The organism is Actinacidiphila sp. bgisy145, from assembly GCF_057708125.1.
Genome location: NZ_JBYIRL010000031.1, coordinates 1 through 115,343, shown reverse-complemented (window position 1 = coordinate 115,343; position 115,343 = coordinate 1). Strand labels below are relative to the sequence as shown.

The following is a 115,343-nucleotide window of genomic DNA, read 5'->3' as shown; positions in this document are numbered from 1 at the left end:
AACGGCGGCGCGATGGACAAGTGGCTGCCCGCCCACCGCGCGGCCGACGGCGCCAACGGCCCGTACGTGATGGGCTACTACACGCGGGAGGACATCCCGTTCCAGTTCGCGTTGGCGGAGACCTTCACCATCTGCGACAACTACTACTGCTCGATGATGGGCCCGACCTGGCCCAACCGGCTGTACTGGATGACCGGCACCGTGGACCCCGGCGGCACGAAGGGCGGCCCGGTGATCAGCAACTCGGCGCCGACGCCGTACCGCTGGACGACGTACGCGGAGCGGCTCCAGGCGGCCGGGGTGGACTGGAAGGTCTACCAGGAGACCGACAACTACGGCACCAACATGCTCTCGCAGTTCCAGCGGTTCCAGGACGCCCAGCCCGGCGACCCGCTGTACGAGCGGGCCATGGTGTACCAGCCCGAGGGCACCTTCGAGGACGACGCCCGCAACGACCGGCTGCCCGCGGTCTCCTGGATTCTGCCGACCAGCTACCAGTCCGAGCACCCGGACTACCTGCCCGCGGCAGGCGCGGACTTCGTCGCGTCCAAGATCGAGGCGATCGCGTCCAACCCGAAGGTGTGGGCGAAGACCGCGTTCATCCTCAACTACGACGAGAACGACGGCCTGTTCGACCACGTGGTGCCGCCGACCGCGAAAGCCGGCACGGCCGACGAGTACATCGACGGGCAGCCGATCGGCGCGGGCTTCCGGGTCCCGGCGATCATCGTCTCGCCGTGGACGGTCGGCGGATGGGTGGCGAGCGAGGCGTTCGACCACACCTCGTCGCTGCGCTTCCTGGAGCAGTTCACCGGCGTCCAGGAGCCGAACATCTCGCAGTGGCGCCGCCGCACCTTCGGCGACCTCACCTCGGCCTTCCGCTTCGACGACGCGACCGCGCAGGCGCCGAAGCTGCCGGACGACACCGCCGAGCAGCTCGCCGAGGCCGAGCAGGAGGTGGCGACGCTGCCCAAGCCGACGCTGCCGGGGGCCGACCAGAGCTTCCCGCAGCAGGAGAAGGGCAGCCGCCCGCACACGTGAGCCGCCGGCACACGTGAGCCACCGCCCGCACGAAGCGCCCGCAGAAAGCGCCCGCGTGCAACGCCCGCGCGCCGCCTCCCGTACCGTCGGGGGCGGCGCGTCGGGGTGCCCGGGGGCGCCGTCAGGCGCCGGGGCTACTGCTGCTTGCGGGACTTGTCCGTCACGATGACCAGCCCGGCGATGACACCGAACAGCACCAGCGGGAGCGCCACGAACAGGCCGAGGGTCTGGAGCACGCTCAGGCCGGAACCCGGGTCGTCGCCGTCGCTGCGCGACAGGGCGAAGGCGGGGGACGACATGAGCAGCATCAGCGCAGTACCGGTGGTGACGACCCCGGCGCGCACGACCTTCTTGGTGAGCTTCTTGTCCACGTACTCAATGTAGTGACCGCGTCCGCGCCTCGTGCGCGCGGGGTGCCTTACAGGCGCGTCGGGCGCGTCGCGAGCGCGGCGCGCAGCTCCTCGGTGAGGGTGTGCAGCCGGGGTGAGGCGGCCAACTCCTCCAGGGTCAGCGGCCGCCCGTCCGGCCCGGCGACCGGCAGCCGCCAGTTCGGGTACTCCGTGGAGGTGCCCGGCAGGTTCTGCGGGCGCCGGTCGCCGACGGTGTCCGGCAGCCACACCCCGACCATCCGCGCCGGGGTCAGCGCCAGGAACCGGTGCACCGCCCGGACCACCCCCTCCTCCTCCACCGGGCCGTCGGGCAGCAGCCCCAGCCGGCCCAGCAGCGCGATCCACTCCGCGACCTCCGCCGCGTCCGCCGCCTGCGCCGCCGCCAGCGGCTGCCCCAGCAGCCCCAGCCGGTGCCGCAGCCCGACGTGCTCCCCGGTCAGCCGGGCCGCGGTGCTCGGCAGGTCGTGCGTGGTCGCCGTCGCCACGCACGCCGACCGCCACGCCGACGGCGGCAGCGGGCGGTGCCCGGGGTCGGCGCCGGAGTAGTCCCGCTCGAACCACAGCACCGAAGTGCCCAGCACCCCCCGGTCCGCCAGCTCCTCGCGCACCCCCGGCTCCACCGTGCCCAGGTCCTCGCCGATCACCACCGCCCCCGCCTCATGGGCCTCCAGCGCCAGCAGCCCCAGCATCGCCCGCGCGTCGTAGCGGACGTACGTGCCCTCCGTCGGCGGGCGGCCCTGCGGCACCCACCACAGCCGGAACAGGCCCATCACGTGGTCCATCCGCAGGCCCCCGGCGTGCCGCAGCATCCGCGCCACCAGGTCCCGGTAGGGCGCGTAGCCGGTCGCCGCCAGCGCGTCCGGGCGCCACGGCGGCAGGCCCCAGTCCTGGCCGCGGGAGTTGAAGGCGTCCGGCGGCGCCCCCACCGAGATGCCCGCGGCCAGCACGTCCTGCATCGACCAGGCGTCCGAGCCGGCCGGATGCACCCCCACCGCCAGGTCGTGCACCACCCCGACCGGCATCCCCGCCGCCCGGGCGGCCTCCTGCGCCGCGCCGAGCTGCCCGTCGGTGAGCCAGGTCAGCCAGGCGTGGAAGTCCACCCGCTCCAGCAGCTCGCTGCGCGCCCGCGCCACCTGCGGCGAGCGCGGGTCCCGCAGCCCCGCCGGCCAGGCGTGCCAGTCCGGGCCGTGCAGCTCGGCCAGTGCCGACCAGGTGGCGTGGTCGTCCAGCGCCTGGCCCTGCTCGGCGAGGAAGTCCGCGTAGGCCGCCCGGCGGCCGGGGCTGAGCGGCACCGCCCGCAGCAGCTCCAGCGCCTGCGACTTCAGCGCCCACACCGCGTCCCGGTCGATCAGCGCGTCCCGCGTCAGCACCCCGTCCCGCAGCCCGCCGGCCGCCGCCAGCAGCTCCGCCATCTGCTTGCGGGCGGCCGCCGGCAGGTAGGCGTACTCGGGGATCTCCTCCACCCGCAGGTAGACCGGGTCGGGGAAGCGCCGCGAGGAGGGGCGGTACGGCGACGGGTCGGTGGGGCGGCCCGGCACCGCCGCGTGCAGCGGGTTGATCTGCACGAAGCCCGCGCCCAGGGTGCGGCCGGACCACGCCGCCAGGTCCGCGAGGTCGGCGAGGTCGCCCATGCCCCAGGAGCGCGCGGACAGCGTGGAGTACAGCTGCGCCATGAACCCGAAGGTGCGCCCCGGCGGCCCGGGCAGCCGCTCGGGCGCCACCACCAGCTCCCCGGTCGAGGTGCGGCCGTCGGGCGTCCGGGCGCGCAGCGCGTAGCGGCCCGGCGCGGTGGGCGCCGCCGGCAGCGGCTCGCCGGTGCGCGAGGTGGCCGTCAACTGGGTGCCGTGCGGCAGCCTGGCCAGCACCGCGTCGAGGGTGTCGTGCCCGGCCCGCAGCACCGTGCACGGGTCGAGCAGGCGGTTGCCCGCGCGCTGCTCGTAGGCCGCCAGGGCGTCCTTCACCGCGCAGTGCGTGCTCGCGTCCACCCCGAGCGCGGCCAGTACGGCCACGATCGTCTCCGTCGGGACGGCCACCTCCCTGTCCGCGGTCGGGCGGTACGCCACGTCCACGCCGTACAACCCGGCCAGCCGTACCCGGTCCATCGTGCCTCCGTCCTCACAGTGCGTGCACAGACCCCTACCCCGGGGTGCCCTCCTCCTACCCCCGCGCCGTACGGTCGCGCGCGCACGGGGCCGCCGCGGAGGGCGGACGGGGGGTCGTGGAGGGGAACGGCGGCGCTCGGCCGGATGACGAACGCGGGAACGGACATTCGTGCCCGGAGATGGGCATTCCGCGTTCGCTCCGCGTTACGGAGCACGCCACTTCCGCTGCCAACCATCCCGGTGGGTGCCCCACGCCCGGGGCCGCTCGTACGCCACAGCCTCCCCACGGGGGAACGACATGCCCGCACCCGAGCCCACCCGCACCCCTCCCCACCGCCCCCACCTCGACCGCCGCGCCCTGCTGATCGCGTCCGGCACCGGCCTCGCAGCCGCCGGCGGCGCCGCCGCATGGCTCTTCGGCCCCGGCTCCGACCGGGCCAGCGCCCACCCGACGGCGGCGCCGAGCAGCGCGGCCCGCCGCAGCGCCGCCCCGCCCGCGGCGCCCGCCGCCACGGCGTCCACCGCGGTGGAGCCGACCACCGTCGGCACCACCCTGCACTCGGTGGCGACCCCCACCGGCAAGGGCGCCTACCGGCGCCTGACGGACGGCCCCGGCTGGAAGCGGGTGGTCCGCGCCGACCTCGCCCCGGCGGACCCGCGCCGCCTGGAGCGCCGCACCGCGATCGCCGCGTTCGTCCAACTCACCGACCTGCACGTGATGGACGTCCAGTCGCCGCTGCGCATGGAGTGGATGCGCGAGCACGGCCCGCACGACTGGCGCCCCCACGAGGCGCTGTCCGTCCTGAGCACCCTGTCGATCATCGACCGGGTCAACAGCCTGCGCGGCGGCCCGGTCACCGGCCATCCGCTGTCCTTCGCCATCACCACCGGCGACAACACCGACAACAACTCCACGATCGAGCTGGACTGGTTCCTCACCGCGATGAGCGGCGGCCGGATCAACCCCAACACCGGTGACCCGCAGGCGTTCGAGGGCATCCAGAACTCGGGGCTGCCGCTGTTCTGGCAGCCGGAGAGCGCCCGCACCGACGCCGACAAGAAGCTCGGCTTCCCGCACCTGCCCGGCTATCTGACCGCCGCCATGCGCCCGCTGACCGCCCCCGGCCTGAAGATCCCCTGGTACTCCACCGTCGGCAACCACGACGCCCTGTTCAGCGGCGCCTACCGGTCCGGACCGCACGGCTCCTTCGCCGCGCAGACCGCCGTCGGCGACCGCAAGCTGGAACAGGTGCCGCACGCCGACATGATGCGCGTGTACCGGGCGGTGTCCTCGCAGCAGGACCCGGACGGCGCGCTCGTCCGCGAGGTCCTCCAGCGCAACGCCCGCACTGCCCGCACCGTCACCGCCGACGCCCGGCGCGTCCCGTTCACCCCGCAGGAGTACCTGGACGCGCACCTCGACCCCGGCCGCACCGGCGCGGGTCCCGTCGGCCACGGCTACGCCGCCGAGGGCGTGGACGCCGACCACCTCTACTACACCTTCCAGGTCGCCGACGGCGTGCTCGGCGTCAGCCTGGACACCACCGACCGCGGCGGCGCGTTCCTCGGCTCCATCGGCTCCGAGCAACTCGCCTGGCTGGACCGCACCCTGACCGAGCACGCCGACGAGCACGTGCTGGTCTTCAGCCACCACGCCGGCCACAGCATGACGAACCTGCGGACCGACCCCGCCCGGCCGCAGGAGAAGCGGCACGGCGGCGACGAGCTCACCGCGCTGCTGAACCGGCACCGCAACGTGCTGGCCTGGATCAACGGCCACAGCCACCACAACCGGATCGCCCCGCGCGACACCTTCTGGGAGGTCAACACCGCCTCCCACGTGGACTACCCGCAGCTCGCCCGGGTGATCGAACTCGTCGACAACCACGACGGGACGCTGTCGCTGATCACCACGCTGATCGAGTCAGCGGCCCCGCACCGCACCGACTTCCACGACCTGTCCACCACCGGACTGGCCTCGCTCTACCGCGAGTTGGCGTTCAACGCGCCCGGCGCGGACATCACCTCCGCGAGCGGCGCCGCCCACGACCGCAACGCCGAACTCCTGCTGAGGAAGAGGTGAGGAAGAGGTGAGGCCGGCCGCGGCCGCGCTCAGCGCGGTGTGACCACCACATAGGCGGCCGGGTCCGCCTCGCCCGAGGCCATCAGCGCGGTGCGGACCACGGCCGCCTGCTGCGCCGCGGCGTCCCGCAGCTTCACCGGGGACAGGAACACCATCGTGATGCCCAGCGCCTCCACGTGTTCGCGCTGCCGGGCGTAGTACGACCACAGCGCGTCGTCGGCCGGGTCCAGGCAGACCGCCACACCGTGGTCGGGCCAGTACGCGTCCACCCCGCCGAGCGGCGGGCCGCCCGGCAGCCGCAGGTCCACGTTCCACACCGGGTCGGGCAACTGGTAGGCGCGCACCATCGCGTACAGCCGCTGCTCGGCCATCGCGCGGTCCTCCGTACGCAGCACGTCCACCGCGCGCCGTACCGTCGGGCGGTGCAGCAGCCCCGCCCGGGACAGCTCCCGCAGCACCGCCGCGCCGTCGCAGTGCCCCGACCGCACCGCCTCCGTCAGCAGCGCGCGTACGGCGTCGGTGTCCCCCAGCTCCGCGATCGCGTCCGCCAGCGCCCGCGGCACCGGAGCGCACGGCAGACCCACCACGTCCGTCGGGTACGGCAGTTCACGGGTGCGGTGCACCGTCACGTCGCCCGCGTCGCGCAGCCGGCGCTGCCACGGCACCAGCACGTCGATCATCGGGAGCCCGATCAGCGGCGGCACCGACGTGAAGCGGTACAGCGCCAGCGCCGCCAGCCCCGTCACCATCGCCCCCCGGCCCCCGCCCACCGGCGCCGCGTACAGCAGTGCCGCCCGCACGCGCTCCTCGCTGCTCGGCGGGCCCGAGTGCAGCAGGCACACCCCGGGCAGGATCTGCTGCCAACGGCCGCCCGGGCGGCAGTACTCGCCGATCTCCGCGGCCGTCATGCCGAGTTCTCGCAGCCGGTGGAACGTCACCACCGTCTCGTCGCAGCCGTCGCGGCGGTCCAGTGCGTGGGAGGTCAGATCGTTCGCGGTCATGCCCGAGTGTTTCCCTCCCAAGGGCCCCCAACTAACCCTTGTTACACACCCGTCGACAAACTCGGACAACCCGAGCCTAAAGTTCCCCGCGTTCGGTGCCGATCAGCCCGTCCGGGCTTTGCGGCAGGTTCGCGCACACCAGGCCGCCCGGCCCGCCGCCGGGGTCGCTTTGCGGCCACGGCGGCGAACGGCCGGACGCGTGAGGCTACTTGGGCGCGTCGCAGGCCTGTGCCCGAAGGGCGCGGGCGAGGTCGTCGCGTGCCTCGAGGACGAGCCGCCGAAGCGCCGGCGCGGCTCCCGCCCGCTCGGAGAGCCACTCGTCGGTGGCCGCGAGCACCACGTCCCCGTCCTGGAGCGAGGGGTAGAGCCCGCGGACGACGTCCATCCCGATCTCGATGGACCGCTCGGCCCAGACCCGTTCGATCGCCTCGAAGTACGGCGCGACGTAGGGCGCGCCCAACTCCCGCTGCCCGGGCTGGGCGAACCCCGCGATGGTGGCCTCGACCAGGGCGTTGGACAGGGTGTCGGAGTCGACCACCGCGGCCCAGGCGGCGGCCTTGACCTCGGCGTCGGGCCGGGCCGCCAGGCACCGCACCTCGTGGCGGTGCCCGGAGGCGGTGTCGTCGCGGCGCCGCTCGGCCGCGACGGCGTCCGCCCCGGCGACGCCCTCGCCGACGAGCGTTTCGAGGAAGGTCCACCGCAGTTCCTGGTCGACGTCGAGCCCGTCGATCTTCGCGGAACCGTCCAGCAGCCCCTGGACCAGCTGGAGATCGGCGGCGGAGGCGGCGGACGCCGCGAAGAAGCGGGCCCACGCCAACTGGTGCCCGCTGCCCGGCTCGGCCTGCCGCAGCTCCCGCAGCGCGCCCGCCGCGAGCGCGGTGCCGGCCTCCTCCCGCGCGTCGGGCGCGACGTAGTGGACGAGGGCGGTCCGCGCCTGCTGGTGGAGCGACTGGAGCACGCCGATGTCGGTCTCCTGCCCGGCGAAGCGCAGCACCAGCCCCAGGTAGTCCCGCGCGGGCATCAGCGCGTCCCGGGTGAGGTTCCACACCGCCGACCAGGCCAGCGCCCGCGCCAGCGGGTCGGAGAGGTCGCCGAGCCGCTCCCGCAGCGTTGCGAGCGACACCTCGTCGAAGCGGGTCTTGGCGTACGTCAGGTCGTCGTCATTGACTAGCACCAGGTCCGGCCGCGGCTGCCCCGCGAGCTCGGGCACCGCCGTGGACGGCCCGGCGACGTCCGCCTCCGCGCGGGCGTAGCGCTCCAACGTGCCGTCGGGCGTGTGCCGGTAGAGGCCGACCGCGATCCGGTGCGGCCGCAGCCGCGGCTGCGTGCCGTCCGCGGTCTGCGCCACCGACAGCTCGGTGATCCGGCCCTCCGCGTCGCAGATCACCTGCGGGGTCAGGGAGTTGACGCCGGCGGTCTCCAGCCACGCCGCGGACCAGGCGGCCATGTCCCGCCCGGAGGTCTCCGCCAGCACCGACAGCAGGTCCGCGAGCGTGGTGTTGCCGTACGCGTTCCGCTTGAAGTACCGCCGGGCCGCCTCCAGGAACGCGTCCCGCCCCACGTACGCGACGAGCTGCTTGAGCACCGAGGCGCCCTTGGAGTACGTGATGCCGTCGAAGTTGAGCTTCGCCGCCTCCAGGTCCGGGATGTCCGCCACCACCGGGTGGGTGGAGGGCAGTTGGTCGGCCCGGTAGGCCCACGCTTTGCGGCGGTTGGCGAAGGTGATCCACCCCTCGGTGAACTCCGTCGCCTCCACCAGCGCGAACGCGCCCATGAAGTCGGCGAACGACTCCTTCAGCCACAGGTCGTCCCACCACCGCATGGTCACCAGGTCGCCGAACCACATGTGCGCCATCTCGTGCAGGATGACGTTGGCCCGGCCCTCGTACGACGCGCGCGTCACCTTGCCGCGGAAGACGTACTCCTCGCGGAAGGTCACACAGCCCGGGTTCTCCATCGCGCCGAGGTTGTACTCCGGCACGAACGCCTGGTCGTACTTCCCGAACGGGTACGGGTAGTCGAAGCTCTCGTGGAAGAAGTCCAGGCCGCGCTTGGTGACGTCGAAGATCGCGTCGGCGTCGAAGTGCCGGGCCAGCGAGCGGCGGCACAGCGCGGACAGCGGGATGTCCAGCACCGCGCCGTCCGGGTGGGTGCGCGCGTAGTGGTCGCGCTCCACGTGATAGGGCCCGGCGACGACCGCGGTGATGTACGTCGAGATCGGTTGGGTGGGCACGAACGCGGTGGTCGCGCCGCCGCCCTCGGCCGGCACCGGGTCGCCGTCCGCCGCGCCGTTGCCCAGCACCGTCCAGCCCTCGGGCGCGGTGACCCGGAAGGAGAACGGCGCCTTCAGGTCCGGCTGCTCGAAGTTCGCGAACACCCGCCGGGCGTCGGCCGGTTCGTACTGCGTGTAGAGGTAGACCTCGCCGTCCTCGGGGTCCTCGAAGCGGTGCAGGCCCTCACCGGTCCGGCTGTAGGCGCAGTGCGCGTCCACCACCAGGGTGTTGCGCTCGGCGAGGTCCGCCAGCGCGATCCGGGTGCCGTCGAAGACCGCCGCCGGGTCCAGCTCGCGGCCGTTGAGCCGGACCGACGCCACCGACGGCGCGATCAGGTCGGCGAAGGTCGACGCGCCCGGCCGCGCGCAGCGGAAGTCGATCACCGTGGTGGACCGGAAGGTGCGCGGTCCGCTCCCGGCCGCCGGACCGACCGCGGAGCGCACGTCCAGCGCCACGTCGTACCGCTCCACGGACAGGATCGCGGCCCGCTCGCGGGCCTCCTCACGGCTCAGGTTCTCGCCGGGCACGTGGCGGCTCCTCTCGGTCTTGGCACTCCTGCCGTCGGGCGCGCCGGATCGCGGCGCCCTGGCATCCTCCCACGGGCCCCGCGGGGCGGCAGCGGGGAATGAGCCGGGGTGCGCGGCACGTTGTAGCGGTGGGGTGGCGGGTGCGAGCCGCCGGCTGCCCCGTCCCTGACACGATGCCGTGAACGAGGAGCTCGCAGTGACCGCGACTGCCGCCGAGCAGACCGAGAAGACCCCAGCCGACTTCTGGTTCGACCCGCTGTGCCCCTGGGCCTGGATGACCTCCCGCTGGATGCTGGAGGTGGAGAAGGTCCGCCCGGTCGAGGTGCGCTGGCACGTGATGAGCCTCGCGGTGCTCAACGAGGACAAGCTCGACACCCTCCCCGAGCAGTACGCCACCTTCCTGCGCGACGCCTGGGGCCCGGTCCGGGTCGTCACCGCCGCCCGCGAACTGCACGGGGACGACGTCGTCGGCCCCCTCTACACCGCGCTGGGCACCCGCTTCCACAACCGGGCCGAGCCCAAGACCCGCGAGACCATCGTGGCCGCGCTGGAGGAGGTCGGACTGCCCGCCTCCCTCGCCGACTTCGCGGACGCCGACACCTACGACTCGCAGCTGCGCGCCTCCCACAAGGAGGGCATCGACAAGGTCGGCCAGGAAGTCGGTACCCCCGTGATCGCCGTCCCCGGCGCCGACGGCGAGCAGATCGCCTTCTTCGGCCCCGTCGTCACCCCCGCTCCCAAGGGCGAGCAGGCCGCCCAGCTCTGGGACGGCACCCTGCTGGTCGCCGCGATCCCGGGCTTCTACGAGATCAAGCGCACCCGCACCCAGGGCCCGATCTTCGACGAGTGATCCGGCGCCGCCGCTTGGTGGGGTTCCCACAGCGGCAGCGGGTACGGGGCGGCCTGCCACGGGCTGCCCCGTACCCGTTTCCGCAGCGCTTCATGGCGTGACGAGTCTCACGTGAGCAGGCGAAAGGACGGGCGGGGCGGGGGAGATGGGGCGCGGGTGAAGCCTCCAAGGGCGGGCGCCGCGGTTTGTCGGGGTTCGACGATGATCACCGTGCGGGTGCTGCGCTAGCGTCGCGGTGTCCCGACCGTCCTCACACCCTCGCGGAGTCATCCATGAGCACCGCCGCCACCACGGCCCCCGGCGCCGTACTCGCCGATCTGCTGCCCGCCTCCTCCGTCAGCCGCGCCCGGCTGCGGGACGCCGCGCTCGTGGTCGGCGGCGCGGTGCTCACGGGACTGGCCGCGCAGATCTCGGTGCCCGTGCCGGGCTCTCCCGTGCCGGTCACCGGGCAGACCTTCGCCGCGCTGCTGGTCGGCACCGCGCTCGGCGCCCGCCGCGGCTTCTCCGCCCTCGCGCTGTACGCCGCCGCGGGCGTGGCCGGGCTGCCGTGGTTCGCTGAGGGCAGCTCCGGCTGGTCCATGCCGACCTTCGGCTACATCCTCGGGATGATGCTCGCCTCCGCGGTGGTCGGCGCCCTCGCCCGGCGCGGCGGCGACCGTACGGTGCTGCGGACCGCCGCCGTCATGGTGCTCGGCTCCGCCGTGGTCTACGCCGTCGGCGTGCCCTACCTCGCGTACTCCGCCCACCTCTCGGCCGGCGACGCGGTCCGCCTCGGCCTGCGCCCCTACCTCCTCGGCGACGCCCTCAAGGCCGCGCTGGCCATGGGCTTCCTCCCCACCGCCTGGCGCCTCCTCCACCGCTGACGGCGCCCCCCGCGGGAAGAGCCGAGCAAATCAGGTGGCGCTGGGGGCACCACCCAGGCGAAGCGCTCTGGGGGCGGAACTGCGCGACCAGCCCACCCCCCGGGGAAGGTCCCGTCGCACAGCGAACCCACCCCCCCCGGAGGGGAACCCCCCACCGGCAGGCGGTCCCGGGCCCGCCACGGCAGGGCACCCGGGAGGGTGGAACAATCACCCCATGCGCGTCTACCTCGGCTCGGATCACGCCGGCTTCGAACTCAAGAACCACCTCGTCGAGTGGCTGAAGGCCAACGGCCACGACCCCGTGGACTGCGGCCCGCAGATCTACGACGCGGTGGACGACTACCCCCCGTTCTGCCTGCGCGCAGCGACCCGCACCGCCGCCGACCCCACCGCCCTGGGCATCGTGATCGGCGGCTCGGGCAACGGCGAGCAGATCGCCGCGAACAAGGTGAAGGGCGTACGCGCCGCGCTGGCCTGGAGCGAGGAGACCGCCTCCCTCGCCCGCCAGCACAACAACGCCAACGTGCTGAGCATCGGCGCCCGTATGCACACCCAGGACGAGGCCACGAAGTTCGCCGAGGTCTTCCTCGCCACCCCCTACTCCCAGGAAGAGCGCCACCAGCGCCGGATCGACATGCTGGACGCGTACGAGGCCACGGGCGAACTGCCGCCGCTGCCCGCGAACCACCCGCAGCAGGACTGACCCCGCGCGATGCCCGAGGGCCACACCATCCACCGGCTGGCACAGGACTGCCTGGAGCGCTTCGCCGGCTGGCCGACCCGGGTCGGCAGCCCGCAGGGCAAGTTCGCCGACGGCGCGGCGCTGCTCGACGGCGCCGTGCTGGACGGCGCCGACGCCCACGGCAAGCACCTGTTCCTGGGGTTCGCCGGGTCCGGCTGGGTGCACATCCACCTCGGCCTGATAGGCAAAGTCGCCTTCGACCCGGACCCGGTCACCGACACCGTACGGCTGCGGCTGGTCGGCGGCCTGCACGGCGAGCACGCGATGAACCTGCGCGGCCCGGCCGCCTGCGAGCTGATCACCGACGGCGAGAAGCAGGCGGTGCACGACCGGCTGGGCCCGGACCCGCTGCGGGCCCACGACGACCCGGACCGCGCGTACGCCCGCGTCTCCCGGTCCCGGATCTCGGTCGCCGCGCTGCTGATGGACCAGAAGGTGCTGGCCGGGGTCGGCAACGTCTACCGCGCCGAGGTGCTCTTCCGGCACGGCGTGGACCCGTTCCTGCCCGGCCGGTCGCTGCCCCGCCCGGTGTGGGACGCGATGTGGGCCGACCTGGTGGCGCTGATGCGCCAGGGCGTGCGCGACAACCGGATCGACACGGTGCGCCCGGAGCACGAGCCTGAGGCGATGGGCCGCCCGCCGCGCCGCGACGACCACGGCGGCGAGGTGTACGTCTACCGGCGCACCGGTGAGCCGTGCCTGGTCTGCGGCACCGAGGTGCGCACCCGGCCGCTCGCCAACCGCAACCTCTTCTGGTGCCCGACCTGCCAGCCGCCGGCCGCCCCGGGCGTGTGATCAGTCCACCGGGATGCCCTGCGGCGACTTGATCCGCTTCATGATCATCTGGGAGTTCACGTCGGAGACCCCGGGCAGCGCGATCAGCTTGTCCGTCCAGAACTTCTCGTACGCGTCGGAGTCCGCGACCGCGATCCGCAGCAGGCACCCGGGCGCCCCGTAGAGCCGGTACGCCTCCACCACGTCGGGCGTCGACTGGACCTCCGCCTCGAAGGCGGCGACCGCCTCGCGGCCGCGGTGCACCTCCACCGACGCGAACACCTCGAACCCCCGCCCGACCGCGGCCGGATCGACCACCGCGCGGTAGGTCTGGATCACCCCGTCGTCCTCCAACTGCCGTACCCGGCGCAGGCAGGGGGAGGGGGTGAGGCCGACCCGCTGGGCCAGTTCCTGGTTGGTCAGCCGGCCGTCGGCCTGCAACTCGCGCAAGATGCTTCTGTCGATGGCGTCCATAAGAGGGATTCCTACCACGATCGAGCGCAATACCGATCGGTATTGGCAATCATATGGCAGGTCTACGCGCATATCATTGTGCTGGGGAATCGTTGTGCGCCCGGGGAGGCGCGACACCAGTCAGGGAGGCTGCGCGCCATGCGTCATGTCGTGGTCATCAGCACCGGGGGAACCATCGCGAGCCGCTGGCAGGGCGACGGCTACGCGGCCGAGGCCGCCGGACAGGAAGTGCTCGCCGCGGGCGCCGTGCCCGAAGGGGTGGAGGTGAGCGTCGTGGACCTGTTCACCGTCAACAGCTCACGGCTGACCACCGCCCACCAACTGCGCCTGCTGCACGCCGTGCACGAGGCACTGGCCGACCCGGACGTGGCCGGCGTCGTGGTCACCCACGGCACCGACACCCTGGAGGAGTCGGCCTTCTTCCTCGACCTGTTCCACCACGACCACCGCCCGGTCGTGCTGACCGGCGCGCAGAAGCCGCTGGACGCCGAGGACGGCGACGCGGCGGGCAACCTCTACGACGCGCTGCTGACCGCCGCCTCCGGCCGCGACATCGGCGCCGTGATCGTCTTCGGCGGCCAGGTCCACGCCGCCCGGGGCACCGTCAAGAAGCACACCGTGGACGCCCAGGCGTTCGGCGACCCGGACGGACTGCCGCTGGGCCGACTGGAGTTCGGCCGGGTGAGCTGGGGCCGCAGGCGCCCCCGCCCGGCCCCGCTGCCGATGCCCGCGCCCGACGCGACCGGCCCCCGGGTGGACATCCTCACCCACCACGCCGACGCGGACGCGGTCCTGCTCGACGCGGCGCTGGCCGCCGGCGCCCGCGGGCTGGTCCTGGCCGGCACCGGCGCGGGCAACGCCAACCCCGAGGTCGCCGAGGCGGTCCGCGCCGCCGTCGCCGACGGGGTGCTCGTACTGGTCAGCACCCGGGTCCCGGCCGGCGCGGTGGCCCCGCTGTACACCGGCGGCGGCGCGGTGGACCTGCTGGCGGCCGGTGCCCGGCTGGCCGGCTCGCTGCGCCCCGCGCAGGCCCGGATCGCGCTGCTCGCCGCGCTGCTGGCCACTCCCGGCGGCGAGGACCCCGGAGCGACCCTGGACCAGGTCCTGCGGGCGACCCCGCAGGCGCTGCGGACCTCAGAGCTTTATCTGGTTGATGGTGTCGGCCACTGAGTTGAGGAAGCGGTTGATGTCCGGCGCCATGTTCGTGGAGGCCAGGAAGAAGCCGAACAGCGCTGCCACGATGGCCGGTCCGGGCTTGATGGACTTGGCCCGGATCATCACGACCAGCACGATCGCCAGCAGCAGCGCGGCAGACAGGGAGATAACCATGACGGATCACTTCCTCTTTCGGTAATGCCGGTCCCGGGGACCGCACCGCCGCCCCCGCCTCGCCCGTTCCATGGTGCCATCGGCCACGGACACAGGAGACGTGTTCTGGACCCATAGTCCCATTCCCACGGGCTAGTCGCGGCACACCACGAGCAACGCCCTGTCGTCGTTGACGTCTTTGGCCACCGCCTCGATCAACCGCCAAGCGGAGCCGCGGAATCCGCCCGGCACGAGGCGGTCGGCCTCGCCGATCAGCCGGTCCATGCCCTCGGAGATCTCCCGGTCCGGCGTCTCCACCAGGCCGTCGGTGAACAGCATCAGCACGTCGCCGGAGCCCAACGTGCCCTTCACACCGTGGAACTCGGCCCCGTCGTACACCCCCAGCAGCGGCCCCTCGGCCTCCTTCTCCTCCCAACGGCCGGTCCCCGCATGCAGTTGCACCCCCGGCAGATGGCCCGCCGACAGCAACTCGTAGTCACCGCTCTCCAGATCGAGCACCAGGTGCACCGACGTGGCGAAGCCCTCCTCCCAGTTCTGCCGCAGCAGGTAGCCGTTGGCGGCCCCGAGGAAGGCGTGCGGCGGCAACGAGCCCAGCAGCCCGCCGAACGCGCCAGACAGCAGCAGCGAACGCGACGCGGCGTCCATGCCCTTGCCGGACACGTCGGTGAGCACCGCCTCCAGCACCCGGCCGTCCGAACTGCGGGTGGCGACCACGAAGTCACCGGAGAACGACTGGCCCCCGGCCGGCCGCAGCGCCATCTCCGCGTGCCACCCGCCGGGCAGCCGCGGCAGCCGGCTCTGCACCCTGATCCGCTCACGCAGGTCGAAGAGCATGCTGTGGCCGCGCCGCCAGGGCACCCCGACCCGCGCCCGGAACTGCGCTATGACCAGCCCGACCAGCGCCACCGCGGTCACCAGCAGCACCGTGCCGGGCGTCACCCGCCCCGGGCCCTCCCGGTACGGGCCGAGCACCGCCGACTCCACCACCATCGCCAGCGCGGAACCCGCGTAGAGCAGCAGCAGGCTCGCCGGCCGCAGCAGCAGCCCGCCGGCCAGGATCGGCAGCACCAGCGCCTCCGGCGGGCACCACACCGGCATGCTGACCGACGCGTACGCCAGCGCCGGGATCGCCACCGCGACGGCCGCCAGCCCCGCCCACTCCGAGGCGTCGCCCCTGAAGTAGTCCACCGCGGAACGGCGTACGGCCAGGCGGGCCCGGTGCAGCCTTCTGCGCCACCGGAGCCCGCGCTCACCCTTTGCCGTCGCTTTATTCATGTCCCCGGCGACATTACCCACCGATCGCCGTGCTGTGCAGGGCGGATGGCGTGTGAGGTAGCACGCGGCGACGTCCCCCGCGCGCCCACCGCCGCCTGACGAGCGGCGGACCGGCCCGGGCGGAAATGCGTTCGCCGCGCACCGCCTCCGGTGATAGGCAGTCCGGCATGACCATCGAGCTGCGCGGCGCAGAGCCGGACCAGTGGGACCTCGTCTTCGACCGCGTGGTGCGGGCCTTCCACGCCACCGACGCCCCCGAGGAACGCGACGCGTGGCGAGCGGTGTTCGAGATGGACCGGCTCACCACCGCGTGGGACGGCGACGACCTGGTCGGCACCGCGGGCCTGCACTCCTTTCGGATGACGCTGCCCGGCGGCGCGCTGCTCGACACCGCGGGCGTGACAATGGTCACCGTCCAGCCGACCCACACCCGCCGCGGCATCCTCACCTCGATGATGCGCCGCCAACTCGACGGCCTGCGCGACGGCGGCGAGCCGGTCGCGATCCTCACCGCCTCCGAACCCGGCATCTACGGCCGCTTCGGATACGGCGTGGCCACCCACGAGTTGCGCGGCAGCATCGACACCACCCGGGTCACCGTCACCGCCCCCGAGGGCGCCGACGCGGTCCGGCTGCGGCTGGTCGCACCCGCCGACCCCGAGGTGGTCGCCGCCTGCGAGGCGGTCTACGCCGAACTCGTCCCCGGCCGCGCCGGCATGCTCGCCCGCCGACCCCACTGGGAGCAGCGCACCGTCGTCGACGCCCCCGCCGTCCGCCGCGGCGCCGGCCCCCTCGTCTGCGTCCTCGCCGAGGTCGACGGCCAGGTGCGCGGCTACGCCCGCTACGCCGTCGCCCGGCCCGCCGTCGTCCTCCGCGACATCGCCGCCCTCGACCCGGCCGTCCACGCGGCCCTGTGGCGCTACCTCTGCCGGATCGACCTCACCGACGCCGTGTCCTTCGACAACCTCCCCCTCGACGACGCCCTCCTCCACCTCGTCTCCGACGAGCGCCGCTGCGCCCTCACCCGGTACGACTCCCTCCACCTGCGCCTCGTCGACGTCGGCGCCGCCCTCGCCGCCCGCACCTACTCCGCCCCGGTCGACGTCGTCCTCGACGTCACCGACGCCTTCTGCCCCTGGAACGCCGGCCGCTGGCACCTCACCGGCGACTCCACCGGCGCCACCTGCGAGCGCACCACCGCCCCCGCCGACCTCGCCCTCGACACCAAACACCTCGCCGCCGCCTACCTCGGCGGCCCCACCCTCCACTCCCTCGCCACCGCCGGCCTTCTCCACCCCCTCCACCCCACCGCCCTCCCCCCGACCAGCCTCGCCTTCCACACCACCCCCACCCCCTGGCTCCCCCACGGCTTCTGAAGCCCACCGGCGTGCCGCCGCCCACGAACCGCGAACCGTAGAGCCGCGTGGCCGAAGGGGCGCGAGGAACTGCGCGCCAAGCCACACCCCACCGCAAGGTGAACGAACCACCGAAAGGGGCACCCACGTGAAAGGGGCGCGGGGAACTGCGCGACAAGCCCCCACCGACAGGTGGTCCCGGAACCGCCAGAACACCCACCCCGGGGGGTCGCCCCCCGCGCCGCCGCAACTGGAGCGGGCGACGGGAATCGAACCTCGTAGCTAGTTGGAAGACCAGTGCGGGTACTCCCGCCGTGACCTCGCACGGGCCCGTACAGCGCCTTCAGGGCCTCCGGCCCGCTGTTGCCTGTGGCACCCCCTCCTTCACCCCTCAGCCGGGCACGCAGCGGGCACGCCGGGCACGGGAACTCTGGCGGACTGGTGCCGCATCAGGCAACGTTCGCCCCGTCGCGCGAGGTGGGGGCGGCGGCAGGCGCCTCTTGAATGCATCCCGCGTAGTCTCGCGGGGTGCATTCTCATCTCAGCTTCGGGAACCCTCCTGCGCTGCCTCACACGGTGGTGGTTGAGACGTTGGAACGGGCTCTTCGTGACCGCTCCGCAGAGGGCGAGGCGGCGGGAGTTCTGGTCGGGACTGCGTTGAACGACGACGACGCGGACTTCGTCGATTTCTGGTGCGTGCAGGTCGGGACGCGGGCTGTGCCGGGGAGTCCGCTGCTGGGGCTGGCCGGCCTGTGCTTGGGACACACCGCTCGACGCTTTGGCCGTCTCAGTGATGAAGCCCTGGCGCTGGCGGAGTCGCTGGCGGCGCGGGCTGAGGCGGAGCCGACGGACGTGGACGGCCGCGCCATCGACGGTTATGACGACGTGCGAAGTTTCCTGCACCTGTGGTGATGCCGCCTGCCGTAGGTGTCAGGCGGCGTTCGTCCTGCTCACGAGGGCTTTGAGGCGCTTGTCGGAGGCGTTCTTGTTCCGCCAGATGATGTAGCGGCGGATCATGCTGCCCTGGGTCATCCGGCTGGGGTGGTCGGTGCCGTCAAAGGCGAAATAGCGAAGGGCGGCGAACTGGGCCTCGATCCGGTGGAGCCAGGAACTGTTGGTCGGGGTGTAAGCGATCTCCACGTTGTTCGCCGCGGCCCAGGTCCCGACCCGATGGCAGCGTTTGGTGGTCAGATGCGGGGAGTAGTTGTCGCAGATGATCGAGATGCGCGTGCCGGCGGGGTGGAAGGAGCGCAGGTAGCGGCAGAACTCCAGGAACTTGAACGGTTCTTGGTCTTCTTGATGTGGCCGCAGAGCTGCTCCTTGCCCAGGTCGTAGGCGGCGAACAGGTGCCGGACCCCGTGTGGGCGGGTGGAGGTCGCGCGGCGGCGCTGTCGGGGCTCGCGGTCGGGGTCCTTGTGCTTCCCGCCGCGTTCAGCCCACTGGCGGCCGGGGCGGGGTTGAAGGTTGAGCCGCCCGAACTCGTCCATGCAGAACACGACCTCGGGTCCCATGCCCTGGGCCGATAACAGCACCATCTGGGCCCGCCTCCAGGTCACCACTGACCCGGTGCCCCCGACGGATGATCCGCAGCAACCGCTGCCCTTCGTCTTCGTCGTCATCGATCTCGCGGCCCCGGACACGCTCAGCCACCCGAGCAGCATGACGCACAACGAGCCGCCCGGATCACCATCCGGACGGCTCGTCACAACGGGGTGAACGTTGCCAGATGCGGCACTAGAACTGCCTGAACACGTCCTCGGGCCAGTCCTCCGGGAGCTTGTTCGCGAAGACCGCGTAGAGCGGGCCGTACTCGCTCTGGGTCACGAGGAGTTCCCACTGGTCCAAGTCGTGGTGCAGGTAGCGCCGGAGCATGTTGAGGAATTGCTGGAACTCCTCCTCCGACAGTGGGCCGGCGGGTTCCTGGCTGGGCTCCATGGCCCCAGCGTATCCGCGCTTTGGCCGGCGCGTCAGGGTTCGTCGTCTCGATGCGAACTTATGGGCAGGACGGTCGCTGAGGTCTACGAGGGTGGTGACGGAGGCACCCAACAGCAGTGACGGTCGGCTGAGGTCGGAACGGTTGCTGCACTTCGCTGCTGTACAGCATCTGCCCCGGAGCTATGTCCCGTTGGCTGTGTGTCGTCCTGGTCGCTGTTCTCGGGCGCCGAGACGGCGGATTCGCCAACTGGGAAGCGGATGGTTGGACTCTTTGGTGACGAAGTCCATCATGTCAATCAGCATGCGCCGAACCTCTGCAGTCGGCGCCGTCAAGTCGTCCCACTGGTCTCGTGCGTGCCGTCGGGTGCCCTTATGACGGTCATCCCGTAATCGGGAGCAACACGGTGCGGCAGCCCTGTCTCATCCTTGTCTGACGCCGGGATCTCTTCGAGACCGAAGATCCAGCGGTCAGCCAGCCAGTCCGCTTCGTCATGAGTTCTATGCACGGACGGAGCATGCCAGGCACGTGTCACCTCTTGGGCAGTCGACTCCTCAACCGCCATGCCTTCCACCACCTCAACCGATGCACCCCTACTCCCATCCCGTCTGCCGTCGGCCCGCACCCCTCCCACGACGAATCCGCGGGCGCGGGCGCCAACGGGGTAGGGCCATCCCGGAGCCGGAGCCGGAGCGCCCCCGCCGGAGGCACCGCCTTGACCCTGGCTGGACGGTCGCACCTCATGTCGCTCGCCAACCCACCGCGGGCGCGCGCGGCGCGGCCGGAACCCGGACGCGTGCCCGGCGGAGCAGTAGCGACGCCGGGAGCCTTGATGAGGTAGGGAAATCCGTAACAGCCTCGGGTCATCGGCCGGTGGGGCGGTCTTGCGCGGCGATCGGCTCCGCTGTTGCGATGGGCCGCACGACACGGATCGGCGCAGGGGGCATGTGTGGATGAGTTACGGGTCTCGGTGTGGAAGCGATACGGCCAGGAGCGCTTGTACGTCAACACCCTCAAGGGCGAAGCCGTTGCCTGGCAGGATCTCCGGACCGGTGAAGTCCACGTAGTCGTCGAGGTGCTCGGCGAAGCCGCACGTGCAGCTCTCACCGCCTACCGGACGCCGGCGGCTGAATCCGCCCCGGCCGCTCCCATTTCCCCGGTCCCGCCGCCGACCACGCAGACGGCTACCCCCATCCCCTCGGAGTTCGACCTCGCTCTGCACAGACCCGGCGACTCCCTACGCGGGCTCGCCGCGAAGCCGCCGGGCTTCGTCGCCCGCCTCTTCGCGTGGCTGATGCGGCGGCCGGTCAAAACCGACTCCTGGAACCTCGGCATCGCGGGTGAAAAGGTCATCGGCGCGGAGTTGAACCGGCTGACGCGCCGCGGGTGGTACGTGCTGCACTCCGTGCCGCTTCCGCGGATCAAGGCGGACATAGATCACCTGCTGATAGGGCCTGGCGGGGTCTTCACCGTCAACGCCAAGAACCATCGAGACCGGCACGTGTGGGTCGGCGACCACTCCGTACGGGTGGATCACGGCAAGGCGTACCCGTACCTCCGTACCGCACGACGGGAAGCCGAACGTGCGGCGCGTGTGCTGACCAAGGCATGCGGGTCCCCCGTCAAGGCGCAAGGCATCCTGGCGTTCGTCGCGCCGGCCGAACTCCGCGTGGTGCCGACCCTGCTCGACGTACGTGCCTTCGAGGACCGCAGCCTGTCGTCCCTGGCTCCGCTCACCGGCGTGCTCACGGCCGAGCAGGCGGAGCGCGTATACCAAGTGGCTAGGGACCGACGCCTGTGGGAGAACGCGTGACTCGTCAGGCGGTGAGCTGATGGGGCTGTGGCGCAAGGCATGCGCCGAGGTCGGGGTCAAGGGGCTCCACTTTCATGATCTCCGCCACACCGGTAACACCCTGGCGTCCCGCACCGACGCCAGCACGCGCGAGCTGATGATGCGACTCGGTCACGGTTCGAGCCGGGCCGCGCTGATCTACCAGCACGGGAACCAGGAGCGTGAACGTGAGATCGCCGATGCGGTCGACGGCATGATCGTCAAAGCGATGAAGCGGGGTTCCCGCAGGAAGGGGCACGTGGCGGGCACGGACAGCTAGACCGGCATCGGGAACGACAACGGCCCGGGTCGCGGAATCCCTCCGCCACCTGGGCCGTATCCGTTCCGAGCGGGCGACGGGAATCGAACCCGCGTAGCTAGTTTGGAAGACTAGGGCTCTACCATTGAGCTACGCCCGCACTGCCAGGACCGCAGACCCCGGCACCTCGGATTCTGGCACACCGCACGGCGCCCGGTCGAACCGGCATCGCCGCCGCGCGCGGAATCGGGCTGCCGGGGTGTACGGGGCCATGTACTCTACGTGTCGCACCAGCGGGGTGTGGCGCAGCTTGGTAGCGCGTCCGCTTTGGGAGCGGAAGGCCGTCGGTTCGAATCCGGCCACCCCGACCAGCAGTTGCCCGCCACTTGCCCGCCGGGCGGGGCGCGGCGTCCGGAACGTACGACGGTTCGCGTCGACCCCGTCCGGCGCGTTTGGCGGTACCGGTAGGATGGGCGGTCGGCGACCCCGCGCGCGGCCCCGACCGCGCGCAAGAGAGTGGCCCCCACCAACGTAAAGCCCCCAAGGAGACCCAACCGTGAAGAGCGCCGTCGAGACTCTGAACCCGACCCGGGTTCGACTCACTGTCGAGGTGCCCTTCGAGGAGCTCAAGCCCAGCCTCGACGCGGCGTACAAGAAGATCAACCAGCAGGTCACGGTGCCGGGCTTCCGCAAGGGCAAGATCCCTGCGCGCGTCATCGACCAGCGGTTCGGCCGTGGCGCGGTCCTCGAAGAGGCCATCAATGAGGCGCTGCCGAAGTTCTACACGGAGGCGGTCACCGAGGGTGAACTCGCCGACAACGTGCTCGGCCAGCCCGACGTCGACATCACCGAGTTCAACGACGGCGACGAGCTGAAGTTCACCGCCGAGGTGGAGATCCGCCCGACCATCGAGATCCCGGACTACTCCGGCATCGAGGTCACCGTGGACGCCGTCGAGGTGCCCGAGGAGGACGTCGACACCTCGCTGGAGCAGCTGCGCGACCGCTTCGCGACCACCACCCCGGTGGAGCGCGCCGCCGCCGACGGCGACGTCGTCGTGGTCGACCTCCAGGCGTCGATCGACGGCAAGGTCCTCGAGGACGGCGTCGCCAGCGGCGTCAGCTACACGATCGGCTCCGGCCAGCTCCTCGACGGCATCGACGAGGCCGTCACCGGCCTGGAGAAGGGCGGCAGCGCCACCTTCACCTCCTCGCTGAGCGGCGGCACCGGCGCCGGCCAGGAGGCCGAGGTCAAGGTCGACGTCACCGACGTCCAGGCCCGCGAACTGCCCGAGCTGGACGACGAGTTCGCGCAGCTCGCCTCGGAGTTCGACACCCTGGAGGAGCTGCGGGCCGACTCCCGCAAGCGCCTGGAGCGGATCAAGACCTACGACCAGGCCACCCAGGCCCAGGAGAAGGTGCTGGACGCGCTCATCGAGCTGACCGAGGTGCCGATCCCGGAGAAGCTGCTCGCCAGCGAGATCGAGACCCGCACCCACAACCTGGAGCACCACCAGTTCCCGGCGCTGGGCCTGACCTGGGACACGTACCTGGAGCGCGAGGGCAAGACCCGCGAGGAGTACGACGCCGAGGTCTCCGAGCAGGCGGTCAAGGGCATCAAGACCCAGTTCATCCTGGACGAGCTGGTCAAGACCGAGAAGCTGTCGGTCAACCAGGAGGAGCTGACCGAGCACCTCATGCGCCGCGCGCAGTCCTCGGGCATGTCGCCGGAGCAGTTCGCCCAGGCCGTCGTCGAGGGCAACCAGGTCCAGCTGCTGGTCGGCGAGGTGGCCCGCGGCAAGGCGCTGGCCGTCGTCGTCGAGGCCGTGAAGGTCACCGACACCAACGGTGAGGTCGTCGACCTGTCCGACGAGGACGAGGACGAGGAGGCCGCCGAGGCCGCCGACGCCGAGGCCACCGACGGCGCCGAGGCCACCGACGAGGCTGAGACCGCCGAGGAGCCCGCCGAGGCCGAGGCCGACAAGGCCTGACGCCGGGGGACCGCTGCGGACGGCGTTCGCCCGTCAGGGGCGCGGGGAACCGCGCGACCGACCCGCCACCGGCCGGTGGTCGGGAACACCGCTGCGGGGGCTGGGCCTGCGAGCCCGGCCGCCGCGGCGGTGCGCTGGTCGCACGGTTCCCCGCGCCCCTTTTCGGACCTGCGGTCCGGCGCCCCGGCACGTTCCAAACCCGCGGCGGGCCGCATGCGCTCACAGCGAACAGTCCCGCGTAGGGGATTGCTGGGCCCCACCTGCGCGTTAGGGTCCACAAGTAGGAGGGCAGGGGTGCGGCGAGGGTCAGCGGCCGCCCCCGACCCGGACGAAGACCGTGACGGTCGCTCCGACCGTCCGACAACGAGCAGGTGGATACGTGACGACTACGATGCCTACTGCCGCCGGCGAGCCGAGCCCCGGCGGTCTCGGCGACCAGGTCTACAACCGACTGCTCGGCGAGCGCATCATCTTCCTCGGCCAGGCCGTCGACGACGACATCGCCAACCGCATCACCGCACAGCTCCTGCTCCTTGCGGCCGAGCCCGACAAGGACATCTACCTCTACATCAACAGCCCCGGCGGCTCCGTGACCGCCGGCATGGCGATCTACGACACGATGCAGTTCATCAAGAACGACGTGGTCACCATCGCCATGGGCATGGCCGCCTCGATGGGCCAGTTCCTGCTCACCGCGGGCACCCCGGGCAAGCGCTTCGCGCTGCCGAACACCCGCATCCTGATGCACCAGCCCTCCGCGGGCCTCGGCGGCTCCGCCACCGACATCAAGATCCAGGCCGAGCAGCTGCTGCACACCAAGCGCCGGATGGCCGAGCTGATCGCCGAGCACTCCGGCCAGAGCTTCGAGCAGATCACCAAGGACTCCGACCGCGACCGCTGGTTCTCCGCCGAGGAAGCCCGGGAGTACGGCCTGGTGGACGGCGTGATGCTGTCGGCCGCCCACGTCCCCGGGGGTGGCGGCACCGGCGCCGCGCCCGCCTCCTGAAGGCCCCCGCCCCCGACATCGACGCACCTCATCACCTGGAGACGGTGGACGTGAACCCCTTGAACTTCCCCGGCAGCGGCCTCTACGAGCGCACCGCTGCCGAACGGCCCGGCCTGTTCGGCGCCGAGGCCCGCTACGTGATCCCGCGCTTCGTCGAGCGCACCTCGCAGGGCGTGCGCGAGTACGACCCGTACGCGAAGCTCTTCGAGGAGCGCGTGATCTTCCTCGGCGTGCAGATCGACGACGCCTCCGCCAACGACGTCATGGCGCAGCTGCTGTGCCTGGAGTCGATGGACCCCGACCGGGACATCTCGGTCTACATCAACAGCCCCGGCGGCTCGTTCACCGCGCTGACGGCGATCTACGACACGATGCAGTTCGTCAAGCCCGACATCCAGACGGTCTGCATGGGCCAGGCGGCCTCCGCGGCGGCCGTGCTGCTCGCGGCCGGCAGCCCCGGCAAGCGGATGGCGCTGCCGAACGCGCGGGTGCTCATCCACCAGCCCTACAGCGAGACCGGCCGGGGCCAGGTCTCCGACCTGGAGATCGCGGCCAACGAGATCATCCGGATGCGCCAGCAGCTGGAGGAGATGCTCGCCAAGCACTCCACCACGCCGATCGAGCAGATCCGCGACGACATCGAGCGCGACAAGATCCTCACCGCTGAGGAGTCGCTGGCCTATGGACTGGTCGACCAGATCGTGTCCACCCGCAAGACGTCCGTGGGCGTCTGAAGGACGGGTAAGCTGCGCCCTCCGTGCGCGCCCCGGACCGTACTCGGAACGCGAGTACGCCCAAGGGGGGCCCACACGGGGGGCGCGGCAAGGTACCGTCGATGAGAGAAGCACCAGGTTCCGTTGAAGGTCGGCGGAGCCCAGGCGAAGGGGAAAGACCTCGTGGCACGCATCGGTGACGGCGGAGACCTGCTGAAGTGCTCGTTCTGCGGAAAGAGCCAGAAGCAGGTGAAGAAGCTCATCGCAGGTCCCGGTGTGTACATCTGCGACGAGTGCATCGACCTCTGCAACGAGATCATCGAGGAGGAGCTCGCCGAGTCCTCCGAGGTCCGCTGGGAGGACCTGCCCAAGCCGCGGGAGATCTACGAGTTCCTGGAGAGCTACGTGGTCGGGCAGGCCCCGGCCAAGAAGGCGCTCTCCGTCGCGGTGTACAACCACTACAAGCGGGTCCAGGCCGGCGAGAGCGGCCGACCGGGCCATGACGACGCCATCGAGCTGGCGAAGTCCAACATCCTGCTGCTGGGCCCGACCGGCTCCGGCAAGACGCTGCTGGCGCAGACCCTGGCCCGCATGCTGAACGTGCCGTTCGCCATCGCCGACGCCACCGCGCTCACCGAGGCCGGCTATGTCGGCGAGGACGTCGAGAACATCCTGCTGAAGCTGATCCAGGCCGCTGACTACGACGTCAAGAAGGCCGAGACCGGCATCATCTACATCGACGAGATCGACAAGGTCGCCCGCAAGAGCGAGAACCCGTCGATCACCCGCGACGTCTCCGGCGAGGGCGTCCAGCAGGCGCTGCTGAAGATCCTGGAGGGCACCACCGCCTCCGTGCCGCCGCAGGGCGGCCGCAAGCACCCGCACCAGGAGTTCATCCAGATCGACACCACGAACGTGCTGTTCATCGTGGGCGGCGCCTTCGCCGGTCTGGAGAAGATCATCGAGGCGCGGGCGGGCGCCAAGGGCATCGGGTTCGGCGCGACCATCCGCTCCAAGCGCGAGCTGAACATGGCCGACCAGTTCTCCGAGATCATGCCCGAGGACCTGGTGAAGTTCGGCATGATCCCCGAGTTCATCGGCCGGCTGCCGGTGATCACCAACGTGCACAACCTCGACCGCGAGGCGCTGCTCCAGATCCTGGTCGAGCCGCGCAACGCGCTGGTCAAGCAGTATCAGAAGCTCTTCGAACTCGACGGTGTGGAGCTGGAGTTCGAGCGCGGCGCGCTGGAGGCCATCGCCGACCAGGCGATCCTGCGGCAGACCGGCGCCCGTGGCCTGCGCGCCATCATGGAGGAGGTCCTGATGTCGGTGATGTACGAAGTGCCGTCCCGCCAGGACGTCGCCCGGGTCGTCATCACCGCCGAGGTCGTGCACTCCAACGTCAACCCGACCCTGGTGCCGCGCGACCCGCGCATCTCCGGTCAGGGCGAGCAGAAGAGCGCGTAACCCTCCCGGCAGCAACGCAAAGGGGGCGCCTGGTCCGTCACGGACCGGGCGCCCCCTTTGCGTGCGCTAGGAGGCTGCCACCTCGACGTCCTTGCGCACCTTCGCGGTCAGCGCGGCGGCGTCGGCGACGGACGCGGTCTCGGTGCCGTTCAGGGTGGCCGTGGGGTCGAGCGGGAACAGGTAGGCCAGGGTGCTGTAGTCGGCCCAGACGCAGACCGTGGTCTTCGACGGGACCTTCTGGTTGTCCTGCGAGACGGTCTCGACGAACTTCTGGCACTTCATGAGCGCGTCGGGCGCCATGCCGGCCGGGTGCACCGACTGCGGTCCGCCGGCGGTGGCGGCCTTGAGCGTGGTGCCGCTCCTGTCCGGCCTGCCGCCGTCCTCCAGCAGGGCGAACGCGCCGTCCAGTGCCTTGGCGGGGTCCGCGACCGTGCCGGAGACACCGCTGAAGTTCAGGTAGACGCCGTCGGCGACGTTGCCCTTCACGTACATCTGACTGGTGCTCGTGGGCTCGGTGACGCCCAGCGCCGCCAGCTTCGCGGTCCCCGCCTGGTCGAGCCTGGCCACGGGGCTGCCCACCGAGGTCTTCGTGTAGTCGCCGGCGACGGTCTCCGGGGTGGTGAGGACGTACTTCTTGCCGTCGTCGTGCAGCCCGGACGAGCCGCTGCTGCCGTGGTGCGCGACGAAGACGCCGACGCCGGCCGCGACCACCACGACCGCCGCCACCACGCCGCCGATGACGACGCCGCCCCGCCGTCCGGGCTGCGCCGCTTGCTGGTCCTGGCTCATGAGTGGGGTCCCCCTTAGTTGGTGAGTCCGCTCATCCTCCCGGATAGCAGGAGGGGGCGCCCGATCCGACCCGGACCGGGCGCCCCCTTCAGAGCGTCGGGGAGGCTAACTCGCCTCCACCTCCACGTCGTTGCGGACCTTGGAGGTCAGGGCGCCCGCGTCGGCGATGGAGGGGGCGCTGCCGCCGCCGGAGACGAGCTGGGACTCGTCGAGCGGGATGACGTAGGCCACCGTGCTGTAGTCCGCCCACACGCAGACCGTCGTGTTGAGCGTGAAGGTCTGGCCGGACTCCTCGCCCGTCTCCTTGATCGTCTGGCACTTCATGACCGCGTCGCTCTTCATGCCGGCCGGCTTGACGGACTGCGGGCTGCCGGAGGTCTCGACGGTGGTGCCCTGCTTCTTGTCCTCCTCCGTGCCCTGCTTGAGCATGGCGAACATGCCGTCGACGACCTTGCCCGGGTCCTTGACCGTGCCGTAGACGCCCGCGAACTCCAGCATCTTGGCGGTCAGCGCCGAACTGCCCTCGGTGTAGCTGGCGTTGACCTGCGTCGGGTCGCTGACCCCGAGCGCCTTGATCTTGGTCAGGTCCTCGTCGTCGAAGCCGCCGTCGCTGCCGGAGTCGTCGCCCTTGGTGTAGTCGCCCGCCACCGTGTCCGGCGTGGTGAGCGTGTACTTCTTCCCGTCGTTGTGCAGCGACGACGAACCCCCGCTGCTGCTCCCGCCCTTGGTGGCGAAGAAGATCCCCCCGCCGATCACGGCCAGCGCGACCACGACACCGACGATGATGCCGGTGCGCTTGCCGTTGCCGCCCTGCTGCGGCGGCTGCGGGTACCCGTAACCCTGCTGCGGTACCTGGCCGTAGGGCGGCTGCTGGCCGTAACCGGGCTGCGGCTGCTGACCGTAGGCTGGCTGCCCGCCGTACGGCGGCGCGGGCGGCGGGGCCTGCTGCGGGTAGCCGTAGCCCGGCTGGGGCTGGCCGTAGCCGCCCGGCGGCGGGCCGGGCTGCGGTTGGCCGTAGCCGCCACCCTGGGGTTGGTTGCCGTACGGGTTCGGCGGCGGCTGGTTGTAGCTCATGGGATCGTCCCCTCCGTTAACGAGTCCGCTCATCCTCCCGGATGACATGCTCGCTTCCGAAATCCGGGGGCTGACCAGGCGCCATCCTGCCCCAGCCGCGCCACCCCCCGGCATCAGACGCGCAACCGCTTTGTCACAGCCCCGCGGAGGTCCGGTACGGCGGGCAACCCGCCCTGTGGATAACCCGTCGGGACCCGGCGCACCGGGCCACTAGAATCGGGACCGTGACCGACAACACTCAGCGCCCCGACAGCGGGCCGATCAGCAGCACCCCTGAACTGCCGACCCAGTACACGCCGGCCGAGGTAGAGGGGGAGCTGTACGAGCGCTGGGTAGAGCGGGGTTACTTCGAAGCCGACACGAAGAGCGACAAGCCGCCGTACACCATCGTCATCCCCCCGCCGAACGTCACGGGCAGCCTCCACCTCGGCCATGCCTTCCAGCACACGCTGATGGACGCCCTCACCCGCCGCAAGCGCATGCAGGGCTTCGAGGCGCTGTGGCTGCCCGGCATGGACCACGCGGGCATCGCCACCCAGAACAGGGTCGAGCAGCAGCTCGCCGAGGAGGGCAAGTCCCGGCACGACGTGGGCCGCGAGGAGTTCGTCGCCCGCACCTGGCGCTGGAAGGAGGAGTACGGCGGCCGCATCCTCGGCCAGATGCGCCGCCTCGGCGACGGCGTCGACTGGTCCCGTGAGCGCTTCACCATGGACGAGGGCCTCTCCCAGGCCGTCCAGACCATCTTCAAGAAGCTCTACGACGACGAGTTGATCTACCGCGCCGAGCGCATCATCAACTGGTGCCCGCGGTGCATGACCGCCATCTCCGACATCGAGGTCGACTACCAGGACGACGACGGCGAGCTGGTCTCGCTGCGGTACGGCGACGGCGAGGACAGCGTCGTGGTCGCCACCACCCGGGTCGAGACGATGCTCGGCGACACCGCCGTCGCCGTCCACCCCGACGACGCGCGGTACGCCCACCTCATCGGCCGCCGGATCAAGCTGCCCCTCACCGACCGGACCATCCCCGTCGTCGCCGACGCCCATGTGGACCCGGAGTTCGGCACCGGCGCGGTCAAGGTCACCCCGGCCCACGACCCGAACGACTTCGCGATCGGCCGGCGGCACTCGCTGGAGTCCCTGACGATCATGGACGAGCGGGCCGTCATCACCGTGCCCGGCCCGTTCCAGGGCCTGGACCGCTTCGAGGCCCGCTCGGCGATCGTCGAGGCGCTGCGCGAGCAGGGCCGGGTCGTCGCGGAGAAGCGGCCGTACGTCCACTCCGTCGGCCACTGCTCCCGCTGCAAGACCACGGTCGAGCCGCGCCTGTCGCTCCAGTGGTGGGTCCGGGTCGAGCCGCTGGCCCGCGCGGCGGGCGACGCCGTGCGCGACGGCCGGGTGAAGATCCACCCCGCCGACATGGAGAAGCGGTACTTCGACTGGGTCGACAACATGCACGACTGGTGCATCTCGCGCCAGCTGTGGTGGGGCCACCGCATCCCGGTCTGGTACGGGCCGAACGGCGAGCAGGTCTGCGTCGGCCCCGACGAGCAGCCCCCCGCCGGCGAGGGCTGGACCCAGGACGGCGACGTCCTGGACACCTGGTTCTCCTCCGCGCTGTGGCCCTTCTCCACCCTGGGCTGGCCCGAACAGACCCCGGACCTGGCGAAGTTCTACCCGACCGACGTGCTGCTCACCGGCCACGACATCATCTTCTTCTGGGTCGCCCGGATGATGATGTTCGGCCTGTACGCGATGGACGGCACCCCGCCGTTCCACACCATCGCGCTGACCGGCCTGGTGCGTGACGAGCACGGCAAGAAGATGTCCAAGTCCTTCGGCAACGTGGTCGACCCGCTGACCTGGATGGACGCCTACGGATCGGACGCCGTCCGCTTCACCCTCGCCCGCGGCGCCAACCCCGGCGCCGACGTGCCGATCGGCGAGGACTGGGTCCAGGCGTCGCGGAACTTCGCCAACAAGATCTGGAACGCCACCCGGTTCGCGCTGATGAACGGCGCCACGGTGACCGGGCCGCTGCCGGCGCCCGAGGAGATGTCCGCGGCCGACCGCTGGGTGCTCTCCCGGCTCAACACGGTCGTCGCCGAGATCGACGCGCTCTACGACGACTACCAGTTCGCGAAGCTCTCCGACGCCCTCTACCACTTCGCGTGGGACGAGGTCTTCGACTGGTACGTCGAGCTGTCCAAGACCACCTTCCTCAAGGGCGGCGACCCGGCCCGGGTCTCCGGCCGGGTGCTCGGCGAGGTCCTGGACGTCACACTGCGGCTGCTGCACCCGATCGTGCCGTTCGTCACCGAGACCCTGTGGACCACCCTGACCGGCCGGGAGACCGTGGTCACCGCGGCCTGGCCGGCCGACAGCGGCTTCCGGGACGCGGCCGCCGAGGCGGAGATCGCCGAGGTGCAGCGCCTGGTCACCGAGGTCCGCCGGTTCCGCAGCGACCAGGGGCTCCAGCCCGGCCAGAAGGTCCCGGCCGAGCTGTCCCTGACCGGCACCCTGCTGGCGCCGCACGAGGACGCCATCCGGCAGCTCCTGCGGCTCCAGCCGGCCGGCGACGGCTTCCACGCCACCGCCACCCTGCCGGTCGGCGCCGCCCGGGTCGCCCTCGACCTGTCCGGGGCGATCGACGTGGCCGCGGAGCGCAAGCGGCTCACCAAGGACCTCGCCGCCGCGGAGAAGGAGAAGCAGCAGGCGGAGCGGAAGCTCGGCAACGAGGCGTTCCTCGGCAAGGCACCGGAGAAGGTGGTCCAGGGCATCCGCACCCGGCTCGCCGCCGCCGACGAGGACATCGCCCGCATCACCGCGCAGCTCGCCGCCCTCCCGGCGGCGTAGGCACCCGCCCCCCAGGGGCACGGACAGGCCCGGGCCATGCGGTCCGGGCCTGTTCCGTAGACTGAGCCGGTGAGTGAGTACGGGCAGGACGACGAGTTCCCGGACGACGGCTTCGGCGCGGACGACGACCGCGACGACGACGGCGAGGGCGGCGGACCGCGGGAAGCGGACCTGGCCGTCATCGAGGCCGGCAGCCGTACGCTGCGCACCCAGGTCACCCCGCCCGCCCCGGAGGACGACGTGCCGGCCCGGCCCGCCGACCCCGAGCTGGACCGCCGGCTGCGCGAGGTCGAGGACGAGCTGCTGGGCCGCTGGCCCGAGACCAAGCTCGACCCGTCCCTGGACAGGATCGCGGCCCTGATGGACGTCCTCGGCCAGCCGCAGCGCACCTACCCGGCGATCCACATCACCGGCACCAACGGCAAGACCTCCACCGCTCGGATGATCGAGCGGCTGCTGCTCGCCTTCGAACTGCGCACAGGCCGCTACACCAGCCCGCATGTGCAGTCCATGACCGAGCGGATCAGCCTGGACGGCGTGCCGATCTCCGCGGAGCGCTTCGTCGACGTCTACCGCGACATCCAGCCGTACGTCGGGATGGTCGACGCCGCCCAGCCGCACCGGATGTCCTTCTTCGAGGTGATCACCGGCATGGCGTACGCCGCGTTCGCGGACGCGCCGGTCGACGTCGCCGTGGTCGAGGTCGGCATGGGCGGCAGCTGGGACGCCACCAACGTGGTGGACGGCGCCGTGGCCGTGGTCACCCCGATCTCGCTCGACCACACCGAGCGGCTGGGCGGCACCCCCGGTGAGATCGCCGTCGAGAAGGGCGGCATCATCAAGAAGGACGCCACCGCGGTGCTGGCCCAGCAGCCGCCGGACGCCGCCCGCGAACTGCTGCGCCGCTCGGCCGAGCAGGACGCGACCGTCGCCCGCGAGGGCGAGGAGTTCGGCGTGCTCCACCGCGAAGTGGCCGTCGGCGGCCAGTTGCTGACGCTGCGCGGCCTCGGCGGCGAGTACGGGCAGATCTTCCTGCCGCTGCACGGCGAGCACCAGGCGCACAACGCGGCGCTGGCGCTGGCCGCGGTGGAGGCGTTCTTCGGCATCGGCAGCGTGCACCAGCGCACCCTGGACCTGGACACCGTGCGCGGCGCGTTCGCCGCGGTCACCTCGCCCGGCCGGCTGGAGGTGGTCCGGCGCAGCCCCACCGTGGTGCTCGACGCGGCGCACAACCCGGCCGGCGCGCGGGTCACCGCGGCCGCGATCAGCGAGGCGTTCGGCTTCAGCCACCTGGTCGGCGTGGTCGGGCCGAGCGGCGACAAGGACGTCCGCGGCCTGCTGGAGGCGTTCGAGCCGGTCTTCGCGGAGATCGTGGTCACCCGCAACTCCACCACCCGCGCGATGGACGTCGACGCGCTGGCGGCGGTGGCGGTCGAGGTGTTCGGCGAGGACCGGGTGCAGGTCGAACCGCGCCTGGACGACGCGCTGGAGGCAGCGGTCACCCTCGCCGAGGAGGAGGGCGAGTACGCCGGGGCCGGCGTACTGGTCACCGGCTCGGTCATCACGGTCGGCCAGGCCCGGCTGCTGCTGGCCCGCAGGTAGGAACGGCCGAAATCCCATGGGCAACGAGGGAAAAGGGAAGGGGGCCCGGGTATGCGGACCCTGTGTTCGAGCACGCTGATCGGCGAGTTCTTCGTCGTCGGCTTCGCCGGGCTGGTCGCGATGAAGCATCCCGACCTGTCGATGGGCACCGTCTGGGCGGTGTGCGGCATCACGATGGCGGTGTGCGTGCTGCTGTGCGGGGTGGTCACCAAGCCGTGGGCGGTCGTGGTCGGCTGGGCGCTCCAGATCGGCCTGATCGCCAGCGGCTTCGTGGTCGGTACGATGTTCGTGCTCGGCGTGATCTTCGCGGCCCTGTGGTGGGCGTCGATCCACTTCGGGCGCAAGGTCGACGAGATCAAGGCCCGGCACGCGACCCAAGCCGCCTGACAACCGATCGGCACATGCCTTGTAGGCTCGTCGTCACATTCGCTTGTCATACCCGTCAGGAGCCTCCCCGTGTCCCAGCGCACCCTTGTCCTCCTCAAGCCGGACGCCGTTCGCCGCGGCCTGGTCGGCGAGATCCTGGGCCGGATCGAGCGCAAGGCCGGCTGGTCGATCGGCGCACTCGAACTGCGCACCCTGGACCGCGGCATCCTGGAGCAGCACTACGCCGAGCACGTCGGACGTCCGTTCTACGAGCCCCTCGTGGAGTTCATGTCGTCCGGCCCGTCGGTGGCCCTGATCGTCGAGGGCGAGCGGGTCGTCGAGGGCGTCCGCGCGCTGGCCGGCCCCACCGACCCGATCACGGCCGCACCCGGCTCCATCCGGGGGGATTTCGGCACCGTCACCCGGGAGAACCTGGTGCACGCCTCGGATTCCGAGGAGTCCGCCGAGCGCGAGATCAAACTCTTCTTCCCGGACCGTTCCGGCAGGTAAAAGCGCCCGGCCCGGAACCAAACACTCCGACACGGCGTCACCATTACTGAGGTCCGCTGTGTGTTCTGATGACAATGGCGTCGGAACCCCGACGCCGCGCCCAGCCCGGCGCGACTACGATGGAACCTCCGCCCACGCTCGGGAAGGCCAGACGTATCCACATGGCGAACAACATGTCGTTCATCGGCCGTGACATGGCTGTCGACCTCGGGACCGCCAACACGCTGGTGTACGTCAGGGGCCGCGGGATCGTCCTGAACGAGCCGTCGGTCGTCGCGGTCAACACCAACACCGGCGGCATCCTCGCCGTCGGCGCCGAGGCGAAGAAGATGATCGGCCGCACCCCCGGCAACATCGTGGCGGTGCGCCCGCTGAAGGACGGCGTCATCGCCGACTTCGAGATCACCGAGCGCATGCTGCGCTACTTCATCCTCAAGATCCACCGCCGCCGCTACATGGTCCGCCCGCGGGTCGTGGTGTGCGTGCCGTCCGGCATCACCGGAGTGGAGCGCCGCGCGGTGATCGAGGCCGCCACCCAGGCCGGCGCCCGTACCGTGCACATCATCGAGGAGCCGATGGCGGCCGCGATCGGCGCCGGGCTGCCGGTGCACGAGGCCACCGGCAACATGGTGGTGGACATCGGCGGCGGCACCACCGAGGTCGCCGTGATCAGCCTCGGCGGCATCGTCACCGCCCAGTCCATCCGGGTGGCCGGCGACGAGCTGGACAACGCGATCATCCAGCACATCAAGAAGGAGTACAGCCTGCTGCTCGGCGAGCGCACCGCCGAGCAGATCAAGCTGACCATCGGCTCCGCGTTCGCCGCCAGCAAGGACGACGAACACACCGAGATCCGCGGCCGGGACCTGGTCAGCGGCCTGCCCAAGACCGTGGTGATCTCCGCGGGCGAGGTGCGCAAGGCCATCGAGGAGCCGGTGAACGCGATCGTCGACGCGGTGAAGACCACGCTCGACAAGTGCCCGCCGGAGCTGTCCGGCGACATCATGGACCGCGGCATCGTGCTGGCCGGCGGCGGTGCGCTGCTGCGCGGCCTGGACGAGCGGCTCCGCCACGAGACGGGCATGCCCATCCACATCGCCGAGGCGCCGCTGGACTGCGTGGCACTCGGCGCGGGCAAGTGCGTGGAGGAGTTCGAGGCGCTTCAGCAGGTCCTTGACGCCGCTCCCCGCAGATGACGACGCGTCAGCCGGTGCGCGGCCCGTCACGGGCCGGATGCGCACCGGACCTGACGCGGATGACCAACCGCCCCACCCGGCCCGGCCGCCGTCGGCACCGCGGCACCGGATGCGGGCGCACAACGGCACAGTAGCTCCGACCGGCCGCGGCCCCAGCGGCGGCGGGTCCGATGAGGAAGGCACGGACTGGCGCCCGTGAGGGACACAAAGGAGAGCCGGCTGCTGCTGGTACTGCTGGTGGTCGTGGCGCTCGCGCTGATCACCGTCGACATCCGGGGCGGCGAGAACTCGCCGCTGGACCGGCCGCGACGGGTGGCCCAGTCCGCCTTCGGGCCGGTGGAGAACGCGGTGTCCGGTGTCGTCGACCCGGTGGGCAACGCCGTGGACGCGGTACGCGACTCCGGCCGCGACAGCAGCACCATCAAGCGGCTGGAACGCGAGAACACCCAGCTCAAGCAGCAGCTCGGCAGCAAGGACACCACCCGCGCCCGCGCCCAGGAACTGGACAAGCTGCTGCGGGTCGCCGGCGCCGGGCAGTACACCGTCAAGGGCGCCCAGGTCATCGCGATAGGAGCCGCCCAGGGCTTCTCCTGGACGATCACCATCGACTCCGGCAGCAACGACGGCCTCAAGCGGGACATGACGGTGATCAACGGCGACGGGCTCGTCGGCCGGGTCACCACCGTGGGCCGCTCCACCTCGACGGTGCTGCTCGCCAACGACCCGGACTTCACCGTCGGCACCCGGCTCGAGGGCAGCCAGGAGATCGGCTTCGCCACCGGCCAGGGCAACCGGCCGCTGCGCGACCAGCTGCTCAACGGCAAGGCCGACGTGCACAAGGGCGACCGGGTGGTCTCCTTCGGCTCGGAGCAGGACAAGCCGTTCGTGCCCGGCGTACCGGTCGGCAAGGTGGTCAGCGTCGAACCGTCGGGCGGCAACCTCACCAAGACCGTCGAGGTGCAGCCCTACGTCGGCTTCACCAAGCTGGACGTGGTCGGCGTGGTCGTGGTCGGCCCGCGCACCGACCCGCGCGACAGCGTGCTGCCGCCCAAGCCGACCGCCTCGCCCACCGCGAAGACCACACCGAAGAACACCGCGTCGCCGGGGGACTCCGCCTCGCCGGGCAGCACCCCGACCTCGGGCGGCACCCCGACCTCCGGCGGCACCGACAACGCGCTCCCGCCGGGCACCAAGCCCACCTCGACCTCCACCAACGGGGACTGACGCCATGCGCCCGAACCGGATCGTGCTCTCCACCGTCCTGGTGGTGATCGCCCTGGTCGCCCAGGTCAGCGTGCTGGCCCGGCTGCACCTGCCCGGTGCGGTCCCCGACCTGCTGCTGCTCACCGTGCTCGGCCTGGCCCTCACCTACGGCCACGTCGGCGGCTGCCTGATCGGCTTCTTCGCCGGCCTGCTCGCCGACGTCGCGCCACCCGCCGACCACGCGGTCGGCCGCTACGCCCTCGTGCTGTGCGTGATCGGCTACGCGGCCGGCCTCGCCAAGCCCGACAACGGCCAGCTGCGCACCGCCGCCGGCCCGATGATGGTGGTCATCGCCGCCGCCATCGGCACCACGCTGCTGTACGCGGGCGTCGGCAGCCTCGTCGGCGACACCGCCGGCGCCCATGTCGGCCTGGTCAAGCTGGTGTTCACCGCGACCCTCTACGACCTGCTGCTGGCACCGTTCGTGGTGCCGCTGGTGATGGCGCTGGCCCGCCGCTTCGAGCGGGACCCGCTCGCCGAGGACAGCGCGGGCAGCGGCTACGGCGGCGGGTTCGGCGGCGGCCGGAGCAACCGCGGGAGCAGGAGCGGCCGAAGCGGCGGCGTGTTCCGGCCGCGCGGCCGCGGCAGAGCGGGCGTGGGCGCCGGCATCACCCCGCAGCGCGGCCTGTTCGGCCGCGCCCGGTTCAGCGGCGGCAACATGGCAAGGGGAGCACGGCGATGACGGCGAGCGGCGCGTACGAGGCGCCGAGGACAGGCCCTGGGCGGTATCGGACGACGGCGGCCCCGGCCCGGGGCCGGGCACGGACCGCGGGCGGCGCCCGCCCGCGGCAGCTGAGCGGGGAGAGCAGGTAGATGAGCAACATCCCGGAGACCGGTCGGACCAGCCGGGTCACGATCCGCCTGGTCATCCTCCAGGTGCTGGTCGTCTCGCTGCTGCTGACCCTCGGCGGCCGGCTGTGGTACCTCCAGATCCGCAACGGCCAGGAGTACGACCAGGAAGCCGCCAGCAACCACTACCAGCAGGTCGTCACCCCGGCCGTCCGCGGCTCGATCCTCGACGACCGCGGGGTGCCGATCGCCGACAACCAGACCCTGCTGGTCGTCTCGGCCAGCCGCACCGACCTGCTCCAGCAGGCCGACGGCGGCACCGCGGTGCTGACCCGGCTGGCCAAGGTGCTCGGCATGACGCCGAAGGACGTCGAGGACAAGGTGCGGCTGTGCGACGCGCAGACCCCGCGCCCCTGCTGGAACGGTTCGCCCTACCAGCCGATCCCGATCACCGACAAGGCCACCACCCAGCAGGCGCTCCAGATCATGGAGCGCCGCGAGGACTTCCCCGGCATCACCGCGGAGCCCACCGCCGTGCGCACCTACCCCTCGCCGGACAAGGCCAACGCCGCCCAGGTGCTCGGCTACCTCTCCCCGGTCACCGACAAGGAGGTGGCCGCCTCCGAGAAGACCGACAACCCGCTGCTGCGCTCGGACCAGGTGGGCCGCTCCGGCCTGGAGAGCACCTACGACGACCAGCTGCGCGGCAAGGCCGGCGTCACCAAGTACCAGGTCGACAACCTCGGCCGGGTGATCGGCAAGGCGTCCGAGACCCCGGCGACCCCCGGCGACACCGTCGTCACCAGCATCGACGCCAAGGTGCAGGCGGTCACCGAGAAGGAACTCAACGACGCGATGGTGACCGCGCGCAAGACGTACGACCCGGTCACCCACAAGAACTTCAAGGCCGACTCCGGCGCCGCGATCGTCATGGACAACAAGACCGGCCAGATCATCGCGATGGCCAGCGAGCCCACCTACGACCCCAACGAGTGGGTCGGCGGCATCTCCGCCAAGGACTACGCGGCCCTGACGAACACCAAGTCCAACTACCCGCTGCTCAACCGCGCCATCCAGGGCGAGTCGGCACCGGGCTCCACCTTCAAGGTGATCTCCACCTCCGCCGCGGTCAAGGCCGGCTACAGCGAGGACGGCCCCTACCCCTGCACGTCGTCGTTCTCCATCGGCAGCCAGGTCTTCCACAACGACGAGAACGAGAGCTACGGCGACATCTCGCTGGCCCGCGCGCTCGAGGTCTCCTGCGACACCGTCTTCTACGGCCTGTCCTACGACCAGTGGAAGAAGGACGGCGGCACCGACCCGAAGAACCCGAAGGACTACTTCTACACCACCGCCCACCAGTTCGGCCTCGGCGCCAAGACCGACGTCGACCTGCCCGGCGAGGTCACCGGCCGGGTGCCGGACCGGCAGTGGAAGAAGGACTTCTGGGAGGAGAACAAGGCCGACTGGTGCGCCACCGCCAAGAAGCACAAGAACGACAAGAACCCGACGCTCGCGGTCGCCATCGCCATCGAGAACTGCCCGGACGGCTATGTGCTGCGCGCCGGTGACTCGGTCAACTACGCGATCGGCCAGGGCGACACGCTCGTCACCCCGATCCAGATGGCCCGGATCTACGCGGCGCTGGCCAACGGCGGCACCCTGTACCAGCCGACCATCGGCAAGGCCGTGATAAGCGCGGACGGCAAGACCGTCACCCCGATCCAGCCGAAGGTGGCCGGCAAGCTGCCCGACTCCAAGTCCACGCTGAAGTACATCAACCAGGCGCTGGCCGGCGTGGTCACCGAGGGCACCGCCGACTGGAAGTTCGGCAACTGGCCGCAGAGCCAGATCCCGCTGCACGCCAAGACCGGTACCGCGGAGGTCTCCGGCAAGCAGAGCACGTCGTGGTTCGACACGTACACCAAGGACTACACGATCGTCATGACGATCTCCCAGGGCGGTACCGGCTCCGGCGGTTCGGGTACCGCGATCCGCCGGATCTACGAGGCGATGTACGGCATCCAGAAGGACAGCACCAAGATCGACGCGAAGAAGGGCATCATGCCCCAGCCCGTCACCACGCTGCCCAAGATCTCCGCCGACGGCAGCGTGGTCGCCGCCCAGCAGGCCGCGTACTCCACCAGGGTCGCCGTGGCCTTCGCCAACGCCCCGGCCGGTTCGCCGGGCGCCGACCCGGTACCCGCGCTCGCCGCGCTCACCCCGACCCGGACCGAGAAACTGCTGTACGGCAGGAAGTACACGTGATGAGCGCGAACACCTACTCCGTCCGGCGGTTCACGCCGGAGCGCTCCACCATGGGCAAGCTGTTCGCCCGGGACTCCGCGGTGCGCCGGATGGACTGGCTGCTCTTCCTGGTGACGCTGGCGCTGTGCTTCATCGGCTCGCTGCTGGTCTTCTCCGCGACCCGGCACCGCACCAGCCTCACCCACGGCGACGAGTACTACTTCCTGATCCGCCATGTGATGAACGCCGGTATCGGCCTGGCGCTGTGCATCGGCGCGATGGCCATAGGGCACCACCGGATGCGCACCATCGTGCCGTTCTTCTACGCGCTGTCGATCCTCGGCATCCTCGCGGTGCTCAGCCCGCTCGGCTCGACCGTCAACGGCGCGCACTCCTGGATCATCATCGGCGGCGGCTTCTCGCTCCAGCCCTCGGAGTTCGTGAAGATCTCCATCATCATCGGCATGGCGATGGTGCTCTCCGCCCGGGTCGACGCCGGCGACCAGGAGCACCCCGACCACCGCCGGGTGACGCAGTCCCTGGCGCTTGCGGCGCTGCCGATCCTGATCATCCTGATGATGCCCGACCTCGGGTCGGTGATGGTGCTCGGCGCGATCGTGCTCGGGGTGCTGCTCGCCTCCGGCGCCTCCACCCGCTGGGTGTTCGGGCTGATCGCCACCGGGATCGTCGGCTCCATTCTGGTGTGGCAGCTCGGCATCCTCGACAAGTACCAGATCGACCGGTTCGCCGCGTTCGCCAACCCCGCGCTCGACCCGTCCGGCGTCGGCTACAACACCAGCCAGGCCCGGATCGCGATCGGCTCGGGCGGGCTGCTCGGCAAGGGCCTGTTCCACGGCAGCCAGACCACCGGCCAGTTCGTGCCCGAGCAGCAGACCGACTTCGTCTTCTCGGTGGCCGGCGAGGAACTCGGCTTCGTCGGCGGCGCGCTCATCGTGGTGCTGATCGGGGTGATCCTCTGGCGGGCCTGCACCATCGCCCGCAACGCCACCGACCTGTACGGCACCATCGTGGCGGCCGGGGTGGTCGCCTGGTTCGCCTTCCAGTCCTTCGAGAACATCGGCATGACGCTGGGCATCATGCCGGTGACCGGTATCCCCTTGCCCTTCGTCTCCTACGGCGGATCATCGATGTTCGCCAACTTCGTGGCCATAGGGATGCTCCAGTCCGTGAAGATGCAGCGGCCCATGTCGGCGTAGCCGCCGCGGCCCCGGCCAGGGGACCGGTCCGGGGCCCCTGGTCCGGCCCGGGCGGGCCGCCGCCGCGGCTCGGGTACTGTTGAGGGTCATCTTCCCTCCGGGCGGCCCGCCGCCGGGGCGCCATGCAAGTTCAGGACACACGAAAGTCGCCGAGATGCCTGTCGAGTCGGTCTTCCCGCGCCTGGAAGCGCTGCTCCCGCATGTACAGAAGCCGATCCAGTACGTCGGCGGTGAGCTGAACTCCACCGTCAAGGACTGGGACGCCACCGATGTGCGGTGGGCGCTGATGTACCCCGACGCGTACGAGGTCGGCCTGCCCAACCAGGGCGTCATGATCCTCTACGAGGTGCTCAACGAGCGCGAGGGCGTGCTCGCCGAGCGCACGTACAGCGTCTGGCCCGACCTGGAAGCGCTGATGCGCGAGCACCAGGTGCCGCAGTTCACGGTCGACAGCCACCGCCCGGTGCGCGCCTTCGACGTGTTCGGCCTCAGCTTCTCCACCGAGCTGGGCTACACCAACATGCTCACCGCGCTCGACCTGGCCGGCATCCCGCTGGACGCGGCCGACCGCACCGAGGACGACCCGGTCGTGCTGGCCGGCGGGCACGCCGCGTTCAACCCCGAGCCGATCGCCGACTTCATCGACGCGGCCGTGATCGGGGACGGCGAGCAGGCCGTCCTGACCATCACCGACCTGGTCCGCGAGTGGAAGGCCGAGGGCCGCCCCGGCGGTCGCGACGAGCTGCTGCTGCGCCTGGCCCGGACCGGCGGGGTGTACGTCCCGCGCTTCTACGACGTGGAGTACCTGCCCGACGGCCGGATCTCCCGGGTCGTGCCCAACCGCTCCGGCGTGCCGTGGCGGGTGTCGAAGCACACCGTGATGGACCTGGACGAGTGGCCGTACCCGAAGCAGCCGCTGGTGCCGCTCGCGGAGACCGTGCACGAGCGGATGTCGGTGGAGATCTTCCGCGGCTGCACCCGCGGCTGCCGCTTCTGCCAGGCCGGGATGATCACCCGCCCGGTGCGCGAGCGCTCCATCACCGGCATCGGCGAGATGGTCGACCGGGGCCTGAAGGCGACCGGCTTCGAGGAGGTCGGCCTGCTGTCGCTCTCCTCCGCCGACCACACCGAGATCGCCGACGTCGCCAAGGGCCTCGCCGACCGGTACGAAGAGGACAAGATCGGGCTGTCGCTGCCGTCCACCCGGGTCGACGCGTTCAACATCGACCTGGCGAACGAGCTGACCCGCAACGGCCGCCGCTCGGGCCTGACCTTCGCCCCCGAGGGCGGCTCCGAGCGCATCCGCAAGGTGATCAACAAGATGGTGTCGGAGGAGGACCTGATCCGCACCGTCGCCACCGCGTACGGCAACGGCTGGCGGCAGGTGAAGCTGTACTTCATGTGCGGGCTGCCCACCGAGACCGACGAGGACGTCCTCCAGATCGCGGACATGGCGCGCAAGGTGATCGCCAAGGGCCGCGAGGTGACCGGCCAGAACGACATCCGCTGCACCGTGTCGATCGGCGGCTTCGTGCCCAAGCCGCACACCCCCTTCCAGTGGGCGCCGCAGCTCGGCGTCGAGGAGACCGACGCCCGGCTGGAGAAGCTGCGCGACGCGATCCGCGGCGACCGCAAGTACGGCCGCAACATCGGCTTCCGCTACCACGACGGCAAGCCCGGCATCATCGAGGGCCTGCTCTCCCGGGGGGACCGCCGGGTCGGCGACGTGATCCGCGCGGTCTACGCCGACGGCGGCCGCTTCGACGGCTGGCGCGAGCACTTCTCCTACGAGCGCTGGCTGCGCGCCTGCGACGCCGCCCTGCCCGCCCACGACCTGGACCTCGCCTGGTACACCACCCGCGAGCGCACCGCCGAGGAGGTCCTGCCCTGGGACCACCTCGACTCCGGTCTGGACAAGGACTGGCTCTGGGAGGACTGGCAGGACGCCCTCGACGAGACCGAGGTCGACGACTGCCGCTGGACGCCCTGCTTCGACTGCGGGGTGTGCCCCCAGCTCGACCTGGACATCCAGATCGGCCCCACCGGCAAGAAGCTCCTCCCGCTCACCGTCGTCAACGGCCCGGGCGGCAGCTGACCGGGCGCCCGGCGCACACCGGCTCGACCCCCGCTGGGCAGACAGCCCGCCCCACCGAGGGCGCCGCGACCGACGCGGCGCCCTCGGTGGCGTTCGTGCCCTTCATACCGCCCGGCCGCAGGTTGGACGGCGCCAGGGTGAAGCGGGTGGTGTGGTCCTTCGCCGCGGTCTTGCCCCGTCACGCGCGGCGACATCGTTCACCTGCCCGATGCCGGGCTCCGATATCGTGCGCCGATATCGAGGCTCGTCAGTGAGAGGCCAGGACATGAACACGTCGGCTCCACCAGCCGACCCGGGAGAACTGAAGCGGCACCTGGGCGTGTTCGACGCCGTGGTGATCGGGCTCGGCTCGATGGTCGGGGCGGGCATCTTCGCCGCCCTCACCCCCGCGGCGGCCGCCAGCGGCTCCGGCCTGCTGCTCGGCCTGGCCCTCGCGGCCGTGGTCGCCTACTGCAACGCCACCTCCTCCGCCCGGCTCGCCGCCCGGTACCCGCGGTCCGGCGGCACCTACGTCTACGGCCGCGAGCGACTCGGCGACTTCTGGGGTTATCTGGCCGGCTGGGGCTTCGTGGTCGGTAAGACCGCCTCCTGCGCGGCGATGGCCCTCACCGTCGGCTCCTACATCTGGCCCGCCCAGGTCCACGCTGTCGCGGTCGCCGCCGTAATCGCGCTGACCGCGGTGAACTACGTCGGCGTGCAGAAGGCCGCCTGGCTCACGAGGGCGATCGTCGCCGTGGTCCTGGCGGTGCTCGCCGCCGTGGTCACCGCCTGCCTCACCAGTTCCTCGGCCTGCACCGGCCACTGGGCGATCGGCACCGGTGCCGGATGGCACGGCGTGCTCCAGGCCACCGGATTCCTGTTCTTCGCCTTCGCCGGGTACGCGCGTATCGCCACCCTCGGCGAGGAGGTCCGCGCCCCGGCCCGCACCATCCCCCGCGCGATCTCGACCGCGCTCGGCATCACCCTCGTCGTCTACGCCGTCGTCGCACTCGCCGTGCTCGCGGTCCTCGGCCCCGACCAGCTCGCCCGCACCACCGCACCGCTGGCTGACGCGGTCCACGCCGCCGGGGTGCCGGGCCTTGCCCCGGTGGTGCGGGTGGGCGCGGCGATCGCCGCGGTCGGCTCGCTGCTGGCGCTGATCCTCGGCGTCTCGCGCACCACCCTGGCGATGGCCCGCGACCGGCACTTGCCCCACGTCCTGGCCGCCGTCCACCCGCGCTTCCAGGTGCCGCACCGCGCCGAGCTCACGGTCGGCGCGATCGTGGCGGTCCTGTCGGCGTTCGCGGACGTGCGCGGCGCGATCGGCTTCTCCTCCTTCGGCGTCCTGGCGTACTACGCCGTCGCCAACGCCTCCGCCTGGACCCTCACTCCCGCCGAGGGCCGCCCGCCCCGGATCGTGCCCGTGCTCGGCACCGCGGGCTGCGTGGTCCTGGCGTTCGCTCTGCCCGGCGCCTCGGTGCTGTGGGGTGCGGTGGTGCTCGCGCTTGGCGCCGGCGCCTATGGCCTGCGCCGCATCCTCGTCCGCGGCTGAGCGGTGGGGTGGTCGGCGAGCGCGGTGGGTTCGGCGGCATCACGTCCGAGGGGGTTCATCCCGTACACGGTGAGGACGGCCCGGCAGTGCGGAGTGTGGCCCTGATGTGGCGGGCGAGGGCGAGCGCGGTCTCGAACCGGGGGCGGACCCCGGACGCGGATGCCGGTCTTCTCGGAGAGCACCCTGTCGCGCGGGACGCCCGTTCCTGGCAGCAGTCGTCAGAAGGTGTGGATGACGAGTCGACGTGGTGGTCAGTCCGCGCTGAGGCTGCCGGCCTTCTCCCCGCGGTAGGGGATCCAGCGATATCCAGGCTGGAAGGTGACGTAGCGGTCGCCGAGGCCGAGCTCGGCGTGCAGCTCTTCGGAGAGAACCAGACCGTGGATGCTGCCGTCACTGAGCTCATCCGGGGTCCAGTCGGACGTGAGCTCCCCGGGGTCCAGATAGCTTTCCGGGTCCCAGCCGACCATGGCGGAAACGTAGCCGTCGAACTGTGCGAGCAGTGTGTAGAGCTGGTGCCCCACCTCCGACAACTCGGCGGCGGTGAGGCGGAATCTCGGCAGGCTTCCGTCGGCGAGGACACCGTGACCGACTGCCACGGGCAGGATCGCCAGCTCGATGTGGGACTCCTCGGTGCGCAGCATCGGCCGGTGGAGTGGGATGAGATGAGCACCGGCCTCCAGCACAGAGGGGATGCGGCGCAGGGCGGCAGCTTGCGCCGCCTCGGCGTTGTCGCCGAAGTTCACCACGAGCTCGAAGCAGATCGCCACTGCCGGCCTTCCTCCTCATCCCGGCCCGTGGCGTGTGCCACGAATCCGCTCTCGGCCTCAGGCTGCCTGAGACGCGGCCCGCTCGACGAGGACACCATTGTCGGACTCGGCGCCCGTGTCCACCAGCAGGAAGCACATGGGCGGTGGTGATCGCACGTTATCGGCCTTCTGAACTTGATCGAGTGATGTCGGTGCCGTTCGCCTTACATTCGCCTTACAGCTGCCAGCAGCGGCGACAAGACAGAGCGCCCGTAGGGGCGCGCCCACGTCGTGCCGAAGTTTGCCTCCGACGGCCGGGATTCGAGACCGGACCCTCGATGGCAACTTGCCGCTTCAGGCTTCGTCAGCGCGTGTTGGTTCCGCGTCGGAACCCGCGCGGACGTCTCGGCTCCGGATCGTTGAGGCTGCACGGTGCAGTTCGGTGAGCACCGTCCTTACGGCTCGCCGTGCGGCACGTTCAGGGCGGTGGAGCACATCGATATGGCGTCGGGTGTGCACGCCGCTGAGCGGTCTGAGGACCAGTGCGGGATGCGGACGTGTGGTCCAGCGGGGCATCAGGGCCAGGCCGCCTCCGGCGGCTACGGCTTCGGCGACCACCGCGAACTCGTTGATGCGATGGACGATGTCGAGCCGTCGGTTCGCGGCGGTCGCGATGGCGTCGATGGTGGCCATCAGCGGGAAGCCGTCGTTGACGGTGATCCAGGGTTGATCCGCAACGTCGCTCGGGGTGAGGCGTCGTTTGGCGGCCAACGGGTGGTCGGCCGGCAGGGCGATGTCGAGCGGTTCGCGCAGCAGCGTGTCGGCGGTGACCGTAGTCGGCCACGGTGGTCCGTGGTCGAGACGGTGGGCGAGCACGAGGTCGTAGTCCCGGGTCAGCCGCGGGAAACGGTCTTGCGCGACGTCCTCGTCTGCGAGCGAGAGCCGCGGGCGTCCAGGGCCGGCCTGAGCAAGCAGCAGCAGGGGGAAGAATGCGGCGGCCGCGCTGTGGAAAGCCGCTACCGACACGTCCGCGTCCGGCTGGTCGACGAACTCCTCAATGGTGTGCCGTGCCCTGGCCAGCGCGGTCTCCACCTCGATCGCCGCACCGGCCAGGGCTTGCCCGGCATCGGTGAGCACCAACCGCCGTCCGTCACGTTCGGTGAGCGGGACCGGGATCGAGCGTTGCAGCAGCCGTAGCTGTTGGGAGACCGCCGAGGGAGTCATCAACAGCGCCTCGGCGGTCGCGGTGACGCTTCCCAGCTCGCCGAGCTCCCGCAAGATCTGCAACTGCCGTTCATTCATCCTCTCAATGTAGTGATGCTTCAGAATTGTTGAAGAACCTCGTCCTTGGCTTCAGGGTGGAAGCACTCCATTCTCACTGGTATGACCTCTGAGGACAGCGTTCACCGCAGCCCGGACACAGGCCCCGGCCGGGCGGGAATCGTTCGGGCAGGCGTAGTGCAGGCCGCCCCGGTTCCCTTCGATCCGGTGGCCACACCGACCGTGAACGCCCAGCCCGTCAGCATCCCCTCCTCGAACGACATCGCGTCCGCAGCCCGACGGATCAGCGACGTAGTGCGCTGCACCCCCGTGATACAGGTGGCGGCCGGGGAGTTGGGCGTGCCCGTCCCCGTCATGGTGAAGCTGGAATTCCTCCAGCACACCGGCTCCTTCAAAGTCCGCGGCGCGTCCAACGCGCTCGCCCTCCTGCGCGCCGCGGAAGGCGGCGCCCCGACCGCCGGCGTCTGCTGCGCGTCGGGAGGCAACCACGGGGCGGCGGTGGCCTGGGCGGCGCGCGAAGCGGACCTGCCCGCCACCGTGTTCGTGCCGGACTTCTCGCCCAAGGCGAAGACCGACGTCATCGAATCCCTCGGCGCACGCCTGCACCGCGTCGAAGGCTTCTACGCCGACGCACTGGCAGCCAGCCAGGACCATGCCCGACAGGAAGGCGCCTTCCACATCGACGCGTACGACGACCCGCGGACGGTGGCAGGGCAGGGCACGCTCGGCCTGGAGCTCGCCGAGCAGATACCGGAAGGGCAGCCCGTGCTGGTCGGGTGCGGCGGAGGCGGCCTGTACGCAGGGGTCGCCCTGGCGCTGAACGGACGCAACCGCGTGACCGCAGCCGAACCGTCCGCGGCGCCCTCGCTCACAGCGGCGCTGGAAGCAGGGGAACCCGTGGATGTGGAAGTCGGCGGGATCGCCCTGGACAGCCTGGGTGCCCGCCGGGCAGGCCGTATAGCCACCGCCGTCGGCCTCTCGCTCGGCATGGAGACCCTCACCGTCGCGGACGAGGATATCTCCGCCGCCCGCGCCCTCCTCTGGCAGCAGCTACGGATCGTGGCCGAACCCGGCGGAGCCGCCGCTCTCGCCGCGCTGCGCGCCCACCCCGAACGCTTCCCGGACGGGGCGACCGTCGTCGTCTCAGGGGCCAACACAGCACCCTCGTCGCGTATGGGCTGAGGAGGCGGCGGCGCGGTACCGGAGAGATCAGCTCGGCCTGGGGCCTTGCCGGTATCAGGGGTTGAGGGATCGGAATGAAAAGCCGGCGCCAGGCCCGGTTCGGTCCAGTGAGCGGCTGACGCGGCCCTGCTGTCTGCGGCCGGAAGCGGAGGGACACGATCCGGCCAATCGGTGGCATCGTTGTCAGGGCTGTGGACATGTCAAAGCGGTCGTGCTGTCATGCCGGGTGGACGGTTGTTTTTCATCGTTGCAGAAGTCGTGGGACCGGTAAGGGCGGACGGCACGAGGAGGCGTCATGGGTCGGCTGGCGGGGCGGCGCGGGGGAGTGGGGCCGCTGGTGGTGGCGCTGCTGCTGGCGGTGGCGGCACTGTTGCAGGGAGCGGGGGCGACCGGGGCGAGAGCGGCGGCGGCCGCGGACACCACGCAGGTGTGCGCGCTGTACTGCGACACCACCGACCCGTCGAAGGCCGCCCAGGAGACCTTCCCGGTGCCGGACCTGAGCCTCAACGGCCGGGTGGTGCGGCTGCACGTGGACGACACCGACGGCATGGCCTGGGCCAGCATCGACGCCGGCCAGACCGGCGACTCGGTGTGGCTGGACCGCTCGTGGGACGGCGGCAGCACCTGGGACGGCCTGCTCGGCAAGGCGTCGATCCCCTCGACGTGGACCGGCACCCGCACCCTGATGTACAACCTCTACGACCCGACGAACCACCGCCGCGCGGTCCTGCGGGCCTGCGGCGACGCCCAGGGCGTCAGCTGCACCTCCTGGGCGCACCTGAACGTCTGCGCCACGGTCTGCGACGGCTCGGGCAGCGCGTCCGGCGACACCCAGCCGGTCCCGGCCACCACGCTGAACGGCCGGACCATCGCGCTGCACATGGACAGCACCGGCATGGCCTGGGGCACCATCTCCGGCGGCACCGCCGGCGACGAGATCTGGCTGGACCGCTCCTGGGACCAGGGCGCGAGCTGGCCCGACGGCTCCTCCAAGGGCCGCACCAGCACACCCTCCGGCGCCACCGGCACCGCAACCGCCCGCTACAACACCAGCGACCCGCTGGGGAAGCTGTACGGCGGGGCGGTCCGCGCCTGCGGTCGCGCCGTCGAGGGCCAGAACGGCAGCTGCACCGCCTGGGCCCGCCCGGCGGTGTCCCGGACGTCGGCCGCCGCGGACGCGCTGATGTACTCCTACGACCCGAACACCGCCTACTGGCCGTCGAGTTGGTGGAACTCCGCGGTCGCGCTGGCCACCGTGATCGACTACATGCGGCAGACCGGCGACACCCGCTACGAGTGGGTGGTGCGCCGCACCTACGACATCGACAAGGCGTCCTTCCCCGCCGGCGCCCGCAGCTCCGACCCGATCGACGGCGACTTCATCAGCCGCGCCACCGACGACTCCGAGTGGTGGGCACTGGCCTGGATCGACGCGTACGACCTCACCGGCGACCGGACCTACCTCGACGAGGCGGTCACCATCGCCACCTACGTCAACGGGCTGTACGACACCAGCACCTGCGGCGGCGGCGTGTGGTGGGACCGGGAGCGCACGTACAAGAACGCGGTGACCAACGGGCTCTACGTGCGGATCGCCGCCGAGCTGCACAACCGCATCCCGGGGGACACCACGTGGCTGGGCCGGGCCACCACCTCCTGGCAGTGGTTCCAGAGCAGCGGTCTGATCAACTCCTCCGGCCTGGTCAACGACGGCCTCACCATCGGCTGCGCCAACAACGGCCAGACGGTGTGGTCGTACAACCAGGGCCTGGCGATCGGGGCCGCGGTGGAGATGTACCGGGCCACCGGCGACGCCGCGGACCTGGCCGCCGCGCGCAGGCTCGCCGACGCGGCCGTGGCCTCGCCCGCACTGGTGAAGGGCGGGGTGCTCACCGAGTCCTGCGACGCGTCCACGCCCTCCTGCGACGACAACGCCAAGCAGTTCAAGGGCGTGTTCATGCGCTACCTGCAGGACCTGGACTCCGTGACCGGCAACGCCTACCGCTCCTTCGCCACCGCTCAGGCCGACTCGCTGTGGTCCACCGCGCGGGACGGGTTGAACCGGGTCGCCGAGGACTGGTCGGGCGGCGGCACCGCGGACTGGCGCACCGAGGCGTCGGCGCTGAGCGCCTTGCTCGCGGCGTCCTGACCTCCGGGCAGTTCGCCGTCGGGCAGTTCGCCGTCGGTCCGGGAGCTGCCGGTCCGGGCGCCGTCGGTCCGCTGGTCGGTCCGCTCGCCGTCCGGGCGGGCGCCGTCGGTCCGCTCGCCGCCGGACTCCCGGCCGCCGCCGAGCTGCCCGTTGCCGAGCCGTTCGAAGAAGCGCAGGATCTCCACCGGGAAGGGCATCACCAGGGTGCTGTTCTTCTCGGCGGAGACGTCCACCACGGTCTGGAGCAGCCGCAGTTGGAGGGCGCCCGGGGTGTCCGCCATGGTCGCGGCGGCGTCGGTGAGCCGCTGCGACGCCTGGAGTTCACCGTCGGCGGCGATGACCCGGGCCCGGCGCTCACGCTCGGCCTCGGCCTGCTTCGACATCGACCGCATCATCGACTGCGGCAGCGCGATGTCCTTGATCTCCACCCGCTCGATCCGCAGCCCCCACGGCTCCTCGGTCGGCGCGTCCATCACCTTCTTCAGCTCCATGTTGACCTGGGTGCGGTCGGACAGCAGCGTGTCGAGGTCGGCGCGGCCGATCACCGAACGCAGCGAGGTCTGGGCGATCTGCGCGACCGCGGTCGGGTAGTCGTTCACGTTGACCAGCGCCTTGACCGGGTCGACCACGCGGAAGTAGACCACCGCGTCCACGGTCAGCGTCACATTGTCCGCGGTGATCGCGCCCTGCGGCGACACCCCGAACACCTCGGTCTGCACCGACACCTTGCGCATCCGGTCACCGACCGGCCGGATCAGCCGCAGTCCCGGATCGCGGATGTCCGGCAGCAGCCGGCCGAACCGGAAGACCACGCCCCGCTCGTACTGCTGCACGTTGCGCACGCTCAGCGCGAGCAGGACCAGGACCACGACGACGATCGCGACCAGAGCGCCGATCAGGGCGGCCACGGCGGTCACCTCCTCGGGCGGGGCCCGTCGCCGTGCGGGGCCGCGAGCGGCCCGACCGGCACCGCGCCGGGCGAGAGGGACGGCGGGAGGTCCAGGTCCGGCGGGAGTCCGTCGTCACCGGGGCGGTCCTCGGGGGGCTCCCGCCAGGGGAAGTCGGCGGCCGGCCGGGCCTGCGCGCCCTCCTCGGCGCGGGCCGGCGGACCGTCCTCGACATGCGGCGCGGGACCGAAGTCCCGCTGCTCGGCGGCCTGTCTGCGCAGCAGCCAGACACCGGCGACGGCCACGACCGCCATCACCGCGAGGGCTATGGCGATGGTCATCCTGCCTCACCTCGCCGTGCGGCGCCCGTACGGTGTGACGACGGCCGGCCGCACTCGGCCGTTCCGCGGCGGCGCCGACGGGTACGCCCGCGCACCTTTCGCCCCGGTATCTCCACGGTACCCCGCATCACCCCGCTAGGTTTTGGCCATGACCTATCAGAACCCGTGGTCGCCGGGGGCACCGCAGGGGCAAGGGGGCGGCTGCGTCGCCGCCGCCGTCCGCCTACCGGTGAGCGTCTTCGCGTTCGTCGTCGTCCTGCCGCTGAAGCTGCTGTGGGACGCGCTCGCCTGGACCTGCCGCACGCTGTGGCGGTACGTCCTCCACCCGCCGCTGCGCGCGCTCGGCCTGCTGCTGGCCGCGCTGTGGCGGCACGTCCTGGTCCCGGTCGCCCGGGTGCTGATCGTGGTCCCGGCGGTGTGGCTGTGGACCTACGTACTGCGGCCGGTGCTGCGCGCGCTCGGCCTGACCGCGGAGTTCCTGGTGCGCTGGCTGCTGGTGCGGCCGCTGACCGCGCTGTGGGTGTACGCCTTGCAGTGGGTCGTGCGCGGCCTGGCCTGGCTGCTGAAGTACCTGGTCGTGGTGCCGCTGGACTTCCTGTGGCGCCGGGTGCTGGCGCCGCTCCTGCGCGAGGTCGCCGCGGCGGTCGCGGCCGCCTGGCGCGCCGCCGCCTACGTGGCCCGGCAGGTCGGCCGCGGGATCGGCTGGTTCTTCCGGGTGCTGGTCTTCCGGCCGATCGCCTTCGTCTGGCGCTGGACGGCGGCGCCGGTGCTGCGCTTCGTACGGCGGCAGATCCTGCACCCGGTCCGGGTCGCGCTGGCCGACGCCCGCCGGGCCGTCGGCGCGGCGCTGTTCGGCACCCCGCGGCAGGCGCCGCCGCCCCGGCCGTCGCGGGAGGCCCGGCACCAGGCGCGGCTGCCCCCGGCCCGCTCCTACCGAGGCCCCGCCGAACGCGCGGAGCCGCTGCCCCCGGTGCCGTGGCGGTCCGCGCCCGAAGCGGCGCCCCCGGCGCAGCACCCTGGCCCGCACCCGAACCCGCCCCCGTCCGGCGGCGCGTTCGGACCGCCGCCCGACATGACGAAGTAGCTTTTGCCGCAAGGCTGGTGACATCCCGTCAGGCGGCTGCCCGGGAGGGTGCGGGGTCACCACCCCCGCCCCTGAGCCCATGCGGATGCACCCGCAGAAGAACGCCGGGCCCACGGGCAGCGAACCCTCGGAGGGACCCCGGCGCCGACGGTTGTCCACAGGGCGGGAGCGCGGGCGGAGCGTGCGTGCGGGCGCGCGGCGTAACCTTGGAGGTGCAGGGATGCCCGGACGCGGCGTGGCGCCGCACGCGGGCATGGCACACATGACACGAAGGACTGAGCGACACTGGGCAAGCGACAGCCAGAGGGCCCGCCGCCGGCACCGGCGGTGCAGCGCATCCGCCTGCGGTACACCAAGCGCGGCCGCCTCCGGTTCACCAGCCACCGCGACTTCCAGCGCGCCTTCGAGCGGGCCCTGCGCCGCGCCGAGGTGCCGATGGCGTACTCGGCCGGGTTCACCCCGCACCCGAAGGTGTCGTACGCGAACGCCGCCCCCACGGGCGTCGGGAGCGAGGCGGAGTATCTGGAGATCGCGCTCGCCGCGGCGCGCGACCCCGAGCGGCTGCGTGCGCTGCTGGACGAGTCGCTGCCCCCCGGCCTCGACGTGATCGAGGCGGTCGAGGCCCGCACCTCGGGTCTGGCCGAGCGCCTGGAGGCGTCGGTGTGGCAGCTGCGGCTGGACGGCGTCGAGCCCGACGAGGCCCGCCGGGCCGTCGCCGCGTTCCTCGCCGCCGAGGCCGTGGAGGTCCGGCGCGCCACCAAGAACGGCGTGCGCACCTTCGACTGCCGGGCCGCCGTCACGCGCTTCGAGGTCGTCCCCGAGGCGGCCGCCACGGACGGCGCGGCAGGTCCGGACGCGGCGGATCAGGGTGCCACCGCGCCCCCGAGCGGCGCTTGTGCGATACTGCGGCTGGTTGTACGTCACTTGACACCTGCCGTGCGACCCGACGACGTACTGTCCGGTCTCCATGCGGCGGCCGACCTCGCGCCGCCGGTCCCCGCAGCGGTGACCAGGCTGGCGCAGGGGCCGCTCGACGAGGAGTCCGGCACGGTCACCGACCCGCTCGCGCCCGATCGCGACGCCGTGGCGGTGCCTGCCGGTTCCGCCTAGGTACGGCGTCGACGCGTTGCCGACGCGCCAGGGAGCCACCCGGGCCCGGCGACGCTGACCACACGAGACTTTCGCCGGCCCCCCGCAGGGGCGGGCCGGCGAGCGAGACAGCAAGCCCCCGTGCGGCGCCCGCGCCCCGGCGGACGGCCACCGCGACCCAAGCGGCCGCCGTCCCCGGAACACCCGGCGCGGCGCCCGGGGGCACGACGGGAGCACTGCCCGAATGCCCGACAACGAAGAGACCACTCCGGGTTCGACCCCGGACACCACCAGCACCGCCGACGAGAGCGCGGCTCCCCGCCGCCGCCGTCGCGCCGCCTCCCGCCCCGCGGGCCCGCCCGGGTCCGACACCGCCGCGGAGACCGCGGAGACGTCCGGCGCCGCGGGCACCGAGGAGGCGGCCCCGGCCGCACCCCGCCGCCGCGCCACCCGTAAGACCGCGGCTGCCGCGCCGGCCGAGGAGACCCCGGCCGAGGCTCCGGCCCCGGCCGCCGAGGGCGAGGAGGCGGCCCCGGCCCGCCCGCGTCGCCGCGCCACCCGTAAGACCGCGGCCGCCGCACCGGTCGAGGAGACCCCGGCCGAGACGCCGGCTGCTGCTCCCGCCGCGGAGGAGGCTGCTCCGGCTGCGGAGGAGGCTGCGCCTGCTCGTCCGCGTCGTCGTGCGACGCGTAAGGCGACGGCGCCCGCGGGTTCGCCCGCGCCGGTCGCGGAGGAAGCTCCGGCTGAGGCCCCGGCTGTCGAGTCGGCTCCGGCTGCTGCCGCTGCCGTGGAAGAGGCTGCTCCGGCTGCGGAGGAGGCTGCGCCTGCTCGTCCGCGTCGTCGTGCGACGCGTAAGGCCACGGCGCCCGCGGGTTCGCCCGCGCCCGCCGCCGAGGAAGCCCCGGCCGAGACCCCCGTGGCCGAGCCCGCCCCGGCCGCCGCCCCCGCCGCGCCCGCGGCCGAGGAGAGCGCGGCCCCCGCGCGGACCCGCCGCCGGGCCACCCGTGCGAGCGCGGCCCCCGCCGCTGCCGCCGAGCCCGCCCCGGAACCGGCCCCCGCACCGGCCAAGGCAGCCCAGGCACCGGCCCAGGCCGCCCCCGCTCCCGCCTCCGACGAGCAGCAGGGCGGCAACCGTGCCCGCCGCCGCGGCGGCCGCAAGGGCGCCGCCGTCCCGACCTTCTCCGCCGGTGACGGCCTGCGGCGGCTCAAGCCCGGCGCCCTCGCCCCGCGCGAGGACGCCGGCGACCGCCGCGCGTACACCGCCCGGGCGCTGCGCGACGGCGACGGCTGGTGCGTCGAGGTCGACGACGCCTACGAGATCCGCGGCTACGGCGAGAGCGTCGCCGACGCGACCTCCGAGGCCGTCGACGCGGTCGCCGCCGCCTTCGGGCTCGCCGCCGACACGGTGGACCTCACGGTGCGCACCGAGGCCGACGAGACCACCGAGGAGGCCCCCGCGCGCGGCCGCCGCCGGGGCGGCCGCCCGGCCGTCGCGGTCTTCCAGCCGCCGGTCTTCCAGGCCCCCGACGCCGCCGCCGCACCGGCGCCCGCCCCGGCCGCCGCCGAGGAGGAGACCGCCGAGGCCGACACCGAGGCCGAGGCGGACGAGGACCGTTCCCCGCGCCGTCGCCGCCGCCGTCGCGGCACCGCCCCCGAGCAGGCGCCCGCCGCGGCCGGCGAGCAGGAGGCCGCCCCCGAGCAGGCCGCTGCCGTCGCCGAGCCGGAAGAGGCCGAGGAGCACGAGGGCGCCGACAGCGAGCAGGACGGCGAGGACCGCCCGTCCCGCCGCCGCCGCCGCGGCGGTCGCCGCCGTCGCCGCGGTGAGTCCGGCGAGCAGGACCACGAGGACAACGGCGAGGACGAGTCCGAGGAGCCCGCCGAGGGCCACGAGGAGGACGACGCCGCCGCGCAGCACGAGGACGACCAGGACCACGACGACGACGCCCAGGGCGGCTCCTCCTCCAGCAGCCGGCGCCGGCGCCGCCGTCGCCGCCGCGGTTCGGACGGCGGTGACGACCACGCGGCCGGCGCCGGGTCCGACGACCCGGAGCGCACCGTCGTCAAGGTCCGCGAGCCGCGCTCGCGCTACGAGGGCGGCACCGGCTCCGACGAGGTGCAGTCCATCAAGGGCTCCACCCGTCTGGAGGCGAAGAAGCAGCGCCGCCGCGAGGGCCGCGAGCAGGGCCGCCGCCGGGTGCCGATCATCACCGAGGCCGAGTTCCTGGCCCGCCGCGAGGCGGTCGAGCGCGTCATGGTGGTCCGGCAGAACGGCGACCGCACCCAGATCGGCGTGCTGGAGGACAACGTCCTCGTCGAGCACTACGTGAACAAGGAGCAGTCCACCTCCTACGTCGGCAACGTCTACCTCGGCAAGGTGCAGAACGTGCTGCCGTCGATGGAGGCCGCGTTCGTCGACATCGGCAAGGGCCGGAACGCCGTGCTGTACGCGGGCGAGGTCAACTTCGAGGCGCTGGGCATGTCCGGCGGCCCGCGCCGGATCGAGACCGCGCTCAAGTCCGGCCAGCCGGTGCTGGTGCAGGTCACCAAGGACCCGATCGGCCACAAGGGCGCCCGGCTGACCAGCCAGGTGTCGCTGCCCGGCCGCTACCTGGTCTACGTGCCCGAGGGCTCGATGACCGGCATCAGCCGCAAGCTGCCCGACACCGAGCGGGCCCGGCTGAAGTCCATCCTGAAGAAGGTCGTCCCCGAGGACGCGGGCGTCATCGTGCGCACCGCCGCCGAGGGCGCCAGCGAGGACGAGCTGCGCCGCGACGTGGAGCGGCTCCAGTCGCAGTGGGAGGACATCAAGCGCAAGTCCAAGAGCGGCAACGCGCCGACGCTGCTCTACGGCGAGCCGGACATGACGGTGCGCGTGGTCCGCGACATCTTCAACGAGGACTTCTCCAAGGTCATCGTCAGCGGTGACGAGGCCTGGTCGACCGTGCGCGAGTACGTCTCGCACGTGGCGCCCGACCTGGTCGACCGGCTGTCGCGCTGGACGTCGGAGGTCGACGTCTTCGCCAACTTCCGGATCGACGAGCAGCTGCTCAAGGCGCTGGACCGCAAGGTGTGGCTGCCGTCCGGCGGTTCGCTGGTGATCGACAAGACCGAGGCGATGGTCGTGGTCGACGTCAACACCGGCAAGTTCACCGGGCAGGGCGGCAACCTCGAGGAGACCGTCACCCGCAACAACCTGGAGGCGGCCGAGGAGATCGTCCGCCAGCTGCGGCTGCGCGACCTCGGCGGCATCGTGGTGGTCGACTTCATCGACATGGTGCTGGAGTCCAACCGCGACCTGGTGATGCGCCGGCTGCTGGAGTGCCTGGGCCGGGACCGGACCAAGCACCAGGTGGCCGAGGTCACCTCGCTCGGCCTGGTGCAGATGACCCGCAAGCGGGTCGGGCAGGGCCTGCTGGAGTCCTTCTCCGAGACCTGCGTGCACTGCAACGGGCGCGGCGTCATCGTGCACATGGACCAGGCGACCACCACCGGTGGCGGCGGCAAGCGCAAGCGGCGCCGCGGCGGCGGTGCGGGCGAGCACGACCACGAGCACGAGGTGGCCGCCGCGGTCGAGCCCGCGCAGGGCGAGGAGCCGGAGCTGCCCGAGCTGGAGCCGATCGAGGTCGGCGAGTCCGACCTCGTGCCCTCGGTCGGGGACCCGGAGGAGGAGTGGTTCGGCAGCGCCGCCGAGGCGGAGGCCGCCGCGAACAGCTCCCGCGGCCGCGGCCGCCGCCGGGCCACCCGCAAGGCGACCGCCCCGGCCGGTGCCCCGGCCGCCGCGGACCGCGAGCCGGAGCCGGCCGTCGTGGTCGTCCCGGTGAGCGAGCCCGAGGTCGAGCCGGTCGCGGAGCCGGAGCCGGTCGTCTCGACCGAGCCGCCGGCCCGTACCCGGCGCCGTGCGACGCGGAAGGCGACCGCCCCGGCGGGCGCGCCCGCCGCGGCCGAGGAGGCCGCGGTGGTCGTGGTCAGCGCCGAGCCGGAGCCCGTGGCCGAGCCGGTCGCGGAGCCGGAGCCGGTCGTCTCCACGGAGCCCCCGGCCCGTACCCGGCGCCGTGCCACGCGGAAGGCGACCGCCCCCGCCGGCGCGCCCGCCGCCGAGGAAGCGGCCGTCGTGGTCGTGCCGGCACCGGAAGCCGCGGCGCCCGCGGCCGAGACCGAGGCCGGAGCCGAAGAAGCTGCGGCCGAGGCCGAGACCGAGCCCAAGAAGCGGACCCGCAAGGCCCCCGCGAAGAAGGCGGCGGCCAAGAAGACGGCGAAGAAGGCCGCCACGAAGAAGACCGCGGCGGCCAAGAAGACCACCACGAAGAAGGCCGCGACGAAGAAGGCGGCGGCCGCTCCCAGCGAGTAGCCGGGACTGCCGCCTGTCGGGTTCCCCCGCCCCTGGTGAGTTGCGCGAGGACGCGACCGCCAGGGGCGGGGGAACCCGACAGGACGGGGCAGCCCGGGCGGATTTGACCCGGGGGAAGGCACTCCGTAGCCTTGACCCTCGGCGTTTCTGCGCCATCCACTGAGCACTTTCCTCCCGGTCTCCCCGGGAGAGGCCCCCCGCGGCAGGACATGGGGTGCTGGCATCAGGGGTTTCGAAATCGAGCGAGAGTGAGTTCCGCGTGTACGCGATCGTGCGTAGCGGTGGCCGCCAGCACAAGGTGGCCGTCGGCGACATCGTCGAGGTTGACAGGATTCCCACCGGCAAGGTCGGCGACGCCGTCGAGCTCTCGACGCTGCTCGTGGTCGACGGCGAGGCCGTCACCAGCGACCCGTGGGTGCTCGCCGGGATCAAGGTCGAGGCCGAGATCGTGGACCACCACAAGGGCCAGAAGATCGACATCCTGCGCTACAAGAACAAGACCGGTTACCGCCGTCGCCAGGGTCACCGCCAGCAGTACACGGCGCTGAAGATCACTGGCATCCCCGCCGCGGCTGCGAAGTAAGGGACTGAGGAGAGATGGCACACAAGAAGGGCGCATCGTCCACCCGGAACGGGCGCGACTCCAATGCTCAGCGGCTCGGTGTGAAGCGCTTCGGCGGCGAGGTCGTCAACGCCGGTGAGATCATCATCCGCCAGCGCGGCACCCACTTCCACCCGGGCTCCGGCGTCGGCATCGGCAAGGACGACACGCTGTTCGCCCTGTCCGCCGGTGCGGTCGAGTTCGGCGTGAAGCGCGGTCGCCGCGTGGTGAACATCGTTCCGGCCGCCTGAGGCAGGCCGTAGAACCATTCGAGGGCGGACCCGTTTCCCGGACTCCGGGAAGCGGGGCCGCCCTCGGCGTGTTACTGGTCCTGTAGGACCGTAAGAACCGTGTGAAACCCGTACGTTCTGGAGGAAGCACCCATGACCACCTTCGTGGACCGCGTCGAACTGCATGTCGCCGCGGGTAACGGGGGCCACGGCTGCGCCTCCGTGCACCGGGAGAAGTTCAAGCCGCTCGGCGGCCCGGACGGCGGCAACGGCGGGCGGGGCGGGGATGTCGTCCTCGTCGTCGACCAGGACGTGACCACCCTGCTCGACTACCACCACAGCCCGCACCGCAAGGCCACCAACGGCAAGCCCGGCGAGGGCGGCAACCGCTCCGGCAAGGACGGCACCGACCTGGTGCTGCCGGTCCCGGACGGCACCGTGGTCCAGGACCGGCACGGAAACGTCCTCGCCGACCTGGTCGGCCAGGGCACCACCTATGTCGCCGGGCAGGGCGGCCGCGGCGGCCTGGGCAACGCGGCGCTCGCCTCCGCCCGCCGCAAGGCGCCCGGCTTCGCGCTGCTCGGCGTGCCCGGGCAGGCCCGGGACATCGTGCTGGAGCTGAAGACCGTCGCCGACGTGGCGCTGGTCGGCTACCCGAGCGCGGGCAAGTCCTCGCTGATCTCGGTGCTCTCCGCGGCCAAGCCGAAGATCGCGGACTACCCGTTCACCACGCTGGTGCCGAACCTCGGCGTGGTCAACGCCGGTTCCACCGTCTACACGATCGCCGACGTGCCCGGGCTGATCCCCGGCGCGAGCCAGGGCCGCGGGCTGGGCCTGGAGTTCCTGCGGCACGTCGAGCGCTGCTCGGTGCTGGTGCACGTGCTGGACACCGCGACCCTGGAGTCCGACCGCGACCCGGTGACCGACCTCGACGTCATCGAGGCGGAGCTGCGGGCGTACGGCGGCGGGCTGGAGGACCGGCCGCGGCTGGTCGTGCTCAACAAGGTCGACGTGCCCGACGGCCGGGAGCTGGCCGAGATGATCCGGCCGGAGCTCCAGGAGCGCGGCTACCGCGTCTTCGAGGTGTCCGCGGTCTCGCACGCCGGGCTGAAGGAGCTGTCGTTCGCGCTCGCCGGGATCGTCGCCGAGACCCGCGCGGCCCGCCCGGTCGAGGAGAGCACCCGCGTGGTGATCCGCCCGCAGGCGGTCGACGACGCCGGCTTCACCGTCGCCTTCGACGGCGAGCTGTACCGGGTGCGCGGGGAGAAGCCCGAGCGCTGGGTGCGGCAGACGGACTTCAGCAACGACGAGGCGGTGGGCTACCTCGCGGACCGGCTCAACCGGCTCGGCGTGGAGGACGAGCTGGTCAAGGCCGGTGCGAAGGCGGGCGACGGCGTGGCGATCGGCCCGGAGGACGACGCGGTCGTCTTCGACTGGGAGCCGTCGCTCGCGGCCGGCGCGGAGATGCTGGGGCGCCGCGGTGAGGACCACCGCTTCGACGCGCCGCGGCCCGCCGCCGCCCGCCGCCGGGACCGGCAGGCCGAACACGACGAGGCCGCGGAGGCGTACGACGAGTTCCACCCCTTCGGCGGTTGACGCGCACCGGCCCGTGCTGCCCCATGGTTGGGTGAACCCCGCCTTGCGAGACGGTTACCGGGGGTGAGACGATCCCCGTATCTCTTGTTGCCGCTAGGTAGGTCTCACGTGTCCCAGCACCATGCCCAGACCCGTACCACCGCCGTCATCCTCGCCGGGGGTACCGGGCAGCGGGTCGGCCTGTCGATTCCCAAGCAGCTGCTGAAGATCGCCGGCAAGGCGGTGATCGAGCACACGCTCGCCATCTTCGAGCAGTCGGACGCGATCGACGACGTCATCGTGCTGATGGCGCCGGGCTACGTCCCCGACGTGGAGAAGATCGTCGCCAAGGCCGGGCTGAAGAAGGTCAGCCGGGTGATCGAGGGCGGCGCGACGCGCAACGAGACCACCGAGCGCGCCATCGCCGCGCTGAGCGAGGGCCTCGCCCCGGGCGAGGACAGCAACGTGCTGTTCCACGACGCGGTGCGCCCGCTGATCTCCGAGCGGGTCATCGCCGACTGCGTGACCGCGCTGGAGCGGTACGAAGCGGTGGACGTGGCGATCCCCTCCGCGGACACCATCATCGTCACCCGCACCCACGGCGGCGACGGCGAGTTCATCACCGAGGTGCCCGACCGCTCCCGGCTGCGCCGCGGCCAGACCCCGCAGGCGTTCCGGCTGTCCACCATCCGCCGGGCGTACGAGGTGGCCGGCGGCGACCCGAACTTCCAGGCCACCGACGACTGCTCGGTCGTGCTGCGCTACCTGCCCGACGTGCCGATCTACGTCGTCCCCGGCGACGAGCACAACATGAAGGTGACCACCCCGGTGGACGTCTTCATCGCCGACAAGCTCTTCCAGCTCGCCTCCACCGCCGCCCCCGGCCAGTCCGACGAGGCCGCCTACCGCGAGCTGCTCGCCGGCAAGACCCTGGTGGTCTTCGGCGGCTCCTACGGCATCGGCGCCGACATCGCGGCGATGGCCGAGGGGTACGGCGCGAAGGTCTTCGCGCTCGGCCGCTCCACCACCGGCACCCACGTCGAGGACCCCGAGCACGTCGACGACGCGCTGTCGCGGGCGTACGCGGAGACCGGCCGGATCGACTACGTGGTGAACACCGCCGGGGTGCTGCGGATCGGCAAGCTCGCCGAGACCGACAACGCCACCATCGAGGAGGCGCTGCGGGTCAACTACCTCGCCCCGGTGCAGATCGCCCGGGCCGCGCACAAGTACCTCGCCGAGACCCGCGGCCAGCTGCTGCTCTACACCTCCAGCAGCTACACCCGGGGACGCGCCGAGTACAGCCTGTACTCCTCCACCAAGGCCGCCATGGTGAACCTCACCCAGGCGCTCGCCGACGAGTGGGTCGGCGACGGCATCCGCGTCAACTGCGTCAACCCCGAGCGGACCGCGACCCCGATGCGCACCAAGGCGTTCGGGCAGGAGCCGGCCGGCACCCTGCTCTCCTCGGAGGCGGTCGCCCGCACCTCGCTCGACGTGCTGCTGTCCACCCTCACCGGCCATGTGATCGACGTCCGCCAGCAGGACCCGATGCAGGGCCTGTCCGGTGCCTCCGGGATCGAACGTGCGCTGGCCCATGTCCTCGCCCAGGGGGAGGACGAGCAGTAGTCTTGCCAGGATCGGATCGACAGTCCTTGGGCCCGTGTGCTGCGGTGCGCCCAGGGACTTCGTCCGTTGATGAGGCCGACCAGGCCCCCGACCCCCGCCTTTTTCCCATTCGACGTCCCGTTCGACATCGCACTGGAGCAGTCACCCCGTGATCTCAAAAGCCATTCGCCTGGCGCGTGTGGCGTCCGGCGGCGAACTCGCCGCCGCGCTGCTCATGCTCCTCAGCTACCCGTGCCTGGTCGTCGCCGCGCTGCTGCCGAGCCTGTGGTTCTTCGTGGCCGCCGGCGTGGTCAGCTACGCGACCGACTGGTACCTGCACCGGCGCCGCTCGTACCTCATCAACCGGCTGAGCAAGGCCCGGGCCGGGCTGTCGCTGCGCTTCCTGCTGCGTGAGCTGACCCTGGTGCTGCTGATGGCGCAGCTCAACCTGGCCAACAGCCGGGCGTTCTCCGCGGCCATCGTCTGCTTCCTGGTCTTCTACGGCATGCAGGCCCCGCACTCGGCGCTGGTCACGCTGATCCGCAACCGCCGCAAGCTGCCGTTCGGCACCCGCAACATCGACCTGGGCGGGATGCGCATCACCAAGGCGCCGCCGACCGCGCTGACCTCGCGTGCCGCGGAGAAGATGCTGCACCTGGACCTGTTCGCGGCGGCCGGCTTCCTGATCTACGCCAAGGCCGGGCACATCGGGTACGTCTACGCCGGTGCCGTGCTGACGCTGGGCCTGGGCGTGCTGTACACGCTGGCGCTGGCGCCGTACCTCACCCGCCGCCGGCTGCCGGCGAAGACGGACGAGGCGCTGGCCTTCATGGACACCTGGCTGCGCTCCTACCGGCCGACCACGGTGCTGTACTTCTCCGGCTCCCCGGACTCCGCGTACCAGGTCAACATGTGGCTGGACACGATGGCGGACCTGCCGGGGGAGCGGCCGCTGGTGATCCTGCGCGAGCGGGCGATCCTGCTCCAGCTCGCCGACACCGCGGTGCCGGTGCTGTGCGTGCCGGGCGCGGTGCACCTGATGAACATGGACCTGTCCACGGTGCGGGTCGCGCTGTACCCGGCGAACGTCGGCAAGAACATCCACCTGCTGCGGGTGCCGAGCATGAAGCACGTCTTCGTCGGCCACGGCGACAGCGACAAGGTCGCCAGCATCAACCCGTTCAGCAAGGCGTACGACGAGGTGTGGACGGCCGGCAAGGCGGGCCGCGACCGGTATGCGCTGGCCGACGTCGGCGTGCGCGACGAGGACGTGGTGGAGGTGGGCCGGCCGCAGCTGGCCGGGATCACCGCCTGGGACGGCTCGGCCGCGGCCGGTATCCCCACCGTGCTGTACGCGCCGACCTGGGAGGGCTGGACCGACGAGCCCGGCAACACCTCGCTGATCCTGGCGGGCGCCAACATCATGCGCGGCCTGGTGTCGTCGGCGACCCCGGTGCGGGTGCTGTACAAGCCGCACCCCTTCACCGGCACCGTCAACCCGAAGGCGAAGCGCGCCCACGAGAAGGTGGTCGCGGTGCTGGCGAAGGCGAACGCCGAGCGCGCCGCCGACCCGGCGTGGGCGGCCCGGATCGCCGAGGGCAAGGCGGCGCAGGCCGCGGCCGGCGCCGAACTCGCCTCGATACAGAGCGAGTTGGACGCGCTGGTGGCCGAGTCGACGGCCGCGGACGGCGACATGGCGACCATGTCCCGCGACTCCATCGCCGACCCGCAGCTGGCCGCGCGCCTCGCGGAGCTGCGCGGCCGCTGGAACGCCGCGTACTGGCAGTCGCTGAGCGCCTGGGAGCACCAGGTCGTCACCGGCCCGATGCCTCACCTGTACGAGTGCTTCAACGAGTCCGACGCGATGGTCTCGGACATCTCCAGCGTGGTGTCGGACTTCGTGGCGACCGGCAAGCCGTACGCCATCACCGACTCCGCCGGGCTGGGCGAGGAGGAGTTCAAGCGGCAGAACACCGCCGCCCGTGCCGCCCTCGTCCTGGACAACTCCGCGGCCCGGGTCGGCGAGCTGGTCACGGCCGTGGTCAGCCCGGAGCAGGACCCGCTGGCCGGGGCGCGCAAGGAGATCAAGCAGTACCTGCTCGGCCCGGACCACCCGACCTCGATCGAGCGGTTCTCGCAGGCCGTGCGCGACCTGGCGCACCGGGCCGACGTGCGCCTGGCGCAGCAGGCCGCGCTGGGCCAGACGGATGACGCCGATCTGTTCGGCGGCCCGGCCGCGCAGGCCACGACCTAGGACCTGGCCGACATCCGGCAGCGTCGGACGCTGCCTGACACCCGTGCCGGCTCCCGGCCCGGCACGGGTGTACGGGAACTGAACGCGCCATGGCGGTCCGGGTATGCTCGCAGCCGGGGGCGCGGGTCGCGACCCGCAGTGACCGCCTCCGACTCCGTCTGCATGGGACACCTAACGTGAAAGCACTTGTGCTCTCCGGCGGGGCGGGCACCCGCCTCCGACCGATCACTCACACCTCCGCCAAGCAGCTGGTACCGGTCGCCAACAAGCCGGTGCTGTTCTACGGCCTCGAGGCCATCGCCGAGGCCGGCATCACCGAGGTGGGCATCATCGTCGGCGACACCGCCGAGGAGATCAGGGAAGCGGTCGGCGACGGCTCCGCCCTCGGTATCGATGTCACGTACATCCCGCAGGAGGCGCCGCTCGGGCTGGCGCACGCGGTGCTGATCGCACGGGAGTTCCTCGGCGACGACGACTTCGTGATGTACCTCGGCGACAACTTCATCGTCGGCGGGATCTCCGGCCTGGTCGAGGAGTTCCGCGCGGAGCGGCCCGACGCGCAGATCCTGCTCACCAGGGTGCCGAACCCGACCTCCTTCGGTGTCGCCGAACTCGACGCGCAGGGGCGGGTGAAGAACCTGGAGGAGAAGCCGAAGCAGCCCAAGAGCGACCTGGCGCTGGTCGGCGTCTACCTGTTCACCCCCGCCGTCCACGAGGCGGTGCGCGCGATCAAGCCGTCCTGGCGCGGCGAGCTGGAGATCACCCACGCCATCCAGTGGCTGATCGACGACCAGCGCGACGTGCGCTCCACCACCATCTCCGGCTACTGGAAGGACACCGGCAACGTCACCGACATGCTGGAGGTCAACCGGTCGGTGCTGGACACCCTCGAGCCGGAGGTGCTCGGCGAGGTCGACGACCAGAGCGAGATCATCGGCCGGGTCCGGATCGAGGCCGGGGCGAAGGTGTCCGGCAGCCGTATCGTCGGCCCGGTCGTCATCGGCCCCGGCACGGTCGTCAACGACGCCTACGTCGGCCCGTACACCTCCGTGTCGGAGAACTGCCGGATCGAGGACAGCGAGATCGAGTACTCGATACTGCTGCGCGACTCCTCGCTGACCGGCGTCCGCCGCATCGAGGCGTCGCTGATCGGGCGCAACGTCGAAGTCACCCCGGCCCCCCGCAACCCTGCCGCGCACCGCCTGGTGCTCGGCGATCACAGCAAGGTGCAGATCTCCTCATGACCGACCGCATACTGGTGACCGGCGGGGCCGGCTTCATCGGCTCCCACTACGTCCGTACGCTGCTCGGCCCCACCGGCCCCGGCGACGTGGCGATCACCGTCCTGGACAAGCTGACCTACGCCGGCAACCCCGCGAACCTCGACGAGGTCCGCGACCACCCCGGCTTCCGCTTCGTGCAGGGCGACATCTGCGACGCCGGGCTGGTCGACAAGCTGATGGCGGAGCACGACCAGGTGGTGCACTTCGCCGCCGAGTCGCACGTCGACCGCTCGATCCTGGGCGCCACCGAGTTCATCACCACCAACGTGGCCGGCACCCAGACGCTGCTGGACGGCGCGCTCCGCAACGACGTGCGGACCTTTGTGCACATCTCCACCGACGAGGTGTACGGCTCGATCTCCGAGGGCTCCTGGCCCGAGACCGACCCGCTCCAGCCGAACTCGCCGTACTCCGCGGCCAAGGCGTCCAGCGACCTGATCGCGCTCGCCTACCACCGCACCCACGGCCTGGACGTGCGGGTGACCCGCTGCTCCAACAACTACGGGCACCACCACTTCCCGGAGAAGGTCATCCCGCTGTTCATCACCAACCTGCTGGACGGCGGCACGGTGCCGCTGTACGGCGACGGCGGCAACGTCCGGGACTGGCTGCACATCGACGACCACGTGCAGGGCATCGACCTGGTACGGAACCTCGGCCGCCCGGGAGAGGTCTACAACATCGGGGGCGGCACCGAGCTGTCCAACAAGGAGCTGACCGGCCTGCTGCTCGAAGCGTGCGGCGCCGGCTGGGACAGCGTGGAGTACGTCGAGGACCGCAAGGGCCACGACCGCCGCTACTCGGTGGACTGCACCAAGATCCGTACCGAGCTGGGCTACGAGCCGCGGAAGGACTTCGCGACCGGCCTGGCCGAGACCGTCGCCTGGTACCGGGAGAACCGGGCCTGGTGGGAGCCGCTGAAGGAGCGCGCCAAACTGTGAAACCGCCGAACGCGACGTGGCTGGTGACCGGAGCCGCCGGAATGCTGGGCCAGGACCTGCTGGTCCGGCTGCGGACCGAGCCGGGGGCCGCGGTGGTGGCCCTGGGCAGCACCGCCCTGGACATCACCGACCCCGAGGCGGTCGCCGCCGCGATCGCCGAGCACCAGCCGGTCCTCGTCGTCAACTGCGCGGCCTGGACCGGGGTCGACGACGCGGAGACCCGCGAGGCGGAGGCCGCGGCCATCAACGCCGACGGCCCCCGCCACCTCGCGCAGGCGTGCGCCAAGGCCGGGGCGAAGCTGCTGCACGTCTCCACCGACTACGTCTTCGCCGGTGACGCGGACCGCCCGTACGCCGAGGACGCCCCCACCGGCCCGCGCGGCGCCTACGGGCGCACCAAGCTGGCCGGTGAGCGGGCGGTGCTCGACACCCTGCCCGAGGACGGCTACGTGGTCCGCACCGCGTGGCTGTACGGCGCGGCGCGCGGCAACTTCGTGCGCACGATGATCCGGCTGGAGGGCGTCAAGGACACCCTCGACGTGGTGGACGACCAGCGCGGCCAGCCCACCTGGACCGCGGACCTCGCCGACCACCTGGTCCGGCTGGGCACGGCGGCGCTCGCCGGGGACGCGCCGGCCGGCGTCTACCACGGCACCAGCTCGGGTGAGACGACCTGGTTCGGCTTCACCCGGGAGATCTTCCGGCTGTTGGGCGCGGACCCCGAGCGGGTCCACCCCACCACCAGCGAGGCGTTCGCGCGGCCCGCGCCGCGCCCGGCGTACAGCGTGCTCGGGCACGACCGCTGGCAGGCGGCCGGCATCGAGCCGATCCGGGACTGGCGCGCGGCGCTGGCCGAGGCGTTCCCCGCCCTGGTGGCAGCCGAACGTGGCTGAGGCCCCGGCCGGCCGGGCCGGCGGGCGGGCCCGGCGGTGGGGGCGGCGGGCACTGGAGGTGCTGCCACCGGGCACCGCGCTGGTCGGCGCGGGCACCGCGGTGCTGGGCCTGGCCAGTTACATCCAGCTCGCCGCCGCCGGTCGGACCCTGCCGTCCGACCGGATGGCGGGGGTGTCGGTGCTGTGGACCCTGGTCTTCTCGGTCGGGCTCGGGCTGTTCTTCCCGATCGAGCAGGAGATGACCCGGCTGGTCGCGGCCCGGGTGGTGGCGGGGCAGGGCACCGGCCCGGTGCTGCGCCGCGGACTGGCCACCTCGCTGGGGCTGCTGGCCGCGGTGTGCGTGCCGGTGGCGGCCCTCGCCCACCCGGTCGCGAACCGGCTCTTCGACGGCAACCTGTCCCTGGTCGGCGCGCTGTGCGCGGCGTTCGGGGCGCTGTCGGTGGCGTACGTGACCCGCGGCATGCTCGCCGGCACCGGCCGGTTCACCGCGTACGGCGCGCAGTTGGCGCTGGACGGGGTGCTGCGGGTGGTGTTCTCGGTGGTGCTGGCGGCGGCCGGGACGCACTCGCCGCTGCTGTTCGCCGCGGTGCTGACGGTGCCGACGCTGCTGTCGGTGGTGGCGACCCTGCCGTGGGTGCGGCGCGCGGCGCGGTACGGCGCGAAGGACGCGGCGGGCCTGCGGGTCGCGGCGGCCGAGGCGGGCCCGGGCGCCGGGCGCCCGGGCCAGGAGCCCGCGCCCACCGCCACGGGGGAGGGCGCGGCGGAGGCGGCGCCGGGCGGGTCGACGGCGCTGCGGCTGTCGCCGCCGATGCCGTGGCGGGCCCTGTGGTCCGGGCTGCTCGCGCTGATCCCCTCCACGCTGCTGGCCCAGTTGCTCGTCAACATCTCGGTGATCAGCGTCAAGCTGCTGGCGCCGGACGACACCGCGTTCATCACCGCGCTGCTGTCCGCGGTGGTGCTGGCCCGGGTGCCGCTGTTCGTCTTCGGTTCGCTCCAGGCGTCGCTGCTGCGCGGGCTGTCCGAGGCCGTCGCGGCCGGCGACCGGGCCGCGTACCGCCAACTGCTGCTGCGTACCGCGGCGTTCACCGGGCTGCTGGGCGGCACCGGCGGGGTGGTGGCGGTGGCGCTGGGGCCGTGGCTGGTGCCGCGGCTGTTCGGGTCGCCCGACCTGCTCGGCTGGACGGACTTCGCCTGGCTGTCGGCCGGCACGCTCTGCTACATGCTCGCCTCGGTGCTCGGCCAGGCGTTGCAGACCACCGGGGGCCACGGACGGCAGCTGCTGTCGTGGGCGATCGGCACCGCCGCGCTGCTCGGAGTGACGTTCAGTCCGTTGCCGATCCGTGACCGGGTCGAGATCGCCTATGCCGTCGGGGCGGCCATCACCGCGATCCTGCTCTCCATCCGGGTGACTTATGCCATCAGGAAGCAACCTTCGCGTCACTTCGACCGTCAAGCTGGGTGGACGGATGCCATACAGGGGGCCAACTTCCCGGAACCCGCGGAGCATCCGCAATCGGTTGAATAGTTGACGAAAGGTGCGCTCCCATGGCGATCTCCAGCGCGCCGCGCCTTGCCGACAAGCGCACCTTCGGTGACGTCTGGCTGATCATCCCGGTCTACAACGAAGCACCGGTCGTGGCCGGCGTGGTGGCCGAGGCGCTGCGGACCTTCCCCAACGTCGTCTGCGTCGACGACGGCAGCGCCGACGGCTCCCCGGCCGAGATCGTCGGCAGCGGCGCCCACCTCGTCCAACACCCCGTCAACCTCGGCCAGGGCGCGGCGATCCAGACCGGGCTGCACTACGCGCTGTCCCAGCCGGGCGCCGAACGGTTCGTCACCTTCGACGCCGACGGCCAGCACCGCGTCGAGGACGTCATCACCATGCTGGCCGTCGCCCGGGCCCGCGCCGCCGACGTGGTGCTCGGCTCGCGCTTCCTGCGGCCCGGCGGCGAACGGGTCGAAGTGCCCTGGACCAAGCGCCTGGTGCTGCGCACCGCGGCCGCGGTCAGCCCCACCGCCCGCCGGCTGAAGCTCTCCGACGCGCACAACGGGCTGCGGCTGTTCAACCGGTCCGCCGCCGCCCAGGTGCACATCACCATGAACGGCATGGCGCACGCCTCGGAGATCACCGGCTTCCTCGCCCGCTCCGACCTCCATGTGGTCGAGTCCCCGGTGTCGATCCGCTACACCGACTACTCACGGGCCAAGGGGCAGTCGCTGCTCAACGGCGTCAACATCCTCTTCGACCTGTCCCTGAACCGCGAGAAGGGCTGAGGCCGGTGCTCATCCAGTTCGTGCTGCTGTCCGCGGTGGTCGTGCTGCTCGCGGTGTTCATGCGCAGTTGGAACACCACCAGGACCCGGGCGTGGAAGCGGATCGCCTTCCTCGCCTTCTGCTTCGTCAACGCGTACGCGGTGCTGCGGCCCGGCGACACCACGAAGGCCGCCCACCTGCTCGGCGTCGGCCGCGGCACCGACCTGGTGCTGTACCTGCTGGTGGTCGGCGTGACCGCGCTGGCGCTCAACACCTACCTGCGGTTCCGCGCCATGGAGCGCCGGCTGACCGAACTCGCCCGTGACGCCGCCCTGCGCACGGCCCACCGCCCCGAGCCCGGGCGGCCGCTGGCCGCCATGGAAGGCGAACGCTCCCAGTGACCGACACGCTCGACATCATGCTGCCCTACTACGGCGACCCCGCGCTGATGCGCGACGCCGTCCGCAGCGTCCTCGGCCAGACCGACCCGGACTGGCGGCTGACCGTCGTCGACGACGACACCCGGCCCGGCGTACCGGAGTGGTTCGCCGGTCTCGACGACCCCCGGGTGCGCTACTTCCGCAACGCGCGCAACCTCGGCGTCACCGGCAACTTCCGCCGCTGCGTGGAGCTGGCCGACTACCCGTACACCGTGCTGATGGGCTGCGACGACCTGATGCGCCCCGGCTACGTCGCCACCGTGAAGGCGGCCCGTGCCGCGATGCCGGGCGCCGCGATGTACCAGCCGGCGGTGCGGGTCATCGACGGCGCCGGGCGGCCGGTGAACACCCTGGTCGACACCGCCAAGCGGCGGCTGTACTCCGCCGCGCCCGACCGGCGCGCCCAACTCGGCGGCGAGCGGCTCGCGGTCAGCCTGCTGCGCGGCAACTGGCTGTACTTCCCGGCCATGTGCTGGCGCTCCGACCTGCTCAAGGAGGTCGGCTTCCGCGCCGACCTGACGGTGGTGCAGGACCTGGCGCTGGTGATGGAACTGCTGCTGCGCGGCGAGCAGCTGGTGACCGATCCGGCGGTCTGCTTCGACTACCGGCGGCACCTGGCCAGCGAGTCGTCCGCGCAGGCGGTCAGCGGCTCCCGGTTCGCCGAGACCCGCCGGCTGCTGCTGGAGCTGGCCGCCGACTTCGACGCGCTGGGCTGGGACCGCGCCGCGCGCACCGCCCGCCGCCACCTGTCCACCCGGCTGCACGCGCTGCTGATGGTGCCGGGCGCGCTGCGCGGCCGGCGGCTGGCCGCGGCGCGGGAGCTGACCGGGCACGCCTTCGCCCGTTCACCCCGCCCGGCGGCGGCGTCGGCGTCGTCGTCGGCGGCGGCCCGGTGAGCGGCTCCGGTCCGGCCGGGGGCTGGCGGGCCGGCGCCCAGGTGAACACCTCCGCGCAGCCGCGGACCGACAGCGCCGGGACCCGCGCCCCGGGGGAGGAGCCCGGCGGGAGCGGCCTGCCCCCGGGCGCCTCCGCGGTGGGGCCGCGCGGCGGGTACGGGAGGCGGCGCTGGTCGCCCGCCCGGGTCCCCGTCCCCCTGCGGCTGCCGCTCGCGGTCTACGCCGCCTGCCAGGTGCTGCTGTTCGGCTGGTGGGCCGCCTTCTACCCCGGCCGGATCAGCGGGGACAGCCTCACCTACATCTACGAGGTCACCACCTCCCACTGGCGCTCGGACCACTCGGTCGCCTACGACGGCCTGCTGTGGCTGTCGCTCCGGCTCACCGGCGGCATCGCGGCCCTGACCTTCGTGCAGACCGTCGCCATGGCCGCCGCGCTGGCGTACGTGTGCGTGGCGCTGCGGGACCTCGGGGTGCGCGGGCGGTGGAGCGCGATCGCCGCGGCGGTCGTCGCCGCGGCCCCCATGACCGGCTCCTTCACGGTGTTCGTGTGGAAGGACGTCGCCTACACGATCGCGACCCTGGTCGCCTTCGGCGCCGTGGTCCAGCTCACCGCCCGGCGGCTGCGCCGCGAACAGGCCGTCCGCGACCGCTCCTTCCGCCGCCAGGTGCTGACGCTCGCCCTGGGCTGCCTGGGCATCGGCCTGTTCCGCAACAACGGCTTCCCGGTGATCATCGCCGCCGGGGTGCTGCTGGTGCTGCTGCTGCCGGGCATGCGCCGCAAGATCGCCCTGGCGACCGCGGTGCCGCTGGTCATCACGCTGGCGATGAACAACCTGGTCTACCCGGCGCTCGGCGTCCAGAAGCCGCGCCCGGACGAGGTGTACGCCTTCAACTACGCCGACATCGGCGTGGCCTACGCCAAGCGCCCCGACGTCTTCACCGCCTCCGACCTGCGGCTGATGCGCAGTGTCGCGCCGCTGTCGCACTGGCGCGGCCCGGGCGGCGACTGCCATGTGGCGGACCTGATCATGCACAAGCCGATGGACCGGATCAAGGCGGGCAAGGAGAACGGGCAGCTGCTCGCCCTGTGGGGGCGCATCCTCGAACACCACCCGCAGCTGATCGTCGGCGCCCGGCTGTGCCGCGCCGACATCGCGTGGGCGTTCACCGGCCACACCGGCCTGTACGCCGCCTCCAACCGCCACGTGCTGCACTCGTGGTCGGCGTTCGGCCTGTCCTCGGTGCGGGAGCTGCCGTACCACTCGTCGCTGCACGACGCCCCGCTGTCGTACAAGCTCGACCACCTCGCCACCCGGGCCTACCAGTGGACGCAGGCGCCGCACCGGACCCCGCTGCTGTGGCGCGGGGTGAACTGGACCTACCTCGGCTACCTGCTGGTCGCGGTGGCCGCGCTGCGCCGCCGCAGATACGAGCTGCTGGCGCTGGCGGTGCTGCCGCTCGGCCTCCAGGCCACGGTGCTCGCGGCCAACCCGTCGCCGCTGTGGCGCTACATGTGCGCGGCGCTGTTCGTGGGCATCCTCACGGTGCCGGTCGTCACGCTGGCCGGCTCCCGGCGGCTGCCGTGGGAGCGGGCCGGGCGGGAGCCGGCCCCGCCGCCCGCCGCGGACGGGCCGCCCACCGGGGACGGCCCGGCCGCGGCGTAGGCGGCGGGGCGGCGGGGCGCCGGGAGGCGCCGGGAGGCGCCGGTCAGCTCACCGACTCGATCTGGCGGCGGAGCGCGCCGAACGACGAGCGGCCCCGCCGGATGTTGCGGGCCCGGACCAGCGACGGCCAGAAGGGGGCCCGCAGCAGCGTCTCGGGGTTGACCGCGTTCTTGCGGAGCAGCAGCTCCTCCGGGATGTCCTGCGGGTCCTCGGTGGCGTACTCCGCGATGATCTTGTCGTAGTTGTCGCGCAGCACCGTGTTCGTCGGGTCGGCGCCGAAGACGGCGGTCACCCCGGTCTTCACGGTGTCCACGTCGACCACCGTCAGGTCGGGGCGGTAGCGGCGCAGCACCTGGGCGACCTTGAAGACGTCGCCGGCCCAGTCCTTGGTGTGCCGGTCCCGGGCGGCCTCGTCCACGTTGCGCGGCAGCATGTCGTCGAAGACGATCACGCTCGACCAGCGGGAGTGCTTCTCGACGTTCATGAAGTCGCGCAGCGCGTACTCGAAGATGTGCATGCCGTCGATGAACGACAGCTCCAGCACGGGGTCGCCGACCAGCGCCAGCGGGTCGCGGCGGCCCAGCGCCCGGAACGGGTTGCGTCCCGGGCGCAGGTGCAGCAGGGGGTCCTTGCGGCTGAAGAAGGCGTCACTGGTGGCCCGCACCAGGTGGACGTCGCAGCTGATCGACTGGGTGAGCTTGAACGCCGGGTCGATCGCGACGGACGGTACCCGCGACAGCGCGAGGCTCTTCCCGTCGTTGACGCCGATCTCCAGATAGTTGCGCGGCTTGTAGACCTTGTGCAGCCTGCGCAGGAACTCATGACGGTGCACTGGTACAACCCCTCGATGCGTTTCGCATGGTTCGGTGGGAGTGATGGGGCGACGCTAGCGTGTGCTCCGCCGTATCGACATCGTTCAGGAGAACTTTGTCGAATCATCAGACCCTTGGAGGGTTTCAGGCGCCGGCGGAGCTTCCCGGGCCGCCCGACCGCAGCTCGGCGGCGAAGGCGAGGCAGTCGTCGTACGACGGCAGCAGGCCCTGCGCGCGCGCCTCGGCGAGGGTGGGCGCCTGCGCGTCCTTCTCCGACAGCAGCGGCTCGACGTCCGCCGGCCAGGCGATGCCCAGCTCCGGGTCGAGCGGGTTGATGCCGTGCTCGCGCCCGGGGGCGTAGCCCGCCGAGCACAGGTAGACCACCGTCGCGTCGTCGGTGAGGGCCATGAAGGCGTGTCCCAGGCCCTCGGAGAGGTAGACCGCGTGGTGCAGGTCGTCGTCCAGCCGTACGGCCTCCCACCGGCCGAAAGTCGGCGATCCGACCCGGATGTCCACGATCACGTCGAGCACCGCGCCGCGCACGCACTTGACGTACTTCGCCTGGCTCGGCGGCACGTCCGCGAAGTGCACCCCGCGCAGCGTGCCGCGGCTGGACACCGAGCAGTTGGCCTGCGCCAGGTCCAGCCGGTGCCCGAGGGACTCCTCGAAGTCCCCGGCGCGGAACCACTCGTGGAAGCTCCCGCGGCTGTCCGGGAAGATCTTCGGTTCGTGCACGAAGGCACCGGCGATGTCGAGTTGCCGCATGCGGATCACGTCCTTGGGGGTTTCAGCGGGTGGGTCGCAGGGAGGTGCGGACAGGGGAGGGGGAGCCGTCGACGGGCCGGGGAACCGGCCGCGGAACGGCCGCGGAACGGGGCGCCGGAAATCACCCGTGCGGAGGACGGGGCCCCGCCGACAGCGCGGGACCCCGTACGAGTGACAGCGCCGGTACTGCTAGGCGCCGAAGCGCGCGGCCATCCGGCGCAGCTTCCGGCGGGAGCCGGGCGCCAGGCGCCGCATCACGGGGCCGCCGATCCGCTTGAGCATGCTGCGCTTGGCGGTGCGGCGCCGCTGCGCCTGGGCCTCGCGCGCGGTGGCCGGGTCGACCGTGTCCAGGCCCTCCACCGGGTGCAGCCGGCCCCGGTCGTCGATCCGGACCTTTCCGATCTTCAGCTCGGGCCCGGACGTCGCGCCGTCCAGCCGCGCCGACAGCTCCCAGGTGCCCGGGCGCAGCCCGGTGAACGGCGCGGCGCTCTCCTTCAGGTCGGCCGGGCGCAGGTGCACCCGCCCGCCGACCGGCTCCAGCACGGCGGGCAGCCCGGCGAAGGCGGCGTCCGGGCCGGTGCCGCGCAGCACCAGCCAGGCGCGGGAGGCGGCGGTGCCCGGGTGCGAGACCGCGGCCAGCTCCAGCTCCAGCCGGTCGCCCGGCATCCGCAGCACCTCGCGCTTGGCGAGCGCGTCGCCGAGCTTCTTGCCGCGCCGCGCCACGTCCAGCGTCAGGTTGCCGTGCGGGTCGGTGAAGTACGGCACGGTGAGCTGCGCCGGCTCGCCGAGCAGCGCGGGCAGGCACGCCTCGTCCACGCCCGGCGCCCGGTCCGCGCCGAGCCGGGCCTTGCGGACCAGGCCGAGGCCGCGCACCGGCACCCACACGTCCCACATGCCGCGGGCCAGCGCGTCGCGGCCCTTGACCGCCTTGGGGTCGAGGTAGCCGGTGCCGCGCATGACCACCTCGCACAGGGTGCCCTCCGGGCCCCCTGCGACGGTCGGCAGCTCCTCCACGGCGGTCTCGAACTCCGCCGGGCAGGGCCACTCCACCGCGGTCTCCCGGTCGCGGAGGCTGATCTCGGCGCGGTAGCCGTCGATCTCGCCGGTGACGTCGACCAGCTCACCGTCGTCGAGCAGGTCGCGGTGGAAGTCGGGGTGCAGGTAGTAGCGGTCGCCGCGGCGCAGCAGCGCCAGCGGCTTCTTCTCGTCGCCCCACACCAGGCGGGCGGTGACGGTGATGGCGATCCGCCCGTCGACCCAGCGGAGGTCCTCCAGCCGGGCCACGCCCTTGACCGACGCCGCCCGGCGGGCGACCTCGACCAGCTGCTCGCGCCGCTCGTTGCGCAGCAGGGTGGAGCGCACCCGCAGGATCGCGCCGAGCCCGTCGTGCACCCCGTCGTTGACGAAGTCGCGGGCCACGTCGTTGACCGCGTCGATCATCTCGTCGCGGTACTCGGGGCTGTACTTCAGGACGGACGGCTCGCTGAGCCGGCCGAGCATCTCGACCCGGTAGAACCGCCGCAGCAGCTCGTCGCGGAACGCGCCGGGCTCGGTGTTGGCGACGACGACGTCCAGCACCTCGCGCAGGTTGCCGTAGTAGCCGGTCGGGATGATCTTCGCCGAGCCGGCGTTCTTGCCGTCGTCGCGCCTGGAGTAGTGGTAGCAGGTGTAGTCGCCGAGGATGGAGACGACCTTCGCGGGGAAGTACGCCTCCATCATGTACAGCTGGTCCTCCAGCCGCCGCTTGCCCTCGGGGTAGGCGATCTTGTTGTCCCGCAGGAACTGGGTGCGGAACATCTTGTGCGGGGTGAGGCTGTCCACGAGGGGCGCGTCGTGGATGGTGCACTTCTCCCGGGTGACCCGGAAGACGCCGTGCGGGACGCCGCGGAAGTTGCTGGCGACCTTGCCGAAGACGATGTCCGAGCCGTTGCGGTGGCCCAGGTCGTACAGCCGGCGCAGCGCGTCGGGCGTCATGTAGTCGTCCTGGTCGACGAAGTGCACGTACTCGCCGCGCGCCTGCTCGACACCGATGTTGCGGGGCTTGCCCGGCCATCCCGAGTTCGGGATGTGGATGACCCGCACCTGGGAGTGCTCCGCTGCGAGCTTGTCCAGTCTCGCGGGGGTGTCGTCGGTCGAGCCGTCGTTGACGAACAGCAGCTCCAGTTCGTCCGCCGGCAGCGTCTGCCCCAGCAGTGACGCAATGCACGGCTCGATGTACTTCCCGGGGTTGTAGACCGGGACGATGACGCTGACCTTGACCGACATCCTTGTTTCCGCCTCGCCTTTCGCAGCGCTGGTTCGGGCCGCTGGTATGTCCGCTGAATCCTACGGCGCCATGAAAAGGGCGCCGCGCCGAGCGCGGCCGTACATCAGGTGTACACCGGCAGTACACCGCACTCTGCGGTCAGACTGATGAGCGGGCGAAAGGATGTACGCCGGCCGCGGATTGTGACGATCGTCACGTCCTTGGAAGCTGCCGGCAGGGGTTGCCCCGGCCGCGGGGGCCGTACGGGACAAGGGCGCCGACACCGGTTCGTACGGTGTCGGCGCCCTTGTGATGCGCCGGTGGATCTCAGGCCGGCCTCAGGCCGGCTTCGGCCGGCTTCAGGCCGGCGTCATACGGTCGTCAGGTCAGGTCGGCGTACTGGCTCCAGCCGGCGCCGCCGATCGAGACCCGCGCCTTGAAGGTGCCGGTGCCGGTGCCCGCGTAGAAGTACAGCCCCTTCGAGCTGCGGGCGAGCAGGTCGGCGATGCCGTCGCCGTTGAGGTCGCCGGGCGCGATGAGCTTGTTGTACTGGCTCCAGCCGGCGCCGCCGATCTGCTTCTTCGCGCCGAACGGGGCGCTCGCCTTGCCGGTCCCGGCGTACAGGAACAGCCCCGCCGAGGAGCGGGCGACGATGTCCGCCTTGCCGTCGCCGGTGAGGTCGCCCGCGCCGACGATCTGGTTGTACTGGCTCCAGCCCGAGCCGCCGACCTGCACGCGGCCCTTCATCGACAGGCCGTTGCCGTCGCCGGCGTAGAAGTACAGCGCCGAGGAGGTACGGGCGATCAGGTCGCCCTTCCCGTCACCGTTGAGGTCGCCGGGGCCGACCACCAGGTTGTACGACTTCGAGCCGCCCGCGAGCATGTCGTCGTTCACGGCGTAGTCCGCCAGGTTGTACAGGTGGCCGTCGTACAGGCCCTTGCCGATCAGGTCGGACTCGCCGTCACCGGTCAGCGCGGAGACGTGGTAGAGCCGGATCGCGCTGCGGTCGAAGCCGGAGCCCACGTCGTACTTGGCGGTGAGCTTCCCGGTGCCGGTCGCGGCGTAGTAGTAGAGCGTCCCGCCGGGGGTGTTGGCGAAGATGCCGTCCTTGCCGAACGCCGGGGCGGCGCCGCCGCCCGCGAACAGCTGGACGTTGCCCCAGTCGGTGCCGGCCTTGCCGCGGGTCGGGTTGATCGTGCCGTTGCCGTTGCCCTCGTAGAAGTAGAGGGTGCCGTCGTAGGACCGGGCGATGAGGTCCTCGGTGCCGTTGCCGTCGTAGTCACCGCCGCCGACGATCTGGTTGTACTGGTTCCAGCCGGTGCCGCCGATCTGGTACTTCGCGGAGAACGACGGGGTCGCGGTGCCGCTGCCGGTGTACAGCCACAGGCCGGCGGAGTTGCGGGCCACCACGTCGCCGATGCCGTCGCCGTTGAAGTCGCCGACGCCGACCAGCTGGTTGAACTGGCTCCAGCCCGCGCCGCCGATCTGCACGGCGGAGCCGTACGGCGCGCTCGCCTTGCCGGTGCCCGCGAAGAAGTACAGCCCGGTGGTGCTGCGCGCCAGCAGGTCGGGCCTGCCGTCGCCGTTGAGGTCGCCGGGGCTGAAGATCTTGTTGTACTTCTGCCAGCCGGTGCTGACGGTGGTGTAGCCGGCGAGCGCGTTGTCGCCGAGCGGGGAGGAGCCGCTGTGCACCTGGAGCGAGCCGGTGGCGGTGACCGTCAGCAGGTCGGGCCTGCCGTCGCCGGTGATGTCGCCGGGCAGCACCAGGTCCTTCAGCTGCGCGCTGTCGATGGCCGTGTAGTAGCCCTGGTTGCCCAGGTCGAGGGTGACCTCGCCGTCGTCGAACTTGTAGACGAGGTCGTCCGCGCCGTCGCCGTCGAAGTCCGAGCTGTGGACCAGCCCGGTGGCGGTCTGCGGGGTGGTGGTCCGCGGGGTGGCGGTCTTGCCGCCGACCTTCTTCGAGCGGCCGGGCACGCTGAGGTGCGGCCGCTCGGCGGTGACCGACGGCTTCTTGACCGGGCCGGGCACCTGGGAGCCGGCCGCGGCCGCGGTGCCGCTCAGCGCGCCGGTGACCAGCAGGCCGGCGCAGCCGAGCACCGCGCAGGCGGCCGTGCGGCGGCCTGTGCGGCGAAAGGAGTTGGACACGTGTGTGTTCCTTCGTCGAGGAGATCGAGGAGTGCGATGCGGAGCGCCACAGCGCCGGGCCACGTGTCGTGGGCATCATCGCGTCACTCGCGGATCGCCCCGACCGCCGAAGTCCCCCCCCGGGCGCTCCGAGTTCCTGTCCTACGCGCCAATGTGGGGGAAGCGCAAGGCTTTTCTGTGAATCCGGTGAAGATCGGCTGTATCCGAGGTGGCCGCCGGGCGGCCCCGAGCCGTCCCACCGGGTCGGCCGCCGCCCGCTGTTAGGGTGGGACGATGTGGTTGATCACCGGCGGAGCCGGATACATCGGGTCCCACGTCGTCCGGGAACTGACCGCCGCCGGCGAGGGTGTCGTGGTCCTGGACGACCTCAGCGGCGGCGACCCGGCCAGGCTGCCCGCGGACGTCCCGCTGGAGCGCGGCTCGGTGCTCGACCCCGAGGTGCTGGCGCGGGTGCTGCGCGAGTACGCCGTCGACGGCATCGTGCACATCGCCGCCAAGAAGCAGGTCGGCGAGTCCGTCGCCCGCCCGCTGTACTACTACCGGGAGAACGTCGAGGGCCTGCGCACCGTCCTCGACGCGGCCGCCGGCGCCGGGGTGCGCCGCTTCGTCTTCTCCTCCTCCGCGGCCGTCTACGGCCCGACCGACGCCGACCTGGTCACCGAGCAGACGCCCTGCGCCCCGATGAGCCCCTACGGCGAGACCAAACTCGCCGGGGAGTGGCTGGTCGCCGCCGCCGGGCGGGCGCACGGCATCGCCACCGCGTCGCTGCGCTACTTCAACGTCGCCGGCGCGGCCGCCCCGGAACTCGCCGACACCGGCGTGTCCAACCTGGTCCCGATGGTCTTCCAGCGGCTCGCCGCGAAGCAGCCGCCGCTGGTCTTCGGCGACGACTACCCGACGCCCGACGGCACCTGCGTACGCGACTACGTCCACGTCCGCGACATCGCCTCCGCGCACCTGGCCGCCGCCCGCCGGCTGGCCGCCGACCCCGACGCGGCGCTGGTGCTCAACATCGGCACCGGCACCGGCGTCTCGGTGGCCGAGATGGTTGCGGTGATCGGCGAGGTGACCGGCCACACTGATCTCACGCCCGAGGTCGGCCCGCGCCGCCCGGGCGACCCGGCCCGCGTCGTCGCCTCGGCCGAGGCGATCACCCGCGAGCTGGGCTGGCACGCGCGGTACGACGTCCGGGAGATGGTGGGTTCGGCATGGGCGGGCTGGCAGGCGCACCACCCGGGGTGAGCGGCGGCGGGCGCACGGCGGGCGGAACAGCGGACAGAGGGACGACGCAGGTGGCAGCGGCGGCACGGCAGGACGTGGTGGAGGCCCGCAGGGTCGTGGTGAAGGTCGGCTCCTCGTCGCTGACCACGGCCGCCGGCGGGCTGGACGCGGACCGGGTGGACGCCCTCGTCGACGTCCTGGCCAAGACCCGCGAGGACCGCGAGGTGGTGCTCGTCTCCTCCGGCGCCATCGCCGCCGGGCTCGCCCCGCTCGGCCTGGACCGGCGCCCCCGCGACCTGGCCCGCCAGCAGGCCGCCGCCAGCGTCGGCCAGGGCCTGCTGGTCGCCCGCTACACCGCCTCCTTCGCCCGCTACGGCGTCCGGGTCGGCCAGGTGCTGCTCACCTCCGACGACGTCAGCCGCCGCACCCACTACCGCAACGCCTACCGCACCCTCGACCAGCTGCTCGCCATGGGCGCCCTGCCGATCGTCAACGAGAACGACACGGTGGCCACCGACGAGATCCGCTTCGGCGACAACGACCGGCTCGCCGCCCTCGTCGCCCACCTGGTCCGCGCCGACCTGCTGGTGCTGCTCTCCGACGTCGACGGCCTCTACGACGGCGACCCGCGCACCCCCGGCACCAGCCTGGTCGGCGAGGTCACCGGCCCCGCCGACCTCGACGGCATCTCCATCGGCAGCGCGGGCCGGGCCGGCGTCGGCACCGGCGGCATGGTCACCAAGGTCGAGGCGGCCGGCATCGCCACCGGTGCCGGGGTGCCGGTGGTGCTCACCTCCACCGTGCACGCCGCCGACGCGCTCGCCGGCCGGCCGACCGGCACCTACTTCCACCGCACCGGCAAGCGCTCCGCCGACCGGCTGCTGTGGCTCGCGCACGCCTCCACCCCGCGCGGCTCGCTGCGGCTGGACGCGGGCGCGGTGCGCGCGGTCACCGAACGGCACAGCTCGCTGCTGCCGGCCGGACTCACCGGTGTCGAGGGCGACTTCACCGCGGGCGACCCGGTGGACCTGCTCGACGAGGCCGGGCACGCGGTCGCCCGCGGGCTGGTGAACTTCGACGCCCGCGAACTGCCCCGGCTGCTGGGCCGCTCCACCCGCGACCTGGCCAGGGAGCTCGGCCCGGCGTACGAACGCGAGGTCGTCCACCGCGACGACCTCGTCCTGCTGCGCCGGTAACCCCCTCCCGCCGTCCGTTTCGCGCCGACCTGCGCCCGCTCTGGCCCGATCCCGCCCGCTCCGGAGTGGTCCAGGTCACCGTCACCGGCCCCACCTCGGCCAATCTCCGGGAAACGGCCCCGCCCGGCCGCCGAGCCTGGTCAACTGTGAAGCGGAGGAGCCGTCCGCGGGAGCGCGCGGACGAGCTCGGAACGTCACCCACAGGGAGGCCGCGGTGAAACGAGGGCGCCCAGGGCAATCGTCCAAGGGGGCGTCGGGGCGCGCGCTCGTCAGCGTGAGCAGCGGGCCCGACGCGGCTGCCGCCGGGCCCGAGGAGGAGCCGTCCGCCCGGCTCTGGCACGTCACGCTGAGCGTGGCCGGGCCCCGCACCCCGCTCGGCGAGGTCCGCCGCGGGCTGGAGCAGCTCGCGCACGACCATCCGTTCCTGCTCACCAGCCGCTACGCGACCGACCACGCGGAGATCCGCTACTGGGAAGAGGCCCGCGACCTCCACGATGCCGCTGCGCTGGCTCTGCGGCTGTGGGGTGAGCACCGCTCGACGGCGAAGCTCCCGCCCTGGGAGACGGTCGGCCTCGAGGTCATCGACCGCACCACCTACCACCAGCGCCTCGCCGAGGGCTACGGCCCACCCCCCGCCGTCCCCGTAGGCGTCCACCCCTACTGACACCCGGGCGCCCTGTCCCCCCGGGCTGCCCCGCCCTGCCTGTTCCAGGCCCACCCGCCGCTGGTGGGCGTCTCGCGCCGTTCCCCGCGCCCCTTCGGGCCACGAGCTCCTTCCGTGGGGAGGGCCGAGCAAATTCAGGGGCGCGGGGAACTGCGCGCGCAACAACCCACCGGCCCCGGGGCCGGAACTGATCCGCAACCACATCGGCGAGTAGCCGAAGGGGCGCGGGGAACTGCGCGACCAGCCACGGCGGACCGCAAGCTCCCGGCACCCACAGGACGAGGCAGCCCGGAGGGACCCCCCACCGGGAGGTGGTCCCTCAGCCGACAGGACGGGGGCACCCGGGCGGGTCGCGCTACCCTGAACCGCATGGAATTGCCCTCGCCGCTCCCCACGTCCCCGGTGCTGCTCGCCGCCTACCGCGCCCGCGCCGCCGCCGCGGACCTGGCCCCGCAGACCCGCGCGGCGAAGGACGACGCGCTGCTGGCCATCGCGGACGCACTGATCGTCCGCACCCAGGAGATCGTCGCCGCCAACGCCGAGGACGTCGTCCGGGCGCGCGAGGCCGGCACCAGCGAGGCGATCATCGACCGGCTCACCCTGACCCGCGAGCGCGTCGCGGCGATCGCCGCGGACGTCCGGCACGTGGCGTCCCTGCCGGACCCGGTCGGCGAGGTGCTGCGCGGCTCGACCCTCCCCAACGGCCTGGACCTGCGCCAGGTCCGCGTCCCGCTCGGCGTCGTCGGCATCATCTACGAGGCCCGCCCGAACGTCACCGTGGACGCCGCCGCGCTCTGCCTGAAGTCCGGCAACGCGGTGCTGCTGCGCGGCTCCTCCTCCGCGTACGCCTCGAACACCGCGCTGGTCACGGTGGTGCGCGACGCGGTCGGCGGCGCCGGGCTGCCCGCGGACGCGGTCCAGCTGGTGCCCGGCGAGAGCCGCGACTCCGTCACGGAGCTGATGCGCGCCCGCGGCCAGGTCGACGTACTGATCCCGCGCGGCGGCGCCGCCCTGATCCGCGCCGTCGTCGAGGGCTCCACCGTGCCCGTGATCGAGACCGGCACCGGCAACTGCCATGTCTACGTGGACGCCGAGGCCGATCTCGACACCGCCGTGCAGATCCTGGTCAACTCCAAGGCGCAGCGCCCCAGCGTCTGCAACGCCGCCGAAACCCTGCTCGTGCACCGCGACATCGCCGACCGCTTCCTGCCCCGCGCGCTGGCCGCGCTCGCCGAGGCGGGCGTCACCGTGCACGGCGACCCGGGCGTGGTCGCGGCCGCGCGGGCGCACGACAGCAAGGCCACCGTGGTCCCGGCCACCGCGGAGGACTGGGAGACGGAGTACCTGTCGTACGACATCGCCGCCGGCGTGGTCGACTCCCTGGACGCGGCCGTCGCGCACATCCGGCTGTGGTCCTCCGGCCACACCGAGGCGATCGTGACCACCTCGCAGGCGGCCGCGCGTCGCTTCACCCAGCTGGTGGACGCCGCGGCGGTGATGGTGAACGCCTCCACCCGGTTCACCGACGGCGGCCAGTTCGGCTTCGGCGCCGAGATCGGCATCTCCACCCAGAAGCTGCACGCGCGCGGCCCGATGGGCCTGCCGGAGCTGACCTCCACCAAGTACATCGTCACCGGCGACGGCCACATCCGCTGACGGCGCACCCGTCGGCCGCCGCCGCACCCGTACCTCCGGCACCGCCCGCGCCGCCCGTACCCCCCCCGCCCCGCGCGCTCGGGGCGGGCGGATACCACGGACCCGCCACTGGCGCACAGCCGCCGCACCAAGGGCCGGGAAAGCCCTGCCCAAAAGGGCCCCTTCCGGATTACGCTGAACAGATGCCGGACGATGACGAGTTCGCCTCCGTAGTCCTCGACGAAGAATTCGTACGGTCCGCCCTGTTCCACGAGCCCACGGCCAGGGAACGGGCGCTTGCCGTCGCCGAAGGCCCCGCGCTGCCACCCGGTCGCCCCGGGCGGTACGGAAGCCGGGGCGCCGTGCTGCCCGAGCCGGCGGACGACGACTCCGTGCTGGAGTCGGACGAGCTGTACGCGCAGGGCCACCCGTACCGCACCATCGGCAGCCGCTGGCACCGGCCGGTCGCGTGGGCCCTCGCGGTGGTGCTGGGCGTCGGGGTGGTCGCCCTGACCTTCGCCGCGGTCTACCGCGGCGCGGGCAGCGGACGCACCACCACCCCGCCCCCGCCCGCCCCGCCGATCGGCTCCTCGGCGACCCCGGCCGTCCACTTCGCGCCGCAACCCTGACCCCGCGTCAAGTTGACCGCCACGAGGGCGCCGCTTCCGGTCCATGCGGATTTAACCTTGTGATATGGGTGGGCGCGAGGACCCTCCCGAGGGCGCACCGGACGGTGTGCCCCCCGGGGGCGACGACGACAGCGAGTACCGATCCGTCGTGTTCGACGAGTCGTTCGTGCGGGCTGCCCGCATCCAGGAGTACTCCGCGCGCGAACGGCTCGACGACGCCGCGCACGCCGTGCACGTCCGCCGCGCGGTGCCCCGCGGCCTGGCCCGGCAGGCCCTGGCGGTCGCGGTCCTGATCGTGGTGGCGTTCGGGCTCGCCGTCTACATGGGCGTGCGCCACCCCTACCGCGCCCACACCCCCGCGGTCAGCGAGCAGATCCGGGTCAACGTGATACCGCTGGTGCCGGGGGGCACCGTGCCCGCCGTCTCGCCCACCGCGCCCTTCGCGGGCAGCGCCGCGCAGGCGTACGGCCACGGCATCAGGGTGCCGACCGCAGCGGCCCGGCGGATCGGCGGCTACGCCCAGAGCGAGGTCCAGCAGGCGCTGGACACCGCGAAGAAGTACCTGACCGTCACCTCGCTCGACCACGACACGGTGCTCTCCGGCGATGTCGAGCCGGTGCGGGAGCTGCTCAGCGCCGGCCAGCGCGACCAGTTCGACGACACCCTCACCCAGCCCAGCGACGACGGCAGCCACGCCGCCACGGGCTGGCTGGTGCGCTTCGACCCGAGCGCGGACATCTCCCTGGCCGGCAGCGACGCCACCGCGATCCGGGTGAACAACGGCAAGGTGCACACCGCCGCCGCGGGCAGCGAGCTGGAGATCGTCTCCGACTACACCTTCTTCTACGCCCTGCGCGGCGCCCCGGACACCGGGGTGTCGCTCTTCACCGTCCGGCGCCGGCTGGTCTTCCACGCCGACCACGCCGACCTGCGGGAGCATCACATCGAGGTGGTCGACGCCGACGTGGAGGCCGGGCCGCTGGCCTGCACGGACGCCGTGGGCAGCTATTTCCGGCCGATACTGGCCGGGCAGAGCGGCGGCCGGCTCGAGGGCGTCGACCCCTACCACCCCGACCACCCGGCCGGCTCGGTCTGCACGGCGATGGACGACAGCGCGACCCCGAGCCCGACGGGTACGGCCCCGGGCGCGACCTCGGGCACGGGCACGCCGACGGGCCCGACCCCCGGCACGACCGCGCCGGCCGGCCCCGCCGCCGCGGCGGCCACGGCCGCGGGAGCCACGGCCGCCGGCACCGCCGGCACGACCGCCGCGGTGCCCGCGGACCTGCGGGTCTACGCCCCCTCGGGCTCCGGGCCCGCCGGGTCCGCCCCGCCCTTCCCGGTGAACTTGTCCCGCAGCTTGCCGCCGATGTCCCCGGCGCCGTTGCCCAGGTCGCGGATCAGACCGACCAGCGGGTCCTTGCTCTGCTTCGCCCGTTCGGAGTAGTGGTTCGCCGACTCCTTGAACGTGTCGTAGACCGAGGTGTCCTTGTCCTCGGTGCGCCGCGGGTAGTGGCCGTCCATCAGCCGCTGGTAGTCCCGGCTGGCCGCCCACTTGCGCAGCTCGCCGGCCCGCACGGTGGCGAAGGGGTGGCTGCGCGGGAGCACGTTGAGGATCTTCAGCACCGAGTCGCGCAGGTCGCCCGCGGCTTCGTACTCGTCGGCCTGCTTGAGGAAGGCGTCCACGTTCATCTCGTGCAGGTGGTTGCCGCCGGCCAGCTTCATCAGGCCGCGCATCGACGCCTGGAGGTCCTGGCCGACCAGCAACCCGGCCCGGTCCGCGGACAGTTCGGACTTGCGGAACCACTCGCGCAGCGCGGTGACGATGGCCAGCACCGCGAGGTTGCCCAGCGGTATCCACGCCACCCGCAGGGCGAGGTTGGTCAGGAAGAGCAGTATCGTCCGGTAGACGGAGTGCCCGGACAGCGCGTGCCCGACCTCGTGGCCGATGACCGCGCGCATCTCCTCCTCGTCCAGCAGCTCGACCAGGCCGGTGGTCACCACGATGATCGGCTCGTCCATGCCGATGCACATCGCGTTCGGCTGCGGGTCCTGCGTGACGTAGAAGGACGGCACCTTCTCCAGGTCCAGGATGTAACAGGCGTCCCGCAGCATCGCGTTGAGGTGCGCGAACTGCTCGTCGCTGACCCGGACGGAGTCGGACAGGAAGAGCAGGCGCAGGCTGCGCTCGGGCAGCAGCCCGCTCAGGCCCTTGAAGACGGTGTCGAAACCGGTGAGTTTGCGCAGCGCCACCAGCGCCGACTTGTCGGCCGGGTGCTCGTACGCCCGCGAGGAGATGTCGGGGAAGCGGCGCCGGGTGCGACTGGGCAGCTTCTCGCCGCTGCCGCCCGCCCCCGCCGCCTTGCCGCCCGGGCCCTTGCCACCGGACCCGTCCTTCTTCGGTTTCTTCGACTGGGACGATTCGGACACCTGGGCCAACCCCCTGCTCGCCAACCGGTTACACAGTGCTGGACGCGTGGAGCCACCGCGAAGTTCCCCGGGCGCCGCCCGTACCATGTGCCGAGAGCCTTCCCACCCGTCTCCGAGAACGCAGAGGGTCAGCCGAATGTCGACCGCACCAGCCACCGCCCTGACCACTCTCGCCGAGGGCGGCAACCACCCGAGCCTCAGCCCGTACCTGACCGGTTTCGGTGCGCTGATCGCGCTGCTGCTCCTGCTGTGGGTCGTCACCCGCTTCAACCGGGACTAGTCGGCCGCATGTCGGACAAGAAGCGCATCGGTGTGATGGGCGGGACCTTCGACCCCATCCACCACGGGCACCTGGTGGCCGCGAGCGAGGTGGTCAGCCTCTTCCACCTCGACGAGGTCGTTTTCGTGCCCACCGGCCAGCCCTGGCAGAAGGAGCACCGCAAGGTGTCCGCTGCCGAGGACCGCTACCTGATGACGGTGATCGCCACCGCCTCCAACCCGGAGTTCTCGGTCAGCCGCAGCGACATCGACCGCGGCGGCCGGACCTACACCATCGACACCCTGCGGGACCTGCGCTCCGAGCACCCCGAGGCGGAGCTGTTCTTCATCACGGGGGCCGACGCGCTCTCGCAGATCCTGTCCTGGCGGCATGCCGAGGAGCTGTTCGGACTGGCGCATTTCATCGGCGTCACACGTCCAGGGCATACGCTGTCGGACCCGGGGCTCCCCGAGGGCGGCGTGTCGCTGGTGGAGGTCCCGGCGCTGGCGATCTCGTCGACCGACTGCCGCCAGCGGGTGGCCAAGGGGGAGCCGGTCTGGTACTTGGTTCCGGACGGTGTGGTGCGCTACATCGACAAGCGCGCGCTCTACCGGCACGAGACCGGGTAGCGCACAGCAAACGTGAAGGGGTTCCTCGTGAACGACGCAAACCCCCGCAGGCACTATGCCGAGGGCGGTCCAGACAACGAGACAGACCCTTACGCGCAGGACCCCTACTACCAGCAGCAGCCCTACGGCTACGACGCGTACGGGCGCCCGCTCGCCCAGCCGCCGTACCAGGACCCGTCCGCGACGTACGGCGGCCAGCAGCAGGGCTACGTCCCGCAGCAGGCCCCGCCGCCGTACCAGGAGCAGTACGACACCGGCACGCACCAGGTCCACCCGCCGCAGAACTACCAGCCCGGCTACGGCCAGGGCCCGGCCCAGGGCGGCCAGGACTACGGCACCGGGCAGCTGCCCGCCTACCCGGCGCAGGACTACGGCACCGGCGGGCAACCCGGCTACGGCACCGGGCAGATGCCCGCCTACGAGACCGGTCAGCTGCCCGCGTACGAGACGGGCCGGATGCCCGCCTACGACACCGGGCAGCAGCAGCCGGTCCACGACACGGGGCAGCAGCCCGTCTTCGAGGAGCAGCCGGCCGCCCAGGAGGCGCGGCAGCCGGGCGACCCGGACTACCGCACCGAGCAGTTCGCCTTCGTCGACGAGGACTCCGAGGAGTCCGAAGAGGTCATCGACTGGCTGAAGTTCTCCGAGTCGCGCACCGAGCGCCGCGAGGAGGCCAAGCGGCGCGGGCGCAAACGCCGGTTCGGCCTGGTGGCGATACTCGTGCTCGCCCTGCTCGGCGGCGGCGGGTACCTGTGGAAGGCCGGGAAGATCCCCGGGTTGAAGAAGAGCAGCACCGCGGCTGCCGTGAGCAGCGGCTCCGACCGGCGCGACGTGATCGTGGTGCACATGCTGCCGGTCGACGGCGGCGCCAGCTCCACCGCGCTGCTGGTGGACAACACCACGAAGAAGCACGGCACCACCGTGCTGATCCCGAACTCCGTGCAACTCACCGGCGACGACGGCTCGGTGACCACCCTCGACAAGTCCGTGTCCGACGGCGTCGGGCCCACCCGGGACTCCCTCAACACCCTGCTCGGCACCGACATCAAGGGCAGCTGGCGGCTGGACTCGCCGTATCTGGAGCTGCTGGTCGACTCGCTCGGCGACATCTACGTCGACACCGACGCCGAGGTGAAGGGCACCGGCAAGGACAAGGACAAGGTGCTGGTGGCCAAGGGCGAGCAGCAGGAGCTGAGCGGGGACGCCGCGGTCGCCTACGCCACCTACAAGGCGCCCGGCGAGTCGCAGACGGCCCAGCTCAGCCGGTTCGGCCAGGTCATGCAGGCGGTGCTGATGAAGATGCCCAGCGACGCGGCCGACGCGACCAGGACCGTGCAGGCGCTCGCCCAGATCCTGGACCCCTCGCTCACCGACAAGCAGCTCGGCGCGTCCCTCGCGCAGCTCGCCGACCTCGCCAAGACCGGCCAGTACAGCACCTCGATGCTGCCGGTGCAGAAGGACGGCACGCTCAGCGAGGCGGCCACCCAGAGCGTGGTCAAGAACGTGCTCGGCGGCAGCGTGAAGCAGTCCACCGGCTCCTCCGGCCCGGCGCGGGTGTCGGTCAAGGACGCCAGCGGCAAGTCGAAGTCCGCGGCCATGGCACAGGCGGCGATCGTCAACGGCGGCACCTACACCTATGTGTCCGGCGGCAAGTCCGGCACGGTGCAGGCGACGTCCCAGGTGCTGTACGCCGACGCGTCGCGGGAGGCCGCGGCCAAGGACGTGGCGGCCACCCTGGGCCTGCCGACCAGCGCGGTCAAGAAGGGCACGGTCGCCTCGAACGCCGACATCACGGTGGTCCTCGGCGCGGACTACAAGCCGACCAGCGACGACGGCTGAGGCCGCCTCGCCGGGCGGCGCCGCAGGTCAGCGGCGCCGCCCGGAAACACGGTCGGGGTCTGTCGGAGGGTCGTGAGACCCTGGAGTCGACAGGACCCCGACCGGAAAGCCGCATCCGTGACCGCCACTGACCGTTCCATCGAGCTGACCCGCGCCGCCGCCCAGGCCGCCGCCGACAAGCTCGCGCACGACATCATCGCCTACGACGTCAGCGATGTGCTCTCCATCACCGATGCCTTCCTGGTCGCCTCGGCGCCCAACGACCGGCAGGTCAAGGCGATCGTCGACGCCATCGAGGAGCACCTCCTCAAGGAGCTGGACACCAAGCCGGTGCGGCGCGAGGGCGAGCGGGACGGCCGCTGGGTGCTGCTGGACTACGTGGACATCGTGGTGCATGTGCAGCACTCCGAGGAGCGGGTCTTCTACGCGCTGGAGCGGCTGTGGAAGGACTGCCCCGAGATCGAGCTGCCCGCGGACGCGGTGGCCACCCGCGGCAAGGCCGCGGCCCACGCCGCCGCCACCGAGGCGGCCGCCCACGAGGACGCGTGAGCGCGCGGTGACCGGCACCGACCACCGGGACGGCAGCGGCGACGTCCAGGCGCCCGGCGCCGACCGGCGCCGCCGGATCGTGCTGTGGCGCCACGGCCAGACGTCGTGGAACGTCGAGCAGCGGTTCCAGGGCAGCACCGACGTGCCGCTCACCGAGACCGGCGTCGCCCAGGCCCGCCGGGCCGCCCGGCTGCTCGCCGCTCTCGCCCCGGACGCGATCATCTCCTCCGACCTGAGCCGGGCCCGGGCCACCGCGGCCGAGCTGGCCGCCCTCACCGGGCTGCCGGTCACCCCGTACGAGGGTCTGCGGGAGACCTACGCCGGCGCCTGGCAGGGGCTCACCCACAGCGAGATCCTGGCCCGCTACGGCGAGCAGTACACCGCGTGGAAGCGCGGTGAGCCGGTCCGCCGCGGCGGCGGCGAGCTGGAGACCGAGGTCGCCGACCGCGCCGCGCCGGTGGTGCTGGCCGCCGCCGACAAGCTCGCCGACGGCGGCGTGCTCGTCGTGGTCAGCCACGGCGGCGCGATCCGCACCACCATCGGCCGCCTGCTCGGCCTGGCGCCGGACACCTGGGAGTCGCTGGGCGGCCTGTCCAACTGCTGCTGGTCGGTGCTGGGCGAGGGCGCCCGCGGCTGGCGGCTGACCGAGCACAATGCCGGCACCCTGCCGGAGCCGGTCCTCGGCGACGACACGTAGTCCGAGGTCGTGGGCCCGCGGGCGGGCCGCAGCGCCGATTTCGTTTCCGGCCCGTCCACCGGCTATGCTTCTTCTCGTCGCCGGGGCAACCGGCGGTGCGGGGCTGTAGCTCAGTTGGTAGAGCGCTTGCATGGCATGCAAGAGGTCCGGGGTTCAATTCCCCGTAGCTCCACGCTTGAAGAGGGCGAGTTCCTTCCGCGCACACCGCGGACCGGACTCGCCCTCTTCGTCGTACGAGCCCGCGGCCTCCCGCCGTAGGAGCCCGCGCCCTCAGCCGGCCGTGCCGGGCGCAGCCGACCAGCGGGTCCTCCATCGCCCGCAACCGCTCGATCCGCTGCTGGTCTTCCGCCGCGACCGGGGTGTAGACCACCACCCGGTGCTCGGCCATGCCGTCGATGCTCAGCGAGGTGGAGGTCATGTGGACGGTGCCGGCCTCCGCGTGCCGGAAGACCTTCACCCGCCGGCCGGGCGAGGCCACGTCGCCGCTCGCCCACAGCTGCGCGAAGGCCGGGCTCTTCCGGATCAGCAGCGCCACGAACTCCTCCCACGCGGGCTCGCCGATGTGCCGGCCGTAGCTGTGCCGCAACTGCGCCACCATCCACGGCAGTTCCTCGGCGCTGTTCTTGAAGGACGAGCAGCACTCGGGGATCGTGAAGAGCTTGTACAGCAGGTTGCGCTCCCGGCGCGCGACGAGCGAGGTCATCGGCCACAGCACGCGGTAGGTGGCGTTGGTGGCCTGCACGTCGTAGCGGTCGTTGAGGACCGCGGCCGGCAGCGGGTCGAGGGCGCCGAGCACGCCGAGCAGTTCCTCGCCGACCACCTCGGCGTCGGAGACCGGCGCGCGGACGAAGGGGACGCCGGCCAGCCCGTAGAGGTGGTCCCGCTCGGTCACGTCGAGCTGGAGCACCCGGGCCACCGCGTCGAGCACCTGCACGCTGGCGTTGATCGGGCGCCCCTGCTCCAGCCACGTGTACCAGGTGACCCCGACGCCGGCGAGCTGCGCGACCTCCTCGCGGCGCAGCCCTGGGGTGCGGCGCCGGATGCCCGGCGGCATGCCGACGTCCTCGGGCCTGATCCGGGCCCGGCGGCTGCGCAGGAACGCCGCGAGTTCGTTCCGGCGCCGGGGCTTGGCGTCGGCGGCCGCGGTGCGGACCGGCTGGGCTGGATACGGCTGCGGTGGATACGACTGCGGTGGGGACGGCTGCGCCATGCTTCCATCCTGGACGGCGCGCCGCGCCGCTGCCAGGTGCTGTCAGTACCAGGACCACTGGGCTCTCGTTACTGGTACCGGCGCGGCGCGAGGCTCGACGGCATGAGCAACGACACGCTGTCCGGGGCCGCGTCCACGGCCCCCGCCACCCCGTCCGCCGCCCGCACCGACCCCGTCACCGGTACCGGCCCCGCCGCCCGTGCCGTCGCCACCGGGCCGGGCCGCCCGGGGCCGCGGTCCGGGCTGCTGCTGGGGACCATCCTCGGCGGCCTGTTCATGGCGCTGCTCGACGTCTTCATCGTCAACGTCGCCGCCCCCACCATCCGCGCCGACCTGCACGCCTCCGGCGCGGCCTTGCAGATGGTGGTCGCCGGCTACACCATCGCGTACGCGGTGCTGTTGATCACCGGCGCCCGGCTGGGCGACCTGCTCGGGCACCGGCGGATGTTCCTCACCGGCCTGTCGGTGTTCACCGCCGCCTCACTGGCCTGCGGGCTCGCCGGGACCACGGGGGAGCTGATCGGCTTCCGGTTCGTGCAGGGCGCCGGGTCGGCGCTGATGATCCCGCAGGTGCTGAGCCTGCTCCAGCTGAACTTCCGCGGGGACGCCCGCACCCGCGCGATGAGCGCGTACTCGGCGGTGATCGCCTCCGGCGCGGCGCTCGGCCAGTCGCTGGGCGGTGTGCTGGTCAGCGCCGACCTGTTCGGGACCGGTTGGCGGCCGGTGTTCCTGGTGAACGTCCCGATCGGCGTGGTGCTGCTGGCGCTCGCCCCGCGGGTGCTGCCGAAGGACCCGCGCACCGCTCCGGAGCGGCGCCGCGGCCTGGACCTGCCGGGCCTGGTGGCGCTGGGCGCGGCGGTCACGCTCCTGACGGTGCCGCTGGTGCTCGGGCAGGAGGAGGGCTGGCCGCTGTGGGGCTTCGTCTGCCTCGGGCTGAGCGTGCTGGTGTTCGCGGTGTTCGCGGTGGTCGAGCGCCGGCTGACCCGGCGCGGTGGCGCGCCGCTGGTGTCCGGGCGGGTGCTGCGCGCGCCGGGCATGATCCGCTCGGTGGCGCTGCTGATGCTGGCCATGGCGGTGAACGCCGGCTTCCTCTTCGCGGTGGCGCTGCACCTTCAGACGGGGCTCGGCTACAGCGCGCTGCGCACCGGGCTGACCTTCGCGATCACCGCGGTGGTCTTCGGCGGCACCAGCCTTTACTGGCGCCGGCTGCCGAGCAGGTGGTGGGGCCGGCTGGCCCCGGCCGGGATGGGGCTGGCCGCTCTCGCGCTGGCGGTGGTCGGGCTGGCGCTGCGCGGCGGAGGCGGCGGCGGTGGGGCCTTCTACGCCGGTCTGGTGCTGCTCGGCGCCGGATTGGGCCTGTCGTTCAGCCCGACGTTCGCGCTCGCACTGGCCCAGGTCGCGCCGCAGGACGCCGCCGACGCGAGCGGACTGCTCGCCACGGTGACGCAGCTCGGTCAGCTCGCCGGGGTGGCGACCCTGGGCACCGTCTACCTCAACCGGCTCGGCTCGGGTGTGGGCGCGCACCACTCCGCGCACGCCTACGCGGTCACCTCGGTGGCGCTGATCGCGGTGGCGGTGCTGGGCGTGGTGGCGGCGTCGGTCCGGGGTTCGTCGGCGGGCAGCGCCGGGTAGTCGGTGTAACCGCGGTCGTCGCCGCCGTAGTACGTGGCGCGCTCGGGGGAGTTGTACGGCCCGCCGCGCCGCAGCCGCAGCGGCAGGTCGGGGTTGGCGAGGAAGAGGGCGCCGTAGGAGAGCACGTCCGCGGTGCCGTCCTCGACCAGGGACAGCTGCTCGGGTCCGGCGTGGCCGCCCTCGACGCGGGGGTTGAGGACGAACACCCCGCCGAACCGGTCGCGCAGCTCTCGGGTCAGCTCCCGGTCCGGGCTCTCCACCAGGTGCAGGTAGGCCGGGCCGACCGGTTCCAGGTCGCGCAGCAGCGCCCGGTAGGTGGGGGCCGGGTCCGGCTCGTCGATGTCGCCCAGCGCCTTGCCGGGGGAGATCCGCAGCCCGGTCCGCTCGGGGCCGATCGCGGCGGCCACCGCCCGGACCACCTCCACCGCGAACCGGGTGCGGCGGCGGTCGTCGCCGCCCCAGTGGTCCACCCGGATATTGGCGTTCGGGGCGAGGAACTGATGCACCAGGTAGCCGTTGGCGCCGTGCACCTCCACCCCGTCGAAGCCGGCGGCCATGGCGTTGCGGGCGGCGGCGGCGTGGTCCTCGACGGTCTGCCAGATGTCGTCCTCGTTCAGCTCGTGCGGCACCACGAACGGCTTCGGCCCGTTCGCGGTGTACACCGAGCCCTGCGCGGGGACCGCGGACGGACCCACCGGGTAGAGGCCGTCCGGCAGCAGGGAGGGGTGCCCGATCCGTCCGGTGTGCATCAGCTGGGCGAAGATCCGGCCGCCCGCGGCGTGCACCGCCCCGGTCACCTTGCGCCAGGCGGCGACCTGCTCGGCGCTGTGCAGCCCGGGGGTGTCCGGGTAGCCCTGCCCGCCGGGCGACGGCTGGATGCCCTCGGTCACGATCAGCCCGGCCGACGCCCGCTGCGCGTAGTAGGCGGCGGTCGACGCGGTGGGGCTCAGCCCCGGCCCGTACGCCCTGCTGCGGGTCATCGGCGCCATGGCGATCCGGTTGCGCAGGCGTATCCCGGCCAGGTCGATCGGGTCGAACGCGGTGGTCACGGTGGCCTCCAGCCTCTTGTCCACACGGCCCGACCCACCGTAGCCCGCAAAACCCGCACCTTTTATTGAGACTTCGTGAACACCGCGGCCGTCCGGCGGCCGTCCCGCAGCCGTCCCGCTCCCGGGCCCTCGCGCCCCCTGGCGCCCGGGACAATGGATGTGCTTCCCGCCGGTGCGGCCGTGTAAAGTGGCCACAGGCCGCCGGGACACCGGCCGCCGCGGGGCTGTAGCTCAGTTGGTAGAGCGCTTGCATGGCATGCAAGAGGTCCGGGGTTCAATTCCCCGTAGCTCCACACGACCGCGAACGCCGCACACCACCGGGTGTGCGGCGTTTTTCGTGTCCCCGCGGCGCGCAGGACGCGGGCGGGGCGTGAGCCCTCGTCAGGCGCCGCGGCGGGGAGGGCGTTTCGGGCCGGGGCGCGGTGAGCAGCATGTCGACGCGGAGCGTTCACCGGACGTGCGCGGGGCGGGCAGGGGAGAACTACCGTTCCTTTACGTTCTCTTGGGGAAACCATATCCCTGGCATGAACTGATCAGCGAAAGAGTGTCGCTCTGCGGTGAGCCGCGCACGCATAGCGGCGAGCCGCCTTGATGCGACAACCATTCGCTGCGTATGGGGGTTCCATGAGATTTGAGCGCAAGAGAACGCGCGCGGCACTCGCGGTGGCGGCGGCGCTGCCGCTGGTCGCCGGTGCCCTCGCACTTGGTGCCCAGAGCGCCACGGCCGCACAGCCCGCCGGACGGCAGCTCCTGAGCGGCACCAAGCCGCAGTGGGCCACCGCGGGTGCGGACAAGGGCGCCACGTCCGACAGCGGCAAGGTGACCGTACGGGTCTACCTGGCCGGCAAGGACGCCAAGGGCCTCGAAGCCTACGCCCAGTCCGTCTCGGACCCGAACTCCGCGGACTACGCGCACTACCTGACGCCCGCTCAGGTCAAGGCCCGGTTCGGCGCCACCACGGCCCAGACCGACGCGATCACCGACTGGCTGACCTCCGCCGGTCTGAAGGTGACCGGCTCCAACGCGCACTACCTGACCGTCACCGGTGACGTGAAGGCCGCCGAGAAGGCGTTCGGCACCCAGCTGCACAACTACACCAAGTCCGGCCACACCTACCGGGCCCCCACCAGCACGGCGTCCGCGCCCGCCTCCCTCAAGGGCGCCGTCCTGACCGTCACCGGCCTGGACAACGCCCCGAAGAAGGCCAGCCACGACGACACGCTGCCCGGCCCCGCCGACGCGTTCGTCAACGCCGGCCCGTTCTCGACCTACTACGGGTCGAACACCAACACCAAGCTTCCCTCCGCGTACGGCGGCAAGGCCCCGTACACGATCAAGGGCTACACCGGTGACCAGCTGCGCGCCGCCTACGGCGCCGGCAAGTACACCGGCAAGGGCGTCACCGTCGCGATCACCGACGCGTACGCCTCGCCGACCATCGTCGGCGACAGCGCCACGCTGGCGAAGGACACCGGCGGCCAGAAGTACCGCAAGGGCCAGCTGACCCAGGTCACCCCGGCCGCCGACGCCTACACCAACGTCGAGGACTGCGGCGGCAACGGCTGGTACGGCGAGGAGACCCTCGACGTCGAGTCCGTGCACGCACTCGCCCCGGACGCGAACATCGTCTACGTGGGCGCCAAGTCCTGCTACGACGACGACCTGCTCGACTCGCTGAACACCATCGTCGACGGCCGGCTCGCCACCATCGTCAGCAACTCGTGGGGCGACGTCGAGGCCAACTCGACGCCGGACGTGCAGGCCGCCTACGACCAGACCTTCGAGCAGGGCGTGGTCGAGGGCATCGGCTTCTACTTCTCCTCCGGTGACGACGGCGACGACACCATCGACGGTGCCAAGGACGTCAGCACCCCGTCGGACTCCGCCTGGGCCACCTCCGTGGGCGGCACCTCGCTGGCGGTCGGCAAGAACGACACCTACCTGTGGGAGACCGGCTGGGGCACCGAGCGCGCCCCGCTGTCCTCCGACGGCAAGAGCTGGGACGGCTTCCCCGGCCCCTTCACCTCGGGCGCCGGCGGCGGCACCAGCAAGCTGGTGCAGCAGCCCTTCTACCAGCGCGGCGTCGTCCCTGACTCGCTCGCGCTGGCAGGCGGCGGCACCACGAAGATGCGGGTCCAGCCGGACATCTCGGCCGTCGCCGACCCGAACACCGGCTTCCTGATCGGCCAGACCCAGGCCTTCCCCGACGGCACCGTGAAGTACAGCGAGTACCGCCTCGGCGGCACCTCGCTCGCCTCACCGGTCATCGCCGGCGTCCAGGCGCTCGCCGAGCAGGCCCGCGGCGGCGTGCCGATCGGCTTCGCCAACCCGCTGATCTACGACCGGTACGGCACCTCCGCCTACCACGACGTGACCGACCACCCGCTCGGCCAGAACCAGGGCATCGCCAATGTCCGCGTCGACTACGCCAACGGCGTGGACGCCTCGGACGGCCTGGTCACCAGCCTGCGCACCTTCGGCGTGGACAGCTCGCTGCACGCCACGGTCGGCTACGACGACGTCACCGGCGTCGGCAGCCCGGCCAAGGGCTACGTCCAGTCGTTCAAGCCCGCCAAGCCCGCCAAGCAGGGCGGCGGCAAGAAGCACTGACGCGACGGCTTCGACGCTGACGGCGGGCCCGTACCGGCAACCCCGGCTACGGGCCCGCCCCCGTGCGGGCCCGGGACGCGCTGCGGTATCCTGACCGCATGCGAGCCGTGAGCCTCCTGCTTAGCCCGCCGCGCTGACCGAGCACCACGTCAGTGCGGCACCCCTCCTGCGCGAGGGGTTTTTTTGTTTCCCCTGCCAGGAACGGCAGGAACCCGGGGAACCCCGGGAACACCAGGAAGCGGCTCACGGCGGCGCAGCCGTCACGACATCGATGGAGTACCGAGGACGATGAGCGACACCACCCCGGCCGCCGAGACGGCTGCGCCGTACCGCTACACGGCCGAACTGGCCGCGCGGATCGAGCGCCACTGGCAGGACCACTGGGACGAGCACGGCACCTTCGCCGCCCCCAACCCCAGCGGTGAGCTGGACGGGCAGCCCGAGCTGGCCGCCCGGCCGAAGAAGTTCATCATGGACATGTTCCCCTACCCCTCCGGGGTGGGCCTGCACGTCGGCCACCCGCTGGGCTACATCGCCACCGACGTCTTCGCCCGGCACCAGCGGATGACCGGCCACAACGTCCTGCACACCCTGGGCTTCGACGCGTTCGGCCTGCCCGCCGAGCAGTACGCCGTGCAGACCGGCACCCACCCCCGGGTCAGCACCGAGGCCAACATGGCCAACATGCGCGCCCAGCTGCGTCGGCTGGGCCTGGGCCACGACCGCCGCCGCTCGTTCGCCACCATCGACCCGGAGTACTACCGCTGGACCCAGTGGATCTTCCTGCAGATCTACAACTCCTGGTACGACCCCGACGCCGACCGGGCCCGCCCGATCGACACCCTGATCGCCCAGTTCGAGGACGGCAGCCGCCAGGTGCCCGGCGGCCGCCCCTGGGCGGAGCTGAGCGGCCCCGAGCGCGCCGACGTGCTGAGCGGCTACCGCCTGGCCTACGCCGCGAAGTCGCCGGTCAACTGGTGCCCCGGCCTGGGCACGGTGCTGTCCAACGAGGAGGTCACCGCCGACGGCCGCTCCGAGCGCGGCAACTTCCCCGTCTTCAAGGCGAACCTGCGCCAGTGGATGATGCGGATCACCGCCTACGCCGACCGGCTGGCCGACGACCTGGACGCGGTGGACTGGCCCGAGGCGATCAAGCTCCAGCAGCGCAACTGGATCGGCCGCAGCGAGGGCGCCCGGGTGGACTTCGCCGTGCGCACCGCGTCCGGCGACGACCGCGCGATCACCGTCTTCACCACCCGACCGGACACCCTGTTCGGCGCCACCTACATGGTGCTGGCGCCCGAGCACGATTTGGTCGAGCCGCTCGTGCCCGCCGCCTGGCCGGCCGGCACCCGCGACGCCTGGACCGGCGGCCACGCCACCCCGGCCGACGCAGTCGCCGCCTACCGCAAGCAGGCCGCCGCGAAGTCCGACGTCGAGCGGCAGGCCGAGGCGAAGGACAAGACCGGTGTCTTCACCGGCGCCTACGCGGTCAACCCGGTCAGCGGCGAGCGCGTCCCGGTCTTCATCGCCGACTACGTCCTGATGGGCTACGGCACCGGCGCGATCATGGCGGTGCCCGCCCACGACAGCCGCGACTTCGCGTTCGCCCGCGCCTTCGACCTGCCGCTGCGCTGCGTCGTCGAGCCCGGCGACGGCCGCGGCACCGACCCGGCCGCCTGGGACGACGCCTTCGTGTCGTACGACGGGAAGATCGTCAACTCCCGTACCGGCGACGGGGCCGCCGACCCGATCAGCCTGGACGGCCTGGGCGTCGTCGACGCGAAGGCCGCCATCACCGCCTGGCTGACCGAGCACGGCATCGGCGAGGGCACCGTCAACTACCGCCTGCGCGACTGGCTGTTCAGCCGCCAGCGGTACTGGGGCGAGCCGTTCCCGATCGTCTACGACGAGGAGGGCACCGCGCACGCCGTACCCGACTCGATGCTGCCCGTGGAGCTGCCCGAGGTCGACGACTACAGCCCGCGCACCTTCGACCCCGACGACGCCGACACCTCCCCGGAGCCCCCGCTGGCCCGCAACGAGGAGTGGGTCACCGTCGAACTGGACCTGGGCGACGGCAACGGCCCGCGCACCTACCGCCGTGAGACCAACACCATGCCCAACTGGGCGGGCTCGTGCTGGTACGAACTGCGCTACCTGGACCCGCACAACACCGAGCGGCTGGTCTCCGCCGAGGCCGAGTCGTACTGGATGGGCCCGCGCGAGGGCCAGCCGGCCGGCGGCGTGGACCTGTACGTCGGCGGCGCCGAACACGCGGTGCTGCACCTGCTGTACGCCCGGTTCTGGCACAAGGTGCTGTACGACCTGGGGTACATCTCGTCCTTCGAGCCGTTCCACAAGCTGTACAACCAGGGCATGATCCAGGCGTTCGTCTACCGCGACGCGCGCGGCATCGCGGTGCCCGCGGCCGAGGTCGAGGAGGTGGACGGCGCCTACTTCCACCACGGCGAACCCGTCTCCCGGCTGCTGGGCAAGATGGGCAAGTCGCTGAAGAACGCGGTCACGCCCGACGAGATCTGCGCGGAGTACGGCGCCGACACCCTGCGGCTGTACGAGATGGCGATGGGCCCGCTGGACGTCTCCCGCCCCTGGGACACCCGCGCCGTCGTCGGGCAGTACCGCCTGCTCCAGCGGATGTGGCGCAACGTGGTGGACGAGGCCACCGGCGAGGTCACCGTCCTGGACGCCGAGCCCGACGAGGCGACGCTGCGCGCCCTGCACAAGGCGATCGACGGCGTCTCCACCGACATGGCGAACCTGCGGTTCAACACGGCGATCGCCAAGATCACCGAGCTGAACAACACGCTGACCCGCACCTCGGGCGCCACCGGCGGGGTGCCGCGCTCGGTGGCCGAGGCGCTGGTGCTGCTGATCGCGCCGCTGGCCCCGCACTTCGCCGAGGAGCTGTGGGCCAAGCTGGGGCACGGCGGGTCGCTGGCCCACGAGCCGTTCCCGGTCGCCGACCCCGCGCTGGTCCAGGACGAGGCCGTCACCTGCGTCGTCCAGGTCAAGGGCAAGGTCAAGGCGCGGCTGGAGGTGCCGCCGGCGATCACCGACGCCGAGCTGGAGAAGCTGGCGCTGGCCGCCCCGGCGGTCGTCGAGGCGGTCGGCGGCGCGGCGGTGCGCAAGGTGATCGTCCGGGCGCCGAAGCTGGTCAACATCGTGGTGTGAGGCCGGCCCCCTCGGGGTGTGCGGCCGTAGCGCGGGGGCGCGGAGGTGCGGTGCCCCTAGGGGAGGGGCCGGAGCGGGTTCGGGGAAACGACCGGGACAGGTCGTCCGGCGCTCCGGCCCCTTCGCCCGTCCGCAGGCATTACCGTGGAACCAGGCCCGAACGGGTCGGTTGGACCGGGCCCGGGTGGGCCGTGGCCCGCGATCGGAGGCGCTGTCCGTGGAGACCGTCGGCATCATCCTGCTGCTGTTCTTCCTGATCTTCGCGACGCTCGCGACGGTGGCGATCGTGCGGACGACGCGTGCGGTGAAGCGGGGCGTCGAGCGGCACACCTCCCGGGCGCGCCGGCTGGTGGAGGACCAGAAGCTGCGGGCCCGCCGGTTCGCCCAGCCCGGCGACATCGGGGCGCTCACACAGCTCCGCCTCGACCTGCGCTCCTCCATCGACAGCACCTTCGAGGCCATGGCGCACGCCTCCCTGCCCGAGGCCGCGGCCCTGCTCGACCGGCTCAACGACCACGCCCGCACCCTCGACGCCGAGCTGAAGCTGCTCGAACGCGAGCCGGACAAGGCCAGGGTCGCCGCGCAACTGCCCGAACTGACCGAGCGGACCCGGCACATCACCCACTCCGCGGACTCGCTGCGCTGGGCGGCCCAGGACCGGGTGCACCACGCGAACGGCGACGACCTCGCGTCGCTGACGCGGGAGATCGACATGGAGGCGACGGCGCTGCGGCACTGGGAGCCGATCGCCCGCGGCGGCGGGCAGAACGCGGGGGAGCTGCGGGACAAGCCGCACTGAGCCGCCCTGAGCCGCACTGAGCCGCAGGTCCCGACGTGCCGCACCGCGCGGGGCCCCGGTAATCTCCCGACATGCCCCCGCACGTCTCCATCGTCACGGACTCCACGGCCTACCTGAGCCCGCAGGCCCTCACCCGGCACGCCATAAGCCTGGTCCCCCTCACCGTGGTGATCGACGACGAGGCGTTCGAGGAGGGCACCGACATCTCCGCCCCCGCCGTGGCCCGCGCCCTCCAGCGCCGCCGCCCGGTGACGACCTCCCGCCCCAGCCCCGCGGAGTTCACTGCGGCCTACGAGGCGGCCGCCGCGTCCGGCGCGCAGGCGATCGTCTCGCTCCACCTGTCCGCGGACTTCTCCGGGACGTACGACGCCGCGACCGTCGCGGCGAAGGAGGCGCCCGTTCCGGTGCGGGTCGTCGACACCGGGATGGTCGCGATGGCGCTGGGCTTCACCGTCCTCGCCGCCGCCGAGGCCGCGGAGGCCGGGGGCAGCCCGGACGACGTCGTGGCCGCCGCCGAGCGCCGCGCCGCCGCCACCTCGGCCTTCTTCTACGTCGACACGCTCGACTACCTGCGGCGGGGCGGGCGGATCGGTGCCGCGCAGGCGCTGTTCGGCTCGGCGCTGGCGGTGAAGCCGCTGCTGCGGCTCGCGGACGGGCGGATCGAACTCCTGGAGAAGGTGCGCACCGCGTCGAAGGCGGTGACCCGGCTGGAGGAGATCGTGGTGGAGCGGGCGGCGGCCGCGGTCGGTGGGGAGAGCGGTGGTGCGGGGGCCGGGGGGGAGGGCGGCGGGCGGGTGGACCTCGCGGTGCACCATCTCGCCGCGGCCGAGCGGGCGGCCGCTCTGGCGGAGCGGCTGCGGTCGCGGGTGCCGGGGCTGGGAGAGTTGGTGGTGAGCGAGGTGGGCGCGGTGATCGGGGCGCACGCGGGGCCGGGTCTGCTGGGGGTGGTGGTCGCGCCGCGGTGAGGCGGGGGCGCTGATGTGGGTGCGGGGTCACCCACATGAGTGGCGAAGTTGTCCACAGGGGGTGGGTTCTCCACAGATCTCGGGGGCGGCCGTTCCGGGGGGTGCGGGCGGGCCAGCATCGAGGCATGGACATTTTGGACTCGTCGGAGTCGCTCAGTTCCCTCGGCCCGCTCGGGTTCCCCGGCGCGCGGACCTCCTCCGGTTCGCGGACCTCATCGAGCGGCCCCGGTTCCGGTCGGCGGGACCGTAGGGAATCGGATGCCGCCGAGGCGGCGCGGGACCGTACCGCGGCGGTGTTCGGCGCGGCGCGCGAGGGGCCGTCGCTCGGCCCGCCGGTCGCGGGCACGCCGGTCTTCGGGAGCGGGCCGCTCGGCCGCGCGCGGACCTGGCTGTTCGTGCGGTGCGGGCTGGAGCTCAAGACGGTGCTGGCGCTCACGGTCGTCCTCGCGGTGGCGGCCGGGCTCGCCGTCCAGCACTACTGGGCGGGGCGGCCCCGCACCGTCCGCGTCCCCGCGGCGCCGCTGCCGCCCGAGGCCGCCCCGGCGTCCCCGCCCGCAGCCTCCCCGCCGGCCGCACCGGTCCCGCCCTCACGGCCGCCCAAGCTCACCGTGGACATCGCGGGCAAGGTGGCCAAGCCCGGCCTGCGCAGACTCCCCAAGGGCGCGAGGGTCGCCGACGCGCTCACGGCGGTGGGCGGGCCGCTGCCCGGCACCGACACCACCGCGCTGAACCTCGCGCGGCCGCTCGCCGACGGTGAGCAGATCCTCGTCGGGGTCACCCCGCCGCCGTCGGTGGGCGGTGCCTCCGCGGGTGACGGTTCCGCGGGCTCCCCGGATGGCACCGGCGCCGTCGGGGGAGGCGGGGCCCCGGGCGCGCCCCTCCACCTCAACACCGCCACCGAGCCGCAGCTCGACGCGCTGCCCGGTGTCGGCCCCGTCACCGCTCAGCGCATCGTCGCCTACCGCGCTCAGCACGGCGCGTTCACCTCGGTGCAGCAGCTCCAGCAGATCCCGGGCATCGGGCCGCGCAAGTTCGCCACCCTCCAGCCGCTGGTCGAGCCATGAGCCCCGCCGGGGAGGCGCCGGAAGCTCCGCCGCGGGGTGACGAGCGGGCGGCGGTGCACGCCGCGGCGGCCTCGCGGTTGGGCGCGGCACACCCGAAGCAGGAGGGGCCGCCCGACCTGCGGCTGGTCGGGCCCGCGCTGGCGGCGTGGGGCGCCGCGGCGGCGGTGCCGACGGTGGGGGCGGCGGTGGTGGTCGCGGGGTTGGTGGCGCTGACGGCCGTGGCCGCCGTGGCCGTGGGGGTCGTCGGGCTGGTCGGTGTACGGACCAGGGGAGTACCGGCCGGGTGGGGGCGGGTGAGCCTGGGGGCGGCGGCGCTCGCGACGGTGCTGTGCGGCGCGGTCGCGGCGGCGGCCGCGGCGTTGCAGGGCGCGGAGTTGACGCGGGGGCCGGTGCCGGCGCTCGCCCGGCACCGGGGCGGCGCGGAGGTCGTGGTGCGGGTGAGCGGCGACCCCTTCGCGCCGGAAGCCGGGGTGGGGGAGCCGTTGGTGGTCGTGCCGGCGGTGGTGGAGCGGGTCGGGCGGACCCGGCTGCGGACGCCGGTCGTCGTGATGGCGTCGGGCCCGCCGTCGGCCTGGCTGCGGCTGGTCCCGTCGACCCGGCTGGCCGCCACCGCGCGGTTCGCACCGGACGAGCGCGGGCGGACCGCGGCCCTGCTGCGGGTGAGGGGCGCCCCGCGGATCACCGGGCCCCCGACTCGCACCCAGCGCCTGGCCGCCCACCTGCGCGCGGGCCTGCGCAACGCGGCCGCCCCGCTGCCCGCGGACGCCCGAGGGCTGCTGCCCGGTCTGGTGGTCGGGGACACCGCGGGGGTCCCGCCGGAGCTGGCGGAAGCGTTCAAGGCCACGGACCTGGCGCACCTGACGTCCGTGTCCGGCGCGAACCTCACGGTCGTGCTGATCCTGCTGATCGGGCCGCCCGGACTGGCCACGCGCGTCGAGCGGCGCGGTGTGGCCGCCCGGCTCGGACTGCCGCTGCGCTGGACCGCGCTGGCCGGCGCCGCGCTCACCGCCGCCTTCGTCCTGGTCTGCCGGCCCGGCCCGAGCGTGCTGCGGGCGGCGGCGTGCGGTCTGATCACCCTGCTCGCGATCGGCACCGGGCGGCGCCGCTCCCTGCTCCCCGCGCTGGCCGGGGCGGTGCTGCTCCTGGTGCTCTGGGAACCGGAGCTGGCGCGCTCCTACGGTTTCGCGCTGTCGGTGCTGGCCACCGGCTCGCTGCTGACGCTGGCACCGCGGTGGGCCGCGGCCCTGCGCCGGCACGGGCTGCCGCCTCGTGCGGCGGAGGCCCTGGCCGCGGCGGCGGCCGCGCAGGCGGCGTGCGGGCCGCTGATCGTGGTGCTGTCGGCGCGGCTGAGCCTGGTCGCGGTGCCGTGCAACCTCCTGGCCGAGCCGGCGGTCGGTCCCGCCACGGTGCTGGGGTTCGCGGCGCTGGTCGTGGCCCCGTTCGCCCCGCTCCCGGCCCGCGGGCTGGCGTGGCTGGCGGGCTGGCCCACGCGGTGGATCGCCGCCGTGGCCCGGCACGGCGCCGCGCTGCCGGGCGCGGAGGCTGCCTGGCCCGGCGGGTGGGCGGGCGCGGCGCTGCTCGCGGTGGTCACCGCCGCGGCGGCGGTCTGCGGCCGCGGCCTGCTGCGCCGCCCGTGGCTGTGCGCGGGTCTGGCGGTCGCGCTGCTGCTCGCCCTGGTGCGGCCGGTGCCGCTGCCCCGCGTCACAGCCGCATGGCCGCCGCGCGACTGGCGGTTCGCGATGTGCGACGTCGGCCAGGGCGACGCGCTGGCGCTCGCCACCGGCCCGGGCAGCGCGGTCGTCGTGGACACCGGCCCCGACCCGGCCGCGGTCGACCGCTGCCTGCGCGACCTGCGGGTCACCTCGATCCCGCTGCTCGTCCTCACCCACTTCCACGCCGACCACGTCGACGGGCTGCCGGGCGCGCTGCGCGGCCGCCGGGTCGGCGCGATCGAGACGACCACGCTGGACGACCCGCCCGGCCAGGCCGCCCAGGTCCGCCGGCAGGCCGCGGCCGCCGGGGTGCCGCTGCGCCGGGTGGCCCCGGGCGAGCAGCGCGCCCTCGGCCCGCTCACCTGGCAGACCCTGTGGCCGGCCCCCGGCTCAGGCCCGCTCCCGTCCGGCGCGCCCAACGACACCAGCATCGCCCTCCTGGTCCGCGACGCCGGCCTCACCCTCCTCCTGCTGGGCGACCTGGAACCCGACGTCCAGGCCCAGGTCCTCGCGGACCACCCCGACCTGCCCCGCGTGGACGTCCTCAAAGTCGCCCACCACGGCTCCGCCTACCAGGACCCGGCCCTCCTCGCCCGGGCCCGCCCCCGCCTCGCCCTCATCAGCGTCGGCGCCGACAACCCCTACGGCCACCCCGCCCCCCGCACCCTCACCACCCTCCACGCCCTCGGCGCCCTCACCCTCCGCACCGACCAGGACGGCCCGATCGCCCTCACCGGCACCACCCCCGCCACCCTCCACACCACCTACCTCCCCGACGCCCACGCCCACGCCCACCCCGCCATCCCCCGAACCCGGCCGCCCACAGGGCCAGTTGACGACGACGCCGACGGGTGAAGAGAAGTTGCCAACACTTCTTTCTAAAGATATCTTTACATATCATGGAGAACCCAATGCCGTCCTCGATCCAGCTCACCGACCCCCGCGCCCTGCGGGCCTACGCCCACCCGACCCGGATGGCGCTGGCCGGGCTGCTTCGGCGGGAGGGGGCGCTCACGGCGACGCGGGCGGCACAGTTGACGGGGGAGTCCGTCGCCAGCTGCTCGTACCACCTGCGCATCCTGGCCAAATACGGGCTGGTGGAGGAGGACACTCCGGCGGGACCGGGGCGGGAGAAGCCGTGGCGGGCGACGGCGCGGTCCACCGGCTGGCCCGGTTACTCGGCGGACCCTGCGGTCGCCTCAGCGGCCGAGGAGCTGACCGTGGCGGTGGCGGAGAACTACTTCCACCGCATGGCGCGGGCGCAGGACGCGCGTCGGGAGTTGCCGCGCGAGTGGCAGGAGGCGGAGGTGTTCACGGACACCACGCTTTACCTGACGGCTGAGGAGCTGAGTGCGTTGGGGAAGCGGATCGCCGGCGTCCTCGCGGAGTTCAGCGACCGCGGGGACGATCCGGAGTTGCGCCCGGAAGGCGCCCGTCGGGTGCAGTGGCTCCAGGTCGCCTTCGCGGACGCCGAGCCCGGGACGGAAACGGCAGGGAGCGGGGACGGATCATGACGGGCGGCGGTCGGTTGCCGGTGGCGGTGCGGCTGCCGGAACTGCTGCGGCAACGACCGTTCCGCCGCTACTGGAGCGGGCAGACCGCTTCGTTCTTCGGAGACCAGGTCACCTTCCTCGCGGTACCGCTCGCCGCCGTGCTGGTGCTGCACGTCGACGCTGTCGAGATGGGCTGGCTGTCGACGGCAGGATTGCTGCCCGCGCTGCTGTTCTCCCTGGCTGCGGGCGCCTGGGCCGATCGCAGAGGACGGCGTCGCCAGATGATGATCGCCGCCGACCTCGGCCGGGCCGCGCTGATGGTCTCGATACCGGTCGCCTACGCCCTCGGGCATCTCACCCTCGTGCAGATGTACGGAGTGGTCTTCCTCGTCGGCACGCTCTCGGTGGTCTTCGATGTCTGCAACGTCACGCTGTTCGTCTCGCTCGTCGAACCGGAGCAGTATGTCAGGGGGAACACACTGGTCAACGGCAGTCGGGCATTGTCCTTCGTGGCCGGACCGAGCGTCGGCGGTCTGCTGGTGCAGGTACTCGCCGCGCCGCTCGCACTGCTCGTGGACACGTTGTCGTATGTCTGGTCCGCCGGGCTGCTGGCCAGGATCGCCCCCGTCGAGCCGCCGCCCGCCGAGCCGCGAAAAGGGCACTTCTCGGCCGGGCTGCGCTTCGTTGCCGACTCCCAGTCCCTGCGTGCGCTGGTGGCGGGCGCGGCCACGGTCAACTTCTTCAATTTCGTCTTCCACGCCCTGATGGTGCTCTACGCGGTCGACCAACTCGGGCTGAGTGCGGGCACGTTGGGTGTGGTACTCGGTGCCGGGGCAGTCGGCGGGCTGGTCGGGGTGTTCGTCACCGGGCGGGTGGTGCGGGCGATTGGCATCGGGCCCACGGTGCTGCTCGGCTTTGTCGCCTTCCCCGCGCCATTGGTGCTGGTGCCGCTGGCCGGCGGGCCGAAGCCGCTGGTCCTGTCGGCACTGTTCGGCGCCGAGTTCCTGTCCGGCATCGGGCTGATGCTGTTGGACATCGGCAGCGGTTCGCTCCAGGCCGCGCTCATACCCGACGCTCTGCGGTCGCGGGTCAGCGGGGCGTTCCGGATGGTCAACTACGGGGTGCGGCCGCTGGGCGCGCTGGCCGGCGGACTGCTCGGCGGTTCGCTCGGGGTGCGGGCGACGCTGGGGGTGGCGGCTGTCGGCGGGGTGCTGGGAGTGCTGTGGGTGCTGCCGTCCCCCGTGCCGGGGATGCGTGAGCTGCCGGGTGGGTCCGGGGGCGAGCCGGCGTCCGCCGTGGTCTGAGGCGGGGGCTACGGGGTGTCGCGGTCCTCCTCGAGCCAGCCGCCGTGGTGGGAGGCGATGTCGTCGAGGGCCGCGGCGGCGGGGAGGTCGTCGGGGTCGTCGGATTCGACGATCACGAGCCACTGGGCGTCCTCGGCGTCGTCCTCGCCGGCGAGGGCGTCGCGCAGCACCCGCGGTTCGTCGGGGAGGTCGAACTGCTCGGAGAGGAGCTCGGCGACCTCCTCGGCCGCGTCGCGTTCGGGCAGCACCAGGACATGTCGTACGTCGGTCACCACGGCATTGTGCCCGAGGTGGGAGGGCCGGGTGTCGGTGGGGCGTGGGATGCTGGTCGGCGATGGCCAGGAAGACCGCTTCAGACGACGTACTCGCTCCGCTGACGCTCGCCGTCGGCCAGGAGGACCTGCTGCTGGACCGCGCGGTGCGCGAGGTGGTGACCGCGGCGAAGGCCGCCGACCCCGACACCGACGTGCGGGACCTGCCGTCGGAGGCGGTTCAGCCGGGCACGCTCGCGGAGCTGACGAGCCCGTCGCTGTTCGCCGAGCGCAAGGTCATCGTGGTGCGCAACGCGCAGGACCTGTCGGCGGACAGTGTGAAGGACGTCAAGGGGTATCTGGCCGCGCCCGCCGAGGAGATCATCCTGGTGCTGCTGCACGCGGGCGGCGCGAAGGGCAAGGCGCTGCTGGAGGCGGCCCGGAAGGCCGGGGCGCGCGAGGTGGCCTGCCCGAAGATGACCAAGCCGGCCGACCGGCTCGGGTTCGTCCGGCAGGAGTTCCGCACCCTCGGCCGGTCCGCGACCCCGGAAGCGGCCCAGGCGCTGGTCGACGCGATTGGCAGCGATCTGCGCGAACTGGCCAGCGCCTGCGCCCAGTTGACCGCCGACGTGGACGGCACCATCGACGTCGACGTGGTGGCGCGCTACTACACCGGCCGGGCCGAGGCCACCGGCTTCGAGGTCGCCGACCTCGCGGTGACCGGGCGGGCCGCCGAGGCGCTGGAGCGGCTGCGGTGGGCACTGTCGGTCGGCCAGCCGCTGCCCGGCATCACCTTCGCGCTGGCCTCGGGGGTGCGGTCGATCGGCAAGCTCGCCTCGGCGCCGCGCGGCGCCAACCCCGGCCAGCTCGCCCGCGACCTCGGCATGCCGCCGTGGAAGATCGACCGGGTCCGGCAGCAGATGCGCGGCTGGTCCGCGGACGGCGTCTCGGTGGCCCTGCGCGCGGTCGCCGAGGCGGACGCGGCGGTCAAGGGCGGCGCGGCGGACCCGGCGTACGCGCTGGAGAAGGCGGTGGTCACCATCGCCCGCGCCGCCCGCTCCCGCGCAGCCGCCGCCCGCACCTGACGCCGCGCCCCGCGCCGAAGAACCCCGCTACGACTTGAGCTTCGGCAGCGTCGCCCGCGTCGCGGCCTTCACCCACGTCGCCCCCTGCGTGGCCGTCGCCGGGGAACTGGAGCTGCCCACCGAGTAGTTGCTCCACTGCATGGTGTACGTCACCCAGCCGTCGCGCACCGCGAGCGTCACGTAGGAACTGCTCGTCGTGGTGTCGCTGACGAGGTACGCCTCGTCGCCGTAGCCCTTGACCGGGGTCACCGTGTAGTGGTCCGTGTGCTGGGTGTAGCTGCGCCAGCTGTCGGCGAACTCCCCGCTGGGGTCGGTCTTCTTGTGCAGGTCCACCTCGACGTACACGTACGAGTCGGGGTACGACTCGGACTCCTGCTGGAGGCTCTCGTCGCAGTACATCTCGTCCAGTGTCGGGGTCTTGGCGGTGTACTGCGTCGGGTCGTCGTCGTCCTTCGGGTAGGTGGACTTGAAGGCCGACAGGTCGACGGAGTCGCAGAGCTTGCTGACGAGCTTGTACCCGCGCAGGTCGGCCTTGGGCGAGGAGTCCTTGCCGAACAGCAGCACCCCGCCGCCCCACAGCGCCGATGCCACCACGGCGCCCACCACCGCCCACAGCACCGCCCGCCCGGCACCGCCGGAGCCCTGCGCCGCCCCGGGCGCACCCGGCATCCCCGGCGCACCCGGCGGCAGGTAGTACCCCTGTGTCGGCGGCTGCGGCGCGGCACCGGGCTGCCCGGGCTGCCCCGGCTGTCCCGGCTGGGCCACCCCCGGCTGCCCCGGCGCCGGCGGCCCGAAGGCGCCTGCCTGCGCGTAAGGATTGTGCTGGGCCGGTACCGGCGTCCCGTACCCGCCGACCCCCGGGGCTTGCGGCGCCTGCGGGGGCGTCGGTGCCGAGCCGGGAACAGGCGGCGCGGGCTGCTGGTAGGGGTTCGAACTCGGCTGCTCGGGCGGCGTCGACATACGCCGAGACTAGCGGCAGCGGTACCCCTGCGGGGATGGTCGGTCACGGAACGCTCACGTCCCCGTGACGTCCTCGCGACCTGGCGGTACGCAGGTGACGTGAGGGGCGGCCCGGGACGTGCGAGAGCCCGCCCGGGCGGACCCGGGCGGGCTCTCGGAAAGACGTCCGGCGCCGCAGGCACGTGGCGAACGTCCGCGTGCGGCGCGCTGGGTCGGGGCCGTGCCGGTCCGGGCGGTAGAGGGGCCGCTCGTTCCGGTTGCCGGCGGTGCCGCGATCCGTGACGTGGTCCGGCTGTCCAGCTGTCCTGCTCGTTCAGCGGTCCCGCTGGTTCAGCGGTCCCGCTGGTTTCAGCGATCCGCTGCTCTCAGCCGTCCCGCTGGTTCAGCGGTCCTGCTGGTTCAGCCCTGGAGCGCGGAGACCGACTGAGCCAGCGCCGACTTCTTGTTGGCGGCCTGGTTCTTGTGGATGACGCCCTTGCTCACGGCCTTGTCGAGCTTCGCGGAGGCGGCGCGCGCGGCGGCGGTGGCCTTCTCGCTGTCGCCGGCCGCGACGGCCTCGCGGGTGCGGCGGATCGCGGTCTTCAGCTCGGACTTGACGGCCTTGTTGCGCTGGCGCGCCTTCTCGTTGGTCTTGTTGCGCTTGATCTGGGACTTGATGTTCGCCACGAAAGAGCCTTCTCAGGTTCGTCTGGCCGCCGGCTTGTGCCGTCGGCGGGTCGAGCAGAGTGCGCGCCTCGGGTAGAGGGCACGAGACGCACCGGCCCAGGCTAGCAGCAGCACGCGCGCCCTCCCAAACCGTGCCCGCCCCCCGGTCATGGGACTATGGGGGACAGTCCGCCCGTCCTCACGTTCTCAAGAAACTGGACCCCGCGTGCCCGCGACCCCTTCTCCTCTGCCGCACGACGTCCCGGAGCCGAGCCGTACCGACCCGGCGCTGATCCGGAACTTCTGCATCATCGCCCACATCGACCACGGCAAGTCGACGCTGGCCGACCGGATGCTCCAGCTCACCGGCGTCGTCGACCAGCGGCAGATGCGCGCCCAGTACCTCGACCGGATGGACATCGAGCGCGAGCGCGGCATCACGATCAAGTCGCAGGCCGTCCGCCTGCCGTGGGCGCCGACCGCCGGCGACGACCAGGGCCGCACCCACATCCTCAACATGATCGACACCCCCGGCCACGTGGACTTCACCTACGAGGTGTCCCGCTCGCTGGCCGCCTGCGAGGGCACGATCCTGCTGGTCGACGCGGCCCAGGGCATCGAGGCGCAGACGCTGGCCAACCTCTACCTCGCGATGGAGAACGACCTCACCATCGTGCCGGTGCTCAACAAGATCGACCTGCCGGCCGCCCAGCCGGAGAAGTTCGCCGAGGAACTGGCCAACCTGATCGGCTGCGACCCCGCCGACGTGCTGCGGGTCTCCGCGAAGACCGGCGTCGGCGTGGACGCGCTGCTGGACCGGGTGGTCCGCGACGTGCCGGCCCCGGTCGGCGTCGCCGACGCGCCGGCCCGCGCGATGATCTTCGACTCCGTCTACGACTCCTACCGCGGCGTGGTCACCTACGTCCGGGTGGTCGACGGGCAGCTCACCAAGCGCGAGCGGATCAGGATGATGTCCACCGGCGCCGTGCACGAGCTGCTGGAGATCGGCACCAACTCCCCGGAGATGCTCGCCGCCGACGGGCTGGGCGTCGGCGAGGTCGGCTACCTGATCACCGGGGTGAAGGACGTACGCCAGTCCAAGGTCGGCGACACCATCACCACCCAGTCGGCCGGCGCGACCGAGGCGCTGGGCGGCTACAAGGACCCCAAGCCGATGGTCTTCTCCGGCCTGTACCCGCTGGACGGCTCGGACTACCCGGAGCTGCGCGAGGCGCTGGACAAGCTCCAGCTCAACGACGCGGCGCTGGTCTACGAGCCCGAGACGTCCGCCGCCCTCGGCTTCGGCTTCCGCGTCGGCTTCCTCGGCCTGCTCCACCTGGACGTGATCCGGGAGCGGCTGGAGCGCGAGTTCGGCCTCGACCTGATCGCCACCGCCCCCAACGTGGTCTACCGGGTCACCATGGAGGACGGCGCCGAGCACACCGTCACCAACCCCAGCGAGTTCCCCGAGGGCAAGATCGCCGAGGTGCACGAGCCGGTGGTGCGCGCCACCGTGCTCGCCCCCACCGAGTTCATCGGCGCGATCATGGAGCTGTGCCAGAACCGGCGCGGCTCGCTGCTCGGCATGGACTACCTCTCCGAGGACCGGGTGGAGATCCGCTACACCCTGCCGCTGGCGGAGATCGTCTTCGACTTCTTCGACCAGCTGAAGTCCAAGACCCGCGGCTACGCCTCGCTGGACTACGAGCCCACCGGTGAGCAGGCCGCCGACCTGGTGAAGGTCGACATCCTGCTGCACGGCGACAAGGTGGACGCGTTCTCCGCGATCACCCACAAGGAGAAGGCGTACGCCTACGGGGTGCGGCTGGTCGGCAAGCTGCGCACGCTGATCCCGCGGCAGAACTTCGAGGTGCCGATCCAGGCCGCCATCGGCGCCCGGGTGATCGCCCGCGAGACGGTCCGCGCCATCCGCAAGGACGTCCTCGCCAAGTGCTACGGCGGCGACATCTCCCGCAAGCGCAAGCTGCTGGAGAAGCAGAAGGAGGGCAAGAAGCGGATGAAGATGGTGGGCAACGTCGAGGTGCCGCAGGAGGCGTTCATCGCGGTGCTGTCCACCGACAGCGAGGGCGAGGCCAAGGCGAAGAAGTAGCGCCGCGCGGGCTGGGCGGGGCGGGTGGGGGGACGGGCGGCGCGGTCACGGTTTGCGACCCGCCGCCCGTCCCCCCTTACATCACGGACGTATGGCCTCTACCCTGATCGCGGACAGGTTACTGGTGAGTTAAGAACGCCGTTCGGGCCCGGAGGTTGTCGTGACCGACACGCAGACGTTGATCGAGAACCGGCCGCCGTCCGTGGCCACGCTCTTCCTGGAGCGCGTCGACGCGACGCCGGACGCCGAGGCGTACCGCATGCCGGTGCCACCCGCGTCCGGGGAGGGACCCGACGAGTGGCGGTCGCTGACCTGGGGCCAGGCCGCCGCCCGGGTCCACGCCATCGCCGCGGGCCTGATGGACCTCGGGGTGCGCCCCGAGGAGCGGGTCGCGATCGCCGCGAACACCTCGGTGGACTGGATTCTGGCCGACCTCGGCGTGCTGTGCGCCGGCGCGGCGACCACCACCGTCTACCCGTCGACCAACGCCGACGAGACCGCGTTCATCCTCGCCGACTCCGGCAGCCGGGTGCTGATCGCCGAGGACGCCGCGCAGCTGGCCAAGGCCCGCGCGCGCCGCGCCGAGCTGCCCGACCTCGCGCACGTGGTGGTGATCGACCCGGCCGCCGCCACCGACGCCGACAGCGACGGCTGGGTGCTGTCACTGGCCGACCTGGAGAAGCGCGGCGCCGCCTACCTGGAGCAGCACCCGGCCGCCGTCACCGACGCGGTGGCCGCGCTCACCAAGGACCAGCTCGCCACCCTGATCTACACCTCCGGCACCACCGGCCGCCCCAAGGGCGTGCGCCTGCCGCACGACGCCTGGGCGTACATGGCCCGCGCCATCCAGGCGGTCGGGCTGCTCGACGAGAACGACGTGCAGTACCTGTGGCTGCCGCTGGCTCACGTCTTCGGCAAGGTGCTCACCGCCGGGCACATCACCATCGGCCACGTCACCGCCGTGGACGGCCGGGTCGACAAGATCATCGAGAACCTGCCCGCGGTCCGGCCCACCTACATGGCCGCCGTGCCGCGGATCTTCGAGAAGGTCTACAACGGGGTCGCCGCCAAGGCCAGGGAGGGCGGCAGCGCCAAGTACAGGATCTTCCAGTGGTCCGCGCAGGTCGCCCGCGACTACGCCAAGGCCGCGCAGAACAGCATGCGGCTGACCGGTTCCCCGAGCGTCCCGCTGTCGCTGCGCAGCAAGCACGCGGTCGCCGACCGGCTGGTCTACAGCAAGCTGCGCGAGGCGTTCGGCGGCAGGCTGCGCGCCTGCGTCTCCGGGTCGGCCGCGCTCGCCCCCGAGATCGGCTTCTTCTTCGCCGGCGCCGGCATCCACATCCTGGAGGGCTACGGCCTGACGGAGTCCAGCGCGGCGAGCTTCGTCAACCCCGGGGAGTCCTACCGCACCGGCACCGTCGGCAAGGCGCTGCCCGGCCTGGAGGTGCGCATCGCGGAGGACGGCGAGGTCCTGCTGCGCGGCCCGGGCATCATGCAGGGCTACCACGGGCTGCCCGAGCAGACCGCCGAGGTGCTGGAGCCCGACGGCTGGTTCCACACCGGGGACGTCGGTGAGCTGTCGCCCGACGGCTTCCTGAAGATCACCGACCGCAAGAAGGACCTGATCAAGACCTCCGGCGGCAAGTACATCGCGCCGGCCGAGGTGGAGGGCCAGTTCAAGGCGGTGTGCCCGTTCGTCAGCAATGTCCTGGTGATCGGCGGCGGCCGCAACTTCTGCTCCGCGCTGCTCGCCCTCGACGAGCCCGCGCTGCTGGGCTGGGCCGAGGACAACGGCCTGGCGGGCCGGTCCTACGCCGAACTCGTCGGCACCGAGCAGGTGCGCGAGCTGATCGACGGCTACGTCCAGGAGCTGAACGCGGGGCTCCAGCGCTGGCAGAAGATCCGCCAGTTCCGCATCCTCCCGCGCGACCTGGACGTGGAGCACGGCGACCTCACGCCCAGCCTCAAGCTGAAGCGCCCGGTCGTCGAGCGCGAGTTCGCGCCGCTGATCGACGAGATGTACGCGGGCGCCCGCGAGGCGTAGCGGGGCCGGGGGCCGGGGGCCGGGGCCGGGGGTCGGCGGCGGGCAGGGGCGCGGCCGTACGGCGCCCGGTCCGCGGCGCGCGCGGGTGGCGGATACTGGACGGATGCCATCCGTACTCCCCGACGGGGAACCCGTGCCCGCGGACGGCGCCCTGCCGGCCGCCGCGCTCGCGACCGCCGCCGGTCGCCCGCTCGGCTTCTACCTGCACGTGCCGTACTGCGCCACGCGCTGCGGCTACTGCGACTTCAACACCTACACCGCGAGCGAGCTGCGCGGCTCGGGCGGCGCGCTCGCCTCGCGGGACAACTACGCCGACGTGCTCGTCGAGGAGGTCCGGCTCGCCCGCAAGGTGCTCGGCGACGACCCCCGCCAGGTCGAGACCGTGTTCGTCGGCGGCGGCACCCCCACGCTGCTGCCCGCCGCCGACCTCGGGCGGATGCTCGCCGCGATCCGCGACGAGTTCGGCCTCGCGCCGGACGCCGAGGTCACCACCGAGGCCAACCCGGAGTCCGTCGACCCGGCCTACCTCGCCGAACTGCGGGCGGCCGGCTTCGACCGGGTGTCGTTCGGCATGCAGAGCGCCCGGCAGCACGTGCTGAACGTGCTGGACCGCACGCACACCCCCGGGCGCCCCGAGGCGTGCGTGGCCGAGGCCCGCGCCGCCGGGTTCGACCACGTCAACCTCGACCTGATCTACGGCACCCCCGGCGAGAGCGACGCCGACTGGCACGCGTCGCTGGACGCGGCGATCGGCGCCGGACCCGACCACGTCTCCGCGTACGCGCTGATCGTGGAGGAGGGCACCCGGCTGGCCCGGCGCATCCGCCGCGGCGAGGTGCCGATGACCGACGACGACGTGCACGCCGACCGCTACCTGATCGCCGAGGAGCGGCTGTCCGCGGCCGGCTACGGCTGGTACGAGGTGTCCAACTGGGCCACCGGCCCGGCCGCGCGCTGCCGCCACAACGAGCTGTACTGGACCGGCGCGGACTGGTGGGGTGCCGGGCCCGGCGCGCACAGCCACGTCGGCGGGGTGCGCTGGTGGAACGCCAAGCACCCGGGCGCCTACGCGCAGGCCCTCGCGGAGGGGCGCAGCCCCGGGGCGGGCCGCGAACTGCTCAGCGCCGAGGACCGCCGGGTCGAGCGGGTCCTGCTGGAGCTGCGGCTCGCCGACGGCTGCCCGCTGGACATCCTCGCGGAACAGGGCGCCGCGGCCGCCGCCCGGGCGGTAAGGGACGGCCTCCTAGAGCCCGGTCCTTACGGTGAGGGCCGCGCCGTCCTCACGCTGCGCGGCCGCCTGCTCGCCGACGCCGTGGTCCGGGACCTGGTCGACTGAAGACCCCGGCCGCCCCCGGCTACGGCGCCGTCACGAAGTCGATCAGGTGCTCCACGGCGCCCAGCAGCTCCGGCCGCAGGTCCTTGTACGACGCCACCGACGCCAGGATGCGCTGCCACGCCTCGCCCGTCGTCAGGTCGCTCCAGCCCAGCGCCCGGCACACCCCGGTCTTCCAGTCCTCGCCGCGCGGCACCCGCGGCCACTCCGCGATGCCCACCGACGACGGCTTCACCGCCTCCCACACGTCGATGAACGGGTGCCCGACCACCAGCACGTCCTCGTTCGTGACGGACGCGGCGATCCGGGACTCCTTCGAGCCCGGCACCAGGTGGTCCACCAGGACGCCCAGGCGCGCGTCCGGGCCGGGGGAGAACCCCTGCACGATCGCGGGCAGGTCGTCCACGCCCTCCAGGTACTCCACGACCACGCCCTCGACCCGCAGGTCATGGCCCCACACCCGCTCCACCAGCTCCGCGTCGTGGCGGCCCTCCACGTAGATCCGCCCCGCCCGGGCCACCCGCGCCTTCGCGCCCTGCACCGCGATCGACCCCGACGCCGACAGCAGCGGCCCGCGGGGGGCCGGCGCCCCGCCCCGCGGCCGTACC

90 protein-coding genes, 4 tRNA genes and 4 pseudogenes (1 of these 98 running past the window's edge) are annotated in these 115,343 nt (G+C 72.5%); 71 read left to right on the top strand and 27 right to left on the bottom strand.

Annotated features, from left to right (window positions below; translation table 11 throughout):
* Window positions 1–1,041 carry the 3' portion of an alkaline phosphatase family protein gene (locus AC3ERT_RS26185; protein WP_435177118.1) on the top strand. It extends 387 nt beyond the left edge of the window, so the window shows 1,041 of its 1,428 coding nt (coding positions 388–1,428); the start codon falls outside the window, past its left edge; the stop codon is at window positions 1,039–1,041.
* A 134-nt stretch (window positions 1,042–1,175) separates the two neighbouring features.
* Here AC3ERT_RS26185 and AC3ERT_RS26180 read toward each other — a convergent pair whose 3' ends face one another.
* Window positions 1,176–1,412 (bottom strand): hypothetical protein, encoded by a 237-nt coding sequence (locus AC3ERT_RS26180; protein ID WP_335978040.1) that lies wholly within the window; start codon window positions 1,410–1,412, stop codon window positions 1,176–1,178.
* A 47-nt stretch (window positions 1,413–1,459) separates the two neighbouring features.
* Window positions 1,460–3,532, bottom strand: coding sequence for a 4-alpha-glucanotransferase (malQ, locus tag AC3ERT_RS26175; RefSeq protein WP_435130295.1), 2,073 nt, complete (start codon window positions 3,530–3,532; stop codon window positions 1,460–1,462).
* A gap of 298 nt (window positions 3,533–3,830) precedes the next feature.
* On the opposite strand from malQ, the gene AC3ERT_RS26170 reads away from it, so the two are divergent.
* Window positions 3,831–5,615: a TIGR03767 family metallophosphoesterase gene (locus AC3ERT_RS26170; protein WP_435177116.1), complete on the top strand. Its 1,785-nt coding sequence runs from the start codon at window positions 3,831–3,833 to the stop codon at window positions 5,613–5,615.
* Window positions 5,616–5,644: 29 nt separating this feature from the next.
* Here AC3ERT_RS26170 and AC3ERT_RS26165 read toward each other — a convergent pair whose 3' ends face one another.
* A complete protein-coding gene (locus AC3ERT_RS26165; protein ID WP_435177114.1) occupies window positions 5,645–6,616 on the bottom strand; it encodes a hypothetical protein in 972 nt (323 codons plus the stop codon).
* A gap of 205 nt (window positions 6,617–6,821) precedes the next feature.
* A complete protein-coding gene (gene pepN / locus AC3ERT_RS26160; RefSeq protein ID WP_435177112.1) occupies window positions 6,822–9,416 on the bottom strand; it encodes an aminopeptidase N in 2,595 nt (864 codons plus the stop codon).
* Between the two features lie 196 nt (window positions 9,417–9,612).
* On the opposite strand from pepN, the gene AC3ERT_RS26155 reads away from it, so the two are divergent.
* The 4 genes from AC3ERT_RS26155 (at window position 9,613) to AC3ERT_RS26140 (ending at window position 12,666) form a co-directional block, all read left to right on the top strand.
* The gene (locus AC3ERT_RS26155; RefSeq protein WP_435130307.1) at window positions 9,613–10,266 is read left to right on the top strand and encodes a mycothiol-dependent nitroreductase Rv2466c family protein; all 654 of its coding nucleotides are present in this window, start codon (window positions 9,613–9,615) and stop codon (window positions 10,264–10,266) included.
* Window positions 10,267–10,538: 272 nt separating this feature from the next.
* Window positions 10,539–11,129 carry a biotin transporter BioY gene (locus AC3ERT_RS26150; protein WP_435130310.1) on the top strand — a complete coding sequence of 197 codons (591 nt, stop codon included), beginning with the start codon at window positions 10,539–10,541 and terminating at the stop codon, window positions 11,127–11,129.
* 214 nt (window positions 11,130–11,343) lie between these two features.
* Window positions 11,344–11,832 (top strand): ribose-5-phosphate isomerase, encoded by a 489-nt coding sequence (locus tag AC3ERT_RS26145; protein WP_335978051.1) that lies wholly within the window; start codon window positions 11,344–11,346, stop codon window positions 11,830–11,832.
* A gap of 9 nt (window positions 11,833–11,841) precedes the next feature.
* On the top strand, window positions 11,842–12,666 hold the full coding sequence (locus AC3ERT_RS26140) for an Fpg/Nei family DNA glycosylase (protein ID WP_335978053.1): 825 nt from the start codon (window positions 11,842–11,844) through the stop codon (window positions 12,664–12,666).
* Here AC3ERT_RS26140 and AC3ERT_RS26135 read toward each other — a convergent pair whose 3' ends face one another.
* Window positions 12,667–13,119, bottom strand: coding sequence for an Lrp/AsnC family transcriptional regulator (locus AC3ERT_RS26135; RefSeq protein WP_335978055.1), 453 nt, complete (start codon window positions 13,117–13,119; stop codon window positions 12,667–12,669).
* 138 nt (window positions 13,120–13,257) lie between these two features.
* Between AC3ERT_RS26135 and AC3ERT_RS26130 the strand changes: the two genes are divergently transcribed.
* Window positions 13,258–14,289, top strand: a complete 1,032-nt coding sequence (locus AC3ERT_RS26130) for an asparaginase (protein ID WP_435130315.1) — start codon at window positions 13,258–13,260, stop codon at window positions 14,287–14,289.
* On the opposite strand, the gene AC3ERT_RS26125 is transcribed toward AC3ERT_RS26130, so the two are convergent.
* Together AC3ERT_RS26125 and AC3ERT_RS26120 are read right to left on the bottom strand one after the other, a co-directional pair.
* Complete coding sequence (locus tag AC3ERT_RS26125; RefSeq protein ID WP_202233725.1) at window positions 14,254–14,448, bottom strand: hypothetical protein; 195 nt, start codon at window positions 14,446–14,448, stop codon at window positions 14,254–14,256. The two genes, AC3ERT_RS26130 and AC3ERT_RS26125, sit on opposite strands and share 36 nt — an antisense overlap.
* Window positions 14,449–14,580: 132 nt before the next feature.
* Window positions 14,581–15,723 (bottom strand): PP2C family protein-serine/threonine phosphatase, encoded by a 1,143-nt coding sequence (locus AC3ERT_RS26120; protein ID WP_335978059.1) that lies wholly within the window; start codon window positions 15,721–15,723, stop codon window positions 14,581–14,583.
* A 167-nt stretch (window positions 15,724–15,890) separates the two neighbouring features.
* Between AC3ERT_RS26120 and AC3ERT_RS26115 the strand changes: the two genes are divergently transcribed.
* Window positions 15,891–17,099, top strand: coding sequence for a GNAT family N-acetyltransferase (locus tag AC3ERT_RS26115; RefSeq protein ID WP_435130319.1), 1,209 nt, complete (start codon window positions 15,891–15,893; stop codon window positions 17,097–17,099).
* A 636-nt stretch (window positions 17,100–17,735) separates the two neighbouring features.
* Complete coding sequence (locus AC3ERT_RS26110) at window positions 17,736–17,990, top strand: hypothetical protein (protein WP_335984431.1); 255 nt, start codon at window positions 17,736–17,738, stop codon at window positions 17,988–17,990.
* An 18-nt stretch (window positions 17,991–18,008) separates the two neighbouring features.
* Here the strand turns inward: AC3ERT_RS26110 and AC3ERT_RS26105 are convergent.
* Both AC3ERT_RS26105 and AC3ERT_RS26100 read right to left on the bottom strand, forming a co-directional pair.
* Window positions 18,009–18,728 (bottom strand): annotated as a pseudogene (locus tag AC3ERT_RS26105) (transposase).
* 84 nt (window positions 18,729–18,812) lie between these two features.
* Window positions 18,813–19,013: a hypothetical protein gene (locus AC3ERT_RS26100; RefSeq protein WP_335984432.1), complete on the bottom strand. Its 201-nt coding sequence runs from the start codon at window positions 19,011–19,013 to the stop codon at window positions 18,813–18,815.
* A 995-nt stretch (window positions 19,014–20,008) separates the two neighbouring features.
* Between AC3ERT_RS26100 and AC3ERT_RS26095 the strand changes: the two genes are divergently transcribed.
* Window positions 20,009–20,824 (top strand): nuclease-related domain-containing protein, encoded by an 816-nt coding sequence (locus AC3ERT_RS26095; RefSeq protein WP_488180747.1) that lies wholly within the window; start codon window positions 20,009–20,011, stop codon window positions 20,822–20,824.
* Between the two features lie 19 nt (window positions 20,825–20,843).
* Window positions 20,844–21,122, top strand: a complete 279-nt coding sequence (locus AC3ERT_RS26090) for a tyrosine-type recombinase/integrase (RefSeq protein WP_435177108.1) — start codon at window positions 20,844–20,846, stop codon at window positions 21,120–21,122.
* A 68-nt stretch (window positions 21,123–21,190) separates the two neighbouring features.
* On the opposite strand, the gene AC3ERT_RS26085 is transcribed toward AC3ERT_RS26090, so the two are convergent.
* Window positions 21,191–21,261: transfer RNA gene (locus AC3ERT_RS26085), tRNA-Gly, on the bottom strand.
* Between the two features lie 134 nt (window positions 21,262–21,395).
* Here AC3ERT_RS26085 and AC3ERT_RS26080 point away from each other — a divergent pair.
* From AC3ERT_RS26080 to clpX, 5 genes are all read left to right on the top strand, one after another.
* Window positions 21,396–21,472: transfer RNA gene (locus tag AC3ERT_RS26080), tRNA-Pro, on the top strand.
* 185 nt (window positions 21,473–21,657) lie between these two features.
* A complete protein-coding gene (gene tig / locus AC3ERT_RS26075; RefSeq protein ID WP_435177106.1) occupies window positions 21,658–23,091 on the top strand; it encodes a trigger factor in 1,434 nt (477 codons plus the stop codon).
* Between the two features lie 391 nt (window positions 23,092–23,482).
* Window positions 23,483–24,097, top strand: coding sequence for an ATP-dependent Clp protease proteolytic subunit (locus AC3ERT_RS26070; protein ID WP_335982181.1), 615 nt, complete (start codon window positions 23,483–23,485; stop codon window positions 24,095–24,097).
* 50 nt (window positions 24,098–24,147) lie between these two features.
* On the top strand, window positions 24,148–24,831 hold the full coding sequence (locus AC3ERT_RS26065) for an ATP-dependent Clp protease proteolytic subunit (RefSeq protein WP_407642914.1): 684 nt from the start codon (window positions 24,148–24,150) through the stop codon (window positions 24,829–24,831).
* A gap of 162 nt (window positions 24,832–24,993) precedes the next feature.
* Window positions 24,994–26,277 (top strand): ATP-dependent Clp protease ATP-binding subunit ClpX, encoded by a 1,284-nt coding sequence (gene clpX, locus AC3ERT_RS26060; RefSeq protein WP_335982165.1) that lies wholly within the window; start codon window positions 24,994–24,996, stop codon window positions 26,275–26,277.
* Window positions 26,278–26,343: 66 nt separating this feature from the next.
* On the opposite strand, the gene AC3ERT_RS26055 is transcribed toward clpX, so the two are convergent.
* The gene (locus AC3ERT_RS26055) at window positions 26,344–27,066 is read right to left on the bottom strand and encodes a hypothetical protein (RefSeq protein WP_435177104.1); all 723 of its coding nucleotides are present in this window, start codon (window positions 27,064–27,066) and stop codon (window positions 26,344–26,346) included.
* A 105-nt stretch (window positions 27,067–27,171) separates the two neighbouring features.
* Window positions 27,172–28,140 (bottom strand): hypothetical protein, encoded by a 969-nt coding sequence (locus tag AC3ERT_RS26050; RefSeq protein ID WP_435177102.1) that lies wholly within the window; start codon window positions 28,138–28,140, stop codon window positions 27,172–27,174.
* Between the two features lie 224 nt (window positions 28,141–28,364).
* Between AC3ERT_RS26050 and AC3ERT_RS26045 the strand changes: the two genes are divergently transcribed.
* The 11 genes from AC3ERT_RS26045 (at window position 28,365) to AC3ERT_RS25995 (ending at window position 43,814) form a co-directional block, all read left to right on the top strand.
* The gene (locus AC3ERT_RS26045) at window positions 28,365–30,998 is read left to right on the top strand and encodes a valine--tRNA ligase (RefSeq protein ID WP_435177101.1); all 2,634 of its coding nucleotides are present in this window, start codon (window positions 28,365–28,367) and stop codon (window positions 30,996–30,998) included.
* 69 nt (window positions 30,999–31,067) lie between these two features.
* Window positions 31,068–32,600, top strand: a complete 1,533-nt coding sequence (folC, locus tag AC3ERT_RS26040) for a bifunctional tetrahydrofolate synthase/dihydrofolate synthase (RefSeq protein ID WP_335982156.1) — start codon at window positions 31,068–31,070, stop codon at window positions 32,598–32,600.
* Window positions 32,601–32,651: 51 nt separating this feature from the next.
* Window positions 32,652–32,987: a DUF4233 domain-containing protein gene (locus tag AC3ERT_RS26035; protein ID WP_335982154.1), complete on the top strand. Its 336-nt coding sequence runs from the start codon at window positions 32,652–32,654 to the stop codon at window positions 32,985–32,987.
* A gap of 69 nt (window positions 32,988–33,056) precedes the next feature.
* The gene (gene ndk / locus AC3ERT_RS26030; protein ID WP_435130383.1) at window positions 33,057–33,476 is read left to right on the top strand and encodes a nucleoside-diphosphate kinase; all 420 of its coding nucleotides are present in this window, start codon (window positions 33,057–33,059) and stop codon (window positions 33,474–33,476) included.
* A gap of 173 nt (window positions 33,477–33,649) precedes the next feature.
* Window positions 33,650–34,672, top strand: a complete 1,023-nt coding sequence (locus AC3ERT_RS26025; RefSeq protein WP_335982179.1) for a rod shape-determining protein — start codon at window positions 33,650–33,652, stop codon at window positions 34,670–34,672.
* A 195-nt stretch (window positions 34,673–34,867) separates the two neighbouring features.
* The gene (mreC, locus tag AC3ERT_RS26020) at window positions 34,868–35,896 is read left to right on the top strand and encodes a rod shape-determining protein MreC (protein ID WP_435130385.1); all 1,029 of its coding nucleotides are present in this window, start codon (window positions 34,868–34,870) and stop codon (window positions 35,894–35,896) included.
* Window positions 35,897–35,900: 4 nt separating this feature from the next.
* Window positions 35,901–36,617: a rod shape-determining protein MreD gene (gene mreD, locus AC3ERT_RS26015; protein ID WP_435130387.1), complete on the top strand. Its 717-nt coding sequence runs from the start codon at window positions 35,901–35,903 to the stop codon at window positions 36,615–36,617.
* Between the two features lie 131 nt (window positions 36,618–36,748).
* On the top strand, window positions 36,749–38,992 hold the full coding sequence (gene mrdA, locus AC3ERT_RS26010; RefSeq protein WP_435130389.1) for a penicillin-binding protein 2: 2,244 nt from the start codon (window positions 36,749–36,751) through the stop codon (window positions 38,990–38,992).
* Complete coding sequence (gene rodA / locus AC3ERT_RS26005) at window positions 38,992–40,188, top strand: rod shape-determining protein RodA (protein ID WP_335982147.1); 1,197 nt, start codon at window positions 38,992–38,994, stop codon at window positions 40,186–40,188. Before mrdA ends, rodA begins: the two co-directional genes overlap by 1 nt.
* A gap of 154 nt (window positions 40,189–40,342) precedes the next feature.
* Window positions 40,343–42,283, top strand: coding sequence for a TIGR03960 family B12-binding radical SAM protein (locus tag AC3ERT_RS26000; protein ID WP_435177099.1), 1,941 nt, complete (start codon window positions 40,343–40,345; stop codon window positions 42,281–42,283).
* A gap of 265 nt (window positions 42,284–42,548) precedes the next feature.
* Window positions 42,549–43,814: an APC family permease gene (locus tag AC3ERT_RS25995; RefSeq protein ID WP_435177097.1), complete on the top strand. Its 1,266-nt coding sequence runs from the start codon at window positions 42,549–42,551 to the stop codon at window positions 43,812–43,814.
* 251 nt (window positions 43,815–44,065) lie between these two features.
* Here AC3ERT_RS25995 and AC3ERT_RS25990 read toward each other — a convergent pair whose 3' ends face one another.
* The gene (locus AC3ERT_RS25990; RefSeq protein ID WP_435177095.1) at window positions 44,066–44,581 is read right to left on the bottom strand and encodes a hypothetical protein; all 516 of its coding nucleotides are present in this window, start codon (window positions 44,579–44,581) and stop codon (window positions 44,066–44,068) included.
* 333 nt (window positions 44,582–44,914) lie between these two features.
* Window positions 44,915–45,862, bottom strand: a complete 948-nt coding sequence (locus tag AC3ERT_RS25985; RefSeq protein WP_435177093.1) for a LysR family transcriptional regulator — start codon at window positions 45,860–45,862, stop codon at window positions 44,915–44,917.
* 81 nt (window positions 45,863–45,943) lie between these two features.
* Here AC3ERT_RS25985 and AC3ERT_RS25980 point away from each other — a divergent pair, with 81 nt between their 5' ends.
* Together AC3ERT_RS25980 and AC3ERT_RS25975 are read left to right on the top strand one after the other, a co-directional pair.
* Window positions 45,944–47,023: a serine/threonine dehydratase gene (locus tag AC3ERT_RS25980; protein WP_435177091.1), complete on the top strand. Its 1,080-nt coding sequence runs from the start codon at window positions 45,944–45,946 to the stop codon at window positions 47,021–47,023.
* A gap of 295 nt (window positions 47,024–47,318) precedes the next feature.
* A pseudogene (locus AC3ERT_RS25975) lies at window positions 47,319–49,091 on the top strand (glycoside hydrolase family 76 protein); the annotation flags it as partial.
* On the opposite strand, the gene AC3ERT_RS25970 reads toward AC3ERT_RS25975, so the two are convergent.
* A complete protein-coding gene (locus tag AC3ERT_RS25970) occupies window positions 49,043–50,080 on the bottom strand; it encodes an SPFH domain-containing protein (RefSeq protein ID WP_435177089.1) in 1,038 nt (345 codons plus the stop codon). The pseudogene AC3ERT_RS25975 and the gene AC3ERT_RS25970 overlap by 49 nt on opposite strands.
* A gap of 5 nt (window positions 50,081–50,085) precedes the next feature.
* Window positions 50,086–50,400, bottom strand: coding sequence for a hypothetical protein (locus AC3ERT_RS25965; protein ID WP_435130398.1), 315 nt, complete (start codon window positions 50,398–50,400; stop codon window positions 50,086–50,088).
* A 148-nt stretch (window positions 50,401–50,548) separates the two neighbouring features.
* On the opposite strand from AC3ERT_RS25965, the gene AC3ERT_RS25960 reads away from it, so the two are divergent.
* The 16 genes from AC3ERT_RS25960 (at window position 50,549) to AC3ERT_RS25885 (ending at window position 71,559) form a co-directional block, all read left to right on the top strand.
* The gene (locus AC3ERT_RS25960; protein ID WP_335982138.1) at window positions 50,549–51,484 is read left to right on the top strand and encodes a hypothetical protein; all 936 of its coding nucleotides are present in this window, start codon (window positions 50,549–50,551) and stop codon (window positions 51,482–51,484) included.
* 327 nt (window positions 51,485–51,811) lie between these two features.
* A complete protein-coding gene (locus AC3ERT_RS25955) occupies window positions 51,812–52,594 on the top strand; it encodes a TIGR03936 family radical SAM-associated protein (protein WP_435130401.1) in 783 nt (260 codons plus the stop codon).
* Window positions 52,595–52,817: 223 nt separating this feature from the next.
* Entirely contained in the window at window positions 52,818–56,921 is a 4,104-nt protein-coding gene (locus AC3ERT_RS25950; RefSeq protein WP_435177086.1) for an Rne/Rng family ribonuclease, read from the top strand.
* A gap of 259 nt (window positions 56,922–57,180) precedes the next feature.
* Window positions 57,181–57,504 carry a 50S ribosomal protein L21 gene (gene rplU / locus AC3ERT_RS25945; protein ID WP_103889203.1) on the top strand — a complete coding sequence of 108 codons (324 nt, stop codon included), beginning with the start codon at window positions 57,181–57,183 and terminating at the stop codon, window positions 57,502–57,504.
* A 14-nt stretch (window positions 57,505–57,518) separates the two neighbouring features.
* The gene (gene rpmA / locus AC3ERT_RS25940; RefSeq protein ID WP_335982131.1) at window positions 57,519–57,773 is read left to right on the top strand and encodes a 50S ribosomal protein L27; all 255 of its coding nucleotides are present in this window, start codon (window positions 57,519–57,521) and stop codon (window positions 57,771–57,773) included.
* 132 nt (window positions 57,774–57,905) lie between these two features.
* Window positions 57,906–59,348 (top strand): GTPase ObgE, encoded by a 1,443-nt coding sequence (gene obgE / locus AC3ERT_RS25935; protein ID WP_335982129.1) that lies wholly within the window; start codon window positions 57,906–57,908, stop codon window positions 59,346–59,348.
* Between the two features lie 108 nt (window positions 59,349–59,456).
* On the top strand, window positions 59,457–60,956 hold the full coding sequence (locus AC3ERT_RS25930; protein WP_435177085.1) for an SDR family NAD(P)-dependent oxidoreductase: 1,500 nt from the start codon (window positions 59,457–59,459) through the stop codon (window positions 60,954–60,956).
* A gap of 148 nt (window positions 60,957–61,104) precedes the next feature.
* Window positions 61,105–63,189 (top strand): hypothetical protein, encoded by a 2,085-nt coding sequence (locus tag AC3ERT_RS25925; protein ID WP_335982126.1) that lies wholly within the window; start codon window positions 61,105–61,107, stop codon window positions 63,187–63,189.
* A gap of 176 nt (window positions 63,190–63,365) precedes the next feature.
* Window positions 63,366–64,433, top strand: coding sequence for a glucose-1-phosphate thymidylyltransferase (locus AC3ERT_RS25920; protein WP_335982124.1), 1,068 nt, complete (start codon window positions 63,366–63,368; stop codon window positions 64,431–64,433).
* Window positions 64,430–65,413: a dTDP-glucose 4,6-dehydratase gene (gene rfbB, locus AC3ERT_RS25915; RefSeq protein ID WP_335982121.1), complete on the top strand. Its 984-nt coding sequence runs from the start codon at window positions 64,430–64,432 to the stop codon at window positions 65,411–65,413. Before AC3ERT_RS25920 ends, rfbB begins: the two co-directional genes overlap by 4 nt.
* The gene (gene rfbD, locus AC3ERT_RS25910) at window positions 65,410–66,306 is read left to right on the top strand and encodes a dTDP-4-dehydrorhamnose reductase (RefSeq protein WP_335982119.1); all 897 of its coding nucleotides are present in this window, start codon (window positions 65,410–65,412) and stop codon (window positions 66,304–66,306) included. Before rfbB ends, rfbD begins: the two co-directional genes overlap by 4 nt.
* Window positions 66,299–67,831, top strand: a complete 1,533-nt coding sequence (locus AC3ERT_RS25905; protein WP_335982117.1) for a lipopolysaccharide biosynthesis protein — start codon at window positions 66,299–66,301, stop codon at window positions 67,829–67,831. The genes rfbD and AC3ERT_RS25905 overlap by 8 nt, the downstream gene beginning before the upstream one ends.
* A gap of 20 nt (window positions 67,832–67,851) precedes the next feature.
* Complete coding sequence (locus AC3ERT_RS25900; RefSeq protein WP_335982115.1) at window positions 67,852–68,580, top strand: glycosyltransferase family 2 protein; 729 nt, start codon at window positions 67,852–67,854, stop codon at window positions 68,578–68,580.
* 5 nt (window positions 68,581–68,585) lie between these two features.
* A complete protein-coding gene (locus AC3ERT_RS25895; protein WP_335982113.1) occupies window positions 68,586–68,960 on the top strand; it encodes a DUF2304 domain-containing protein in 375 nt (124 codons plus the stop codon).
* A complete protein-coding gene (locus AC3ERT_RS25890; protein ID WP_335982111.1) occupies window positions 68,957–69,895 on the top strand; it encodes a glycosyltransferase family 2 protein in 939 nt (312 codons plus the stop codon). Before AC3ERT_RS25895 ends, AC3ERT_RS25890 begins: the two co-directional genes overlap by 4 nt.
* Window positions 69,892–71,559, top strand: a complete 1,668-nt coding sequence (locus tag AC3ERT_RS25885) for a DUF6020 family protein (protein WP_435177082.1) — start codon at window positions 69,892–69,894, stop codon at window positions 71,557–71,559. Before AC3ERT_RS25890 ends, AC3ERT_RS25885 begins: the two co-directional genes overlap by 4 nt.
* 43 nt (window positions 71,560–71,602) lie before the next feature.
* On the opposite strand, the gene AC3ERT_RS25880 is transcribed toward AC3ERT_RS25885, so the two are convergent.
* The 4 genes from AC3ERT_RS25880 to AC3ERT_RS25865 form a co-directional block, all read right to left on the bottom strand.
* Window positions 71,603–72,391 carry a class I SAM-dependent methyltransferase gene (locus tag AC3ERT_RS25880; RefSeq protein ID WP_335982107.1) on the bottom strand — a complete coding sequence of 263 codons (789 nt, stop codon included), beginning with the start codon at window positions 72,389–72,391 and terminating at the stop codon, window positions 71,603–71,605.
* A 124-nt stretch (window positions 72,392–72,515) separates the two neighbouring features.
* Window positions 72,516–73,136, bottom strand: a complete 621-nt coding sequence (gene rfbC, locus AC3ERT_RS25875; protein WP_335982105.1) for a dTDP-4-dehydrorhamnose 3,5-epimerase — start codon at window positions 73,134–73,136, stop codon at window positions 72,516–72,518.
* Window positions 73,137–73,325: 189 nt separating this feature from the next.
* Window positions 73,326–75,401, bottom strand: a complete 2,076-nt coding sequence (locus AC3ERT_RS25870; protein WP_435177080.1) for a glycosyltransferase family 2 protein — start codon at window positions 75,399–75,401, stop codon at window positions 73,326–73,328.
* Between the two features lie 361 nt (window positions 75,402–75,762).
* Window positions 75,763–77,526 carry an FG-GAP repeat domain-containing protein gene (locus tag AC3ERT_RS25865; RefSeq protein ID WP_335982101.1) on the bottom strand — a complete coding sequence of 588 codons (1,764 nt, stop codon included), beginning with the start codon at window positions 77,524–77,526 and terminating at the stop codon, window positions 75,763–75,765.
* 273 nt (window positions 77,527–77,799) lie between these two features.
* On the opposite strand from AC3ERT_RS25865, the gene galE reads away from it, so the two are divergent.
* From galE to AC3ERT_RS25835, 6 genes and pseudogenes are all read left to right on the top strand, one after another.
* Window positions 77,800–78,768 (top strand): UDP-glucose 4-epimerase GalE, encoded by a 969-nt coding sequence (gene galE, locus AC3ERT_RS25860; RefSeq protein WP_335982099.1) that lies wholly within the window; start codon window positions 77,800–77,802, stop codon window positions 78,766–78,768.
* 95 nt (window positions 78,769–78,863) lie between these two features.
* Window positions 78,864–79,943: a glutamate 5-kinase gene (gene proB, locus AC3ERT_RS25855; protein ID WP_435130538.1), complete on the top strand. Its 1,080-nt coding sequence runs from the start codon at window positions 78,864–78,866 to the stop codon at window positions 79,941–79,943.
* Between the two features lie 214 nt (window positions 79,944–80,157).
* Window positions 80,158–80,607, top strand: a complete 450-nt coding sequence (locus tag AC3ERT_RS25850; RefSeq protein WP_335982096.1) for a hypothetical protein — start codon at window positions 80,158–80,160, stop codon at window positions 80,605–80,607.
* 369 nt (window positions 80,608–80,976) lie between these two features.
* Window positions 80,977–82,263: a glutamate-5-semialdehyde dehydrogenase gene (locus AC3ERT_RS25845; protein ID WP_335982094.1), complete on the top strand. Its 1,287-nt coding sequence runs from the start codon at window positions 80,977–80,979 to the stop codon at window positions 82,261–82,263.
* The gene (locus AC3ERT_RS25840) at window positions 82,260–82,871 is read left to right on the top strand and encodes an SCO2583/SCO2584 N-terminal domain-containing protein (RefSeq protein ID WP_488180748.1); all 612 of its coding nucleotides are present in this window, start codon (window positions 82,260–82,262) and stop codon (window positions 82,869–82,871) included. The genes AC3ERT_RS25845 and AC3ERT_RS25840 overlap by 4 nt, the downstream gene beginning before the upstream one ends.
* 64 nt (window positions 82,872–82,935) lie before the next feature.
* Window positions 82,936–83,982, top strand: a pseudogene (locus tag AC3ERT_RS25835) (SCO2583 family membrane protein); the annotation flags it as partial.
* Between the two features lie 182 nt (window positions 83,983–84,164).
* On the opposite strand, the gene AC3ERT_RS25830 reads toward AC3ERT_RS25835, so the two are convergent.
* Window positions 84,165–85,202 carry a M48 family metallopeptidase gene (locus AC3ERT_RS25830; RefSeq protein WP_435130540.1) on the bottom strand — a complete coding sequence of 346 codons (1,038 nt, stop codon included), beginning with the start codon at window positions 85,200–85,202 and terminating at the stop codon, window positions 84,165–84,167.
* 235 nt (window positions 85,203–85,437) lie between these two features.
* Between AC3ERT_RS25830 and AC3ERT_RS25825 the strand changes: the two genes are divergently transcribed.
* The 6 genes from AC3ERT_RS25825 (at window position 85,438) to AC3ERT_RS25800 (ending at window position 89,446) form a co-directional block, all read left to right on the top strand.
* Window positions 85,438–85,581 carry a hypothetical protein gene (locus AC3ERT_RS25825; protein WP_335982092.1) on the top strand — a complete coding sequence of 48 codons (144 nt, stop codon included), beginning with the start codon at window positions 85,438–85,440 and terminating at the stop codon, window positions 85,579–85,581.
* Between the two features lie 8 nt (window positions 85,582–85,589).
* The gene (gene nadD, locus AC3ERT_RS25820) at window positions 85,590–86,189 is read left to right on the top strand and encodes a nicotinate-nucleotide adenylyltransferase (RefSeq protein WP_435130418.1); all 600 of its coding nucleotides are present in this window, start codon (window positions 85,590–85,592) and stop codon (window positions 86,187–86,189) included.
* A 27-nt stretch (window positions 86,190–86,216) separates the two neighbouring features.
* Window positions 86,217–88,028 (top strand): LCP family protein, encoded by a 1,812-nt coding sequence (locus tag AC3ERT_RS25815; RefSeq protein ID WP_335982089.1) that lies wholly within the window; start codon window positions 86,217–86,219, stop codon window positions 88,026–88,028.
* A gap of 117 nt (window positions 88,029–88,145) precedes the next feature.
* A complete protein-coding gene (gene rsfS / locus AC3ERT_RS25810; protein ID WP_335982087.1) occupies window positions 88,146–88,577 on the top strand; it encodes a ribosome silencing factor in 432 nt (143 codons plus the stop codon).
* 7 nt (window positions 88,578–88,584) lie between these two features.
* The gene (locus tag AC3ERT_RS25805; protein WP_435130422.1) at window positions 88,585–89,274 is read left to right on the top strand and encodes a histidine phosphatase family protein; all 690 of its coding nucleotides are present in this window, start codon (window positions 88,585–88,587) and stop codon (window positions 89,272–89,274) included.
* A 99-nt stretch (window positions 89,275–89,373) separates the two neighbouring features.
* Window positions 89,374–89,446 (top strand) — tRNA-Ala (locus AC3ERT_RS25800).
* Between the two features lie 222 nt (window positions 89,447–89,668).
* Here AC3ERT_RS25800 and AC3ERT_RS25795 read toward each other — a convergent pair.
* Window positions 89,669–90,484, bottom strand: a pseudogene (locus AC3ERT_RS25795) (helix-turn-helix transcriptional regulator); the annotation flags it as partial.
* 102 nt (window positions 90,485–90,586) lie between these two features.
* Between AC3ERT_RS25795 and AC3ERT_RS25790 the strand changes: the two are divergent.
* The gene (locus AC3ERT_RS25790; protein WP_435177120.1) at window positions 90,587–92,116 is read left to right on the top strand and encodes an MFS transporter; all 1,530 of its coding nucleotides are present in this window, start codon (window positions 90,587–90,589) and stop codon (window positions 92,114–92,116) included.
* On the opposite strand, the gene AC3ERT_RS25785 is transcribed toward AC3ERT_RS25790, so the two are convergent.
* Entirely contained in the window at window positions 92,023–93,165 is a 1,143-nt protein-coding gene (locus AC3ERT_RS25785; protein WP_335982172.1) for an alkene reductase, read from the bottom strand. The two genes, AC3ERT_RS25790 and AC3ERT_RS25785, sit on opposite strands and share 94 nt — an antisense overlap.
* Window positions 93,166–93,385: 220 nt before the next feature.
* On the opposite strand from AC3ERT_RS25785, the gene AC3ERT_RS25780 reads away from it, so the two are divergent.
* From AC3ERT_RS25780 to AC3ERT_RS25740, 9 genes are all read left to right on the top strand, one after another.
* Window positions 93,386–93,458 (top strand) — tRNA-Ala (locus tag AC3ERT_RS25780).
* 331 nt (window positions 93,459–93,789) lie between these two features.
* A complete protein-coding gene (locus AC3ERT_RS25775; protein WP_335982081.1) occupies window positions 93,790–95,775 on the top strand; it encodes a S53 family peptidase in 1,986 nt (661 codons plus the stop codon).
* A gap of 288 nt (window positions 95,776–96,063) precedes the next feature.
* Window positions 96,064–98,970 carry a leucine--tRNA ligase gene (gene leuS, locus AC3ERT_RS25770; protein ID WP_435177077.1) on the top strand — a complete coding sequence of 969 codons (2,907 nt, stop codon included), beginning with the start codon at window positions 96,064–96,066 and terminating at the stop codon, window positions 98,968–98,970.
* A 217-nt stretch (window positions 98,971–99,187) separates the two neighbouring features.
* Window positions 99,188–99,769 carry a hypothetical protein gene (locus tag AC3ERT_RS25765; protein ID WP_335982077.1) on the top strand — a complete coding sequence of 194 codons (582 nt, stop codon included), beginning with the start codon at window positions 99,188–99,190 and terminating at the stop codon, window positions 99,767–99,769.
* 71 nt (window positions 99,770–99,840) lie between these two features.
* Complete coding sequence (locus AC3ERT_RS25760) at window positions 99,841–100,734, top strand: DegV family protein (protein WP_435177075.1); 894 nt, start codon at window positions 99,841–99,843, stop codon at window positions 100,732–100,734.
* A 125-nt stretch (window positions 100,735–100,859) separates the two neighbouring features.
* The gene (locus AC3ERT_RS25755; RefSeq protein WP_435177073.1) at window positions 100,860–101,798 is read left to right on the top strand and encodes a ComEA family DNA-binding protein; all 939 of its coding nucleotides are present in this window, start codon (window positions 100,860–100,862) and stop codon (window positions 101,796–101,798) included.
* Window positions 101,795–104,365, top strand: coding sequence for a ComEC/Rec2 family competence protein (locus AC3ERT_RS25750; RefSeq protein WP_435177071.1), 2,571 nt, complete (start codon window positions 101,795–101,797; stop codon window positions 104,363–104,365). Before AC3ERT_RS25755 ends, AC3ERT_RS25750 begins: the two co-directional genes overlap by 4 nt.
* A gap of 44 nt (window positions 104,366–104,409) precedes the next feature.
* A complete protein-coding gene (locus tag AC3ERT_RS25745; protein WP_435177069.1) occupies window positions 104,410–105,024 on the top strand; it encodes a helix-turn-helix domain-containing protein in 615 nt (204 codons plus the stop codon).
* Entirely contained in the window at window positions 105,021–106,307 is a 1,287-nt protein-coding gene (locus AC3ERT_RS25740) for an MFS transporter (RefSeq protein WP_435177067.1), read from the top strand. The genes AC3ERT_RS25745 and AC3ERT_RS25740 overlap by 4 nt, the downstream gene beginning before the upstream one ends.
* Window positions 106,308–106,315: 8 nt before the next feature.
* Here the strand turns inward: AC3ERT_RS25740 and AC3ERT_RS25735 are convergent, their stop codons facing one another.
* Window positions 106,316–106,579 carry a hypothetical protein gene (locus AC3ERT_RS25735; protein WP_335982070.1) on the bottom strand — a complete coding sequence of 88 codons (264 nt, stop codon included), beginning with the start codon at window positions 106,577–106,579 and terminating at the stop codon, window positions 106,316–106,318.
* Between the two features lie 62 nt (window positions 106,580–106,641).
* On the opposite strand from AC3ERT_RS25735, the gene holA reads away from it, so the two are divergent.
* Window positions 106,642–107,643, top strand: a complete 1,002-nt coding sequence (holA, locus tag AC3ERT_RS25730; protein ID WP_435177065.1) for a DNA polymerase III subunit delta — start codon at window positions 106,642–106,644, stop codon at window positions 107,641–107,643.
* Between the two features lie 27 nt (window positions 107,644–107,670).
* Here the strand turns inward: holA and AC3ERT_RS25725 are convergent, their stop codons facing one another.
* On the bottom strand, window positions 107,671–108,603 hold the full coding sequence (locus AC3ERT_RS25725) for a hypothetical protein (protein WP_335982067.1): 933 nt from the start codon (window positions 108,601–108,603) through the stop codon (window positions 107,671–107,673).
* A 399-nt stretch (window positions 108,604–109,002) separates the two neighbouring features.
* On the bottom strand, window positions 109,003–109,269 hold the full coding sequence (rpsT, locus tag AC3ERT_RS25720; protein ID WP_202233674.1) for a 30S ribosomal protein S20: 267 nt from the start codon (window positions 109,267–109,269) through the stop codon (window positions 109,003–109,005).
* 205 nt (window positions 109,270–109,474) lie between these two features.
* Here rpsT and lepA point away from each other — a divergent pair, with 205 nt between their 5' ends.
* The 3 genes from lepA (at window position 109,475) to hemW (ending at window position 114,738) form a co-directional block, all read left to right on the top strand.
* Window positions 109,475–111,358 (top strand): translation elongation factor 4, encoded by a 1,884-nt coding sequence (gene lepA, locus AC3ERT_RS25715; protein ID WP_435177063.1) that lies wholly within the window; start codon window positions 109,475–109,477, stop codon window positions 111,356–111,358.
* Between the two features lie 160 nt (window positions 111,359–111,518).
* The gene (locus tag AC3ERT_RS25710) at window positions 111,519–113,402 is read left to right on the top strand and encodes an AMP-dependent synthetase/ligase (protein WP_435177061.1); all 1,884 of its coding nucleotides are present in this window, start codon (window positions 111,519–111,521) and stop codon (window positions 113,400–113,402) included.
* A 103-nt stretch (window positions 113,403–113,505) separates the two neighbouring features.
* Window positions 113,506–114,738 carry a radical SAM family heme chaperone HemW gene (gene hemW / locus AC3ERT_RS25705; protein ID WP_435177059.1) on the top strand — a complete coding sequence of 411 codons (1,233 nt, stop codon included), beginning with the start codon at window positions 113,506–113,508 and terminating at the stop codon, window positions 114,736–114,738.
* Window positions 114,739–114,757: 19 nt separating this feature from the next.
* Here hemW and AC3ERT_RS25700 read toward each other — a convergent pair.
* A partial coding sequence (locus tag AC3ERT_RS25700; protein WP_435177057.1) for a DUF3097 family protein occupies window positions 114,758–115,343 on the bottom strand: 586 nt, incomplete at its 5' end.

Excerpts from the sequence above, each read along its gene's own strand:
- AC3ERT_RS25760 (WP_435177075.1), top strand. The coding sequence starts at position 99,841 with ATGCCCCCGCACGTCTCCATCGTCACGGACTCCACGGCCTACCTGAGC.
- AC3ERT_RS26135 (WP_335978055.1), bottom strand. The coding sequence starts at position 13,119 with ATGGACGCCATCGACAGAAGCATCTTGCGCGAGTTGCAGGCCGACGGC.
- AC3ERT_RS25845 (WP_335982094.1), top strand. The coding sequence starts at position 80,977 with ATGGAATTGCCCTCGCCGCTCCCCACGTCCCCGGTGCTGCTCGCCGCC.
- AC3ERT_RS26165 (WP_435177114.1), bottom strand. The coding sequence starts at position 6,616 with ATGACCGCGAACGATCTGACCTCCCACGCACTGGACCGCCGCGACGGC.
- nadD (WP_435130418.1), top strand. The coding sequence starts at position 85,590 with ATGTCGGACAAGAAGCGCATCGGTGTGATGGGCGGGACCTTCGACCCC.
- AC3ERT_RS26115 (WP_435130319.1), top strand. The coding sequence starts at position 15,891 with ATGACCATCGAGCTGCGCGGCGCAGAGCCGGACCAGTGGGACCTCGTC.
- AC3ERT_RS26000 (WP_435177099.1), top strand. The coding sequence starts at position 40,343 with ATGCCTGTCGAGTCGGTCTTCCCGCGCCTGGAAGCGCTGCTCCCGCAT.
- leuS (WP_435177077.1), top strand. The coding sequence starts at position 96,064 with ATGAGCGACACCACCCCGGCCGCCGAGACGGCTGCGCCGTACCGCTAC.
- AC3ERT_RS26125 (WP_202233725.1), bottom strand. The coding sequence starts at position 14,448 with ATGGTTATCTCCCTGTCTGCCGCGCTGCTGCTGGCGATCGTGCTGGTC.
- AC3ERT_RS26120 (WP_335978059.1), bottom strand. The coding sequence starts at position 15,723 with ATGAATAAAGCGACGGCAAAGGGTGAGCGCGGGCTCCGGTGGCGCAGA.
- AC3ERT_RS25870 (WP_435177080.1), bottom strand. The coding sequence starts at position 75,401 with ATGTCGGTCAAGGTCAGCGTCATCGTCCCGGTCTACAACCCCGGGAAG.
- AC3ERT_RS25750 (WP_435177071.1), top strand. The coding sequence starts at position 101,795 with ATGAGCCCCGCCGGGGAGGCGCCGGAAGCTCCGCCGCGGGGTGACGAG.
- hemW (WP_435177059.1), top strand. The coding sequence starts at position 113,506 with ATGCCATCCGTACTCCCCGACGGGGAACCCGTGCCCGCGGACGGCGCC.
- AC3ERT_RS26055 (WP_435177104.1), bottom strand. The coding sequence starts at position 27,066 with ATGAGCCAGGACCAGCAAGCGGCGCAGCCCGGACGGCGGGGCGGCGTC.
- AC3ERT_RS26140 (WP_335978053.1), top strand. The coding sequence starts at position 11,842 with ATGCCCGAGGGCCACACCATCCACCGGCTGGCACAGGACTGCCTGGAG.
- AC3ERT_RS25995 (WP_435177097.1), top strand. The coding sequence starts at position 42,549 with ATGAACACGTCGGCTCCACCAGCCGACCCGGGAGAACTGAAGCGGCAC.
- AC3ERT_RS25985 (WP_435177093.1), bottom strand. The coding sequence starts at position 45,862 with ATGAATGAACGGCAGTTGCAGATCTTGCGGGAGCTCGGCGAGCTGGGA.
- holA (WP_435177065.1), top strand. The coding sequence starts at position 106,642 with ATGGCCAGGAAGACCGCTTCAGACGACGTACTCGCTCCGCTGACGCTC.
- AC3ERT_RS26070 (WP_335982181.1), top strand. The coding sequence starts at position 23,483 with ATGCCTACTGCCGCCGGCGAGCCGAGCCCCGGCGGTCTCGGCGACCAG.
- AC3ERT_RS25980 (WP_435177091.1), top strand. The coding sequence starts at position 45,944 with ATGACCTCTGAGGACAGCGTTCACCGCAGCCCGGACACAGGCCCCGGC.
- AC3ERT_RS26150 (WP_435130310.1), top strand. The coding sequence starts at position 10,539 with ATGAGCACCGCCGCCACCACGGCCCCCGGCGCCGTACTCGCCGATCTG.
- mreD (WP_435130387.1), top strand. The coding sequence starts at position 35,901 with ATGCGCCCGAACCGGATCGTGCTCTCCACCGTCCTGGTGGTGATCGCC.
- AC3ERT_RS26090 (WP_435177108.1), top strand. The coding sequence starts at position 20,844 with ATGGGGCTGTGGCGCAAGGCATGCGCCGAGGTCGGGGTCAAGGGGCTC.
- rfbB (WP_335982121.1), top strand. The coding sequence starts at position 64,430 with ATGACCGACCGCATACTGGTGACCGGCGGGGCCGGCTTCATCGGCTCC.
- AC3ERT_RS26130 (WP_435130315.1), top strand. The coding sequence starts at position 13,258 with ATGCGTCATGTCGTGGTCATCAGCACCGGGGGAACCATCGCGAGCCGC.
- malQ (WP_435130295.1), bottom strand. The coding sequence starts at position 3,532 with ATGGACCGGGTACGGCTGGCCGGGTTGTACGGCGTGGACGTGGCGTAC.
- AC3ERT_RS25790 (WP_435177120.1), top strand. The coding sequence starts at position 90,587 with ATGAGCAACGACACGCTGTCCGGGGCCGCGTCCACGGCCCCCGCCACC.
- AC3ERT_RS26145 (WP_335978051.1), top strand. The coding sequence starts at position 11,344 with ATGCGCGTCTACCTCGGCTCGGATCACGCCGGCTTCGAACTCAAGAAC.
- AC3ERT_RS25965 (WP_435130398.1), bottom strand. The coding sequence starts at position 50,400 with ATGACCATCGCCATAGCCCTCGCGGTGATGGCGGTCGTGGCCGTCGCC.
- AC3ERT_RS26025 (WP_335982179.1), top strand. The coding sequence starts at position 33,650 with ATGTCGTTCATCGGCCGTGACATGGCTGTCGACCTCGGGACCGCCAAC.
- AC3ERT_RS25745 (WP_435177069.1), top strand. The coding sequence starts at position 104,410 with ATGGAGAACCCAATGCCGTCCTCGATCCAGCTCACCGACCCCCGCGCC.
- AC3ERT_RS25755 (WP_435177073.1), top strand. The coding sequence starts at position 100,860 with ATGGACATTTTGGACTCGTCGGAGTCGCTCAGTTCCCTCGGCCCGCTC.
- obgE (WP_335982129.1), top strand. The coding sequence starts at position 57,906 with ATGACCACCTTCGTGGACCGCGTCGAACTGCATGTCGCCGCGGGTAAC.
- rodA (WP_335982147.1), top strand. The coding sequence starts at position 38,992 with ATGAGCGCGAACACCTACTCCGTCCGGCGGTTCACGCCGGAGCGCTCC.
- AC3ERT_RS25900 (WP_335982115.1), top strand. The coding sequence starts at position 67,852 with ATGGCGATCTCCAGCGCGCCGCGCCTTGCCGACAAGCGCACCTTCGGT.
- AC3ERT_RS25775 (WP_335982081.1), top strand. The coding sequence starts at position 93,790 with ATGAGATTTGAGCGCAAGAGAACGCGCGCGGCACTCGCGGTGGCGGCG.
- AC3ERT_RS25825 (WP_335982092.1), top strand. The coding sequence starts at position 85,438 with ATGTCGACCGCACCAGCCACCGCCCTGACCACTCTCGCCGAGGGCGGC.
- AC3ERT_RS26170 (WP_435177116.1), top strand. The coding sequence starts at position 3,831 with ATGCCCGCACCCGAGCCCACCCGCACCCCTCCCCACCGCCCCCACCTC.
- AC3ERT_RS26050 (WP_435177102.1), bottom strand. The coding sequence starts at position 28,140 with ATGAGCTACAACCAGCCGCCGCCGAACCCGTACGGCAACCAACCCCAG.
- AC3ERT_RS25740 (WP_435177067.1), top strand. The coding sequence starts at position 105,021 with ATGACGGGCGGCGGTCGGTTGCCGGTGGCGGTGCGGCTGCCGGAACTG.
- AC3ERT_RS26035 (WP_335982154.1), top strand. The coding sequence starts at position 32,652 with ATGCGGACCCTGTGTTCGAGCACGCTGATCGGCGAGTTCTTCGTCGTC.
- AC3ERT_RS26100 (WP_335984432.1), bottom strand. The coding sequence starts at position 19,013 with ATGGAGCCCAGCCAGGAACCCGCCGGCCCACTGTCGGAGGAGGAGTTC.
- galE (WP_335982099.1), top strand. The coding sequence starts at position 77,800 with ATGTGGTTGATCACCGGCGGAGCCGGATACATCGGGTCCCACGTCGTC.
- rfbC (WP_335982105.1), bottom strand. The coding sequence starts at position 73,136 with ATGCGGCAACTCGACATCGCCGGTGCCTTCGTGCACGAACCGAAGATC.
- AC3ERT_RS25950 (WP_435177086.1), top strand. The coding sequence starts at position 52,818 with ATGCCCGACAACGAAGAGACCACTCCGGGTTCGACCCCGGACACCACC.
- rpmA (WP_335982131.1), top strand. The coding sequence starts at position 57,519 with ATGGCACACAAGAAGGGCGCATCGTCCACCCGGAACGGGCGCGACTCC.
- mrdA (WP_435130389.1), top strand. The coding sequence starts at position 36,749 with ATGAGCAACATCCCGGAGACCGGTCGGACCAGCCGGGTCACGATCCGC.
- AC3ERT_RS25960 (WP_335982138.1), top strand. The coding sequence starts at position 50,549 with ATGACCTATCAGAACCCGTGGTCGCCGGGGGCACCGCAGGGGCAAGGG.
- AC3ERT_RS25725 (WP_335982067.1), bottom strand. The coding sequence starts at position 108,603 with ATGTCGACGCCGCCCGAGCAGCCGAGTTCGAACCCCTACCAGCAGCCC.